Below are 96,194 nucleotides of genomic sequence, written 5' to 3' on the forward strand. Positions count from 1 at the left end.
CAGCAGTGAAACGATGCATCGCCGATGGTAGTGTGGGGTTTCCCCATGTGAGAGTAGGTCATCGTCAAGATTAAATTACGAAACCCCATTTGCGAAAGCAGATGGGGTTTTGTTTTGGGCGGTCGAAAAGTCCCGAAGAGCCCGGAGTGACCGCTTCCATAGGCGTTTTCAGTTCTGCATTAGAGCAGCGCTGGCACCCAAATACGCTGAGCGCTCTCCAGTAGCTGCTAGAGGCGCATGGGCGCGCGACGAATGGTAGGCGAGCATTGCGCTGACAGGACGTGTCAGCGCGCGCCTGGAGAGGCGGTTGGAGTGGTGTACCGCTCACAAAAGAACCACTTTGCAGGTGGTGCACTTTTCTACAGACGAAAAAAAAGACCTTGAATTTCAAGGTCTTTTTTTAAGATGGTGCCCCGAGGGAGACTCGAACTCCCACTCCTTTCGAAAACGGATTTTGAATCCGCCGCGTCTACCAATTCCGCCATCAGGGCTCAATGGCGGCGAAGTATAGAGATGAGATTACCGTTGGTCAATCACCTTTCATGGTCAATTTTCACTATTTCCGCTAGACTTCCCGGCCCTGCTAGACGAACTCCATCATGCGCGTTGCTGACTTTACTTTTGAACTCCCTGATTCGCTGATCGCTCGCCATCCTTTGGCCGAGCGTCGCGCCAGTCGACTGCTGACCCTGGACGGGGTGAGTGGCGCCCTCGCACACCGTCAATTCACTGATTTGCTTGAGCATTTGCGCCCGGGCGATCTGATGGTGTTCAACAATACCCGGGTGATTCCGGCGCGGCTGTTTGGCCAGAAAGCTTCCGGTGGCAAGCTGGAAATTCTGGTGGAACGGGTGCTGGACAGTCATCGCGTACTGGCTCACGTGCGCTCCAGCAAGTCGCCGAAACCAGGTTCAAGCATCCTGATCGATGGCGGTGGCGAAGCCGAGATGGTTGCGCGTCATGATGCGCTGTTCGAACTCAAGTTTGCCGAAGAAGTACTGCCGCTGCTGGAGCGCGTCGGCCATATGCCGTTGCCGCCCTATATAGACCGCCCCGACGAAGACTCGGACCGCGAACGCTATCAGACGGTGTACTCCCAGCGCCTCGGCGCCGTTGCCGCGCCGACTGCGGGCCTGCACTTCGATCAGCCGCTGCTGGATGCGATTGCCGCCAAGGGCGTCGAGACCGCCTATGTGACCCTGCACGTGGGGGCCGGTACGTTTCAGCCGGTACGTGTGGATAACATCGAAGACCACCATATGCACAGCGAGTGGTTGGAGGTCAGCCAGGAAGTCGTGGACGCTGTCGCGGCGTGCAAGGCGCGTGGTGGGCGCGTAGTCGCAGTGGGAACCACCAGTGTGCGTTCGTTGGAAAGCGCGGCGCGTGACGGCGTGCTCAAGCCGTTCAGCGGCGACACCGATATCTTTATCTTCCCAGGCCGGCCCTTCCATGTGGTCGATTGCCTGGTGACCAACTTCCATTTGCCCGAATCCACGCTGTTGATGCTGGTGTCGGCATTTGCCGGTTACCCGGAAACCATGGCCGCTTATCAAGCCGCCATCGCCAACGAGTACCGTTTTTTCAGCTACGGTGATGCGATGTTTATCACCCGTAACCCGGCGCCACGCGGCCCAGAGGGAACCTTATGAGTCGTATGTCGTTTGAACTGCTTGCCACTGACGGCAAGGCCCGACGCGGTCGCCTGACCTTCCCACGCGGCACCGTCGAGACCCCGGCCTTCATGCCGGTTGGCACCTACGGTACCGTCAAGGGCATGCTGCCGCGCGACATCGTCGCCACCGGCGCCGAGATCATCCTCGGCAACACCTTCCACCTGTGGCTGCGTCCGGGCACGGAAGTGATCAAGAAGCACGGCGACCTGCATGACTTCATGAAGTGGCAAGGTCCGATCCTGACCGACTCGGGTGGTTTCCAGGTGTTCAGCCTGGGCGCCATGCGCAAGATCAAGGAAGAGGGCGTGACCTTCGCCTCGCCAGTGGATGGTTCCAAGGTGTTCATGGGCCCGGAAGAGTCGATGCAGGTGCAGCGCGACCTGGGTTCCGACATCGTGATGATTTTCGACGAGTGCACGCCGTACCCGGCTGACGAAGACGTCGCGCGGATTTCGATGGAGTTGTCCCTGCGTTGGGCCCAGCGTTCGAAGAATGCTCACGGCGACAACACCGCTGCGCTGTTCGGTATCGTCCAGGGCGGCATGCACGAAAGCCTGCGCAAACGCTCGCTGGAAGGCTTGGGCAAAATCGGCTTTGATGGCTTGGCCATCGGCGGTTTGTCGGTGGGCGAGCCCAAGCACGAAATGATCAAGGTGCTGGATTACCTGCCGGGCCTGATGCCGGCTGACAAACCTCGTTACCTTATGGGCGTTGGCAAACCGGAAGATCTCGTAGAGGGTGTGCGCCGCGGTGTGGACATGTTCGATTGCGTGATGCCAACCCGTAATGCCCGCAATGGGCATCTGTTCATCGATACAGGCGTGCTGAAGATCCGTAACGCGTTCCATCGCCATGATGATTCGCCGCTGGATCCCACCTGTGATTGCTACACCTGCCAGAACTTCTCCCGTGCTTATCTGCACCATCTGGACAAGTGTGGGGAAATGCTGGGTAGCATGTTGAATACCATCCACAATTTGCGTCACTACCAAGTCCTGATGGCTGGTTTGCGCGAGGCTATTCAACAGGGTACATTGGCCGCCTTCGTCGATGCCTTCTATGCCAAGCGCGGGCTTCCTGTGCCGCCCTTGGACTGAGTTTTCCGACCCTAAGATTCACTATTTGCAACTGGAGTGCTAAATGAGCTTTTTTATCTCTAACGCCATGGCTGATGCCGCTGCGCCTGCTGCTGCCGGCCCTATGGGCGGTGGTTTCGAGTGGATTTTCCTGGTCGGCTTCCTGGTCATCTTCTACCTGATGATCTGGCGTCCACAGGCCAAGCGCGCCAAAGAGCAGAAAAACCTGCTGGGCAGCCTGCAGAAAGGTGACGAAGTTGTGACCACCGGCGGCATCGCTGGCAAGATCACCAAGGTTTCCGATGCTTTCGTGGTTCTGGAAGTTTCCGACACCGTAGAAATGAAGTTCCAGAAGGGCGCCATCGCCGCCACGCTGCCAAAAGGCACGCTCAAAGCGATCTGAGTAACAACCTTTACCAATCGACGGGGCGCGCAAGGCGCCCCGCGTTATAAGCGGGCGGCGTGATGCTGAACAAATACCCTCTGTGGAAATACGTACTGATCCTGGCGGTGCTGGCGATCGGTTTTATTTATTCCGCTCCCAATCTCTATCCTGATGACCCGGCGATCCAGATCACTGGCGCCAGCACTTCGCTGCAGGTCAATCAGGCCGATCTGGAACGCGCGAGCAAAGCGCTCGTTGACGCGGGTATCCAGGTCAAGGCGGCAACCTTGGCGGCTGATGCGAAGGGCGGTTTGCTGCGCCTGACCAAGGCAGAAGACCAATTGCCGGCCAAAGATGTCGTGCGCAAGGCCATGGGTGACGACTATGTGGTCGCGCTCAACCTGGCACAGACCACGCCAACCTGGCTGCGCAAGATCGGCGCGCACCCAATGAAGCTGGGTCTGGACTTGTCCGGTGGTGTGCACTTCCTGCTGGAAGTCGACATGGACAAGGCCCTCGACGCGCGCCTGAAGGTCTACGAAGGCGATGTGAAGAGCCTGCTGCGTAAAGAGCGCCTGCGTTATCGCAGCCTGCCGCAGCTCAACGGTGCCATCCAGCTGGGCTTCTCTGACGAAGCATCCCGCGAACAGGCTCGTGCGCTGATCCGCAAGAACTTCAACGATTTCGACATCGTACCGGCCGACCTCAACGGTCAACCTGTACTGCGTCTGGCGATGACCCCAGCCAAGCTGGCGGAAATCCGCGAATACTCCATCAAGCAGAACTTGACCACGGTACGTAACCGCGTCAACGAACTGGGCGTGGCTGAGCCGATCGTTCAGCGCCAGGGTGCCAACCGCATCGTGGTTGAATTGCCGGGCGTACAGGATACCGCTGAAGCCAAGCGTATCCTGGGTAAAACCGCCAACCTGGAATTCCGTCTGGCGGCTGAGCCGGGTGCTACCCGCGCCACTGCCGAAGAGTTCGAGTTCCGCGAAGGTAACCGTCCCCCTGCGTTGATCGAGCGTGGCTTGATCATCACCGGTGACCAGGTGACCGACGCCAAGGCTGGTTTTGGCGAGCACGGTACTCCTGAAGTGAACATCCGTCTGGATGGCCATGGTGGCGAACTGATGAGCCGCGCTACGCGCAGCAACGTCGGTCGCAGCATGGCGGTGATCTTCATCGAGCAACGCCCGGTGACCACCTACACCAAGCAGATGGTCAACGGCGTCGAGAAAGACGTGCCGGTACAGACCTTCAAGGAAGAGAAGAAGATCATCAGCCTGGCGACCATCCAGTCGCCGCTGGGTGCTCAATTCCGTATCACCGGCCTGAACGGCCAGGGCGAATCCTCGGAACTGGCGCTGCTGCTGCGTGCCGGTGGCCTGGCTGCCCCGATGTACTTCGCTGAAGAACGTACCATCGGTCCGAGCCTGGGTGCCGACAACATCACCAAGGGTATCGATGCGGCCTTGTGGGGCATGCTGTTCGTGTCCCTGTTCATCATCGCCATCTACCGCTTCTTCGGCATCATCGCCACCGTGGCCCTGGCGGGCAACATGGTGATGCTGCTGGCACTGATGTCGCTGCTGGGCGCTACGCTGACCCTGCCAGGTATCGCTGGTATCGTACTCACCATGGGTATGGCGGTAGACGCCAACGTACTGATCTTCTCGCGGATCCGTGAAGAGATCGCGGCGGGCATGACCGTACAGCGTGCAATCAACGAAGGCTTCGGCCGGGCATTTACCGCGATTCTCGACTCCAACCTGACCACACTGTTGGTCGGCGGGATTCTCTTTGCCATGGGCACCGGCCCGGTCAAGGGTTTTGCGGTGACCATGTCCCTCGGTATCTTTACCTCGATGTTCACGGCCATCATGGTGACCCGCGCAATGGTCAACCTGATCTTTGGCGGGCGTGACTTCAAGAAGTTGTGGATTTAAGGGGCTGCCATGTTACGTACAATCAACTTCATGGGCGTTCGCAACGTTGCGTTCGGCGTCACCGTGCTCCTTACCGTTCTGGCATTGTTCAGCTGGTTCCATAAGGGCCTGAACTACGGTCTGGACTTCACCGGCGGTACGCTCATCGAGCTGACCTACGAGAAGCCGGCCGATGTGACCCTGGTGCGCAACGAGCTGGTCAAGGCCGGCTATCACGAAGCCATCGTGCAGAGTTTTGGTGCGACCACCGACCTGCTGGTGCGTATGCCTGGCGAAGACCCGCAACTGGGTCACCAGGTAGCCGAGGCCTTGCAGAAGGTCGGCGGCGACAACCCGGCGTCGGTCAAGCGTGTTGAATTCGTGGGCCCGCAGGTCGGTGAAGAGCTGCGCGACCAGGGCGGCCTCGGCATGCTGATGGCGCTGGTCGGCATCATGATCTACCTGGCCTTCCGCTTTCAGTGGAAGTTCGGTGTCGGCGCCATTGTTTCGCTGATTCACGACGTGATCGTGACCGTGGGTATCCTGGCGTACTTCCAGATCACGTTCGACCTGACCGTGCTGGCGGCCGTGCTGGCGATCATTGGTTACTCCCTCAACGACACCATCGTGGTATTCGACCGGGTTCGTGAGAACTTCCGTGTACTGCGCAAGGCGTCGCTGATCGAGAACATCAACGTCTCGACCACCCAGACCCTGCTGCGGACCATGGCGACGTCGATCTCCACTTTGCTGGCGATTGCTGCCCTGATGATCTTCGGTGGTGACAACCTGTGGGGCTTCTCTCTGGCGCTGTTCATCGGCGTTCTGGCGGGCACCTACTCGTCGATCTACATCGCCAACGTGGTGCTGATCTGGCTGAACCTGAACAGCGAAGACCTGATCCCTCCGGCCAGTACTGGCAAGGAGGTTGACGACCGTCCTTGATGGGCGTTTGTTGATCCGCTGATACAAGAAAGGCGCGAGTATTGAACTCGCGCCTTTTTTTTTGCTCCAAGGCTGGGTATAGCGCGGACGTTTGGTCCGCTTGTGATGGTCAGGAGGTTCAACGTGAACAAGTCGTTACTGGTTGGTGCGGTATTGGGTGCTGTCGGTGTGACTGCCGGGGGTGCTGTTGCCACCTACAGCCTGGTAAAAAGCGGCCCTGAGTATGCGCAAGTGCTGGCGGTGCAGCCGGTTAAAACCCAGATTAAAACTCCCCGTGAGGTCTGCAAGGACGTCACCGTGACCCGGCAGCGTCCGGTGCAGGATCAGCATCAAATCGCCGGTACGGTCGTAGGTGCCCTGGCGGGTGGCTTGCTGGGCAACCAGATCGGTGGTGGTAATGGCAAGAAGCTGGCGACTGTGGCCGGCGCGGTGGGTGGCGGTTACGCTGGTAACAAGGTTCAGGAAGGCATGCAGAACCGTGATACCTACACCACTACGCAAACCCGTTGTAACACTGTTAACGACATCAGTGACAAGGTGGTCGGGTATGACGTGCGTTACAACCTGGATGGCAAGGAAGGTTCGGTGCGTATGGAGCGCGACCCAGGCAGCCAGATTCCAGTCGACAAAGAAGGTCGTCTGATCCTGGGTCAGAACCAGCAGTAACCGATTCTACAGGCATAAAAAAAGCACCCCTCGGGGTGCTTTTTTGTGCTCGCTCGGTTAGCGCTTCAGCGAAGCCGGCAGGTGCGGCTGGATCGCCGTCAGGACTGCCTTGAAGCATTTGGTGTTGCCGGCAACCACGTGGCCTTTCTCAAGGAAATCGTGACCACCGGTGAAGTCGCTCACCAAGCCGCCCGCTTCCTGGATCAGCAGGGCGCCCGCAGCCATGTCCCACTCGGACAGACCCGACTCCCAGAACGCATCGAAGCGACCAGCAGCCACATAAGCCAGGTCCAGGCTCGCTGCGCCCGCGCGACGGATGCCAGCGGTCTGGCCAACCAGGGCGCGGAACATGCCCAGGTAGTTTTCCAGGTTGTCCATCTGGTCATCACGGAACGGGAAGCCGGTGCCCAGCAGGGCGCCGTCCAGGCTGGTGCGACCGCTGACGCGCAAGCGGCGACCATTCAACTGGGCGCCACGGCCACGGCTGGCGGTGAATTCTTCCTGGCGAACTGGGTCCAGAACCACGGCGTGTTCCAGGCGGCCACGGTATTTGCACGCAATGCTCACGGCAAAGTGCGGGATGCCGCGCAGGAAGTTGGTGGTGCCATCCAGTGGGTCGATGATCCACAGGTAGTCTTCGCCTTCACCGCTGCCTTTGTGCAAACCGGTTTCTTCGCCGAGGATGCCGTGAGTAGGGTAGGCCTTGCGCAGTGCGTCGATGATTTTCTGTTCGGCGGCGCGATCCACCTCGGATACATAATCCTTGGCGTCTTTTTCGTCGACCTTGATGGTATCCAGGCGCTCGATGGAGCGGAAGATCAATTCACTGGCGCTGCGGGCGGCGCGCAGCGCGATATTCAGCATGGGCTGCATGGATGTGTCACCTAAGGTTGTTAAAGAAAGCCGAGCATTCTAGCAGAAACTTTCTTCAGGTGAAGGACGACGTGAGCTTTCATGGCATAACCTTAGGCTGTTCTGTAAGATTTGCTCCCCTTTCCCGTGTCCGAGAGCGCCTCCCTTGCTGCAAAACATTCGTGTCGTCTTGGTCAATACCAGTCATCCCGGCAACATCGGCGGGGTGGCGCGAGCCATGAAAAACATGGGGCTGACGCGTCTGGTGCTGGTTGACCCGCGCGTGTTCCCGCACCACGAGGCCGATGCCCGCGCATCCGGCGCCAATGACCTCCTTGAAAAAGCCCAGGTCGTCGCCACCTTGGAAGATGCCTTGGTCGGCTGCAACCTGGTGCTCGGCACCAGTGCCCGCGACCGTCGTATCCCCTGGCCCTTGCTAGATCCGCGTGAGTGCGGCACCAAAGTGGTCGAGGAGGCTGCCGGCGGCGCTGAAATCGCCTTGGTATTTGGCCGTGAAGACTCCGGCCTGACCAATGAAGAGCTGCAGCGATGTCATTACCACGTGCACATCCCATCAGACCCTGAATTCAGCTCGCTGAACCTCGGTGCGGCGGTGCAGGTGTTGACTTACGAAGTGCGCATGGCTTGGCTGGCCGCTGCGGGTCAGCCGAGCAAGGTAGAGAAGGAAGAGGTTGCGTCGACCAAAAGTGGCGAGTTGGCCACCATGGACGAGCTGGAGCGGTTTTATGAGCACCTGGAGCAAACCCTGGTGGTCATTGAGTTCCTCGATCCGGAAAAACCACGGCACTTGATGGCACGCCTGCGTCGTCTTTACGGACGTAGCTCGGTCAGCCGGGCCGAAATGAATATATTGCGTGGCATCCTCACGGAAACCCAGAAAGCGGCCCGTGGCGAGCTTCTTAAGCGGAAGGATTAAAAATGTTCGAGCGTTTGCGAGAAGATATCCAGAGTGTTTTCCACCGTGACCCGGCGGCGCGCAATGCCTTTGAAGTGCTGACCTGCTACCCAGGCATGCACGCCATCTGGATCCATCGCCTGTCCGGTGCCTTTTGGGGCATGGGCTGGAAATGGCTGGCGCGGTTGGTGTCGAACTTCGGTCGCTGGCTGACCGGGATCGAGATTCATCCGGGTGCCAAGGTCGGCCGTCGCTTCTTCATTGATCATGGCATGGGCATCGTGATTGGCGAGACTGCCGAGATCGGCGATGACGTGACCCTTTACCAGGGCGTGACGCTTGGTGGCACCAGTTGGAACAAGGGCAAGCGCCACCCAACCTTGGGTGATGGCGTGGTGGTAGGGGCGGGTGCCAAGGTGCTTGGCCCGTTCACCGTCGGCGCGGGCGCCAAGGTCGGCTCCAATGCGGTAGTAACCAAAGCCGTGCCGCCGGGTGCGACCGTTGTGGGTATTCCTGGGCGGATCATCGTCAAGCCGGAAGTTGGCGACGAGCAGGAAGCCAAGCGCAAGGCCATGGCTGAGAAGATTGGCTTTGATGCCTATGGCGTCAGCGAAGACATGCCCGACCCGGTGGCGCGAGCCATTGGCCAGTTGCTGGATCACCTTCAGGCGGTAGATGGCAAGCTGGACGGCATGTGCGGCGCGTTGAAGGACTTGGGCAGCCCCTACTGTGCGAAAGATCTGCCGGAGCTTCGCGAAGAAGACTTCGCCGAAATCAAGGACGAGGCCGCCACTACCAAGGCTGGCTGAATACGGTCTTCTGTGGGGGCTGGCTTGCCTGCGATAGCGGTGGGTCAGCAACCCATAGGCTGCCTGGCAGAATGCTATCGCAGGCAAGCCAGCTCCCACATTTGATCTCCATTGGTCTTGAGATCGGGTCTTGGCCCTGTTCCTGCTGTTCGTCTCCACCCCATCCTGCTATGATTCGCGCGCCATTTTTACGGGTAATCCTGACTAAAGTACTAGGTCTTATAGTTGACTTAAATACTCGGGAATCGCATACTTGCCCCCATTCTGAAACACCTTGGTACTTGTCCATGAGACTGACTACAAAAGGCCGATACGCGGTGACTGCCATGCTCGACCTGGCTTTGCATGCGCAAACTGGGCCGGTGTCCCTGGCCGATATCTCCGAGCGCCAAGGCATTTCCCTGTCCTATCTCGAGCAACTGTTCGCCAAATTGCGTCGTAGCAACCTGGTTTCCAGTGTTCGCGGTCCAGGCGGCGGCTATCAGTTGTCCCGCGACATGCAGGGTATCCAAGTGGCTCAAGTGATCGACGCGGTCAACGAATCCGTCGACGCTACCAAATGCCAGGGCCTGGGTGACTGCCACGCCGGCGACACCTGCCTCACACACCACCTGTGGTGTGACTTGAGCCTGCAGATCCATGAGTTTTTGAGTGGTATCAGCTTGGCTGATCTTGTGACTCGCCGTGAGGTGCAAGAAGTAGCCCAGCGTCAGGACCAGCGCCGTTGCAACACCAAGGCGCCGCGTCTGGACAAGATCGAAGCGTCCGCCGTCGAGTGACAGCCGAAGAGCTAACGGCACGCCAGCCAGCCTGATTTAGGAGAAAGTCCATGAAATTGCCGATTTACCTTGATTACTCAGCGACCACCCCGGTTGATCCGCGTGTCGCGCAAAAGATGAGCGAATGCCTGCTGGTTGACGGAAACTTCGGCAACCCGGCCTCCCGTTCCCACGTATTCGGCTGGAAAGCCGAGGAAGCGGTCGAGAACGCTCGTCGCCAGGTTGCTGACCTGGTTGGCGCAGACCCGCGTGAAATCGTCTGGACCTCCGGTGCTACCGAGTCCGACAACCTGGCTATCAAGGGCGCGGCGCATTTCTACGCGACCAAGGGCAAACACCTGATCACCACCAAGATTGAGCATAAGGCTGTCCTCGACACCATGCGCCAACTGGAGCGTGAAGGTTTCGAGGTCACCTACCTCGAGCCAACCACCGACGGTATCGTCACCCCGGCCATGATCGAAGCGGCCCTGCGTGAAGACACCATCCTGGTTTCCGTGATCCACGTGAACAATGAAATCGGCACCATCAACGACATCGCGGCCATCGGCGAGCTGACTCGCTCGAAGGGCATCCTGCTGCACGTCGACGCTGCTCAGTCCACCGGCAAGGTCGACATCGACCTGTCGAAACTGAAAGTCGACCTGATGTCGTTCTCTGCCCACAAGACCTACGGCCCTAAAGGTATCGGCGCCCTGTACGTGAGCCGCAAGCCTCGCGTGCGCATCGAAGCCACCATGCACGGCGGCGGTCACGAGCGCGGCATGCGTTCGGGCACCCTGGCGACCCACCAGATCGTCGGCATGGGCGAAGCCTTCCGCGTAGCCAAGGAAGACATGGCTGCCGAAAACATCCGCATCAAAGCCCTGAGCGACCGCTTCTACAAGCAGGTCGAAGGCCTTGAAGAGCTGTACATCAACGGCAGCATGACCGCCCGTGTACCGCACAACCTGAATTTGAGCTTCAACTACGTTGAAGGCGAGTCGCTGATCATGGCGCTCAAGGACCTGGCGGTTTCGTCCGGTTCGGCCTGCACCTCGGCGTCCCTTGAGCCTTCGTATGTACTGCGCGCCCTGGGCCGCAACGACGAACTGGCACACAGCTCGATCCGCTTTACGTTCGGCCGCTTCACCACCGAAGAACAAGTCGACTACGCCGCGCAGAAAGTCTGCGAAGCCGTCAACAAGCTGCGCGTTCTGTCGCCGCTGTGGGACATGTACAAAGACGGCGTCGATATTTCCAAGATCGAGTGGGCGGCACACTAACTATAGAAGCCGCCACCCCAGCTCTGTAGCAACGTGGCGGAAAACGCAGGCGTTTCTACAGGGTTCCAGAGCGGCCCTGATGAGTGAGGATTCAGTACCATGGCTTACAGCGAAAAGGTCATCGACCACTACGAAAACCCGCGTAACGTCGGCAAGATGGACGCGGAAGACCCAGATGTCGGCACCGGCATGGTCGGCGCCCCGGCGTGCGGCGATGTGATGCGCCTGCAGATCAAGGTCAACGACGCTGGCGTTATCGAAGACGCCAAGTTCAAGACCTACGGCTGCGGTTCGGCCATCGCCTCCAGCTCCCTGGCGACCGAATGGATGAAAGGCAAGACCCTGGATGAGGCTGTCACCATCAGCAACACCCAGCTGGCCGAAGAACTGGCCCTGCCGCCAGTGAAAATCCACTGCTCGGTACTCGCAGAAGACGCCATCAAGGCGGCCGTTCGCGACTACAAGCAGAAGAAAGGCTTGATCTAAGCATTTGGCGACGAGTAAGGAGTCAACGATGGCTATCAGCATGACAGAAGCGGCTGCACAGCACATTCGCCGCTCCCTGAATGGGCGCGGTAAAGGTGAGGGGATTCGCTTGGGTGTTCGCACCACAGGCTGCTCCGGCCTTGCTTACGTGCTGGAGTTTGTCGACGAGGTGGTGGCGGAAGACCAGGTGTTCGAAAGTCACGGCGAGAAAGTGATCATCGACCCTAAAAGCCTGACCTACCTGGACGGCACCGAACTCGATTTCGTCAAGGAAGGGTTGAACGAAGGCTTCAAGTTCAACAACCCCAACGTGCGCGGTGAATGTGGCTGCGGCGAAAGCTTCAACATCTGAGGCTATTCGTGGGTACTCCTTGTCATTTCGCTTTATTCGAGCTGCAGCCGAGTTTTCGCCTGGACCTTGAGCAGCTTGCCACGCGCTACCGAGAATTGGCGCGTGGGGTGCATCCAGATCGTTTTGCTGACGCCTCCGAGCGCGAGCAACGCGTTGCTCTGGAGAAGTCGGCCAGCCTCAACGAGGCCTATCAGACCCTGAAAAATCCGCCCAAGCGCGCGCGTTATCTGCTCGCGATGAACGGTGGAGAGTTGCCGCTGGAAGTCACGGTTCACGATCCCGACTTCCTGATGCAACAGATGCAGTGGCGCGAAGAACTTGAAGACTTGCAGGACGAAGCCGATCTTGCTGGCGTCGCGGTCTTCAAGCGTCGTCTGAAAACGGCCCAGGATGAGCTCAACGAAAGCTTCGCAGCCTGTTGGGATGATGCAGCGCAACGTGAGCAGGCCGAACGCCTGATGCGGCGCATGCAGTTTCTCGACAAGCTCACCTACGAAGTGCGCCAGCTAGAAGAGCGCCTCGACGATTAACCCAGTGTGCTGCCCGTGATGCACGCCTGATAGACAGATAAGACCTGATTACCATGGCCCTACTGCAAATCGCCGAACCCGGCCAAAGCCCTCAACCGCACCAGCGTCGCCTGGCGGTCGGGATTGACCTGGGCACCACCAATTCTCTGGTTGCTGCCTTGCGCAGCGGCCTGTCCGAGCCGTTGCCCGACGCTGACGGTCAGGTGATCCTGCCGTCTGCCGTGCGCTACCACGCTGATCGCACTGAAGTCGGTGAATCGGCCAAGTTGGCGGCGTCTACCGATCCTCTGAATACCGTGTTGTCGGTCAAGCGCTTGATGGGTCGTGGTCTGTCCGACGTTAAGCAATTGGGTGACCAGCTGCCGTATCGCTTTGTCGGCGGTGAATCCCACATGCCGTTCATCGACACCATCCAGGGCCCGAAAAGCCCGGTGGAAGTGTCGGCCGATATCCTCAAGGTGCTGCGCCAGCGCGCAGAAAAAACCCTGGGCGGCGAACTGGTTGGTGCGGTGATCACCGTTCCAGCCTATTTCGATGACGCCCAGCGCCAAGCCACCAAGGACGCGGCCAAGCTCGCCGGCCTGAACGTGCTGCGCCTCCTCAACGAGCCGACAGCTGCCGCCGTGGCCTATGGCCTGGACCAACACGCCGAAGGCCTGGTTGCCATCTACGACCTGGGCGGCGGTACCTTCGATATTTCGATCCTGCGCCTGACCGGCGGCGTCTTCGAAGTGCTGGCCACCGGTGGCGACAGCGCCCTGGGCGGCGATGACTTCGACCACGCCATTGCGGGCTGGATCATCAGCAGCGCCGGCTTGTCGGCCGATCTGGATCCGGGCGCGCAGCGTAACCTGCTGCAAACCGCCTGCGCCGCCAAAGAAGCGCTGACTGGCGCCGCATCCGTTGAAGTTTCCTACGGCACTTGGTCGGCCCAACTGACGCGCGAAGCCTTTGATGCGTTGATCGAACCGATGGTTGCCCGCAGCCTGAAAGCTTGCCGCCGTGCCGTGCGTGACTCCGGTATCGAGCTGGAAGACGTCGGCGCCGTGGTCATGGTCGGTGGCTCCACCCGTGTGCCGCGCGTGCGTGAAGCCGTTGCTGAAGCGTTCGGTCGCCAGCCGCTGACGGAAATCGACCCGGATCAAGTGGTCGCCATTGGCGCTGCGATCCAGGCCGATACCCTGGCCGGCAACAAGCGCGATGGCGGCGAATTGCTGCTGCTCGACGTGATTCCGCTGTCCTTGGGGCTGGAAACCATGGGTGGCTTGATGGAGAAGGTGATTCCACGCAACACCACCATTCCCGTCGCCCGCGCCCAGGACTTCACCACGTACAAAGATGGCCAGACGGCCATGATGATCCATGTGCTGCAAGGCGAGCGCGAGCTGATCAGCGACTGCCGCTCCCTGGCGCGTTTTGAACTGCGCGGCATCCCGGCGATGGTCGCGGGTGCAGCGAAGATCCGCGTGACCTTCCAGGTCGACGCCGACGGCCTGTTGAATGTGGCTGCGCGTGAGCTGGGTTCAGGCGTTGAGGCGAGCATCCAGGTCAAGCCGTCCTACGGTCTCACCGACGGTGAAATCGCCAAGATGCTCAAAGACTCGTTCCAATATGCCGGTGACGACAAGGTCGCCCGTGTATTGCGTGAGCAGCAAGTCGACGCCCAGCGCCTGCTCGAAGCGGTGCAGGGCGCCCTGGATGCTGACGGCGAGCGCCTGTTGGATGCCGAAGAGCGCATGGTCATCGACCTGCAGATGCAGGAACTGGCCGAACTGATGAACGGCGACGATGGTTATGCCATCGAGCAACAGACCAAGCGCCTGTCGCAAGTGACCGATGCTTTTGCCGCCCGTCGTATGGACCAGACGGTCAAAGCCGCCCTGGCGGGACGCAACCTGAATGAAATCGAGGAATAATTAATGCCGCAGGTCATTTTTCTGCCACACGCCGAGCATTGCCCGGACGGTATGGTCGTGGAGGCTGAGACCGGCAAGTCCATCCTCGAAGTTGCCCATGACAACCACATCGAGATCGAAAGCGCCTGCGGCGGTGTGTGCGCTTGCACCACGTGCCACTGCGTCATCCGCGAGGGCTTCAACAGCCTTGAAGAGGCTGATGAGCTGGAGGAGGACTTTCTCGACCGCGCATGGGGCCTGGAGGCGACTTCGCGTCTAAGCTGTCAGGCAAAGGTCGGCACGGAAGACATCACTGTCGAAATTCCGAAATATTCCCTCAACCACGCCGCCGAAGCGCCGCATTGATTCAAGGAAGTGTCATGAGTCTTAAATGGGTTGATGTGCAAGAGATCGCTATCCTGTTGGCGGATGCCAACCCGGATCTGGATCCTTACTCCCTGAACTTTGTAGCTTTGCGTGACATGGTCATGGCGTTGCCGGGGTTCGAAGATGAGCGTGATCGCGGCGGTGAGAAGGTTCTGGAAGCTATCCAGACTGCCTGGAAAGAAGAACAGGACTGACGCCTCCCTTTACGCAGTTAGGCAATACCCAATAACCCGCGTATAATTCGCGGGTTTAATTTTTCGTAAATTACCGTTTCTGGAGTTACACCATGGCTGTTCAACGTACTTTCTCCATCATCAAGCCTGACGCTGTTGCAAAAAACGTCATCGGCGAGATCACCACTCGTTTCGAAAAAGCCGGCCTGAAGGTTGTAGCTTCGAAACTCAAGCAACTGTCCAAGGCTGAAGCTGAAGGCTTCTACGCTGAGCACAGCGCTCGTGGTTTCTTCGGCGACCTGGTTGCCTTCATGATCTCCGGTCCTGTTGTTGTTCAGGTTCTGGAAGGCGAAAACGCTATCGCTCTGAACCGCGAGCTGATGGGCGCTACCAACCCTAAAGAAGCGGCTGCCGGCACTATCCGTGCTGACTTCGCTGAATCCATCGACGCCAACGCTGTACACGGCTCGGACTCCGAAGCTGCCGCTGCTCGCGAAATCTCGTACTTTTTCGCTGCTACTGAAGTAACCGCTCGCTAAGCATCGGCTTAAAGAGTGAGGGTGAATCCATGACTACATCGACTGTTAAAACCAACCTGCTGGGTCTGACTCAGCCGGAAATGGAGAAATTCTTCGACTCAATCGGGGAGAAGCGTTTCCGTGCCGGTCAGGTAATGAAATGGATTCACCACTTTGGTGTCGATGATTTCGACGCCATGACGAACGTCAGCAAGGCCCTGCGCGACAAGCTCAAGGCCATTGCTGAGGTGCGTGGTCCCGAAGTGGTCAGCGAGGACATCTCCAGCGACGGCACCCGTAAATGGGTGGTGCGCGTGGCGTCCGGCAGCTGCGTCGAGACCGTGTACATTCCCCAGGGCAAGCGCGGCACCTTGTGCGTTTCGTCCCAGGCAGGCTGTGCCCTGGACTGCAGTTTCTGCTCCACCGGCAAGCAAGGCTTCAATAGCAACCTCACCGCCGCCGAAGTGATCGGCCAGGTGTGGATTGCCAACAAATCCTTTGGCAGCGTCCCGGCGACCGTCGACCGTGCCATCACCAACGTGGTGATGATGGGCATGGGTGAGCCGCTGCTGAACTTCGACAACGTCATTGCGGCCATGCACCTGATGATGGACGACCTGGGCTACGGCATCTCCAAGCGCCGTGTAACCCTGTCGACCTCCGGCGTGGTGCCGATGATCGATGAGCTGGCCAAGCACATCGACGTCTCCCTGGCGTTGTCGCTGCATGCACCGAATGACGCATTGCGTAACCAATTGGTGCCAATCAACAAGAAGTATCCGCTTAAGATGCTGCTCGAATCTTGCCAGCGTTACATGGCGACCCTGGGCGAAAAACGCGTGTTGACCATTGAGTACACCATGCTCAAGGACATCAACGACAAGGTCGAACACGCGATCGAGATGATCGAATTGCTCAAGAACACCCCGTGCAAGATCAACCTGATTCCGTTTAACCCGTTTCCACATTCTGGCTACGAGCGGCCGAGCAACAACGCTATCCGCCGTTTCCAGGATCAACTGCACCAGGCCGGCTACAACGTCACCGTCCGCACCACCCGTGGTGAAGACATCGATGCCGCCTGTGGCCAATTGGTCGGGCAGGTGATGGACCGTACCCGCCGCAGCGAACGGTATATCGCCGGGCGTGAGTTGAACGCCGCCGACGATCTGCCGCTGATTGCTGTGAATCGAATCTGAGAGAGGATCTCTATGCCCTTGCGCCTTGCGCTGCTTTTGCTTGTTACCGGTCTTGCGGCCGGTTGTGTTTCATCGGGCCATGAGAGCCCTTTGCAAACTGGTAAAGGCCGTGACGAGGCGCGGGTTGCCTATGTGCAACTGGGCTTGGGTTACCTGCAACAAGGCATGAGCGAGCAAGCCAAGGTGCCGTTGAAGAAGGCCCTGGAGCTGGACAGCGACGATGCCGACGCCAATGGCGCACTGGCCCTGGTGTTCCAGGCCCAGGCCGAGCCTGAACTGGCCGAACAGTATTTCCACAAGGCCCTGGCCTCCCGTCCTGCCGACGCGCGGCTGCTGAACAATTACGGCAGCTTTCTGTTCGAGCAGAAACGATATGACCAGGCCGCCCTTTATTTCCAGCAAGCCAGCGCCGATACCCTCTATCCTGAGCGTTCGCGGGTGTTCGAGAACCTTGGGGTGACCTCGATGCGCCTCGGTCAGCGTGACAGCGCCCGCCAGCAACTGGAAAAAGCCCTGCATTTGAACGGTCGCCAGCCTCGGGCGTTGCTCGAAATGGCTGAGTTATCCTTTGATGACAGGCATTATGTGCCGGCACGTGACTATTACGAGCGTTTTAGCCTGCTCAGCGGGCAAAATGCACGTAGTCTATTGCTCGGTGTGCGCCTGGCGACGGTTCATGAAGAACGCGACACGGCCGCACGTTTTGGCCAGCAACTCGAACGACTCTATCCCGGTACGCCGGAATATCAGCAATACCTGTCGGAGCAATGATGAAAGCGGCGCACCCGGAAGTTGTAGCAGCTAATCGCGTAAACCCAGGCGACACCTTGCGTCAGGCCCGCGAAAGCAATGGTTGGTCGCTGGCGGAAGTGGCCCTCAAGCTCAATTTGACCACGACGTCCCTGGGCAACCTGGAAGCTGGCGCGTTCGATAAGCTGCCTGGGCACACCTTTGCCCGCGGCTATATCCGCGCCTACGCGAAATTGCTGGGGATCGACCAGGCCATACTGGTCCAGGAGTTCGACCAATTCACCGGCACCGACTCCCAGGGCAGCAATGTCCACGGCCTGGGGCGTATCGAAGAGCCAGTGCGGGTTTCCCACACGATTTTGCGCATTGTCAGCCTGTTGCTGCTGATCGCGGTCATTGGTGGCGGTTTCGTCTGGTGGCAAGACCAGACCTCCCAGCGCACCAAGGACCTGACCAGCAACGCCATGGAGCACGTTGAGGTCGAAAGCGCTGACGGCACGACCCAGATTCATCCGCTGGACGAGCCGGAAGACCAGGCTGTTGCCGAAAGCCAGGCTGCACCTGACGCACCGGCGACCACCGAGCAGCCTGCACCGGAAACTGCGCCAGCCGCGACGGCTGCCGCACCGGCTCCTGCAACGCCTGCTGCCCCGGCTCACGCTCCGGCCGCGCCAGTGCAGACGCCAGCGACTCCGGCTCCAGCCGCTCCCGCTGCCCCTGCGATTTCCCCGCCCACCACCCCAGCGTTGATCGCCGGTGATGGGCGTGTACAGATTACCTTCGTCGCTGACTGCTGGACGCAAGTCACCGATGGCAACGGCAAAGTGCTGTTCAGTGGGCTGAAGCGTAAGGGAGATACGCTCGACCAGGGCGGCAAGCCTCCTTTGACGCTGCGTCTGGGCTTTGCCCGTGGCGCGCAAGTGGCCTACAACGGCCAGCCTGTGGACGTGGCGCCGTTCACCAGTGGCGAGACTGCTCGCCTGAAGTTGGGACAATAGTCATGCACGGCGAATCTCCAATCAAACGTCGCGTATCGCGCAAGATCTGGGTCGGCTCGGTGCCGGTGGGTGGCGATGCCCCCATCGCGGTACAAAGCATGACCAACAGCGACACCAATGACGTGGCCGCCACCGTTGCCCAGATCAATCGTCTGGAAGCTGCGGGCGTGGACATCGTGCGCGTCTCCGTGCCAGACATGGACGCTGCCGAAGCTTTTGGCCGCATCAAGCAACTGGTCAAGGTGCCATTGGTTGCTGACATTCACTTCGACTACAAGATCGCTTTGCGCGTGGCCGAACTGGGTGTGGACTGCCTGCGCATAAACCCGGGCAACATCGGTCGTGAAGACCGTGTGCGTGCGGTGGTGGATGCTGCCCGTGACCGTGGCATTCCAATCCGTATCGGCGTCAACGCCGGTTCCCTGGAAAAAGACCTGCAAAAGAAATACGGCGAACCGACTCCGGCGGCGCTGGTTGAATCGGCGCTGCGCCATGTTGAACACCTTGAACGCCTGAATTTCCAGGACTTCAAGGTCAGCGTAAAGGCCTCCGACGTGTTCATGGCGGTAGAAGCCTACCGCCTGTTGGCCAAGGAAATCGTGCAGCCGCTGCACCTGGGTATCACTGAAGCAGGCGGTTTACGCTCAGGCACAGTGAAATCTGCGGTGGGTCTCGGTATGCTGCTCGCCGAAGGGATTGGCGATACCATCCGTATCTCGCTGGCAGCAGACCCTGTAGAGGAAGTGAAAGTCGGTTACGACATTCTCAAATCCCTGCGTTTGCGTTCCCGTGGCATCAATTTCATTGCCTGCCCGAGCTGCTCGCGGCAGAACTTCGACGTGGTGAAAACCATGAACGATCTGGAATTGCGCCTTGAAGACCTGCTGGTGCCGCTGGATGTGGCGGTGATCGGCTGTGTGGTCAACGGGCCGGGTGAGGCCAAAGAGGCCCATGTGGGCCTGACCGGTGGTACGCCGAACCTGATCTACATCGACGGCAAGCCGTCGCAGAAGTTGACGAATGACAATCTGGTGGATGAGCTGGAAAAGCTGATCCGCGAGAAAGCGGCCGAAAAGGTCGCGGCTGACGCAGCGCTGATCGCGCGCGGCTGATTGAACGAATTTAAGGATTTGATGTGAGCAAGTCTCTGCAAGCCATTCGTGGCATGAACGACATCCTGCCGGAACAGACGCCGCTGTGGCGCTATTTCGAGGGCACTGTCGCGCGTCTGCTGGATAACTACGGTTACAAGCAGATCCGCATGCCGATCGTCGAGTTCACCGAGCTGTTCAAGCGCTCCATCGGTGAAGTGACCGACATCGTCGAAAAAGAGATGTACACCTTTGAAGACCGCAACGGCGACTCCCTGACCCTGCGTCCGGAAGGCACCGCTGCGTGCGTGCGTGCCGTGCTTGAGCATGGTCTCACCGGTGCTGGCCAGCCGCAGAAATTGTGGTACATCGGCCCGATGTTCCGTCACGAGCGCCCACAGAAAGGCCGTTATCGCCAGTTTCACCAGATCGGCCTGGAAGTGTTCAACATCGATGGCCCGGACATCGACGCCGAGCTGATCGTGCTGACCTGGCGCCTGTGGGGCCTGTTGGGCATCCGCGACGCGGTCAAGCTTGAACTCAACAGCCTGGGCACCAGCGAATCCCGTGGTCGCTACAAAGTGGCCCTGGTCGAGTACCTGTCCGCCCACCTGGACAAGTTGGACGAAGACAGCCAGCGCCGTCTGAAGACCAACCCGTTGCGCGTCCTCGATACCAAGAACGCCGACACCCAGGCCGTGCTGGTCAACGCGCCGAAAATGGCTGATTACCTGGACGACGAGTCCCGTATCCACTTCGAGGGCCTCAAGGCTCGTCTGGAAGCGGCCGGTATTCCGTTCGTGATCAACACCAAGCTGGTACGCGGCCTCGACTACTACAGCAAGACCGTATTCGAATGGGTCACCGACAAACTCGGCGCCCAGGGCACCGTGTGTGCCGGTGGCCGTTACGACGGCCTGGTCGAGCAGATGGGCGGCAAGCCGACCACCGGCGTGGGCTTCGCCATGGGCATTGAGCGGCTGATCCTGCTGCTGGAAACCCTGGAGCAGGTCCCGGAAGAGATCGCCCGTCAGGTGGACGTGTACCTCTGCACCTTTGGCGAGGCCGCCGAACTGGCTGCCCTGGCCCTGAGCGAAAAGGTCCGCGACCAACTGCCAAACCTGCGCCTGCAGGTCAATGCCGGTGCCGGCAGCTTCAAGAGCCAGTTCAAGAAGGCCGACAAGAGCGGTGCGCTGTATGCGCTGATCCTCGGCGAAGACGAACTGGCCCAGCAAGTGATAGGTTTCAAACCCCTGCGTGGCCAGGGCGAGCAACAGAACATTGCCTTTGATGCGCTCGCTGCGCACTTGGCCACCTGCGTTGTGCAGGGTTGAAGCTGTCGAACAGCCGAATTTAGCGATTAAGGAGTATTGGGGTGTCGAGTTCTGATGATGATCAACTGGCCGAGTTCAAGGACTGGTGGCAGCGTAATGGCAAGCCCCTGGTTACTGGCGGTCTGCTGGCTTTAGTGGTGGTGTTCGGCTGGCAAGCCTGGACCAAGTATCAGGCCAACCAGTCCCAAGGCGCCTCGATCCTCTATCAGCAATTGCTGGAAACCACCCTGACGCCGGACGGTAAGCCCGATCCAGCGCAGGTTGCAGACCTGGCCGGCAAGCTGAAGAACGAATTCGGCGGTAGCACCTACGCCCAATACGGCAGCCTGTTCGTCGCGAAAGTCGCGGTCGACACCGGCAAGCTGGACGACGCCGCTGCAGAGCTGAAGGCTATCGCCGACAAACCGACCAACCCGACACTGGGTGAAATCGCGCGTCAGCGCCTGGCTCAGGTACTGGCGGCACAGAACAAGGCTGACGAAGCACTCAAACTGCTCGACGGCGATGCTGAAAAGGCATTTGTAGCCACTCGCGAAGAGCTCAAGGGCGACCTGTTGGTCCAATTGGGTCGTACCGACGAAGCCAATGCTGCGTACCAAAAAGCCAAGGCGGCGCTGTCTGATGAAGCGGCGGTCGGTGGCTTACAAATCAAGCTGGACGACTTGGCCAAAGGGGATGCGTGACGTGATCCGTTGGAAACATGCAGCATTGCTGGCTCTGGCCGTTCTGGCCGCGGGTTGCAGCAGCAACAGTAAAAAAGAACTGCCTCCGGCCGAGCTGACCAGCTTCAAGGAAGAAGTGGTCCTGCAAAAGCAGTGGAGCCGCTCCATCGGTGACGGTCAGGGCGAAACCTACAACATGTTGGTCCCGGCAATCGACGGTGACAACATTGTGGCCGCTGACGTGACCGGCGTGGTGATCTCCATGGATCGCATGAACGGTGACGTGAAGTGGAAGAAAGACCTCGAATTGCCAGTCTCCGGCGCCGTCGGCGTGGGTTACGGCATGGTGATGCTCGGCACGCTGAAAGGCGAGGTCGTGGCCCTGGACTCCAGCACCGGTGAAGAGAAATGGCGCGCTCGCGTGACCAGTGAAGTCCTCGCACCGCCTGCTACCAACGGCGATATCGTCGTGGTGCAAACCCAGGACGACCGTGTAATCGGCCTCGACGCCAGCACCGGCGAACAGCGTTGGTTATATGACAGCACCCCAGCGGTGCTGACATTGCGCGGTACCAGTGGTCCGATTGTGACCAACAATCTGGCCGTTGCAGGTCTGTCGACCGGTAAAGTGGTCGCCCTGGATACCCAGAACGGCGTGCCGGCCTGGGAAACCCGTGTGGCCATCCCGCAAGGTCGTTCCGAGCTGGACCGCGTAGTGGACATCGACGGCGGCCTGCTGCTGTCCGGTGAAACCCTCTACGTCGCTACCTACCAGGGCCGTGTTGCGGCACTGGACCTGCAGAGCGGCCGTGTGAACTGGCAGCGTGATGCTTCCAGCTACGCCGGTGTCGCCCAAGGGTTCGGCAGCGTCTATGTAAGCCTGGCGTCCGGCACCGTTGAAAGTGTCGACGAACGCTCCACTACCGCGCTGTGGAGCAACGACTCCCTGGCTCGCCGTCAACTGTCGGCACCGGAAGTGTTCTCCAGCTACGTCGCAGTCGGTGACTTCGAAGGCTACCTGCACCTGCTGAGCCAGGTGGACGGTCGCTTCGTAGGTCGCGAGCGTATCGACAGCGACGGCCTGCGTGCGCGTCCGCTGGTCGTGGGTAACATGCTTTATGTGTTTGGCAACAGCGGCAAGCTGGAAGCCCTGACCATCAAGTAAGAACTATGCTTGGGGTAACACCCAGGCGGCCCCGCTTCGGCGGGGCATGCGGCATTTGATTATGCTGCCCCGAGCACCAGCCGCTGCCCTGCAGCGGCTTTTGTATTTTCTGAAATAACGAAGTGGAGAGCCGCATGGTTCCCGTAATCGCCCTGGTGGGCCGACCTAACGTCGGCAAGTCCACCTTGTTCAACCGCCTGACCAGGACTCGCGACGCCATCGTCGGCGACTTATCCGGTCTGACCCGTGATCGCCAATACGGTGAGGCAAAGTGGCAAGGGCGCTCCTACATTATTGTCGACACCGGTGGTATCTCCGGTGACGAGCATGGCATGGACGAAAAGATGGCCGAGCAGTCGCTGCTGGCCATTGAAGAAGCCGATGTCGTGTTGTTCCTGGTGGACGCCCGTGCGGGCTACACCGCTGCTGACCAAATGATTGGCGAGCACCTGCGCAAGCGCAACAAGCGTTCCTATCTGGTCGCGAACAAGATCGACAACATCGATCCTGAAGCGGCCCGTGCCGAATTCAGCCCAATGGGCCTGGGCGATGCGATTCCGGTCGCCGGCGCTCATGGTCGCGGTATCACCCAGATGCTGGAAATTGCCCTGCGCGATTTCCCTAAGGATGATGTCGAGGAAGAAGAGGGCGAAGAGGAGATCGTTGCCGAAGGCGAGGAAGCCAAGCGCATTCCTGGCCCGAGCGAAAAAGACGGTATCAAGATCGCCATCATCGGCCGCCCTAACGTCGGCAAGTCGACGCTGGTCAACCGTATGCTCGGTGAAGACCGGGTTATCGTCTACGACCAACCCGGCACAACCCGCGACAGCATCTACATCCCGTTCGAACGCAACGAGGAAAAGTACACGCTGATCGACACCGCCGGTGTGCGCAAGCGCGGCAAGATCCACGAGGAAGTTGAAAAGTTCTCGGTGGTGAAAACCCTGCAGGCGATCAAAGACGCCAACGTGGTGATCTTCGTGATGGACGCCCGCGAAGGCGTGGTGGACCACGACCTCAACCTGCTGGGCTTTGCCCTGGAGGCCGGTCGGGCCCTGGTGATCGCGATCAACAAGTGGGACGGCATGACGCCGAGCGAGCGCGATTTCGTCAAGATCGAGCTGCAACGTCGCCTGTTCTTCGTCGAGTTCGCGGATATCCACTTTATCTCGGCACTGCACGGCACCGGCGTGGGCAACCTCTACGCGTCCGTACAGAACTCGTTCAAATCCGCGGTCACCCGCTGGCCGACCAACCGTCTCACCCAGATCCTGGAAGACGCGGTTGGCGAGCACGCGCCGCCGATGGTCAACAACCGCCGGATCAAACTGCGTTACGCCCACTTGGGTGGTGCCAACCCGCCGATTATCGTGATCCACGGTAACCAGATCGAGAAGGTGCCGAAGTCCTATGTGCGTTACCTGGAAAACACCTACCGCCGTGTCTTGAAACTGGTCGGTACACCGATCCGTATCGAGTTCAAGGGTGGCGAGAACCCATACGAAGGCAACAAGAACACACTGACTGACCGTCAGGTGAACAAGAAGCGTCGTTTGATGACCCACCACAAGAAGGCCGACAAGAAGCGCCGTGACAAGAAGTAACGGCAGCTTCGAGTTGTGAGAGAGGGCTCCTATGGAGCCCTTTTTTGTGCGCGGTGGTTTGTGCCTTGACCCGGTGCACTTGGCAGCTTAAAACTTGGGGCTCACCTGCAGGGGCCTTTCGATGATCACCAGCAAGCTGCCGAATGTCGGCACGACCATTTTCACCACCATGTCGCAACTCGCTTTTGAGACCGGCGCGCTCAACCTGTCCCAGGGTTTCCCGGACTTCAATGGTCCCCAGGCTTTGCTCGATGCGGTGGGCAAGCATATCGCCCTCGGGCATAACCAATATGCACCTATGACCGGCCTGCCGGTGCTGCGTCAGCAAGTGGCCGCCAAGATCGCCCGCAGTTATGGCGCCACGGTCAATGCCGACAGTGAAGTGACCATCACCCCTGGCGCCACCGAAGCGATCTTCTGCGCAATCCAGGCGGTGATTCGTACTGGCGATGAAGTCATCGTGTTCGACCCCAGCTACGACAGCTATGAGCCCTCGGTGGAATTGGCGGGCGGTCGCTGTGTGCATGTGCAACTGACCCTGGACGGCTTTGCCCTCGACTTCGAGAAGATCAAGGCGGCGCTGTCACCGCGCACGCGCATGATCATTCTCAATACCCCGCACAACCCGACAGGCGCCCTGATCAGCCGTGCCGAGCTGGACCAATTGGCCGAACTGATCCGTGATCGCGATATCTATCTGGTCAGCGACGAAGTTTACGAACACCTGGTCTTTGACGGTGTGGCCCATGTCAGCGTGTTGGCCCATGAAGAGCTTTATCAGCGCGCGTTCGTGGTCAGCTCTTTCGGCAAGACCTACCACGTCACCGGCTGGAAAACCGGCTATGTCGTCGCACCACCAGCCCTCACCGCCGAACTGCGCAAGGTGCACCAATACGTCAATTTCTGCGGCGTGACCCCACTGCAATACGCGCTGGCCGACTTCATGGCCGAACACCCGGAGCATGTCGATGAGCTGCCAGCTTTTTACCAGGCCAAGCGTGACCTGTTCTGTGATCTGCTGGCGCCGTCCCGTTTCAGCTTTACCCGAGTGACCGGCACCTACTTCCAACTGGTGGATTACTCACAGATCCGCCCTGACCTGGATGACGTCGCCATGTCCCTGTGGATGACCCGCGAACACGGCGTGGCCACCATCCCGGTCTCGGTGTTCTACCAGACCCCACCCCAAGGCCAGCGCCTGGTGCGCCTGTGCTTTGCCAAACGCGAGGAGACGCTGCGCCAAGCGGCGGAAAAACTATGCGTGATCTGAGTGCACTGCCGAACCTGAACATCGCTCTGGTCCAGACCAGCCTGGCCTGGCATGACCGCCAGGCCAACCTCGAGCATTTCGAACTGCTGTTGGCGCAAGCCAAAGGCGTCGATTTGATTGTGTTGCCGGAGATGTTCACCACCGGCTTCTCGATGGAGTCGCAAGCCATGGCAGAGCCTGAAAACGGCCCGACCCATCACTGGCTTCAGGCCCAGGCGGCGAAGTACAACGCGGTGATCACCGGCAGTGTGATCATCCAGGCCGCCGACGGCAGTCACCGCAACCGCCTGCTGTGGGCGCGGCCGGATGGCGAGGTGCTGCATTACGACAAGCGCCACCTGTTCCGCATGGCCGGTGAACACAATCACTACACGCCGGGCGAACGCCAGGTGCAGTTTGAATTGAAGGGTTGGCGTATTCGCCCGTTGATTTGCTACGACCTGCGTTTCCCGGTGTGGAGCCGCGATGCCCAGGACACCGACCTGCTGCTGTACACCGCCAACTGGCCGGGTGCGCGGCGTTCACACTGGAACCGGTTGCTGCCGGCGCGGGCTATTGAAAACCTGTGCTATGTAGCGGCAGTGAATCGGGTGGGCACGGATGGGAAGGGCTTTGCCTACACCGGGGATAGCCAGGTGCTGGACTTCCAGGGTGAGACCTTGCTGAGTGCGGGGGAGGCGGATGGGGTGTTTCAGGTGAGCCTGGATGCGGCGGAACTGGCCGCGTATCGCACGCGGTTTCCCGCGAACCTGGACGCCGATACATTTGAGTTCACTTAAACCCGGTAACGAAAAAGGCCCCTGGATTCACACCCAGGGGCCTTTCGCATTTCAGCAGCCAGTTACGCTGCTTTGGCTTCCTGCTGGCTCAACGACCGGTTCAGTGCACTGAACAGCGCCTTGAAGCTGGCCGTGGTGATGTTTTCATCAATCCCCACGCCATGCACCGGACGCTCACCGTTCACACGCAGCTCGATGTAGGCCGCTGCCTTGGCGTTGGTGCCTGCACCAATCGCATGTTCGTTGTAGTCCATGATCTCCACACCGATCGGCAGGCCAGCCACCAGCGCTTCCAGCGCGCCGTTGCCTTTGCCTTTCCAGTGCAGGTTGGTTTCGCCCTGGCCCTTGCCGGAGACTTCCACCTCGACAAAGCTGTTGCCGTTTTCTTCCTGCAGGCGATGGCTGACCAACGCGTACGGGGTGTTGGCTTGCAGGTATTCGCGCTGCAGCAAGGCGTAGATCTGCGGTGCGGTCATCTCAAGGCCCACGCGGTCGGTTTCTGCCTGTACCACCTGGCTGAATTCGATCTGCATGCGACGCGGCAAGCTGATGTCGTATTCCTGCTCCAGCAGGTAGGCGATGCCGCCTTTGCCCGACTGGCTGTTCACGCGAATCACCGCCTCGTAACTGCGGCCGATGTCGGCCGGGTCGATCGGCAAGTACGGCACTTCCCACAGCGCATCGTCTTTCTGCTGGGAGAAACCTTTGCGGATCGCGTCCTGGTGAGAGCCGGAGAACGCGGTGTGCACCAGATCGCCGACGTACGGATGACGTGGGTGCACCTGGATCTGGTTGCACTCCTCGACGACCTTGCGCACGCCGTCGATGTCGGTGAAGTCCAGCTGCGGGTCGAGGCCTTGGGTGTACATGTTCAGGGCCACGGTGACCAGGTCGACGTTACCGGTACGCTCGCCGTTGCCGAACAGGCAGCCTTCGACACGGTCGGCGCCGGCCATCAGGCCCAGCTCGGTGGCGGCTACGCCAGTGCCACGGTCGTTGTGGGTGTGCAGGCTGATGATCACGCTGTCACGACGGTTGATATGGCGACCGAACCACTCGATCTGGTCGGCATAGATGTTCGGCGTGGCGCATTCCACGGTGGCCGGCAGGTTGAGGATCATCTTGTGCTCAGGCGTCGGGTTCCACACCTCGATCACCGCGTCACAGACTTCCTTGGCGAACTCCAGCTCAGTGGCACTGAAGGTCTCCGGAGAGTATTCGAAGGTCCACTGGGTTTCCGGCTGCTGGGCGGCGTATTTGACGAACAGCTTGGCCGCGTTGACCGCGATGGCCTTGATGCCGTCCTTGTCCTGGTTGAACACGATGCGGCGGAAGGACGGCGAGGTGGCGTTGTACAGGTGCACGATGGCCTTCTTGGCGCCGCGCAGGGATTCGAAGGTACGTGCGATCAAGTCTTCACGGCCCTGGGTCAGCACCTGGATGGTGGTGTCCTCGGGGATGTGGTTATCTTCGATCAGGGTACGTACGAAGTCGAAGTCGGTTTGCGAGGCGGCTGGGAACGACGCTTCGATTTCCTTCACGCCAACGGCAACCAGGGTCTTCCAGAAACGCAGCTTTTTCACCGCGTCCATCGGCTCGATCAGCGACTGGTTGCCATCACGCAGGTCGGAGCTGCACCAGATCGGCGCTTCGGTGATGGTCTTCGACGGCCAGGTGCGGTCCGGGATGTCGATGGTCGGGAACGCGCGGTACTTCGAAGACGGGTCTTTGAGCATGCTCATCGGGAAATCCTTTGTTGTAGGGGCCGAGAAAAGGCGGCCTGCCGTAGAACTGTTTTTGGGGATAAAACGTAAAGACGAGGCAGATCGATTCAGCCTGGCAGTCGTGCGCTGACAAGGCACAGGCTGCGGTGCTGGCGGAGCTGAATGAGGGTGTGAGAGGTTTTCATAAGCCCAACCCTAACCGTCGGGGTGAAAGATGGCAAGCAGTCGCTAAAAATTGAGATAAGTTCTGCTATCTACGTAGGAAACGAGATTTTGTGCCTAAAGATGTGTCGAGGGCTTGTTTTAATTGCGCGCCCATTATCAGGCGCGCAATCGAGCGTTTCAGGGTTGGAATGCGCCGATAAAGATCGCCGGGTCGACCCGTGCGTCGTTCAGGCTGACGTTCCAGTGCATGTGCGGTCCGGTCGCGCGGCCCGTGGCACCGACTTTACCCACCACCGCGCCACGCGTGAGCTGGTCACCGACTTTCACATCGATCTTCGACATGTGGCAGAACATGCTGATAAAGCCCTGGCCGTGGTCGACGAACACGGTATTGCCGTTGAAGAAGTAGTTGCCCACCAGAATCACTTTGCCGTTGGCCGGCGTCTTGATCGGCGTACCGGCCGGCACGGCAAAGTCCAGGCCCGAATGGGGATTGCGCTCTTCACCGTTGAAGAAACGTCGCACGCCGAACTTGCTCGACAACGGCCCGTTCACCGGTTTGTCCAACACCAGATTGCTCGGCAGGTTAGGGCTGAAACTGCGGTAGGCCTTGATCTGCACCGCCAGCTCCGCCTCGATGCGTTTCAGCTGTGCCGGGTCGGGGTTCACCTGGCTTTTGTTCTTCAGGGTGATGCGCTGTTCCGGGTACTTCTTGTAGCCGACGATAAACGGCAGGTTGCGCCCGCCGCTGCTGATGCGTTCGTTGCCGGGCTTGACCGTCAGCGGGATGCCGACAATCGCCAGCCAGGTGTCCGCTTCCTTCACCACCAGCACTGGCTTGCCCAGGTACGTGGCCTTGGGCGCGGCGGCGGAAGGGCCCAGTTCGACCACCGCAACGCCACCGGGCACCGGCTTGTTCAAGGTACGGGTGATGTAGCTATCGGCATGGGCATTAAAGGCAAGGCACAGCAGCATCAACACACTAAAGAGACGTGGCATCAATCAATCCAATAACGAAAGGGTGACGGGTGTCAGGTGGTTGTCTTCCACCCGCACTTGCAATTGGCCCTCACCGAGACGCGCGGTGAGGCGCTGGCCGGTGTGGGTCTGCGCGGCGTTGCGAATGGCCTGGCCGCGCTCGTCCAGCAAGATGCTGTAGCCACGGCCCAGGGTCGCCAATGGGCTGACCACGTGCAGCGTCTGCATCTGGCTTTGCAGTTGCAGGCGCCGCGCCTTCAGGCCTTCGCGCATGGCGCGGGGCAGCCGTTCAGCGAGGCTGTCCAAGCGTTGGCGCAAGAGGGCCAGTTGGCGACCGGGGTGTTGGCCGGCGAGGCGGGTTTCCAGGCGGATCAGGCGCTCGCGGCGGGTATTGAGGCTGCGCTCGAAGGCACGACGCAGGCGCATGTCCAGGTCGTCCAGGCGCTGGGCTTGCTGGCGCAGACGTTCGCCAGGATGACGCAGGCGTCGCGCCATGCCTTCCAAGCGCAGGCGGTCGTGGCTCAGGCGATTGCGCATCAGCATCACCAGGCGGCGATGCAGGTTTTCAACCTGACGCACCAGATGGCTGGCGTCCGGCGCGAGCAATTCGGCTGCGGCGGAGGGAGTAGGGGCGCGCACGTCGGCCACGAAGTCGCTAATGGACACATCGGTTTCATGCCCGACCGCGCTGACGATTGGCGTGACGCAGGCATCCACCGCACGGGCCACGGCTTCTTCGTTGAAGCACCAGAGGTCTTCCAGCGAACCGCCGCCACGGGCCAGGATCAGCGCATCGAAGCCGCGTGCATCCGCCAGTTTCAGTGCGCGCACAATCTGTGGGATGGCTTCGCGGCCTTGCACGGCAGTGGGGATGAGGGTCAGTTCAATGTTTGGCGCACGGCGACGGAACACGCTGATGATGTCGCGAATCACCGCGCCGGTCGGCGAACTGATGATACCGATGCGCCGAGGGTGCGCCGGCAGCGGCACTTTGCGTTCGGCGCTGAACAGGCCTTCGGCGCTGAGCTTTTCCTTCAGCGCGTCGAACGCCAGGCGCAATGCCCCATCACCGGCCGGCTCCACGGTATCGATGATCAGCTGGTAATCACCCCGGCCCTCAAACAAAGAGACTTTGCCGCGCACCTTCACCGCCAAGCCATCTTTCAACGCCTGCCGTACCCGCGCGGCGTTGTTGCGAAACAGCGCGCAACGCACCTGGGCGCCGCTGTCCTTGAGGGTGAAATACACATGGCCGGAAGCCGGGCGGGCGAGGTTGGAGATCTCGCCTTCGACCCAGATATTGGTGAACACGTCTTCCAGCAACACCCGCGCACGGCCGTTGAGCTGGCTGACAGTCAGGACTTCGCGGTCCAGGCCCAGACGGGCAAAAGGATCTTTAATCATGGGCGGCAGTTTATAGGCATTCGTGCAAGGTTTGGCAGAATTGCTCCACCAGTGCGCTCGGCTTCTGCGCGCAGGCCAGGGCCACGGTGCTGAGGCAGTCCGGGTCGGCCAGGGGCAAAAAGTGCACAGTGGCAGGGGCGATGTCCTGCATGGATTTTGGTAACAAGGCAATACCAAAGCCGGCCTGGATCAACTGCAACTGGGTGGTCTTGCGCGACATCACCCGCGCGGCCTTGGGGAAAAATCCTGCACGCATGCACAACTCGGCTGACAGATAGCTCAAGCCGCCACGCTGGGGATGGGGGATCGAAATAAACGCTTCGTCCCTCAATTGCCCCAGTTCGACAGGCGCATTGCTGCGCGCCAGCCCATGATTCGGCGGCACCGCCAGCAACAGTTGCTCGCGATATAAAGGCAGCACTCGCACGCCCTCGCGCTGGCGCAACACAGGCAGGCGCAACAGCCCGACCTCCAGGCGACCGTCGGCGATTTCTTCCAACTGCGCTTCGGAGGACAGTTTGACGATGTCCATCGACACCCCTGGGCAGCGTTCCAGCCAGGTGCTGATGCCTTGCAGCAATGGGCCGCTCATCGGCACGGTACTTGAGTGGCTCAGGCGCAGCGTGCCCAGTTCGCCGTTGCCCACTTGCGTTGCCATTTCACTGGCCTTGATCAGCTCACTCAGCAGGTTGCGTGCTCGCGGGTAGAAGGCTTCACCCGCGGCGGTGAGTCGTGGTTGGCGTGCAGTCCGCTCGAACAGGGGCGTTTGCAGCTGGGTTTCCAGCTCCTTGATCTGTCGACTCAAGGCGGACTGCGCCACAAACAGGCGCTCGGCGGCGGCGCTGAAGCTGCCGCTGTCGGCGATTTCGACGAAGTAACGCAGTTGGCGGGTGGAAATCACGCGTCATGCCTTTTCGAGATGGGTGGAAGTCTTTGAAGATATTAGTCGCATCTCTCGGCGCTGGCTAAAGTGAAGGCCATCTCTAATAAGGAATGACCCATGAACCCGGTTGAGCTGATGAGCCAGTGGTCGTTTGGCGGTGTGGATTGGCTGGTGATCGGCCTGGGCATCGTCGTGGCCTATATCGTGTTCGGAATAGCGGGCTTTGGCACCGCGTTGGTGGCGGGGCCGCTGCTGATCCTGTTCATGCCGCTGTCGAAGATCATCCCGTTGCTGGTGTTGCTGGATTTTGTCGCGGCGTTTGGCAACCTGCTGCAATCGCGGCGGGATGTGAACAAGCCGGAGCTGCTGCGGTTACTGCCGTGCATGGCGATCGGCTGCACACTGGGCGTGGTGTTTTTGCTCAACCTGCATTCGGATTTGTTGCTGTTGCTGATGGGCTTGTTCATCAGTGCCTACGCCCTCTACACCCTGGCGGTAAAGGTGCGGCCGACGCAGTTGGCGGCGGGGTGGTCGATTCCGATGGGCACGGTGGGCGGGTTGTTTGGTGCATTGTTCGGCAGTGGCGGCTTTCTGTATGCGATCTATCTGAATAGCCGCCTGCCCAAGGACGCGGCGCGCGCCACCCAGAGTGCGTTGATCAGTTGCAGCACGGTGGTGCGCCTGAGCCTGTTTCTGATCGCCGGGGTGTATGCGGATTTGCCGCTGTTGATGTTGGCGCTGTGCCTGTTGCCGGCGATGGCCCTCGGGCTGTGGTGTGGACGCAGGCTGACGATGCGCATGTCCCGTGAGGCGTTTGTAAGGTTGGTGACGTGGTTGGTGCTGGCGAGTGGGATTGCGTTGATTGGGCGTTACTTGAGCACTTGACCTCATTTTTTCAGGGATTAAGCTGCCAGCCTTCAGGGCCTCTTCGCGGGCAAGCCCGCTCCCACATTCGAGCGCATTTCTCCTGTAGGAATGCGGCCACCTGTGGGAGCGGGCTTGCCCGCGAAGGCGTCAGACGCCACACCGCAGGACTCTCATGAACTCCCAAAGCATCCTTGTCCCGAAAATCTCCACCTTGCCCGTCCACGAACCCCGCGCCCGGGCGATCGTGCGTTGGCTGGTGCGCAAGAACATCATCAAGGAAGAACTCACCACCTGCGGCCGCACCGGCAATCGCATGGGCTATGCCCTGGCCGACGGCGCCCGCGCCGTGGTGTTGTACCCCGAGGCGCTGCCGTTCAACGAGCCGATCAACGGCCTGGAGATCATCTACAAGCGCTGCATCTATACACCGGCCAAGGGCTTTCTCGAAGAAGCCGGTTGCCCGGAATGCCGCAAGGAAGTCGGCGAAGCCCTGTTCGAAAGCCTGGAAGACTGGATGCCTGGCCACACCGACAACTTCACCTGCCCGCTGTGTGGGCATGAAGACGACATCAACGGGTTCCTGTTCCTACAGGAGTGCGGGTTTTCCAACCTGGGTTTCATCTTCAATAACTGGGCGGAGGCGGGGTTCAAGCAGAGTTTTATCGACGAATTTGCCGATTGGCTGGACCAGAAGATGAGTTGGGTCAAAGTCGAGTTGTAACCCATCTATCAGTATTACCAAGTTTGTCAGAGTTTTACATTGAGCCCGGCAGGGTGCATGTATATAATGGCGCGCTTCCATTTTCCCGCTCGGGAGCCCCCGCGATGCTGCGTATCAGCCAAGAAGCTCTGACATTCGACGACATTCTCCTAGTGCCCGGTTATTCCGAGGTGCTTCCTAACGAAGTCAGTCTCAAGACCCGCCTAACCCGTGGCATCGAGCTGAATATTCCCCTTGTTTCCGCTGCCATGGACACCGTTACTGAAGCCCGTCTGGCCATCGCCATGGCTCAGGAAGGCGGCATCGGCATCATCCACAAGAACATGACCATCGAGCAGCAAGCTGCCGAAGTGCGCAAGGTCAAGCGTTACGAAGCCGGTGTGGTGAAAGATCCGATCACCATCGAAGCCGACGCCACCGTGCGTGACCTGTTCGACCTGACCCGCCTGCACAACATCTCCGGCGTTCCGGTGTTGCACGATGGCGACCTGGTCGGCATCGTCACTTCCCGTGACGTGCGTTTCGAGAACCGTCTTGAAGTCACCGTCCGTGAAGTGATGACGCCCAAAGAGCGTCTGGTCACTGTCAAGGAAGGCGCCGACAAGAACGATGTGCGCGAACTGCTGCACAAGCACCGCATCGAGCGCGTGCTGATCGTCGACGACAAATTCGCCCTCAAAGGCATGATGACCGTCAACGACATCGAAAAAGCCAAGGCTTATCCGTTGGCCAGCAAGGATGACCAAGGTCGTCTGCGTGTTGGCGCGGCGGTCGGCACCGGTAAAGACACCGGCGACCGCGTTTCGGCCCTGGTCGCTGCCGGCGTTGACGTGGTGGTGGTCGACACCGCCCACGGTCACTCCAAAGGTGTGATCGACCGCGTGCGTTGGGTCAAGCAGAATTTCCCTGACGTGCAAGTGATCGGCGGCAACATCGCCACCGGCGCTGCGGCCAAGGCCCTGGCCGAAGCGGGCGCGGATGCGGTCAAGGTCGGTATCGGCCCTGGCTCGATCTGCACCACCCGTATCGTTGCCGGTGTGGGCGTGCCGCAAATCAGCGCCATCGCCAACGTCGCCGCTGCCCTTGAAGGCACGGGCGTTCCGTTGATCGCCGATGGTGGCATCCGTTTCTCCGGTGACCTGTCCAAGGCCATCGTAGCCGGTGCTTCCTGCGTGATGATGGGCTCGATGTTCGCCGGTACTGAAGAAGCGCCAGGCGAGATCGAACTGTTCCAGGGCCGTTCCTACAAGGCTTACCGCGGCATGGGTTCGCTGGGCGCCATGTCCCAGGCGCAAGGCTCCTCCGATCGTTACTTCCAGGACTCCTCGGCAGGCGCCGAGAAGCTCGTTCCGGAAGGTATCGAAGGCCGTGTGCCGTACAAAGGCACCCTGAGCGCGATCATCCATCAACTGATGGGCGGCCTGCGTTCCTCGATGGGCTACACCGGCAGCGCCGACATCGAAGAAATGCGCACCAAGCCAGAGTTCGTACGGATCACCGGCGCCGGCATGGCTGAATCCCATGTCCACGACGTGCAGATCACCAAGGAAGCGCCAAACTACCGCGTAGGTTGATGCTTCCAGCAAAATGTTAAGTAACCGGGGCTGTTCTTCAGCCCCGAGTTGTTTCTGATTCATTAGACGAGACTGACTTCATGGCCCTCGACATTCACGCCCACCGTATCCTGATCCTCGATTTCGGTTCCCAGTACACCCAGCTGATCGCCCGCCGCGTGCGCGAAATCGGCGTGTACTGCGAACTGCATCCGTTCGACATGGACGACGAAGCGATCCGCGAATTCGCACCGAAAGGCGTCATCCTCGCCGGTGGCCCAGAGTCCGTGCACGAAGCCAACAGCCCGCGCTGCCCACAAGCCGTATTCGACCTGGGCGTCCCGGTCTTCGGCATCTGCTACGGCATGCAGACCATGGCCGAGCAATTGGGCGGCAAGGTTGAAGGTTCCGAGCTGCGTGAATTCGGTTATGCCCGTGTCGACGTGGTTGGCAAGAGCCGCCTGCTGGACGGCATCGAAGACCACGTCGACGCCGACGGCCTGTTCGGCCTCGACGTGTGGATGAGCCACGGTGACAAAGTCACCAAGATGCCGGAAGACTTCCACATCCTGGCCAGCACCCCGAGCTGCCCGATCGCCGGCATGTTCAGCGACGAGCGTCGTTACTACGGCGTGCAGTTCCACCCGGAAGTGACCCACACCAAGCAAGGCGGCCGCATCCTGTCGCGCTTCATCCTCGACATCTGCGAGTGTGAAGCCCTGTGGACCCCGTCGAAAATCGCTGAAGACGCCATCGCCCAGGTGCGCGCCCAGGTCGGCACCGACAACGTACTGCTCGGCCTGTCCGGCGGCGTTGACTCCTCCGTGGTAGCGGCCCTGCTGCACAAAGCCATCGGCGACCAACTGACTTGTGTGTTCGTCGACAACGGCCTGCTGCGCCTGCACGAAGGCGAGCAAGTGATGGCCATGTTCGCCGAGAACATGGGCGTCAAGGTGATCCGCGCCAATGCTGAGGACCAGTTCCTCAACAACCTGGCCGGCGAGTCCGACCCGGAGAAGAAGCGCAAGATCATCGGCCGCACCTTCATCGACGTGTTCGATGCCCAGTCCAACAAACTGGACAACATCAAGTACCTTGCCCAGGGCACCATCTACCCCGACGTGATCGAATCGGCCGGCGCCAAGAGCGGCAAGGCCCACGTGATCAAGTCCCACCACAACGTGGGTGGCCTGCCTGAGGAAATGAACCTCAAGCTGGTAGAACCGCTGCGCGAACTGTTCAAGGACGAAGTCCGCCGTCTGGGCCTGGAACTCGGCCTGCCGTACGACATGGTCTACCGCCACCCATTCCCAGGCCCGGGCCTGGGCGTGCGGATCCTGGGTGAAGTGAAGAAGGAATACGCCGACCTGCTGCGTCGCGCCGACCACATCTTCATCGAAGAACTGCGCAAGGCCGACTGGTACCACAAAGTCAGCCAGGCATTCGTGGTGTTCCAGCCGGTGAAATCGGTTGGCGTGGTTGGCGATGGCCGCCGTTACGCCTGGGTCGTTGCCCTGCGTGCGGTAGAAACCATCGACTTCATGACTGCGCGTTGGGCACACCTGCCGTACGAACTGCTGGAAACTGTCAGCGGTCGTATCATCAATGAGATCGAAGGCATCTCGCGCGTTACTTACGACGTGTCGAGCAAGCCACCGGCGACGATTGAGTGGGAATGATCCCGCAGCGCTGTATGAAAAAACCGGCCTAGGCCGGTTTTTTCATTTCAGGCGAAGGCGTTGATCAGAAGTCGTAACGCACGTTCGCCGTGAAGGTGTCAGCGTCGAAACCACTGCTGGTCAGGTAGTTGTACGTCCCGCCCACGCTCCAGGCGCCAACGCGGTAGTTGGCGCCCAGTCCCAGCTCGTAGCTGTCGCGCGCCGGCGTTGCGCCAGTGGTGGTGAAGGGGGTGCCGCCGAGCACAAAGGTGGAGGTGGTGTTGGCCTTGTCGCCGATGAAGTCGTGCCAGGCCATCAGCTTGGCTTCCGGTTCGAAGCTGCCCACACCCAGGTCAAACGCGGCCGCCAGGCGAGCGCCCAGGCCCATTTCGCCAATTTCATAGCGCTGGCTGCCGACCTTGAGGGCCGCTGAGCTGCCTTTTTCACGGTACGAATCAATCGAGATGTTGGCATAGCGCGCACCGACCTGTGGTTCCAGCAGCCACTGCTTGTCGAGCTGGAACGTATAGCCTGCCAGCGCGTTGACGCCGAAGATCTCACTGTCGTAGTCGGCCTTGGCGCGGGTACCGGCGATGTAGCGTTTGGACTCGTTGTCGTTCCAGCCGTACATCAGCGAGGTGTCGACAAAGAAGTTGTCGCGGGCCCAGTTGCCGTAAAGGGTCAGTGCATGGCCGCTGACGTCGGTCTTGCTACCCAGGTCGGATTTGACGTCGCTGGTCATGTAGCTGTAAGCCAGGCCCACGGTTGTCTGGGCATTGAGCTTGCCGTCGACACCCACGGCAATGCCGTGGGTGTTGGCGTCGTAGCCGTCGACACCGTGGCGGCTGTCCTGGTTGGCATCGCTGGACAGCGCTTGCAGCCATACGCCTTGTTCTGCCAGGACGTCACCGGAGGACAGACCGCTACGCGCGTTGCTGGCGCGGCGGTTGATGGCACCTGCGACCAGGTTCTGGCTGTTGGTGGCGGCGTTGACCGCCCCACGGCTGACGTCCGGGCTCAGGGTTTCGGCCAGTTTGGCCAGCTCTTGGCTGGTGGCGGCGTTGGCGAACTGCTGGAACACCGGGTCGCTTTCGTCCATCAGGCCCATGACCGTGTTCTTGAACGGCTGGATGGTGTTCACCGCGTTGCGCGAACCACTGGCACCCAGCAGGTCTTGCGTGATCGCCTCATCACTGCGGGTGGCCACCAGTGCTTTCACGTCCTGGCCTTCAATGCCGAAGTTCTTCACCTCGAGCAGCGCCGAGGAGGACACCACGGACAGGTTCTGCGGCTCTTCCCAGGTACCAGAGTTGATGAGGGTGTAGCGGGTGCCCCCGGCCGAGGTGCGGAAGTCATCGGAGCGCGCCTGCAGTTCGATCTGGCTGCCAGGAGAGAAGAAGGTATTACCGGTGACTTTCAGGATCGGCGCATTGGGCAGTGTGTTGTTATCCAGCAGCAGGCGCAGGCGCGCAGTGTTGCTGTCCATATCGAGGTCGCCCACAATCGTGGTCTGCGGGCGAAGCAGCGTCAGGCGGCCGCCGTCGATATCGACGAAACCGGCGCGGATGGTCGAGCCATCGAACATCGCGTCCCCTTGCACCAGCACACCACTGAGGCCCAGCAGGTCACCCTTGACCTGACCACCCTGCCAGTAGAAATACGACGGGGAGCTGTTGTCGTCCGCCAGAATGGCTGCGGTGCCGCCTTCGATCAGGCCACCTGTCTGCCTGATAGAGAAGATCCTGAAGTCGTCGGAGGTGTCGAGACTGCGAAAACGGATACCGATCCCGTCGGCGGAGATAGTCCCGCTGGTGTTGATATCACTCAGGAAGGGCGCGCCTGTCATCTGGCCCGTAAAGAGTGCCTTCTCGATGTCGATACCTTCAGAGTCAATGCCACGCGCGGTGATAGTGCCCGAGTTATTGATGCGCGCCTGGGTCGAGGTGATCAGCATGCCTTCGGCATTTGCGCCCGTCACAGTGATGTTGCCGTTGTTGCTCACTTCACCCGCGATCTTCGCCTGGTACAGGTCCAGCCCGACGACGGCGTTGCCGCTCACCGTAATGTCGCCGTTATTGATCAGGTCGCCACCGACGTTGGAGTTGAGGGTCATGGCGATACCCGACGGGAACTCGGTGGGGTTCGCAGCCGTTCGGTTGATTTTGCCCTGGTTGACCAGGTTGCCCGCCAAGGTCACGTTGGTCAGCTCCACACCTGCGTTTTGCGACGTCCCTGTGAAGGTGGCGTTATTGAAAACATCACCGAAGCTGCTGTAGGCCCCTGTGCTCAGGTCGTAATTGAAGTCGGGTGCGGGTGCGGCATGGGCCGTGGCAGTGGTCGCCGCGACGGACAGCGCCAACAACGAGCGGCGCAGGTGGGAAGTGTTCAAGGCAGTATCCTTACAGGGCAGAAACTGACAGGGAATAACCCACGCGTCGGCGTCTGTTTTAGGCATCCCTGCCAGCTTGTCAGTGAATGGCTGATTCAAGCGCGTGCGAATCTACACGATGCTTGTAGGACAATTCATCATAAAAAGCGTCGCTGAAGAGAAAAAAGCTAAGAAATGCGACGTCGCCGTTATTTTTTGCGGTTATACGGATCCGATCAGCAATAAATGGAACTTTTTGCTCGTCGTTATTGTCGTGCAAGGTTTGGGCGCTAGTGGGAAAGGTATTGGGATGTTTTCAAGCGGACCTGCTTGTCCTCACTCTCAGGATCTCCATGGGTTAATGGCGTTTTAACCCATCGGCTCCAAGCCGCTTCCCACCCTTTATCATGGCTTGCTCCCCGTACATGGATGTATTCGGAGAGGGGCGAATCGAGGGCCTGTTGGTACCTATCCGCCAACCCACTTGGAATAATCAGGTCCGCTTCGCCGATGAGATGACGTTGGGGGAACAAGGCGAGCCGCTCACGGTAGTCCAGCGGATCCAGGGAACCGTCGAGTGGCGACAGCCCTTTCATCGTTGCCCACAGACGTGGACTGAGGTTGCCAGCCAGGGTTTGCACCTGGGTCACATCATTGCGCTGCGCCGCTAACAACAAGGCGAGAGCGGCGCCACCTGAATACCCCACCAGTTCGAACTCGCGATTACCGTACCGCTGTTTTAATTGGTCCAGCGCCTGGCTGAGGCGGGTGACCACTTCCTGAGAAAATCGACGGTTGGTCCAGAGTGCCGACTGACAGGCTGCAGCCATGACGAACTGACAGGGGCGTGCCAGGTACGCATTCGGTGTCGGGTCATCGACCGCCAGCCGGGGTACCAACAGATTGTGCGGGCTCGGATCCAGGCTGGGTTGGGTGGCCGTCGACCAGGCATGGCCATCGCCTTCCAGGTAGACCCGCAGGCGAGTTGTCTTTTGTGCGGTTTGCGGTGCAAGTATGAGTAGGGGGAAGGCGTCCCCAGGCAGGACCTCCACTTGCCGGCCGTGCTCTTGCGCCAGCTGTTGCAGTGCCTCGCGCGGCGACTGGCAGGCGACAAGAAGCGCACAGACCATCACCACCCAGGCTTTGTAGAAGCCGGCCAATGTTCGTTGATAGCGAAAGTGTCTACTCATCATGTTTGATAACACGCCTTGGCGAGCGAGCCGTTGGCATTGGCGGCAGGGCAGGCCAAGAGCATCGCAGTGCAATGATCTTCCCAGCGGATGCTTACCGCCGCGCAATATCCGAAAAGTAGAACTTATCCAACGTATGCCGCGACTCGGTGTACTCGAACTGCCGCCCATCCTGCAAGAATGTCTGGTTACTCACCACGATCACATGGCTCTGACCTTCGAGGTCGAGGTGTGTCTGGTCGTCCTTGCCTCGCGGCAGAGCCTCGATGGTGCGTTGGGCGTAGGCAATTTGCAGCTGCAACGTCTGTTCGATAAATGCGTAGATCGACTGTTCGGCAATCTCACGGTCCAGGCCGGGAATCACCTCGGCGACGAAGTGGTTGATGTCGAGGATCACCCGCTTGCCGCCGATGCGCCGTACCCGTTTGATGCGGGTGATCAGGGTGCCGGGTTCGGCTTCGATGTGTTGCAGCAGCGAACCTTCCAGCGGGAACTGCGTGAATTCGACCACTTCGGTGCGTACGTCATCGCCCAGGTCGGCGTGGGTTTCGTGGAAGCTGACGATGCCGCCCAGTTGGAACTCGATCGGGTTGGGCGACAACACGAAGGTGCCCTTGCCGTGGATCTTTTGCGCAAACCCACGCTCCTGCAACTGCTCGATGGCCCGACGCACGGTGCCTCGGCTGGCCTGGTAGCTGTCCATCAGTTCGGTTTCGGAGGGAAGGCGTGTGCCGCGCTGCAGGCGTTCGGTGGTGATGCTGGCAAGCAGATCCGTGTAGATCTGGTTGTATTTGCTCATGGGGATGGCTCTGTGCCTTTGCGTTCAGGCAGGAACCTTAGTGGCATGGCTGGGGTTTGTCCATTCGACCTACAGTCAGCCAAGTCCTACACGGAATAAACTTTTTCAAACTCGTCTGTACGAGTTGTTGCTTTAACTCGTACAGACGAGTACTTTTGCCCTCGGCGTGCTGCCAATGACTGCCCCCCAAATAAAAAAATCAAAGTGGAAACCAAGCATGAGCCACGACTATTCGACTATCGCCCGCGAGATTCTCGAGAACCTCGGGGGCACAGACAACCTTGAGCAAGCTGCCCACTGCGTCACCCGCCTGCGCCTGGCGCTCAAGGACCCGAGCCTGGTCAACGGCAGCGCGTTGAACCAGGTGGATCTGGTCAAGGGCTCGTTCTTTACCGGCGGCCTGTTCCAGGTGGTGATCGGCCCCGGTGAAGTAGAGAAGGTCTACGCCGCCCTGCGCGAGCAGACCGGCCTCGCCGCCGCCACCATCGCCGACGTGAAAAAGAAGGGCGCCGACAAGACCAACGCCATGCAGCGTCTGGTGCGGGTGTTCTCCGACGTGTTCATGCCGATCCTGCCCGCGCTGATCATCGCCGGCCTGTTGATGGGCGTGAACAACCTGATGGGCGCCAAGGGTATGTTCATCGAGGGCCAGACGCTGCTGGAGGCCTATCCGAACCTGGATGGCCTGTGGAGCCTGATCAACCTGATGGCCAACACCTCGTTCGTGTTCCTGCCGGCGCTGGTGGGCTGGTCGGCGGCCAAGCGCTTTGGCGGCAGTGAAATCCTCGGCATCGTGCTTGGCCTGATGCTGGTGCATCCAGACCTGCTCAACGCCTGGAACTACGGCAAGGCGGTCGCCGGTCTCGACGGCCAGAGCCTGCCGTACTTCGATATTTTCGGTTGGTTCAAGATTGAGAAAGTGGGTTACCAGGGGCAGATCCTGCCGATCCTGATGGCCGCCTATGTGATGAGCGTGATCGAGAAATGGCTGCGGGCGCGAGTGCCCAACGCGATTCAACTGTTGGTCGTGCCGATCACCACCATCGTCGTCACCGGCGTGCTCGCCCTGGCGATCATCGGCCCGGTGACCCGTCACCTGGGCATCCTGATCACCGAAGGCGTGGTCACCTTGTTCGACCTGGCACCCATGGTCGGTGGCGCGATTTTCGGTCTGCTGTATGCGCCGTTGGTGATCACCGGCATGCACCACATGTTCCTCGCCGTGGACCTGCAGCTTATTTCTACTCAGGGCGGCACGTTCATCTGGCCGATGATCGTCATGTCCAACCTGGCCCAAGGCAGCGCCGCGCTCGGCGTGTTCTACATGACCCGCAATGCGCGGGACAAAAGCATGGCGTCCACTTCTGCGATTTCTGCGTACTTCGGCATCACCGAGCCGGCGATGTTCGGCGTGAACCTGCGCTTCAAGTTCCCGTTCTATGCCGCGCTGCTGGGCTCGGCACTGGGCAGCATTTTCCTCTCGCTGAACAAGGTGCAGGCCTCGGCCATTGGCGTCGGTGGCTTGCCTGGCTTCATCTCGATCATTCCGCAGTACATCCCGAGTTTTGTGATCGGGATGGTCATCGCGATTGTCGTGCCGTTTGTTCTGACCTGTGCGTTGAGCATGAAGATCGTGCGCCCTGGTTATCGCGTCGCCTGAACCAGCGCTTTCACATTGAAGGAGTCCACCATGCAAGACTGGCAACACTCGGTGATCTACCAGATCTACCCGAAAAGCTTCCACAGCCACGCGGGTAACGCCACCGGTGACCTGCTGGGCATCGTGGACAAACTCGACTACCTCAAATGGCTGGGCGTCGACTGCCTGTGGATCACCCCGTTCCTGCGCTCGCCGCAACGGGACAACGGCTACGACATCAGCGACTACTACGCCATCGACCCCAGCTACGGCACCATGGCCGACTGCGACCTGCTGATCAGCGAAGCAGGCAAGCGCGGCATCAAGTTGATGCTGGATATCGTGGTCAACCACACGTCCATCGAACACGAATGGTTCCAGCAGGCACGCAGCAGCCTCGACAACCCCTACCGCGACTTCTACATCTGGCGCGACCAGCCGAACAACTGGGAATCCAAGTTCGGCGGTTCGGCCTGGGAGTACGAGGCGCAAACCGGTCAGTACTTCCTGCACCTGTTCGACCACACCCAGGCCGACCTCAATTGGGACAACCCCAAGGTGCGCGCCGAAGTGTTCAAGCTGATGCGCTTCTGGCGTGACAAGGGCGTGGGCGGTTTCCGCCTGGATGTGATCAACCTGATCTCCAAGCCCGCCGATTTTCCCGAGGACAATACCGACGGCCGCCGCTTCTATACCGACGGCCCGAACGTGCACGAATACCTGCAGGAAATGCACCGCGAAGTCTTCGAGGGGCATGACCTGATCAACGTCGGCGAGATGTCGTCCACCAGCCTGGAACACTGCATCCGCTACTCGCGGCCGGAGTCGAAAGAGCTGTCGATGACCTTCAACTTTCATCACCTGAAAGTCGATTACCCGAACCTGCAGAAGTGGGTGAAAGCCGATTTCGACTTCCTGCAACTCAAGCAGATCTTCTCCGACTGGCAACTGGGTATGCAGGCCGGTGGAGGCTGGAATGCGCTGTTCTGGTGTAACCACGACCAGCCGCGGGTGGTCTCGCGTTTCGGCAATGACGGCGAGCATCGTGTGGTCTCGGCCAAGATGCTGGCGACTGCGCTGCACTTCCTCCAGGGCACGCCGTATGTGTACCAGGGCGAAGAGCTGGGCATGACCAATCCGGGTTTCGACAGCATCTCGCAATACCGTGATGTGGAGACCTTGAACATTTTTCGCCTCAAGCGCGATGCGGGGGAGTCCGAGGCGTCGAGCATGGCGGCGATCATGCAGAAGTCCCGCGACAACGGCCGTACGCCAATGCAGTGGAGTGCCGGGGAAAACGCCGGTTTCAGCAGCGGTGAACCGTGGATCGGCATTCCGGCCAACGCGGCGCAGATCAACGTCGAAAGCCAATTGGATGACCCGGATTCAGTGCTGCATCACTACCGCGCGCTGATCGCCTTGCGTCGTCATGAACCGCTGATCCAGGAAGGCGTGTACCGCCAACTGTTGCAAGACCATTTGCAGGTCTGGGCCTACCTGCGCGAGGGCCATGGCGAGCGCCTGCTGGTGCTGAACAACTTCTACGGCACGCCGTGCGAAATCCAACTGCCGGACAACCTGATCAACCCGGCCAGCGAACAGCGCTTGCTGATCAGCAACTACCCCGACTGCCCGCAACGTAGCGCCACGGTAACGCTACGTCCCTACGAATCGTTTGTGCTGCACCTCAAGGACTGAGACCCGCTGCAACCCCGTGTGGGAGCACGGGGCGCTTCAAAAACCATAATAAAAATATCGGAGTGCTTCATGAAAACAACTATAAAGCTGGGCCTCGTTGCGTCTTGTCTGAGCCTGCCGTTTGGCGCTCAAGCCCTGGAATTTGCCGGTTACCTGCGCAGCGGCGCGGGCACCTCGACGGGCAGCGGTCCACAGCAATGTTTCCAACTGCCGGGGGCGCAATCCAAATACCGCCTGGGTAACGAATGCGAACAGTACGCCGAGCTGGAACTGCGCCAGGACCTGCTCACCCTCGATGACGGTTCGGTACTCAGCGTCGATGCCATGGCGTCGCTCTACAACAAGTACGACCGCGCGCTGAAGTTCCAGGGCGAGAACAACGGCTCGGCGCGCATGCCGCAGATGTATGCGCAGTGGTCCAACCTGCCCAGCCTCAATGGCGGTTCGCTGTGGGCCGGCCGGCGTTACTACAAACGAAACGACATCCATATCTCCGACTTCTACTACTGGAACCAGAGCGCCACGGGCGGCGGTATCGAGGACGTGTTGATCGGCGACCTCAAGTACAGCTACGCGATTTCCCGCAAGGACAACCTGTACCAGAAGGAATACGCCACCCGTCACGACTTCAACGTCGCGGGCTTCAAGACCAACCCCGGCGGCGAGCTGGAACTGGGCTTGAGCTATATCGAAAAAGCCGGCGGGCGTGATACCAACAGCGGTTGGGCGATCACCGCGCAGCACGTGCAAAAACCTTTCCTCGGCGGAAAGAACAAGTTCGCCTTGCAGTACGGCGAAGGCCCCGGCACCGGCCTGGGCTACACCGGCAATACCTTCCTCGACAACAGCAGCAAAAGTTACCGCGCCGTGGAGTTTTTCGATTGGCAGGTGACCCCGCGTTTCGGTGGTCAGGTCGAAGCGGTGTACCAGAAGGACATCCGTCCTGGCAGCCAGGACCAGACCTGGATGTCCATCGGCGTGCGCCCGGCGTATGCCATCAGCGAGCAATTCAAACTGGTCACCGAGCTTGGGCATGACCAGGTCGATGCCACGGGCGGCACCCGCAAGCTGAGCAAATTTACCTTCGCTCCCACATGGTCGCCCAAAGGCCCGGATTTCTGGGCGCGGCCGGAAGTGCGCTTGTACTACACCTATGCAACCTGGAACGAAGCGGCCAAGCGCGCGGCGAATGAATTGGCGGCGGGGTCGGCGTTGTCCGATACCGGCTCCTATGGCACGGCGCGGCATGGGTCGAACGTTGGTGTGCAGGTTGAGTACTGGTGGAAGTAATCCTTCCTCCGCTCAATGATATCTACAGAACAAAACAGCAGGTGAAGTCATGACCACAACTCAACCCCTGGAATTGCTGGCGCCCTTGTCGGGTGTGCTGCTGGCGCTGGACAAGGTGCCGGACCCGGTGTTCTCCAGCCGCCTGATCGGCGATGGCCTGTGCATCGACCCCACGTCGCAGACGCTGTGCGCGCCGCTGGCCGGGGTGATCAGCAATATCCAGGACAGTGGGCATGCGGTCAGTGTCACCGACGATAACGGCGTTCAGGTGCTGATGCATATCGGCCTGGACACCGTGAACCTGGCAGGCCAGGGCTTCACCCGGCTGGTGCAGGAAGGCCAGCGGGTGGAGGCCGGGCAGCCGTTGATCGAATTCGATGCCGACTACGTGGCCCTCAACGCACGCAGTTTGCTGACCTTGATGCTGGTGGTCAGCGGCGAGCCCTTCAGCCTGTTGGCGGACGGCCTGGTGGAAACGGGCCAGCCGCTGTTGCAGTTGTCCCCAGGTGAGGCCGTGCAAGCAGCGGACGAAGAGGAGGGCGATGCACTGTTCTCCAAACCGCTGACCTTGCCCAACGCCAACGGCCTGCACGCGCGCCCGGCAGCGGTATTCGCCCAGGCGGCGAAAGGTTTCAACGCCAGCATCTACCTGCACAAGCAAACCCAGAGCGCCAACGCCAAATCGCTGGTGGCGATCATGGCGTTGCAAACCGTGCAGGGCGATACCTTGCAAGTGAGCGCGGCGGGCGATGAGGCTGAGGCGGCAATCACTGCGCTGGTTGCCTTGTTGGCTGAGGGCTGTGGCGAGGTCGTGACGGCGGTTGCTGAACCGGTCGCAACGGTGTTGTCGGCGTCGGTGCTAAAAGGCGTGTGTGCATCGCCGGGCTCGGCGTTTGGTCAGGTCGTTCAAGTGACCGAGCCCGAGCTGGTCATCACGCAGCAAGGCACGGGCGAAGCTGCCGAACGTGCTGCTTTGACCCGTGGCCTGCTCGCCGCCACTGAAGCGTTGCAGGTGTTGCAGGACAAAGCAGCTGGCGGCGCCCAGGCCGAGATTTTCCGCGCCCATCAGGAACTGCTCGAAGACCCGACCTTGCTCGAACACGCCCACCGCCTGCTGGCGGAAGGCAAGAGCGCGGCCTTTGCCTGGAACAGTGCAACGCTCGCGACCGTCACGCTCTTCCAGGGCTTGGGCAATGCACTGATCGCCGAGCGTGCGGCAGACCTGGCCGACGTCGGCCAGCGTGTGCTGAAACTGATCTTGGGTCTTCAGGACAGCGCCTGGGACTTGCCGGAGCGCGCGATTCTCATCGCCGAGCAACTCACGCCTTCGCAGACGGCCAGCCTGGATACCCGCAAGGTGCTGGGGTTTGTCACTGTCGGGGGCGGCGCGACCAGCCACGTCGCAATCCTCGCCCGCGCCCTGGGCCTGCCGGCTATTTGTGGTGTTCCGGCCCAGGTGTTGGCGGTGGCCAATGGCAAGCAGGTGCTGCTTGACGCCGACAAAGGCGAGCTGCACCTGGAGCCGAACCTGGCCGAAATCGAGCAACTGGACGTTGCGCGTAAACAACAGGGACTCCGCCATCAGCGCGATGTGGCGCAGGCCTCGTTACCCGCCACGACCCGTGACGGCCACCACGTTGAAGTCACTGCCAACGTGGCGTCGTTGCAGGAAGTCGAGCAGTCCCTGACCCTCGGTGGTGAAGGCGTCGGCCTGTTGCGCTCGGAGTTCCTGTACCTGGATCGCAACCGTGCCCCAAGTCCCGACGAACAGGCAGGGACCTACACCGCGATCGCCCGTGCCTTGGGCACCGAGCGTAACCTGGTGGTGCGCACCCTCGACGTCGGTGGCGACAAACCCTTGGCCTATGTGCCGATGGACGCCGAGACCAACCCCTTCCTTGGCCTGCGCGGCATCCGTTTGTGCCTGGAGCGTCCGGAACTGTTGCGCGAACAGTTCCGCGCGATCCTCGCCAGCGCTGGTTTTGCGCGGCTGCATATCATGTTGCCGATGGTCAGCCTGCTCTCGGAGCTGCACCTGGCGCGCAAAATCCTTGAAGAGGAAGCGTTGGCGCTGGGGCTCACCGAGTTGCCAAAGCTGGGCATCATGATTGAAGTACCGTCCGCCGCGCTGATGGCGGATGTATTCGCGCCCCATGTGGACTTCTTCTCCATTGGCACCAACGACCTGACCCAGTACACGCTGGCGATGGACCGCGACCACCCGCGCCTGGCCAGCCAGGCCGACAGTTTTCACCCGGCAGTGCTGCGCCTGATTGCCACTACCGTCAAGGCCGCCCACGCCCATGGCAAGTGGGTAGGCGTGTGCGGCGCGTTGGCGTCTGAAGCGCTGGCCGTACCCGTGCTGATTGGGCTGGGCGTGGACGAGTTGTCGGTCAGCGTACCGTTGATCCCCACCATCAAGGCCACTGTGCGCGAGCTGGAACTGGCCGACTGCCAGATCATCGCCCGCCAGGTCCTGGGCCTGGAAGAAGCCGCCCAGGTGCGTGAGGCCTTGCGCCAGTATCACGCGGCTACCGTTGAAACCTCACCTGTCGTGGAGCACTGAGTATGTTCGAGAAATTACAGCGGGCGTTCTGGAAAGCCCTGACGCCGGATTTGATTGCCGAGACGGTCGTTGCGCCAACGCAGAGCCTGTTGTCGGCCGAGGTGCTGAATGCGTTGGGTGGGGCGGATAACCTCAAGTCCCAGCAGCGGGTGGCGCTGACGCGGGTGAGGGTGCAGTTGCAGGATGCGGCGAAGGTGGATGCTGCGGCGTTGAAGATGGCTGGCGTGGCGGGTGTGATGGTGTTGTCGGGCGGCGTGGTGCATCTGCTCACCGGCCTCTAAACCCAATGGAGATTCAAATGTGGGAGCGGGCTTGCTCGCGAATACGGTGTATCAGAAACAGATGAGCTGACTGACCCACCGCTTTCGCGAGCAAGCCCGCTCCCACATAGGTTCGGTAGTACTCTTACAGCTTCGGGTTGTCTTCCGGCGGCTTGGTCTTGTCCACACCCGGCACATGCAAGTTGCCTTCGACCACCTGGTTGCCTTCCAGCTGCGGCTGGGTCACCCAGGTGAGAATGTCGTAGTAGCGCCGGATGTTCGCCACGAAGTGCACCGGCTCACCGCCACGGGCGTAACCGTAGCGCGTCTTGCTGTACCACTGCTTCTGCGACAGACGCGGCAGCATCTTCTTCACGTCCAGCCACTTGTTCGGGTTCAGACCTTCGCGCTTGGCCAAGGTGCGCGCATCTTCCAGGTGACCGGTGCCGACGTTGTAGGCCGCCAGGGCAAACCAGGTGCGATCCGGCTCGGCGATGCTGTCGTCCAGTTCATCCTTGATCTTGGCCAGGTACTTGGCGCCGCCCATGATGCTTTGCTTGGGGTCCAGGCGGTTGGACACGCCCATCGCCTGGGCGGTGTTCTGGGTCAGCATCATCAGGCCGCGTACGCCGGTCTTGGAAGTGACGGCCGGTTGCCACAGTGATTCCTGATAGCCGATCGCAGCCAGCAGGCGCCAATCGACCTTTTCTTCCTTGGCATAGGCGCGGAAGTGTTTTTCGTATTTGGGCAAACGCTGCTGCAGGTGCTGGGCGAAGGTGTAGGCGCCTACATAACCCAGAACATCGACATGCCCGTAGTAGCGGTCTTTCAGACGCTGCAACGTGCCGTTCTTCTCGACTTTATCCAGGTAACTGTTGATCTCGTTGAGCAGGCTGTTGTCTTCACCGGCGGCCACCGCCCAGCTCTGGTTGCTGGCGTTGCCCAGGTCGAACGCCACGCGCACGTTGGGGAAGTACACCTGGTTCATCGCCACTTCGTTGGAGTCCACCAGGGTCAGGTCGATTTGCCCTTCGTCCACCATGCGCAACAGGTCGACCACCTCAACGGCGTCGGATTCTTCGTATTCAATCGCAGGGTTCTGCTTTTTAAGCTCTGCCAGCTGTTCGGCGTGGGTGCTGCCCTTGAGCACCATGATCTTCTTGCCCACCAGATCAGCCGCGTTGGTCGGACGCGACTGGCCGTTGCGGTAGATGATCTGCGGGGTAACTTCTAGATAAGGGTGGGAGAAACGCACTTGCGTCTGGCGCTGCTCGCTGCTGACCAGGCCGGCGGCTGCGAGAACCGGACCGTTGGGTTTGCCCAGTTGGCCGAACAGGTCGTCGAGATTGTCGGCGGTCTCGATCTCAAGCTTCACGCCCAGGTCATCAGCAAAGCGCTTGACCAGTTCGTATTCGAAACCGGTTTCACCATTGCGGTCCTGAAAATAGGTCGCCGGACTGTTCCGGGTGACCACCCGCAATACGCCATCCTCCTTGATTCGCTCGAGCGTGCTGGGTTTATCAACACAGGCGCTGAGCATCAGGAAGAGTCCGGTGGCGATGAGCCATTTGGCGCATCGCGGGCGCAAAGCAGTTGGGGAGAACATCTGCGCAGTATACGCAAACGGCCCACGGCGCCATATCTCGACAGCGCGGGTCTTGTCTGCTAGCGCCGGCAAAACTGTGCTGCAGCCCGCAGAAACGGGGCTTGGCGCGCGATTGTGACGGTTAAAATAACTGCGCCGAATGCCGGGTATACCCCCTCGAAAGGGGTGTAATCCGGCCAACTGACGTCCGGCAGCAGCCACCGGTAGCGTTTCGGGTGCCGTTGGCGGCGGTTTACGCTAGAATGCACGGCCTCAAAGCACACCCCCTTCCCGAGGCTGTCCCGAAGATGTTGATCCTGCGCGGCGCTCCTGCCCTTTCTGCCTTTCGCCACAGCAAACTCCTTGAGCAACTGAGCCAAAAGGTTCCAGCTGTTACAGGCCTGTACGCTGAATTTGCTCACTTCGCCGACGTTACCGGCGTGTTGACCGCCGACGAACAGCAAGTGCTGGCACGCCTTCTGAAGTACGGCCCAAGCGTTCCGGTTCAAGAGCCTAATGGCCGCTTGTTCCTGGTTCTGCCGCGGTTCGGCACCATCTCGCCCTGGTCGAGCAAGGCCAGCGATATCGCCCGCAACTGCGGCCTGGAAAAAATCCAGCGCCTGGAGCGTGGTATCGCGTTCTACGTCGCCGGCCAGTTCAGCGATGCCGAAGCCGAGCTGATCGCCAGCAGCCTGCACGACCGCATGACCCAGATCATCGTCAGCCAGCTGGAACAGGCTGCCGGCCTGTTCAGCCACGCCGAACCCAAGCCGCTCACCGCGATTGACGTGCTTGGCGGTGGCCGCGCCGCCCTCGAGAAGGCCAACACCGAACTGGGCCTGGCCCTGGCCGAAGACGAGATCGACTACCTGGTCAACGCCTTCAACGGCTTGAAGCGCAACCCGCACGACATCGAACTGATGATGTTTGCCCAGGCCAACTCCGAGCACTGCCGTCACAAGATCTTCAACGCCAGTTGGGACATCGACGGCGAAAGCCAGGAAAAAAGCCTGTTCGGCATGATCAAGAACACCTACGTGATGCACAGCGAAGGCGTTCTGTCGGCTTATAAGGACAACGCCTCGGTGATCGTCGGCTCCGTCGCCGGTCGTTTCTTCCCGGACCCTGAGACCCGCCAGTACGGCGCGGTGCAGGAGCCGGTGCACATCCTGATGAAAGTCGAGACCCACAACCACCCGACCGCGATTGCCCCGTTCCCTGGCGCAGCCACCGGTTCCGGCGGTGAAATCCGTGACGAGGGTGCGACCGGCCGTGGCGCCAAGCCAAAGGCGGGCCTGACCGGTTTCACCGTGTCCAACCTGCAGATCCCAGGTTTCGAACAGCCATGGGAAGTGCCGTACGGCAAGCCTGAGCGCATCGTCACCGCGCTGGACATCATGATCGAAGGCCCGCTGGGCGGCGCTGCATTTAACAACGAATTCGGCCGTCCGGCCCTCACCGGTTACTTCCGTACCTTCGAACAGTCCATCACCACCCCGCGTGGCGATGAAGTGCGCGGTTACCACAAGCCAATCATGTTGGCCGGCGGCATGGGCAACATCCGTGAAGAACACGTCAAGAAAGGCGAGATCCTGGTCGGCTCCAAGCTGATCGTGCTCGGCGGCCCGGCGATGCTGATCGGCCTGGGCGGCGGCGCGGCTTCCTCCATGGCCACCGGCACCAGCTCGGCGGACCTGGACTTCGCTTCCGTACAGCGCGAAAACCCAGAGATGGAGCGTCGCTGCCAGGAAGTCATCGACCGTTGCTGGCAGTTGGGTGACAAGAACCCGATCAGCTTCATCCACGACGTCGGTGCCGGCGGTTTGTCCAACGCCTTCCCGGAACTGGTCAACGATGGCGACCGTGGTGGCCGTTTCGAACTGCGCAACATTCCAAACGACGAGCCGGGCATGGCCCCGCACGAAATCTGGAGCAACGAATCCCAGGAACGCTACGTGCTGGCCGTTGGCGCTGAAGACTTCGCACGCTTCCAGGCCATCTGCGAGCGCGAGCGCTGCCCGTTTGCAGTAGTTGGCGAAGCCACTGCCGAGCCACAGCTGACGGTTACCGACAACCACTTCGGCAACAGCCCGGTGGACATGCCGCTTGAAGTGCTGCTGGGCAAAGCCCCGCGCATGCACCGTTCGGCCGTGCGTGAAGCCGAGCTGGGCGATGATTTCGACCCAAGCCAACTGGAACTGGCCGACAGCATCGAACGCGTGCTGCACCACCCGGCCGTGGCCAGCAAAAGCTTCCTGATCACCATCGGCGACCGCACCATCACAGGCCTCGTGGCCCGTGACCAAATGGTCGGCCCGTGGCAGGTTCCGGTGGCTGACGTTGCTGTCACCGCCACCAGCTTCGACGTCTACACCGGTGAAGCCATGGCCATGGGCGAGCGCACGCCGCTGGCCCTGCTCGATGCCCCGGCATCGGGCCGCATGGCCATTGGTGAAACCCTCACCAACATCGCTGCGTCGCGTATCGGTAAATTGTCTGACATCAAACTGTCGGCCAACTGGATGTCCGCTGCCGGTCACCCCGGTGAAGACGCGCGTCTGTATGACACTGTTAAAGCAGTCGGTATGGAGCTGTGCCCTGAGCTGGGCATCACCATTCCGGTGGGCAAGGACTCCATGTCCATGGCCACCCGTTGGAACGAAGAGGGCGTCGACAAGACGGTCACCTCGCCGCTGTCGCTGATCGTCACCGGTTTTGCACCGGTTACCGACATCCGCCAGACCCTGACCCCGCAACTGCGCATGGACAAAGGCACCACCGATCTGATCCTGATCGACCTGGGCCGTGGCCAGAACCGCATGGGTGCGTCCATCTTGGCGCAAACCCATGGCAAGCTCGGCAGCCAGGCACCGGACGTCGATGACGCCGAGGACCTGAAAGCCTTCTTCGCCGTGATCCAGGGCCTCAACGCCGACGGCCACCTGCTGGCTTACCACGACCGTTCCGACGGTGGTTTGCTGACCAGCGTTGTCGAGATGGCCTTCGCCGGTCACTGCGGCCTGAACATCGTGCTCGACAGCGTTGCCGAGGATGCATCCGAAATCAACGGCATCCTGTTTAACGAAGAGTTGGGCGCGGTGATCCAGGTTCGCCAGGACGCTACCCCGGACGTACTCGCCCAATTCAGCGCCGCTGGCCTGGACGACTGCGTAGCCGTGATCGGCCAACCGATCAACAACGGCGAGATCAACATCTCGTTCAACGGTGACACGGTGTTTGCCGGTCAGCGCCGCTTGCTGCAACGCCAGTGGGCTGAGACTAGCTACCAGATCCAACGCCTGCGTGACAACGCCGACTGCGCCGAGCAGGAATTCGACGTGATCCTGGAAGAAGACAATCCGGGCCTGAGCACCAAGCTCAGCTTCGACGTCAACCAGGACATCGCCGCGCCTTACATCAAGAAAGGCATCCGCCCACAGGTTGCCGTGCTGCGTGAGCAGGGCGTCAACGGCCAGGTGGAAATGGCGGCGGCGTTCGACCGCGCCGGCTTCAATGCGATCGACGTGCACATGAGCGACATCCTCGCCGGTCGCGTTGACCTCAACGAGTTCAAAGGCCTGGTAGCCTGCGGCGGTTTCTCCTACGGCGACGTGCTGGGTGCCGGTGAAGGCTGGGCCAAGTCGGCGCTGTTCAACAGCCGTGCCCGCGATGCATTCCAAGGCTTCTTCGAGCGCAACGACAGCTTCACCCTGGGTGTGTGCAACGGTTGCCAGATGATGTCCAACCTCAGCGAACTGATTCCGGGCAGCGAGTTCTGGCCGCACTTTGTGCGTAACCGTTCCGAGCAGTTCGAAGCCCGTGTCGCCATGGTGCAGGTGCAAGAGTCCAACTCGATCTTCCTGCAAGGCATGGCCGGTTCGCGCATGCCAATCGCCATCGCCCACGGTGAAGGCCATGCCGAGTTCGAAAGCGAAGAAGCCTTGCTCGAAGCCGACCTGTCCGGTTGCGTGGCCATGCGTTTCGTCGACAACCACGGCAAGGTCACCGAGAGCTACCCGGCCAACCCGAACGGCTCGCCGCGCGGGATCACCGGCCTCACCAGCCGCGACGGCCGCGTGACCATCATGATGCCGCACCCGGAGCGTGTATTCCGCGCTGTGCAGAACTCGTGGCGCCCGGAAGAGTGGAACGAAGACGGCGCGTGGATGCGCATGTTCCGCAACGCCCGCGTGTGGGTGAACTAAGACGGTGTACAAGCTCGCCTTCTTTGTACCCGCAAGCCATGTGGAGACGGTCAAAACCGCCGTCTTCGCAGCCGGCGGCGGGCGCATCGGCAACTACGACAGCTGCGCCTGGCAAGTGCTGGGCCAGGGCCAATTCCGCGCGTTGGACGGCAGCCAGCCGTTTCTCGGGCAGGTGGGCCAGGTTGAAGTGGTTGAAGAGTGGAAGGTGGAGCTGGTGGTGGCGGATGAATTGATTGTGGCTGTTGTGGCTGCGCTCAAACTCAGTCACCCGTATGAGACACCGGCGTATGAGGTGTGGCAGTTGGCGGATTTTTGATTCGCAGGCTGTAAAAACAAGAAACCCGCTGGGCCAGTTTGGTCAGCGGGTTTTTTGTTGGCTGTGGGGCCAATCGCAGGCAAGCCAGCTCCCACATTCGACCGCGTTGTCATGTCGTACATCAATCCCCTGTGGGAGCTGGCTTGCCTGCGATGGCGTCGGTACAGGCGCCTCAGATCTTTCCCACAGGTCTTTCAGGTTGTCCCTCGGAACTCGCACAACTAACCTTCGTCAGTCGCTGCCAATTCAGTGACCGGGACTGCAAGCCTGAAAAATCACCAGGAGCCTATTCCATCTGGAGTTTAATGATGATCAACGACAACTTGCTAACCGGTTCAATCTCATCTCAAACCGAGTCCCGCCACGCTGGTGATTCACCGTCCGACCAAATATTCACTGTATTACCCAATCTGAATACCGAAGCCCTGCTCGCCAATGCTTCCCAGGACCTTGCTTCAGTACAGGCGCTGACGGGCCATTTGGCCTTTGAGGTCGATGGCGTCCAACGAGATATCGCGCTGGCAGTTCACCGTATGCTTGAAGGTATCCAATTGATGGTGGATCGAGTGTTGGATTTGAATGAGGTGCCCGAACTCAAATCTTCCTGCGCCGGTTAAATCCATTCGCGAGCAAGCCCGCTCCCACATTTTGAATGTATTCACAGATCAAAATGTGGGAGCGGGCTTGCTCGCGAAGAGGCCAAAACAGTTCCTACATGTCTACACCCTGGCCCCGACCTCACGGCCACTGACCAACCGCTCCAACGCCTCACCCAACCCCGACGCCTTGTCACCAATCAACAGGTGCCAAACACCGCTGTCCAGTTGGCTAACGCCTTGGCAACCCAGCGCAGTCAGGTCAGCCTCGGACAGCACCGAATCATCCCCCAACTCCACCCGCAACCGCGTCATCGCCACCGCTTCCAACTGGCGAACATTAGCCCGGCCGCCCAAGGCATTCAGCCATTTCTCGGCTTCCTGCACATTCACCGCCACCGGCTTATCCACAGGCGCAACGCTCACCGGTGCACTGGCAACAAACGACGGCATGGCCAGGCGAATCTCATCAGCAATGCTATCGGCCATCGGCCCCACCACCACCTGCAAGCTGCCGCCGTTACCCGGTCGCACAACCGCCATGGCGCCCAGCGCTTTCAGTTCAGCATCGACTGCTTTGTTGCGATCCACCATGTCCAACCGCAGGCGCGTGGTGCAGGCGCCGACGCTCAGCAGGTTCTCTGCACCGCCCAAGGCCTGGATGTAGGCCGTGGCGCGCTGGTTATCCGTCATCACCTCAGCCTGCACCACTTGGATATCTTCACGTCCCGGCGTTTTCAGGTTGAAGCGGCGAATGCAGTAGTTGAACACGCTGTAATAGATCAGCGCATAGGCCAGGCCAACCGGGAACACCAGCCAGCCATTGGTGGACTTGCCCCAACCCAGCACCATGTCGATAAACCCACCGGAGAAGGTAAAGCCCAGGTGGATATTCAGCATATTGGTCACCGCCATCGACAGCCCGGTCAGTACGGCGTGGATCAGGTACAGGAACGGCGCGAGGAACATGAAGGCGAACTCAATCGGCTCGGTCACCCCGGTCAGGAACGAAGTCAGCGCCATCGACAGGAAAATCCCGCCCATCACTTTACGGCGCTCCGGCAATGCATTGCGGTACATCGCCAAACACGCAGCCGGCAGGCCGAAAAGCATCACCGGGAACATGCCGGTCATGAACTGGCCGCCTTTCGGGTCGCCGGCAAAGTAGCGGGTGAGGTCGCCGGTGACCACCGCGCCGGTCACGGGATCGGTAAAGGTGCCGAATACAAACCACGCCATGTTGTTGAGGATGTGGTGCAGGCCGGTGACGATCAGCAGGCGGTTGAACACGCCAAACACAAACGCGCCCAGGCTGCCGCTTTCCATCAACAACACGCCGAAGCTGTTGATGCCGTGCTGGATCGGCGGCCAGATCAAACCAAAGATCACGCCCAATCCGACCGCACTGAACCCGGTGACAATCGGCACAAACCGTCGACCACCAAAGAACGCCAGGTACTCCGGCAGCTTGATGTCCTTGAAGCGGTTGTACAGCCCGCCTGCCATCAGGCCGCTGGCGATACCGGCAAGCATGCCCATGTTGATGGTCGTATCCATCACCTTGAGCGTGGAGACCATCACCAGGTAACCAATCGCACCGGCCAAACCTGCCGTGCCGTTGTTGTCGCGGGCAAACCCCACGGCGATGCCGATGGCAAAGATCAGCGCCAGGTTGGCGAAGATCGCTTGCCCTGCGTCGTGCATTACCGCGATGTTCAAAAGATCGGTGTCACCCAGGCGCAGCAAGAGGCCGGCGATCGGCAGGATCGCAATCGGCAGCATCAGTGCACGGCCCAGGCGTTGCAGGCCTTCGATGAAATGTTGGTACATGGCGAGTCTCCTTTTTTCTTGTTGTTGTCAGCTCAGCGGCCAGTGGTGTTGACAGGCTTGGCGAACGGCCTTGGCGCTGCTCAGGTCGAGCAGGCCTTGGCTCAATTGCCGGCATTGCGCCGCGTCCAGGTGGCGGACGCGGTCCTTGATCTCTCCGATCTGCGGCGGGCTCACCGACAGCTCGCTGACCCCCAGGCCGACCAGTACCGGCGTGGCCAGCGGGTCGGAGGCGAGGGCGCCGCATACGCCGACCCAACGCCCGTGTTTCGCCGCGCCTGCACAGGTCTGCGCGATCAGCCGCAGCAGCGCCGGGTGCAGCGCATCGACGCGCGCGGCAAGGCCGGCGTGGTCGCGGTCCATGGCCAGGGTGTATTGGGACAGGTCATTGGTGCCGATGGACAGGAAGTCCGCATGCTTGGCCAACTGCTCGGCCATCAGTGCGGCGGCGGGCACTTCGATCATCACGCCCAACTCCGGGCGTTGGGTCAGTTCCAGTTCAACGCACAACTCATCCAGACGCTGGCGGATCTGCAGCAGCTCATCCACTTCACTGACCATCGGCAGCAGGATGCGGCAGCGCTCCAGTGGAGAAACTTGCAGCAGTGCGCGCAGTTGCTGGTCGAGCACTTCCGGGCGCACCTGGGCCAGGCGAATGCCGCGCAGGCCCAGCACCGGATTCGCTTCGACTGGCAGCGGCAGGTAATCGAGTTGCTTGTCGCCGCCCACGTCGATGGTGCGGATGATCACGGATTTATCGCCCATGGCATCCAGTACGGCTTGATAGGCGTGGCGTTGTTCCTGCTCATCCGGCGCGGTGCGGCGGTCGACGAAGAGAAACTCAGTGCGAAGCAGGCCGACGCCATCTGCGCCGTTTTCAAAGGCTACTTGGGCTTCGGCACTGGAGGCGACGTTGGCAGCGACTTCGATGGTCACGCCATCAGTGGTGCGCGCCGGCTGTTGGGCCTGGGCCTGCTGTTGCTGGCGACGCAGTTTCTGTGCGTCGCGAATCTGGTGGACTTCGGCGTGGCGTGCGTCGCTGGGCGCCAGTTCCAGGCGACCGTTGGCGGCGTCCAGCACCACGCGTTGGCCTTGTGGCACGTCGAGGACTTCGGCGCCCAACGCCACCACACAGGGCAAGCCTTTGCCGCGTGCCAGGATCGCCACGTGGGAGGTGGCGCCGCCTTCGGCCATGCAAATGCCGACGGCCTGTTGCTCGCTCAGTTGCAGCAGGTCTGAGGGGGTCAGTTCATGGGCGCTGACAATCGACCCAGCGGGTAATTCGAAATGCCAGGCTTCACCCAGCAGCGCGCGCAGTACCCGTTGTTGCAAATCCCGTAGATCGTTGGCGCGTTCGGCAAACAACGGTTTGCCCAGGGCCAGCAACACTGCGCATTGCGCCTGGATTGCATCGCGCCAGGCGTGGGTGGCTGCGCTGCCTTGTTCAATGGAACCGGTCGCGGCTTCCAGCAGGTTAGGGTCTTCCATCAGCGCGAGGTGGGCGGCGAAGATGTCTTCTTCTTCGACGTTCTTGCGCTGGCGCGCTTGATCCAGAGTCATGCGGATTTCGCCGCGTACTTGCTCCAGGGCGGTGTCCAGGCGTTGCAGCTGTTCGTCGGCGGCGTGGTTGCCAGTGTCTGCCGCCAGTTCGATACCGGTCAGGCGGAACAACGGCCCGCAGACCAGGCCCGGCGCAGCACACACGCCTTGCAACACGCCGGCTTCGGTATTTGCCCGACGAGGTGCAGCAATAACAGGCGCGTGGTGTTCTTCCTTGATGGCGGCGGACAACGCCGCGATCAAGGCCTGCAACGCGGCGTCGGCGTCTTTGCCGCGACAGCTCACACGCACTTCATCCCCTTCGCCAATACCCAGGCCCAGCAAGCCAATCAGGCTGTCGCACGAAGCGGATTTGTCACCGAAATGCAGCCGCGCCTGGCTGCTGAATCCCTGGGCCGTCTTGCGGATCAACGCCGCCGGGCGCGCATGCAAACCGCCGCGATGGGTGATGCGCACGCTGGCGCTGACTTCAGCATCCGAGTCATCCACAGCGGTTTGAACCGCTGCCGTCGAACGCGCCACGACCTGCAACAACGGCTCACCCACCTTGACCGATTGCCCTGCTACCGAACGCAATTCAAAGCGCTCGCCATTGGTCAGGATGATCAGGCTGACCAGGCTTTTGCACTGGCGCGCAATGCGGTCGAGGTCAAACTGCACCAACGCCTGGCCCTTGCTCACCCGTGCGCCTTCCTTCACCAGCAAGGCAAAGCCTTCGCCATTCAGTTCCACCGTATCGATGCCCACATGCATCAACACCTCGGCACCGTTCTCGGCGCGAATCGTCAGGGCGTGCCCGGTGCGTGCGACATGGATGATCACGCCGTCACAGGGCGCATGCAGGCAATCGTTCAGGGGGTCGATGGCAATACCATCGCCCATGGCGCCGCTGGCGAACACTTCGTCGGGAACGTTGCCCAGGGTCAGCACGGGCCCGCTTAGCGGGGCGCTGAGGGTCAATTGATTATTGTTGTAGGACATGGGCACGGTACTCATCAGGAAAGCGCGACTCAGTGAGTGCGGGTAACTTTGCTCAGGTGACGCGGCTGGTCCGGGTCCATGCCCCGGGCCTCTGCCAAACCTGCCGCCATCACGTAGAAACTCTGGATCGCCAGGATCGGGTCAAGGGTCGGGTGTTCGGCGCGGCTCAGGGTCAGGTCGCGCTCGACGATATCGTCCGGCGCAGCCAGCAATACGCGGGCGCCGCGTTGGCGCATGTCGGCGGCCAGGCTCAGCAGGCCGGCTTGCTCGGCGCCGCGTGGGGCGAACACCAGCAGCGGGTAGTTGTCGCCAATCAGGGCCATCGGCCCATGACGCACCTCGGCGCTGCTGAAGGCTTCGGCCTGGATTGCCGAGGTTTCCTTGAGCTTGAGCGCAGCTTCCTGGGCGATGGCAAAACCGGCGCCACGGCCGATGACCATCAGTTGCTGGCAGTCGCGCAGGGCGTCGATGGCAACCGTCCAATCCTGCTGGGCGGCGGCACGCAGGTCATCGGGCAGGGCGCGGCAGGCTTGCAGCAACTCGGTTTCCTGATTCCAGTGGCCAATCAGCTGCGCGCTGGCGCTGAGGGTGGCGATAAAACTTTTAGTCGCGGCCACGCTGTGTTCCGGCCCGGCGCACAGCGGTACATGGAATTCGCAGGCGGCTTCCAAGGGCGAGTCTTCGGCGTTGACCAGCGAAATGCTCAGGGCACCGCGTTTGCGCAGCAGGCGCAGGCTGTTCACCAAATCCGGGCTTTGGCCCGACTGGGAGAAACCAAACGCCACCTGGCCGCTGACTTTCATCGGCGCTTGCAGCAGGGTCACCACTGACATCGGCAACGACGCCACGGGAATGCCGACGTGCTGCATGGTCAGGTAGGCGAAGTAACTGGCGGCATGGTCCGAGCTGCCACGGGCGATGGTCATTGCCACTTGCGGCGGCTGGCGGCGCAGGCGGCCGGCGATTTCTGCAAGCAGCGGGTCCAGGCGTTGCAGTTGGGCGGCGACGGCGTCGCAGGAGGCCAGGGCCTCTTCAAGCATTTTTGAAGTCAATGGTTTCTCCTTCGACCATTACGTCGGTGAGTGTCAGGGAGCGGTCCAGGCGCACGCAGTCGGCAAAGCTGCCGGGTTGCAGGCGGCCGCGTTCTTCCAGGCCCAGGTAGTCCGCAGGAAATTGCGACAGGCGTTGTGAGGCTTCGCTGATGGGCAGGCCGATCTTCACCAGGTTGCGCAGCGCCTGGTCCATGGTCAGCGTGCTGCCGGCCAGGGTGCCGTCGGCCAGACGCACGCCGCCCAGGCATTTGGTCACGGTGTGGCTGCCCAGCTTGTATTCACCGTCGGGCATGCCGGCGGCGGCGGTGGAATCGGTGACGCAATACAGGCACGGGATCGAGCGCAATGCCACGCGCATGGCGCCGGGGTGCACGTGGAGCAGATCCGGGATCAATTCGGCATATTTGGCGTGGGCCAACGCGGCGCCGACGATGCCCGGCTCGCGGTGATGCAACGGGCTCATCGCGTTGTACAAATGGGTAAAGCTGGTGGCGCCGGCGGCGAGGGCGGCGACGCCTTCTTCGTAGCTGCCCAGGGTGTGGCCGATCTGCATGCGCACGCCACGTTCGCTGAGGGCGCGGATCAGGGCATCGTGGCCGGCGATTTCCGGTGCGATGGTGATCACGCGGATCGGCGCCAGGCGCAGGTAGGCTTCCACTTCGGCCATCAACGCGGTGTGGGCGAAGTTGGGCTGGGCGCCGAGTTTTCCGGGGTTGATGTAGGGCCCTTCCAGGTGCACCCCGAGTACACGGGCGCTGCCGGTAGGACGTTGCTCGCAGAAGGTGCCGAGCTGGCCGAGTACACGGGAGATTTCCTCCACCGGAGCGGTCATGGTAGTGGCCAGCAACGAGGTGGTACCAAAGCGCACATGGGTGCGGGTGATGGTCTCGAAGGCATCGCGGCCTTCCATGATGTCCGCGCCGCCACCGCCGTGCACGTGCAGGTCGATAAAGCCCGGCAGCAGGTAGGGCAGATCGTTTTCAGCCGGGTCGCACGGTGTGCCTTCGATGGCGACGACCTTGCCGTGCGCGTGCACCAGGCGGCCGCGAATCCAGCCGCTGGGCGTGAGGATGTTGTCTTCGGACATGGGCAGTTCTCTAAATTCGCAGTTCAGCGGAATAATCGTGGCGGCGCAGTTCTGCGACGAAGTCGTAGTAGTCGTTGCGGCAATAGGTGTCGGTGATTTCGATCGGCGTGTTGTCGGCGGTGTAGCCGACCCGGGTCATCAGCAGCATGGCGGTGCCGGGGGCGATGCCGACCAGCTTGGCGAACTCGTCCGAGGCGTTGATCGCCTGGATATGCTGCAGGGCGCGCACCACCGGTTTGCCGATGCCTTCCAGGTATTCGTACAACGAGTGGCCGATGGCTTGTGGCTGTGGCAGCACCGAGGCGGGCATGGTGGTCATTTCAATCGCCATCACCGTGTCATCCGCCTTACGCAAGCGCTTGAGGCGTGCCACTTTGTCGGCGGGCGACAGGCCCAGACGGATCATCTCTTCGTGGGTCGGCTGAGTCAGCTCACGCTCCAGCCATTGGGAGCTGGGCACAAAACCCTTGAGTCGCAGCATTTCGCTGAACCCCGACAGGCGCGACAGCGGCTGTTCCAGGCGTGGCGAAATATAGGTGCCGGAGCCTTGGTTACGGCGGATCAGTCCTTGGGCAAACAACACTTCCAACGCCTTGCGAGCGGTGACGCGCGAAATGCTCAATTGCTCGCTGAGTACGCGTTCTGACGGCAGTGCCTGCTCGGACGTCCACTGGCCGGCGTGGATCGCCGCTTCCAGTTTGCGCGCCAATTGCAGGTACAGCGGCGTGGATTGTTTGTCGTCGGGGCGCAGAGCCAGGATGGGATTCATCGTTCAGGTTTCCGATGCGGTTATTGGAGTGTTGTCGCCCGGTATGGGTCGGAAATTAATACCACTTAAATACCATGTCAATGCAGCCAAAACGGTGCAAGCATTGGTTTCAGGGCCCTGCAATGTGGCCTGGTATCAAGTGGTATTAGAGAGGTCTTTATCGCGCGCAGAACGGCGCAGCCCGCGGGGGTGAACTGGTATTCACCGGCGGGCGCGGGGCAGGGCAGGAATTTTTTTCGAATTATTTTACGAACGGTACGGGATTACGGACGAATCTCGATGAGGGTGCCGTCTTTGACCAGGTTCCACACTTCGCGCATGTCCACGTTGCGCATGCCGATGCAGCCGTCGGTCCAGTCCAGGGTGTGGAACCACTGTTCCGGGTAGTCCTCGGTGTCGGGGGTGCCGTGGATCATGATCATGCTGCCGGGCTTCACGCCTTCACGGCGGGCACGGGCGGCGTCGCTGATGTTCGGGTAGGAGATGTGCATGGCCAGGTTGAAGCGGTCGCTGGTCTTGCGCCAGTCGATCCAGTAGAGGCCCTCTGGTGTGCGGCGGTCGCCCTCGATCAACTTGTGGCCCTTGGGGTTCTTGCCAAGGGAAATGCGGTAGGTCTTGAACGGCTTGCCGTCGTTGATCAACTGCAATTGGTGGGCGGACTTGAGTACCAGGACTTTTTCGACAGGCTTGCCGCCCAGGGTTTGCACCGTGGAGGCTGGCGACAGCGTGGTGAACGACAGGCAGAGCAGGGCAAGCACCCAACGCATCAAAGACGGCATTCCTCGTGTCATGGCGCGGACTTGCCCATGGGTGGCACGGCCTCGCTGCGCACCGGGAACGACTGTTGCCTGCGGTCAGCGAAAAAGTATTCCAGGGTACGCCCGACCGTGCGGAACGCCAGCTCGGACCAAGGGATGTCGGCTTCGTCGAACAGCTGCACTTCCAGGCTCTCGGGGCCGGCGGCGAAGTCTAGGTCGAGCAGGTCGGCGCGGTAGAAAATATGCACCTGGTTGATGTGCGGCACGTCGATCAACGTATAGATATTCAAGTTGTGCACGCGGGCGCAGGCTTCTTCCAGGGTTTCGCGCATCGCGGCCTGTTCCACGGTCTCGCCGTTTTCCATGAAGCCGGCGGGCAGGGTCCAGTAGCCCAGTCGCGGTTCGATGGCGCGGCGGCACAGCAGCACTTTATCGCCCCACACTGGCACGGTGCCGGCGACGATATTGGGGTTCTGGTAGTGGATGGTCGAGCAGTGATCACACACAAAGCGCAGGCGGCCGTCGCCTTCGGGGATGCGTTGGGTAACCGGTTTACCGCACTGGCTGCAGAAATTCATGCTGGGGTTCCTGGAAAGTGCGTCTATCTTGGCGTGACGGGCAGGGCGCTGCAACAAGTTGTCGTTTAGCGACACGGCGCGGGTTTTGGGGTTGGGCACCCGCGAGCTTTGGTGCATGATGCAAGGTAGCCAACAGACCGAGATGACTCATGCTGGACGAGCTACTTCGCCGGGTAAGCAATCACACTCCCCACACGCTTGAAACCGACGGGCGTTTCCCCGAGGCCGCGGTGCTGGTGCCGATTACCCGCAGTGACGAACCTGAGCTGATTCTGACCCTGCGCGCCAGTGGGCTGTCGACCCATGGTGGCGAAGTGGCCTTTCCCGGTGGACGCCGTGACCCCGAAGACCCGGACCTGATCTTCACCGCGCTGCGCGAGGCTGAAGAAGAGATTGGCCTGCCGCCCGGCCTGGTGGAAGTCATCGGCCCGCTGAGCCCATTGATCTCTCTGCATGGCATTCGGGTTACGCCGTATGTCGGCGTCATCCCGGATTACGTCGAATACCTGGCCAACGATGCCGAAATTGCCGCCGTCTTCAGCGTGCCTTTGGACTTCTTCCGACAGGACCCGCGCGAACATACCCACAGGATCGATTACCAGGGCCGTAGTTGGTACGTGCCCAGCTATCGATTCGGCGAATACAAGATCTGGGGGCTGACGGCGATCATGATCGTCGAATTGATCAATCTGCTCTATGACGACGCCCAGATCAGCCTGCACCAGCCACCCAAGAGTTTCATCAATATCTAAGCCATCGCTTGAATGGCAACGCCGTGAGGAAACACCATGAAATACCGCCTGGGCGACGCCCGCGTCGAGACGCATCCACAGAGCTGGGTGGCGCCGAATGCCACGCTGGTGGGCAAGGTCAAGCTGGAGGAGGGCGCCAACGTCTGGTTCAACGCGGTGTTGCGTGGCGACAACGAACTGATCCTGATCGGCAAGAACAGCAACGTGCAGGACGGTAGCGTGATGCACACCGACATGGGCTACCCACTGACCCTGGGCACCGGCGTGACCATCGGCCATAACGCCATGTTGCACGGTTGTACGGTAGATGATTACAGCCTGATCGGCATCAACGCGGTGATCCTCAATGGCGCCAAGATCGGCAAGCATTGCATCATCGGCGCCAATTCGCTGATCGGTGAAGGCAAGGAAATTCCCGATGGTTCGCTGGTGATGGGTTCGCCGGGCAAGGTGGTGCGTGAGTTGACCGACGCGCAGAAACGTATGCTCGAAGCCAGCGCCGCGCACTATGTGCACAACTCGCAGCGTTATGCGCGTGACCTGGTCGAGCAGGAAGAATGAACCCGACTGAACGCCCCGTCGCCTCGCCGTGTGTGAGTATTTGTGCGCTGGACGATGACGATATTTGCACCGGCTGCCAGCGGACTGTGGATGAGATTACGCGTTGGAGCCGCATGGACAATGCCGAGCGTAGGGTGGTGTTGGGGTTGTGTCATGAGCGGGCAGTGGCGGGTGGGTTAGTGTTTATGGTTTCCGGGAAACCTGGCGGCTGAACCACCGCTATCGCAGGCAAGCCAGCTCCCACATTGTTCGATGCCAGCCAAGACAGCTCGGTCAACTGTGGGAGCCGGGCTTGCCCGCGATAGGGCCCGGCCAGACGACATATTTCTAATTGTGAAGTACCCTGTGCGGCATAACCCACAGGTCAACTTCCCCATGCTCTTCCTGATCGCCTACATCAGCAGCGTCGTGCTGATCAACTTTGCCTTCTCCACCGCTCCGCACCTGGACGTCATCTGGTCCGCCTGGGGCGGCCTGGTCTTTATCCTGCGCGACATGGTGCAAACCCGCTTCGGCCACGGTGCAATCATCGCCATGCTGGCCGCGCTGGTGCTGTCGTACGTCACGTCCGACCCGGCCATCGCCCTGGCCAGCGCCACGGCGTTTGCGGTGTCCGAGTGCATCGACTGGCTGGTGTTCAGCATCACCAAGCGCCCGTTGCACGACCGTCTGTGGATAAGTTCGGCGCTGAGTATTCCTCTCGATACCTTCATCTTCTTCGGCTTGATCGGCGCGCTCACTCCAGCGGTAGCGGGCACTGCGCTGGTGTCGAAATTCGCCGGGGTCACGGTGGTGTGGCTGATCATGGCCTGGCGCATCCGCAAGCGCGCCGTCGCCAACTGAGGCCAATTGCTGCAGTTCATGTAAAATGCCGGCCTTTCTCCCAATGATCCGCTCCCCTGAGGACCTGAGATGACCCGAATCGGAACTCCATTGTCGCCAACCGCGACCCGCGTTTTGCTGTGTGGCTGCGGTGAGCTGGGCAAGGAAGTGGTAATCGAACTGCAACGCCTGGGCGTTGAAGTGATTGCCGTGGATCGCTACGCCAATGCGCCGGCCATGCAGGTGGCGCACCGTAGCCATGTGATTAACATGCTCGACGGCGCCGCGCTGCGTGCGGTGATCGAGGCCGAGAAACCGCACTTCATCGTGCCGGAAATCGAAGCCATCGCCACCGCCACCCTGGTCGAACTGGAGGCCGAAGGCTTCACCGTGATCCCGACCGCGCGCGCCACTTCGCTGACCATGAACCGTGAAGGCATCCGCCGCCTGGCCGCTGAAGAGCTGGACCTGCCGACCTCGCCGTACCACTTCGCCGATACGTTCGAAGACTACAGCAAGGCCGTGCAAGACCTGGGCTTCCCGTGCGTGGTCAAGCCGGTGATGAGTTCGTCGGGCAAGGGCCAGAGCCTGCTGCGCAGTGCTGATGACGTGCAGAAAGCCTGGGACTACGCCCAGGAAGGTGGCCGTGCCGGTAAAGGCCGCGTGATCATCGAAGGCTTTATCGACTTCGACTACGAAATCACCCTGCTGACTGTGCGCCACATCGGCGGCACCACGTTCTGTGCACCGGTTGGCCACCGTCAGGAGAAGGGCGACTACCAGGAATCCTGGCAGCCGCAGGCCATGAGCCCGATTGCCCTGGCCGAATCCGAGCGCGTCGCCAAAGCGGTGACCGAGGCCCTGGGCGGTCGTGGTCTGTTTGGCGTTGAGCTGTTCATCAAGGGTGATCAGGTGTGGTTCAGCGAAGTCTCGCCGCGCCCGCATGACACCGGTTTGGTGACCCTGATTTCTCAGGACCTGTCGCAGTTCGCGCTGCATGCGCGCGCCATCCTGGGCTTGCCGATCCCGTTGATCCGTCAGTTCGGGCCTTCGGCTTCGGCGGTGATTCTGGTGGAAGGGCAGTCGACCCAGACGGCGTTCGCCAACCTTGGCGCGGCATTGAGCGAGCCGGACACGGCGTTGCGTCTGTTTGGTAAACCGGAAGTGAATGGCCAGCGTCGGATGGGTGTGGCGTTGGCGCGGGATGAGTCGATTGAAGCGGCTCGGGCCAAGGCCACTCGTGCTTCGAAGGCTGTTGTAGTAGAGCTGTAAACCGCGTCGCGCCCATCGCGGGCAAGCCCGGCTCCCACACTTGAATGGGTTCACAAGTCAAAATGTGTGAACCCGATCAAATGTTGGAGTCGGCTTGCTCGCGAAAGCGGTCTATCAGGCGACTTTGTTCAAATCGTTATCCCGCGTCTCTTTCAGGCACAGCACAGCAATCAAGCTGAGCAACGCTGCCGCCGACACATACCCGCCGACATAACTCAGCCCACCCATCGCCACCAGCTTGGTCGCGAAGAACGGTGCGGCCGACGCGCCCACAATCCCGCCCAGGTTATACGCCGCCGAAGCACCGGTATAACGCACGCGGGTCGGGAACAGTTCCGGCAACATGGCGCCCATCGGCGCGAAGGTCACGCCCATCAGGAACAGCTCCAGCGCCAGGAACAACGCCACGGCCCAAGTAGAACCGTGGGTCAGCAACGGCTCCATGGTGAAGCCCGACAGGATTGCCAGGATCGCGCCGACAATCAGCACCGGCTTGCGCCCGTAGCGGTCGCTGGCCAAGGCCGCCAATGGCGTCGCCAGTCCCATGAACAGCACCGCAAAGCACAGCAGGCCGAGGAAGGTCTCGCGGCTGTAACCCAAGGTTGAAACGCCGTAACTCAGGGAGAATGCGGTGGTGATGTAGAACAGCGCATAACACACCACCATCGACGCAGCGCCCAGCAACACCGGCAGCCAATGCTGGCTGAACAATTCCACCAGCGGCACCTTGACCGGCGCTTCCTGGGCGACGGCGTTGGCGAACACGGGCGTCTCGTGCAGCTTCAGCCGTGCATACAGGCCAACCATCACCAGCGCGGCGCTGAGGATGAACGGGATGCGCCAGCCCCAGCTGCGGAATTGTTCGTCGTTCAGGCTCATGGCCAGGATCAGGAACAAGCCGTTGGCGGCCAGGAAGCCGATCGAAGGGCCCAGCTGCGGGAACATGCCAAACCAGGCACGTTTGCCCTTGGGCGCATTCTCGGTCGCCAGCAGCGCCGCGCCGCCCCATTCACCGCCCAAGCCCAGGCCCTGGCCGAAACGCAGCACACACAACAGGATCGGCGCCCAGGCCCCGATGCTGTCATAGCCGGGCAGTAAGCCAATCAGCGTGGTACACACGCCCATCAGCAGCAAGGACGCCACCAGTGTGGATTTACGCCCGATACGGTCGCCAAAGTGGCCGAACAGCGCCGAACCCAGCGGGCGGGCGATAAAGGCGATACCGAAGGTCAGGAACGACGCAAGCATCTGTGCGGTGCCGGAGGTCTGCGGGAAGAACACCGGACCGATCACCAGCGCAGCGGCCGTGGCGTAGATATAGAAGTCGTAGAACTCGATGGCGGTGCCGACGATGCTCGCCGTGGCGACCCGTGCAGTCGAGTTGGTCGGGGCGGCGGCGGGCGCGGCCTCGTTATACGTGGTGCTCATGGTGGTGTCCCTGATGGTCATTGCGCGTTTGGACGCGGATTATTATTGGTCGAACACCCATGGATCAGGGTTGTGCGCGGGAAGGCTCGGGATGGGAGCGAACACCGGTCAGACACGATAAAGCGGTGCCTGGACACGCTGGGTGCGGGTAGCACGCGGTCGGGCGCGGCTCTGGTAAGCCGCCCCGATTATAGGAAGGGGTTTGCGGATCCAACAATGGGGTTAAACGGCGACCGGCATCCGGCTGGTGTGCCAGATCAGCACCTTGCTCACGCGGTTGTCCTCGGTCTCGAGGATTTCCAGGCGGTAGCGCCCGATTTTCAGGCACACCGCGCAATCGGGAATGGTCTCCAGCGCTTCGGTGACCAGGCCATTGAGGGTCTTGGGGCCGTCGCTGGGCAGGTGCCAGTTCAGGCTTTTGTTCAGCTCGCGGATCGAGGCGGCGCCATCGATGATGTAGCGGCCGTCCGGCTGGGGCTCGATGTGCGGGTTGTCGGCACTCTGTTCGCTTTCGAATTCGCCGACGATTTCTTCGAGGATATCTTCCAGGGTCACGATACCCAGCACTTCGCCGTATTCATCCACCACCATGCCCAGGCGCCGCTGCTGCTTGTGGAAGTTCAGTAGTTGCAGTTGCAGGGGCGTGCTTTCCGGGACGAAGTAGGGTTCGTGGCAGGCGGCGAGCAAGGCTTCTTTGGTCAGGCTGGCGTCGGGCAGCAGGTGTTGGATCTGCCGGGTATTGAGCACCGCCTGGACCTGGTTGATGTCACTGTGGAACACCGGCAGGCGCGTGCGCTGGGAGGTGCGCAGTTGCTCAATGATTTCTTCGATCGAGTCATCCAGGTTGATACCGTCCACTTCGCTGCGCGGTACCAGGATGTCGTTGACGGTGATGTTGTCCAGGGCGTGGATGCCCGGCATGCCTGGGGTGCGGCCTTCGTCGGACTCGGCTTCCGGCTCGTCGTCATGGTCGGGCAGCGGCTCGTCGCTCTTTTTCACCACGCCGGATTTGCGCGCAAACGGGCGCAGCAGCAACAGGCTGATGCCATTGAGCAGCCAGGCCAGCGGGTAAAGGATTTTCAGCGGCACGCCCAACAGCGTATTGCCAAAGCCCAGCACGGCCTGCGGATGGCGGACGGCGAGGGCGCGGGGCAGGTAGTCAGCCAGTATCAACAGGATCGCGCAGGAAATCATCCAGCCCAGCCAAGGCCCATTCTGCGCCCAGGCGTAGATAGCCAGCAGCGTGCAGAGGATCACCACGGCGGCGCGACACAGGCTGTTGCACAAGATCAGGCTGTTACGCGGGAAGCTCAGGCGGGCGGCGGCCTTGTCGCCCTGGCGTGTGCCGGGGCGCAGGGCCAGCAGGTGTTGTTGCGCGGCTTCGATGGCGGTGAACAATGCGGCCCATAAGACCAGCAGGGCGATTACCACGAGCATCGGCTCCAGGGGCAAGTTGTCCATGATCGCTGCCCGTCAGATATGCAGGATGTATTCGCGGACCAGCTTGCTGCCGAAATAGGCCAGCATCAGCAGGCAGAAACCGGCGAGGGTCCAGCGGATCGCCTTGTGCCCGCGCCAGCCGAGGCGGTTGCGGCCCCACAGCAACACGCTGAACACCACCCAGGCCAGGCACGCCAGCAGGGTTTTGTGCACCAAATGTTGGGCGAACAGGTTTTCGACGAACAGCCAGCCGGAGATCAGCGACAACGACAGCAGCGTCCAGCCAGCCCACAGAAAGCCGAACAGCAGGCTTTCCATGGTTTGCAGCGGCGGGAAGTTCTTGATCAGCCCCGAGGGATGTTTGTGCTTGAGCTGGTGGTCCTGCAGCAGCAGGAGCAGGGCCTGGAACACCGCGATGGTGAACATGCCGTAGGCCAGGATCGACAGCAGGATATGCGCGAGGATGCCTGGCTCTTCATCAATCACCTGCACCGTGCCGGTCGGGGCGAATTGCGCCATCAGCACCGTCAGCATGCCCAGCGGGAATAACAGCACCAGCAGGTTCTCGACGGGAATCCGGTAGCAGGCCAGCAGGGTCAATGCGATGACGGCGGCTGCGATCAGGCTGGCGGCACTGAAAAAATCCAGGCCCAGGCCGACGGGGGTCATCAAATGGGTGAACAGGCTGGCAGCATGGGCCAGCAGGGCGAGCACACCCAAGCCGACGAGCAGGCGTTTGTCCGCCTTGGCGCCTTGGGCCAGACGAGTGCCCTGGTAGAGAGTCGCAGCGGCATACAAAAGGGCGGCGGCGAGGCTGGGTAGCAAACTGGGTGACAAAGGGAGCATAAATCCTGTTAGGCAAGCCCGAAAGGCGCTGAGTTTGGCATACCCCCGCGTAACACGAAAGACTCTCAGGCCAGACAGCGGGTGTGCATGGCGGCAGTCTTCGCTATAATCCGCGACCTGCCCACGCCGCAGGCTCGCCGAGCGCTGTTTTTAATAGCGAATTACCACAGCCTGGGCCGCCATTACCTCGGTCTGAATAGGGCCAGAAAGGATCGCGCATGTTTGAAAACTTGACTGACCGTCTCTCGCAGACGCTGCGCCACGTAACCGGCAAGGCCAAGCTGACCGAGGACAATATTAAAGACACCCTGCGTGAAGTGCGCATGGCGTTGCTGGAAGCCGACGTCGCCTTGCCGGTGGTGAAGGACTTCGTCAACTCGGTCAAAGAGCGCGCGGTGGGCACCGAAGTGTCCCGCAGCCTGACCCCGGGCCAGGCGTTTGTGAAAATCGTCCAGGCTGAACTCGAAAGCCTGATGGGCGCGGCCAACGAAGATTTGAACCTCAGCGCCGTGCCACCGGCCGTGGTGCTGATGGCCGGTCTGCAAGGTGCGGGTAAGACCACCACCGCCGGCAAGCTGGCGCGCTTCCTTAAAGAGCGCAAGAAGAAGTCCGTGATGGTGGTGTCGGCTGACGTCTACCGTCCGGCCGCTATCAAGCAGCTGGAAATGCTCGCGGGCGAAGTGGGCGTGACCTTCTTCCCGTCCGACCTGAGCCAGAAGCCGGTCGACATCGCCAACGCGGCTATTAAAGAAGCCAAGCTCAAGTTCATCGACGTGGTCATCGTCGATACCGCCGGTCGTCTGCACATCGACGAAGAGATGATGGGCGAGATCAAGGCGCTGCATGCCGCGATCAACCCGGTCGAGACGCTGTTCGTGGTCGACGCCATGACCGGCCAGGATGCGGCCAACACCGCCAAGGCCTTCGGCGACGCGCTGCCACTGACCGGCGTGATCCTGACCAAGGTCGACGGTGACGCCCGTGGCGGTGCCGCGCTGTCGGTACGTGCCATCACCGGCAAGCCGATCAAGTTCATCGGTATGGGCGAGAAGAGCGAAGCGCTCGAACCGTTCCATCCGGAGCGTATCGCCTCGCGCATCCTCGGCATGGGCGACGTGCTCAGCCTGATCGAACAGGCCGAAGCCACCCTCGACAAGGACAAGGCCGATAAACTGGCCAAGAAGCTGAAGAAGGGCAAGGGCTTCGACCTCGAAGACTTCCGCGACCAGCTGCAACAGATGAAGAACATGGGCGGCCTCGGCGGCCTGATGGACAAGCTGCCGAACATCGGCGGTGTGAACCTGGCGCAGATGGGCAATGCCCAGGGTGCGGCAGAGAAGCAGTTCAAGCAGATGGAAGCCATCATCAATTCCATGACCCCGGCCGAGCGCCGCGACCCTGAGCTGATCAGCGGTTCGCGCAAACGCCGGATCGCCATGGGTTCCGGCACCCAGGTGCAGGACATCGGTCGCTTGATCAAGCAGCACAAGCAGATGCAGAAGATGATGAAGAAATTCTCCGCAAAAGGCGGAATGGCCAAGATGATGCGCGGCATGGGCGGTATGTTGCCCGGCGGCGGCATGCCGAAAATGTAAAGTATTCGAGCGGGAGCCCAGCTCCTGCTCCGACCCACAGGGACGTGGGATCTCCAGCAAACCCGCCGTTGGCGGGCGCTGACTCGCCGTTTTAACCGACGGCTCTATAGCAGATCTGAGTGGCACGCTGATAGGCGCCAGAAAAAGACATTTGCAAAAGTCCGGATATTCCTTAGAATATGCGGCCTTTCGGGCACCTATGCCCGCTGTGCATTTAGATTTGCAGCACCGACTACAGGAACGATGTTCACATGCTAACAATCCGTCTTGCCCTTGGCGGCTCCAAAAAGCGCCCGTTTTACCACTTGACCGTAACCGACAGCCGCAACCCGCGTGACGGTTCGCACAAGGAACAGGTTGGTTTCTTCAACCCTGTTGCTCGTGGTCAAGAAGTTCGTCTGTCCGTGAACCAAGAGCGCGTAGCCTACTGGCTGAGCGTGGGTGCACAGCCATCCGAGCGCGTTGCAAAACTGTTGAAGGACTCGGCTAAGGCCGCAGCCTGAGCAATATGAACGCGACGCCAGCTGTTGCTGATGATTTGATCGTTATCGGCAAGATTTACTCTGTTCATGGCGTTCGCGGCGAAGTGAAGGTGTATTCCTTTACTGATCCGACTGAAAACCTGTTGCAGTACAAGACCTGGACGCTAAAGCGCGAGGGGAGTGTGAAGCAGGTTGAGCTGGTCAGTGGACGTGGGAGCGATAAGTTCCTGGTCGCAAAGCTCAAGGGTCTTGATGACCGTGAAGAAGCTCGTCTTCTGGCCGGTTATGAGATCTGCGTGCCGCGAGACCTGTTCCCTGAATTGACCGACGGCGAGTACTACTGGTACCAGCTGGAAGGTCTGAAGGTTATTGATCAACTCGGGCAATTGTTCGGGAAAATCGATCATCTTCTGGAAACCGGCGCCAATGATGTAATGGTGGTCAAGCCTTGCGCTGGCAGCCTGGATGATCGCGAACGCCTGTTGCCCTATACGGCGCAATGCGTGTTGGCCGTCGACCTGGTCGCGGGCGAGATGAAGGTGGAATGGGACGCGGACTTCTAAGCGTGGCTAATTTGCGCATTGAAGTGATCAGTTTGTTTCCCGAGATGTTTTCCGCCATCAGCGAGTACGGCATCACCAGTCGGGCGGTGAAACAGGGGCTGTTGCAGCTCACCTGTTGGAACCCGCGAGACTACACGACGGATCGACATCACACTGTAGACGATCGCCCATTTGGCGGTGGTCCGGGCATGGTGATGAAGATCAAGCCCCTGGAAGACGCGTTGGTTCAGGCCAAGGCTGCCGCCGGGGAGAAGGCGAAGGTAATTTACCTGTCCCCTCAAGGCCGTCAGCTGAAACAGGCTGGGGTCCGCGAACTGGCGAATGAGGAAGCACTGATCCTGATTGCCGGTCGCTATGAAGGCATTGACGAGCGGTTTATTGAAGCTCATGTCGATGAAGAGTGGTCGATTGGGGACTATGTCCTGTCTGGCGGCGAGCTGCCGGCGATGGTCCTGATAGATGCGGTTACACGACTGCTGCCTGGAGCTTTAGGGCATGCGGACTCCGCGGAGGAAGATTCCTTCACGGATGGTTTGCTGGATTGCCCGCACTACACCCGACCGGAGGTGTATGCGGATCAGCGTGTTCCCGACGTATTGCTAAGTGGCAATCACGCACACATCCGGCGTTGGCGTTTACAGCAGTCCCTTGGTCGGACCTATGAACGACGCGCCGATCTTCTGGAAAGCCGCTCGCTTTCTGGAGAAGAGAAGAAGCTGCTCGAGGAATACATCCTCGCGCGGGACGATAGTTAACAACGTATCGATGGTAGGTCCATTGACTTACCTTAGGAGCACAGCATGACTAACAAAATCATCCTTGCACTCGAAGCAGAGCAGATGACCAAAGAGATCCCTACCTTTGCCCCGGGCGACACCATTGTCGTTCAGGTGAAAGTGAAGGAAGGCGACCGTTCGCGTCTGCAAGCGTTCGAAGGCGTGGTAATCGCCAAGCGTAACCGTGGTGTGAACAGTGCTTTCACTGTTCGTAAAATCTCCAACGGTGTTGGCGTAGAGCGTACTTTCCAGACCTACAGCCCGCAAATCGACAGCATGGCCGTCAAGCGTCGCGGTGACGTACGTAAAGCCAAGCTGTACTACCTGCGTGACCTGTCCGGTAAAGCAGCTCGCATCAAGGAAAAACTGGCTTAAGTCCAGCTTCCCGATGCAGAAAAAAGCAGCCTACGGGCTGCTTTTTTGTGCCTGAAATTTGTCTATTTGCCGGTATTTGTCCATGACCACCCGCCTCGAAGAAATCCAGCGCCGCACCGACCTGTCCGTGACCCACGTGACCAAGGCCGTGTTCCCGCCGACCACCAACCACCACAACACTTTGTTCGGTGGCACCGCCCTGGCCTGGATGGATGAAGTGTCGTTCATCACGGCCACCCGTTTCTGTCGCCTGCCGCTGGTGACAGTCTCCACCGACCGCATCGACTTCAACCACGCGATCCCGGCCGGCTCCATCGTTGAGCTGATCGGCCGCGTGAGCAAGGTCGGCAACACCAGCCTCAAGGTTGAAGTGGAAGTGTTCGTCGAGAGCATGAGCGCCGATGGTCGCGAGAAGGCGATCCAGGGCGTGTTCAGCTTTGTCGCGATTGACGCGGACAAACGCCCTGTACCGGTATTGCCTGGGTTTGCCGACTGATCAGCCAGTTGTGTGGTTCTCGGGTTGGATCACGGCTAGCAAGGTCCAACCGGCTACGGGCTTCACACTGCTGTCCGGGGTGACCACATGCACCCACCCGCTGACATCTCGGGCAAACAGTAGCGTGGCGCGTTCCCCATGGAGCGTTTGGTATTGCTCCCAGCCGAAGCCCTCTGTGAGATGCGTGCTATACAGCTCGGCGCCTTGGCCCAATAGGCTGGCGAGCTTGGTGTAACTCAAGGGTTGACTGCCCAGCAACTGGCCACGGTGCTCATGGCTGGCTCGGTGTTTATCGGTGCGGCGGCTCTCCTGGCTGCTGCTCAGGGTGAACAGGCGGTGGCCGAAGTCGTGACGAAAACGCATGGCGGCCAGGGTATTCAGTTCGCCGGACGGGGAGAGCGCCAGTAAATGCCCAAGCCCAACCAGGTCCAGGTGCGATTCGGCATGCTGGGAGGCCGGGTTGCCGAAATAGGTGGGAAGCCCTTCCATCCGACTGGCGCGGATATTTTCCCAGCTTGAGTCCGTCAGCAACACGCGACTGCCAAGTTGCCGCAAGGCCTTGCCAAGGATGCGTGCCGGGCCGTTCGCGCCGACGATCAGGAAGCCGCTGGGCGCAGGCTCGGCGACTTTCAGCAGGCGGGCCAAGGGACGTGCGGTCGCGCTTTGCAGCACCACGGTGCCGATGATCACCGCAAAGGTGAGTGGCACCAACAGCAGCGCACCGGCGTGCCCGGCTTCATCCAGACGAATTGCGAATATCGCCGACACCGCGGCCGCCACAATCCCGCGCGGGGCGATCCATGCCAGCAGCGCGCGCTCCCGCCAATTCAGTTTCGAGCCGACGGTCGACAGCGCGACGTTCAGAGGGCGGGCGATGAATTGAATGATCAGCAACAGGATCAGTACGAACGGTCCCAGCGCAATCAAGGCGTTCAAGTCCAGGCGTGCCGCCAGCAGGATAAACAGGCCGGAAATCAGCAGCACGCTGAGGTTCTCCTTGAAGTGCAGAATGTGCCGCACATCCACGCCCTTCATGTTGGCCATCCACATGCCCATCAGGGTCACCGCCAGCAAGCCGGATTCATGCATCACTTCGTTTGAGGCGATAAATACCCCCAGCACCCCGGCCAGCGTCGCCAGGTTATGCAGGTATTCCGGCAACCACTGGCGCCGCATGATCTGCCCCAATACCCAGCCGCCAGCTATCCCGAACAGGCTACCGCAGACGATCACCCCGCCGAAGGTCAGCAGGCTATGGCTCAAGCCATCGCCGGAAGCACGGCTGATGATGAAGCTGTACACCACGACGGCCAGCAGGGCGCCGATAGGGTCAATGACAATGCCTTCCCAGCGCAGGATGTTGGCGATGGAGGCCTTGGGGCGCACCACGCGCAACATGGGAACGATGACAGTCGGGCCTGTGACCAAGGTCAGCGTGCCGAACAGCAGTGCGAGCATCCAGTCGAAACCCAGCAGCCAGTGGGTCGCCAAGGTGATCACCGCCCAGGTCGACAGCGCGCCAAGCGTGACCAGGCGATGCACCACGCTGCCGATTTCCTTCCATTCCGACAGGTGCAGGGTCAGGCTGCCTTCAAACAGAATCAGCGCCACCGCCAGCGACACCAGTGGCATCAGCAGAGGGCCGAACATTTCCTGCGGGTCGAGCCAGCCCAGTACCGGTCCTGCCAGAATCCCGCTCAGTAACAGGAACAGAATGGCCGGCAGTTTCAGGCGCCAGGCCAGCCATTGGCAGCCGAGTGCCGCCACGCCAATGCCGCCAAAGGCCAGCAAAATCTGTTGTTCGTTCATTAAAGCTTCCTGTTCCTTGAAGTAGCGGGCTATGAAAGACTAGTGACCCTAATCACAGTTCACTAATTAATTGCCGCAAAGCCCCGTGCCGCGTCGCTTGAGTGCCCATGCCTGCCATTGATCACCTGCTTATCGACCGTTTTCTCGACGCACTCTGGCTGGAAAAAGGCCTGTCGGACAATACGCGCCAGGCCTACCGCAGTGACCTGGCCCTGTTCAACGGTTGGCTGCAGGAGAAAAACCTCGAGCTGATCAATGCTGGGCGCGAGCTGATTCTCGACCACCTGGCCTGGCGCCTTGAGCAAAACTACAAGCCACGTTCCACGGCGAGATTTCTCTCCGGAGTGCGTGGCTTTTATCGCTATCTGTTGCGTGAAAAGTTGATAGCGGTGGATCCGACTCTACAAGTCGACATGCCGCAATTAGGTAGGCCTCTTCCTAAGTCTCTGTCAGAAACTGACGTGGAGGCCTTACTGGCCGCCCCCGACCTCAGCGAAGCCATCGGCCAACGCGACCGCGCCATGCTGGAGGTTCTATACGCCTGTGGCCTGCGGGTGACCGAGTTGATCAGCCTGACCCTGGAGCAAGTCAACCTGCGCCAGGGCGTATTGCGGGTGATGGGCAAGGGCAGCAAGGAGCGGCTGGTGCCCATGGGCGAGGAGGCGATTGTGTGGGTCGAGCGCTATATGCGTGATGCGCGCAGTGAGCTGCTGGGCGGACGGCCCAGCGACGTATTGTTTCCCAGCCTGCGCGGCGAGCAGATGACGCGGCAGACCTTCTGGCATCGCATCAAGCACCAGGCGAAGGTTGCCGGGATTGGCAAGACCCTGTCGCCGCACACCTTGCGCCATGCCTTCGCCACGCATCTGCTCAACCACGGTGCGGATTTGCGCGTGGTGCAGATGCTGCTCGGCCACAGCGACTTATCCACAACCCAGATCTACACCCACGTTGCGCGAGCCCGTTTGCAGGATATGCACGCCAAGCACCACCCACGCGGCTGAAAACCGCCAATTTATCCCGCCACGGGCTGCCCTGCGGCCCAACTGTGGTAGGCTTTGCCGGTTAGCAAAGGGGACGGCCCATGCCCGAGTTTTCACATCGGCGCTACTGCTCCCGTCCCTGCATCTGCCTTCAGGAGTTCCCATGCGCTTGACCCAGATTATTGCCGCCGCAGCCATTGCGTTGGTTTCCACCTTTGCCTTCGCCGATGACGCTGCCGAGCAGACCATCCGCAAGAGCCTGGCCAACCTGCAACTCGATACCCCGATTGAAAGCATCAGCGCCAGCCCGATGGCCGGCCTGTATGAAGTCAAGCTCAAGGGCAGCCGCGTGCTGTACGCCAGTGCCGACGGCCAGTACATCGTCCAGGGCTACCTGTTCCAGCTGAAGGACGGCAAGCCGGTCAACCTGACCGAGAAAGCCGAACGCCTGGGCGTGTCCAAGCTGATCAATGGCATTCCGGTAGCCGAAACCGTGGTTTACCCGGCCATTGGCGAGACCAAGACCCACATCACCGTGTTCACCGACACCACCTGCCCGTACTGCCACAAGCTGCACGCCGAAGTGCCGGCGCTGAACAAGCTGGGCGTGGAAGTACGCTATGTGGCGTTCCCGCGCCAAGGCCTGGGTTCGCCGGGTGACGAGCAACTGCAAGCGGTGTGGTGCTCGGCCGACAAGAAAGCGGCCATGGACAAGATGGTCGATGGCAAGGAAATCAAGGCGGCCAAATGTGCCAACCCGGTTTCCAAGCAGTTCGCGTTGGGTCAATCCATCGGCGTGAACGGTACACCGGCCATCGTTTTGGCTGACGGCCAAGTGATTCCGGGCTACCAGCCGGCACCACAAGTTGCCAAACTGGCGCTCGGTGCCAAATAAATCAGTATCGTCGAAACGTCGACGATCAAGGCTCGCTGACACGTCGGCGGGTCGTTAATTGCAAGCCGCAGTCGTGCGGCTGTTTTCCACGGCCGACCTAGCGTCGGCCGTTTCATGGGGAGTTCTTCAGTGAAACCGGTCAAAGTAGGCATCTGTGGGTTGGGGACCGTCGGTGGCGGCACCTTTAACGTACTTCAGCGTAACGCTGAGGAAATTTCCCGCCGTGCAGGTCGCGGGATTGAAGTGGCGCAAATTGCCACGCGTTCGCCAAAGCCTCAGTTCGAAACGACCGGTATTGCGATTACCAACGATGTCTTCGCCGTTGCCACCAACCCTGAAATCGATATCGTCATTGAGCTGGTCGGCGGTTACACCGTGGCCCGTGAGCTGGTGCTCAAGGCCATCGAGAACGGCAAGCACGTGGTCACCGCCAACAAGGCGCTGATCGCCGTGCACGGCAACGAGATCTTCGCCAAGGCGCGCGAGAAGGGCGTGATCGTGGCGTTCGAAGCCGCCGTGGCCGGTGGCATCCCGGTAATCAAGGCGATCCGTGAAGGCCTGTCCGCCAACCGCATCAACTGGGTGGCCGGTATCATCAACGGCACCGGTAACTTCATCCTTACCGAAATGCGCGAGAAGGGCCGTACCTTCGAAGACGTGCTGGCCGAAGCCCAAGCCCTGGGTTACGCCGAAGCCGACCCGACCTTCGACGTGGAAGGCATCGATGCGGCGCACAAGCTGACCATCCTGGCCTCCATTGCCTTTGGTATTCCGTTGCAGTTCGACAAGGCCTACACCGAAGGCATCACCAAGCTGACCACTGCCGACGTGAACTACGCCGAAGCCCTGGGCTATCGCATCAAGCACCTGGGCGTGGCGCGTAGCACACCGGCCGGTATCGAGTTGCGTGTGCACCCGACACTGATCCCGGCCGACCGCCTGATCGCCAACGTCAATGGCGTGATGAACGCCGTGATGGTCAACGGTGATGCGGCGGGTTCGACCCTGTTCTACGGCGCCGGTGCCGGCATGGAGCCCACCGCTTCGTCGGTGATCGCCGACCTGGTGGATGTGGTCCGCGCCATGACCAGCGACCCGGAAAACCGCGTGCCGCACCTGGCCTTCCAGCCGGACTCGCTGTCGGCGCACCCGATCCTGCCGATCGAAGCCTGCGAAAGTGCCTACTACCTGCGCATCCAGGCCCAGGACCATCCAGGCGTGTTGGCCCAGGTTGCCAGCATCCTGTCGGAGCGTGGTATCAACATCGAATCGATCATGCAGAAGGAAGTCGAGGAGCAAAACGGCCAGGTGCCGATGATCCTGCTGACTCACCGCGTGCTCGAACAGCATATCAATGATGCCATCGCTGCCCTGGAGGCCCTGCAAGGCGTGGTCGGCCCGGTGGTGCGGATTCGCGTCGAACACCTGAACTAATGATTTTGCTGCAAGGGCCCCGCAGGTTCGGCGGCCCTTGTCCAAGAATGCTCTAGAGGAGCCAGTCATGCGTTATATCAGCACCCGCGGCCAGGCACCGGCCCTGAATTTCGAAGACGTCCTGCTGGCAGGCCTTGCCACTGACGGCGGCCTGTACGTGCCGGAAAACCTGCCACGCTTCACACAGGAAGAAATCGCTTCCTGGGCCGGCCTGCCATACCACGAACTGGCATTCCGCGTGATGCGCCCGTTCGTCACCGGCAGCATTCCGGATGCGGATTTCAAGAAGATTCTGGAAGAGACCTATGGCGTGTTTTCCCACAACGCCATCGCACCGCTGCGCCAACTGAACGGTAACGAATGGGTACTGGAACTGTTCCACGGCCCAACCCTGGCGTTCAAGGATTTCGCCCTGCAACTGCTGGGTCGCCTGCTCGATTACGTGCTGGAGAAGCGCGGCGAGCGCGTGGTGATCATCGGCGCCACCTCCGGTGACACCGGTTCGGCCGCCATTGAAGGGTGCAAGCACTGCGAAAACGTCGACATCTTCATCCTGCACCCGCACCAGCGCGTATCGGAAGTGCAGCGTCGCCAGATGACCACCATCTTTGGTGAGAACATCCACAACATCGCCATCGAAGGCAACTTCGATGACTGCCAGGAAATGGTCAAGAACAGCTTCGCTGACCAGAGCTTCCTGAAGGGCACACGCCTGGTAGCGGTGAACTCGATCAACTGGGCGCGGATCATGGCCCAGATCGTCTACTACTTCCACGCGTCCCTGCAGTTGGGCGGCCCGGCGCGTTCGGTGTCGTTCTCGGTGCCGACCGGCAATTTCGGCGACATCTTCGCCGGTTATCTGGCGCGCAACATGGGCCTGCCGATCAACCAATTAATCGTCGCCACCAACCGCAACGACATCCTGCACCGCTTCATGAGCGGCAACCAGTACGTCAAGGAAACCCTGCACGCCACGCTGTCGCCGTCCATGGACATCATGGTCTCGTCGAACTTCGAGCGCCTGCTGTTCGACATGCATGGCCGCAACGGCGCAGCGATTGCCGGCCTGATGGACTCCTTCAAGAGCGGTGGCGGTTTCAGCGTGGAAGAAGAGCGCTGGACCGAAACCCGCAAGCTGTTCGACTCCCTGGCTGTGGACGATGCTCAGACCTGCGAAACCATCGCTGAAGTCTACGCCCAGACCGGTGAGCTGCTGGACCCGCACACCGCTATCGGTGTGAAGGCCGCCCGCGAATGCCGTCGCAGCCTGGACATCCCGATGGTGATCCTGGGCACCGCCCACCCGGTCAAATTCCCGGAAGCGGTAGAGAAGGCGGGTGTGGGCAAGGCGCTGGAATTGCCAGTGCACCTGGCAGACCTGTTTGAGCTTGAAGAGCGTTGCACCGTATTGGCCAATGACTTGAAGGCTGTGCAGGCGTTTGTGAGCCAGCATGGCAACCGGGGCAAGCCGTTGTAAGGCGCACCGCGCAGACAAAAACGCCGCTTTCCCTTCCTTGGGTCAGCGGCGTTTTTTTATGGCTGGCAGGCCCGCTAGGCGCGATTGTTTATGAGAGTAGCTTCTGCGCGATAGCCATTATGGTTCCGGTTGCCGTGAACATGCCCAGAACGATACCCATGGGATACCAGAAGTTCTCGCGGGTTATCTTGTGAGCTTCGGCATTGAGTTTGCGTTGCTCGGCATAGATGCGTGAAATGTCAGCGTGAATCTTCTCCAGCGCAGCCTGTTCTCTGTTGTGTTCCAACATCGTCTTCATCCTTCGCAATAAGGGCCTTTTGACATGCGCTTTTATCTGCGTAGCAGCATTACCAGCGCTCACCGAGTATAGGATTCACTTCGGGTCTCAGCCCTCGGCCAACCCCAAAACAGCCGCCCAGTGCGTAAGCAGTTATGTGCCGCCGTTTTTTCCCTGTCATGTTGCAAGCGCATGCTGGAATCCGTCACCCCCTGACGGCCCCATAAAGACGATAAAGCGAACTTTCCTACGTCACAAACAGTCACTTAGGATAGATGCAGCTCCCGTTGAAACGATTGTTCCCGAACTATTGAGTGGTGATCGAGATGGAAAGTATCAGCCTATTGCTCGAAGAAGCACTGAGCCCTTATCAGGTTACGCTGACCACCTCTGGTGTGCAGGACGAGTGCCTGGTAACCGTGAAGAATCCTGCTGGCGCCATCGTGGTCGAACGTGAAGTCGACCGCGCCCAATTGATGGACAAGCGCGTGCTGGTGGATGTGGTGGACTGTCTGCTACGCGACATTAAAATCGCTGAAGGACGCCTGGAGCCCTCGGTCATCGCGGCCCTGCGCAACGCAGCCCAGACCCGCAGCGCCACTGCCGCATGAAGAATTGTTTAAGTATGGAAACTTCCTGCAACGTGGTCGGTCAGATTTCGTAACAGCAAGAGCAAACATTGTGCTCCGGTGTTTGTGCCTTGTTGTACTGGTCTTTGTAGGCCACGTTTAACCCCGAAGTGTCTCCCCACGCTTCGGGGTTTCTTTTTGCCCGCGATTTGTCACGGCTCCGGCGAATCCTGGAAAAAGCTTGGGTTATCGCGCAGATATTGTTCGCGCATGACCGGGTCCAGCCATGAGGCGTAGGACTGCTGTACCTGCTCCTGTGGGATCTCGTGCAATACCTGGTTGATCCGCTCGATGGCCTGGCGTCCCTGAGGCGTGTCCGAGCAGCCGATGTGCGTGTGTTGGTAAGGTGCCGAACCTTGGATGGGGTAAAAGATCAGGTCGTCCGAGGCGATGCCCTGTTGCATCGCGTGATAACGGATTTCCGGCCAATAACCCAACACCGCCTCAAGCCTGCCCAGGCGCTGCATCTGCAACAGGCTACCCAGGGCGTCGTTACCGTAATGCAGTGCGAGCTTGTGTGCATCGGCGTGCTTGAGCCGTTCATCAATGACAGGCCCGTAGCTGCGCTCTGCGATGGCACCCACCCGGGCTTTGTGGGCATCGAGGAACGCCTGCAGGTCAAACTGGCCTTGCGTGATGTAGGGCGCCATGGCTTCTTGCTGGTTACGCCGCACCGTGACGCCATTGCTGGCGACCACAAATGCCTGGCTGGAAAAGACGACGTATCTGGCCCGCTCGGCCGTCCACAGCAATGAAGGATCACAGGTGAACGTGGGCTCACGCAGCATTTGCATGCCCCGCGCGCGATTGACGTGCAGCACCTGGTGCCGATATTCCGGCAGGCGTTCGATGAGTATCGGCAGCAACTGATCCAGCGCGCCCTGGCCTTTGCTTGGGCCTTCGAAAATGGTCAGTGGTGGCAAGTCGCGCAATAACCAGATCAGCGTGTCTTCTGCGCTGGCGATCGGGGCCCAGGCGAGTAGGGCATTCAGGCAAAGCTGAGTAAGCCTGCGTCCCATCAGATCGCGCCTGCCTCACGTAAACGCGCAATCGCGGCAGCGTCGTAACCCAGTCCGCCCAGCACCACACTGTTATGCTCACCCAGCTGTGGCCCGACCCACTCGCAGCTGCCGGGTGTGTCCGACAGCTTGGGCACGATGCCGGGCATCTTGAAGTCCTTGCCACCAGGCAACTTGGCCTTGAGGAACATCTCCCTGGCCAGGAATTGCGGGTCGCCGAGCATGTCCTCGGCGCTGTAGATGCGGCTGGCGGGTACTTCGGCTTTATTCAGGATCTCTATCACCTGATCCAGCGGTAGCGAATTCACCCAGCGATCAATCACGCCGTACAGTTCATCACGGCGGCTATCGCGCCCGTCATTGCTGGCAAGTACAGGATCGTTGGCCAAATCCTCACGGCCAATAGCGGACATGAAGCGCTTGAAGATCGCATCGCCGTTGGCGCCAATCTGCACATGCTTGCCATCGGCGCTGGTGTGGATCGAGGAGGGCGTGATACCCGGCATGATGTTGCCGGTGCGTTCGCGAATAAAGCCAAACACGTCGAACTCCGGGATCATGCTTTCCATCATGGCGAAGATGGCTTCGTACAGCGCCACATCTACCACCTGGCCCAGGCCGCCGTTGACTTCGCGATGACGCAGCGCCATCAGCGCACCAATCACCGCCCACAGCGCGGCGATCGAGTCACCGATGGAAATACCGGTGCGGACCGGCGGGCGGTCTTCAAAGCCGGTGATGTAACGCAAGCCGCCCATGGATTCGCCCACGGCGCCAAACCCCGGCTGGTCTTTCATCGGCCCGGTCTGGCCAAAGCCGGAGAGGCGCACCATCACCAGCTTGGGGTTGAGGGCGTGCAGAGTTTCCCAGCTCAGGCCGAGTTTCTCCAGCACGCCGGGGCGGAAATTCTCGATCAGGATGTCGGCGTCGGCCAGCAACTGCTTGAGGATGGCCAGGCCGTCCGGGTGCTTGAGGTTCAGCGTCAGCGACTGCTTGTTGCGCGCCTGCACGAACCACCACAGCGACGTGCCCTCGTACAGCTTGCGCCATTTGCGCAGGGGGTCGCCGCCGTCGGGCGATTCGACCTTGATCACCTCAGCGCCGAATTCCGCGCAGATACGTGAGGCAAACGGGCCGGCGATCAGGGTGCCGAGTTCGATGACTTTCAGTCCGGCAAGCGGTTTGGCGTTGAACGGCATGAGGATCCTTGTCTGCGCAAGAGCGGTAATGTGATGCCTTTTAACATAGGCGGGCAGGCCAGGGATAAGGATGATGCAGCGCACGATTCGTTGAATGACCCCGCCATCGGTTAGACTGGCCGCCTTTCCCTGTCTCTAGAAGCGCGTTCATGGCCCAGCCGTCCACGACCTACAAATTCGAACTCAACCTCACCGACCTTGATCGCTCGGTGTACGAGAGTGTCAAACAGACCATCGCCCGCCATCCGTCGGAAACGGAAGAGCGCATGACTGTGCGCCTGCTGGCCTACGCCCTCTGGTACAACGAGCAGTTGTCGTTCGGGCGCGGCCTGTCAGATGTTGACGAACCAGCCCTGTGGGAAAAAAGCCTGGATGATCGGGTCCTGCACTGGATCGAAGTCGGCCAGCCCGATGCCGACCGTCTCACCTGGTGCTCGCGTCGCACCGAGCGCACCAGCCTGCTGGCCTACGGCAGCTTGCGCGTGTGGGAAGGCAAGGTCGTGCCGGTAGCGAATAACCTGAAAAACGTACACATCGCCGCCGTGCCTCAGGAAGTCCTCGAGACCCTGGCCAAGGACATGCCCCGCGTCATCAAGTGGGACGTGATGATCAGCGAAGGCACGATGTTCGTCACCGACGACCGTGGCCAGCATGAAGTGCAGTTGCAGTGGTTGGTCGGCGAACGCGGTTGATTGGATCGCCGCCGGTCACCTGTTTTATTTCCGTATCAGAAGAGAAGTCTCCGTCACCCCATGCGTATCGATCCTCGCCCGTTACCCGCCGTCCTGCCGTTTCTCGGTGAATTGCCACCGCTGTTGACCCGTCTCTACGCCGCGCGCGGGGTGCAGTCCGAGGCTGAACTGGATAAAAGCCTGGCGCGGTTGATTCCCTACCAGCAGCTCAAGGGTATCGACGCGGCGGTGGACTTGCTGGTGACCGCGCTAGAGCAGCGCCAGCGCATCCTTATCGTGGGTGACTTTGACGCCGACGGCGCCACGGCCAGTACCGTGGGCACCCTGGGCCTGCGTTTGCTCGGTGCGGCCCATGTTGACTACCTGGTGCCCAATCGTTTCGAGTACGGCTACGGCCTGACCCCGGAAATCGTCGCCGTGGCCCTGCAGCGCGAGCCGCAGTTGCTGATTACCGTGGACAACGGCATTTCCAGCGTCGAAGGCGTGGCGGCGGCGAAAGCGGCGGGGTTGCAGGTGCTGGTGACGGACCACCACTTGCCCGGTGATGAATTGCCGGCGGCGGATGCCATCGTCAACCCGAACCAGCCTGGCTGCGAATTCCCGAGCAAAGCACTGGCCGGTGTCGGCGTGATCTTTTATGTGCTGATGGCCCTGCGCGCACGCCTGCGCAGTTTGGGCTGGTACGAGAATAAGCCTCAACCCAACATCGGTGAATTGCTCGACCTGGTTGCCCTGGGCAGCGTCGCCGATGTGGTGCCCCTGGACGCCAACAACCGCATCCTGGTGCATCAGGGCCTGGAGCGTATCCGCGCCGGTCGTGCGCGGCCAGGGATCAAGGCGATCCTGGAAGTGGCCAAGCGCGATGCTGCGCGTATCACCTCCACCGACCTGGGATTTATCCTCGGGCCACGCCTGAACGCTGCGGGGCGTCTGGATGACATGAGCCTGGGCATCGAATGCCTGCTCACCACCGACGTTGCCGCGGCGCGGGAAATGGCCGCGCAACTGGACGGCATGAACCAGGACCGCAAATCCATCGAGCAAGGCATGCAGCGCGAGGCCCTGGCCCAGCTCAAGGACTTGCCGGTGGAGTCGATGCCTTACGGCTTGTGCCTCTTCGACCCGGAATGGCACCAAGGCGTGATCGGGATTCTGGCGTCGCGTATGAAAGAACGTTACTTCCGCCCGACCATCGCCTTCGCCGACGCCGGTGATGGCTTGCTCAAGGGCTCAGGGCGCTCTGTGCAGGGGTTTCATATCCGTGATGCGCTGGCGGTGGTTGCGAGCCAGCATCCCAACCTGATCGCCAAGTACGGCGGCCACGCCATGGCGGCGGGGCTGACGTTGCCCGAAGAAAACTTCCCGTTGTTTGCCGAAGCTTTCGATGCCGAAGTGCGTCGCCAATTGCGTGAAGAAGACCTGACCGGTCGTCTGCTGTCAGACGGCACCCTGGCGGTGGAAGAGTTTCACCTGGAACTGGCCCGCGCGCTGCGGCATGCCGGGCCGTGGGGGCAGCACTTCCCCGAGCCGGTCTTTCACGGTGTATTCCAGTTGGTGGAGCAGCGCGTGGTGGGTGAGCGTCACCTGAAGGTGGTGCTCAAGACTGAATGCGGGTCGGTGAAGCTCGATGGCATTGCGTTTGGGGTGGACCGTGAGGTCTGGCCGAACCCGACCGTGCGTTGGGTGGAATTGGCTTACAAGCTGGATGTGAACGAGTTTCGTGGGAATGAGACTGTGCAGTTGATGATTGCCCACATCGAACCGCGCTAAATCTCAGCGGTTTTTTTGTGGTGAGCGGGCTTGTTGTGGTGAGCGGGCTTGCCCCGCGCTGGGCTGCGCAGCAGCCCTAAAACCAAACGCCGCATTCTGGCTGACAGAATGCGGCGTTCTTATTGGGGCGGCTTCGCCACCCAACGCGGGGCAAGCCCGCTCGCCACAACAAGCCTGCTCGTCAGAGGGAAGGTTATTCGGCTTTGGCCTGGTGTTTGACGATGATATCCACCAACCGCTTGGCCAGCGCCGGGTAGTTCTCATCGAAGTGATGCCCGCCTGGCAACTTCAGCGCTTCACCCACCGCTGTCTTATCCGTGCAACCGCTCTCGTCGACTTCTTCCGCACCGTAGATGCACACCACTTTCTCTGGGGGCAGCTTGGCCATTTCTGGCCCAGTGGCGGCTTCTTTACCGGCGTTGCCCAACCAGCCTTCCACTTCAATCTCGAAGCTGCCCGTGCGCGCAAACGCCAGAAGGATGATTGCGTCCACACGCTGCTGCTCGTTTTCCGGCATACGGTTGTAGATGGCCGGCAGCACATCGGCGCCGAACGAGTAACCGGTCAATACGAAGCGCTTGGTGCCCCACTTCTGACGGTAGTGCTGCATCAGTTCGGTAAGGTCCTTGGCGCTTTGTTCCGGGGTCTTGTGCTGCCAGTAGTAGCGCAGGGTGTCGATACCCACCACCGGGTAACCGATCTTGGCCATTTCACCGGCCACGTCACGGTCCAGGTCACGCCAGCCGCCATCACCGGAGAGGAACAAGGTGACGGTATCTTTCGCTTGGCCGGCCGGCACTTCAACCACCGGAATCGCCAGGCCGCCGTTGTCCGAACCCACCAGTTGCTTGCGCAACTCGTTGTTCAGTACTTGCGGGTAGTGAATGTCGTAGTCGCTGATGCTGGTGGTGGCACGCGGTGTGTCGCGTACGAAACTGGCAGCATCATCCTCAGGGTTGTCGTTCCAGGCCACCAGCCAATTGCCGTGGGCGGCCGTTTTCGGCAGCGGGTCCTTACAACCTTCCTGGGTCATGGCGAAACCGACGGAGATGGCGTTGGCCTTGTCGTCGTTCTGAGCGGCCAGCCAGCGCCATGCCAGGCTTGCACCAGGGCCGATGCCGCTGACCAGCGTCGCGGGGCCCTTGAGCTGACCCAGGGCGCTTTGCAGTGCTTGTTCCTGCAGCTTGCAGTCGTCCTTGGGCAGGACCACTTGGACGATCTGCGCCTTGCCGCCTTGGCTCAAGGCAATCAGTTGGCTGTCGGTCAGCACATCGGCGGCCATCACGGCCACGGCCACGCGGGCTTTGGCCGTGCCGTACGGGGTGACGCGGGTCATCACCGAGCCATCGGCCTGGGGCAATTGCTCCAGGGTCGGCTGCGGGGCAGGGCGGTTCCAGTACCAATAGCCGCCACCCAGGACCAGGGCGAGCAGCACTACAAAGGCCAATACATACCGCCAGGAGCGTCGAATCATCAGCGTTTCACCAATCCAGTCAAGCCGCCCGCGATCAGGGCGGCGGTATCGGCCAGTGCCACCAGCGGATCAAGTCCTGCGGGCACGGCCATGTAACGGGGTTCCCAGTCAGGCTGGAACTTGTCTTTGAAGCGGCGCAAACCTTGGAAGTTATACAGTTGCTCGCCACGACGGAACACCATCGAACCCAAACGTTGGGTCAGCGGGGCGCCGCGTCGCGGTTGCAGGCCCGACAACGGCACCATGCCGAGGCTGAAGCGGGCGTAGCCGTGACTCTTATAGTGTTGAATCAGGCCGACCATCATGAACTCCATGGTCAGCTTGGGCGCGTCCGGGTGGGCGCGCATCAGGTCGAGACTGGCCAGGTCGTGGTTGTAGGTCTCGAGCAGGTTGGCGAAGGCCACCGGGCGCCCTTCGAAGCGAATGATCGCAATACGAAAGTGCTTGAGGTAGTCGTCGCTGAAACGTCCCAGGGAAAAGCCTTTTTCCCGCACATTCTTGCCGGTCAGCCAGGCATCGGAAATCACCTTGAGTTCGTCCATCGGCGCGGTGCCCGGTTCGCAGATCTCCAGGGACAGGCCGTCCCGCGAGCCACGGTTCCAGGTGTAGCGCAGGTCCTTCATCTCTTTGCCCTTGGCTTCCAGGTCAAAGCGTTTCAGGTCGACACGGGCTTCTTCGCCCAGCTTGATGGCGGTGAGGCCGATGTCCATGTAGTACGGCAGGTTCTCGGCGCGGACTTGGTAGAACACCGGGCGCGCGTGGTGGATGTCGCACAGGTCACGGAACTGCCAGATCATCTCGGCCCGCGGCTGGGTCGGGCCGATCGGGTCGTACAACGCTACCAGGCTACGGCCGCGACGGGCGTACATCAGGAACGCTTCATCATTGGGGTGGAACAGCAGCGCCTTGTCACCGGTAAGCGCCAGGCCACCGTCGGGCTGGGACGAGGCCATCAGGATCTTGCTGGCGCGCTCCAGTTCGTCGGGTGTCGGCAGGTGGATCACCGGGCGGGCGGTGCGCAGCAGCCAGGTCAGCGACACAACCACCAGCACCACAGCGGCACCCAACAGCGAACGCAGGCCGCGTGGGGCGTTGGCGTCGAGGGTGAACTGCCACCACAGCTGATGGCTGTAAGGCACATCTTGATAGGCGAACAGCAACAGCCAGATCGAAGCGCCCAGCACGCAGACACTGGCCACCAGGTACAGCGGCGAGAAGGGCAGTTCGGTCAGGCGGCTGGCGCGATAAAACGAGCGTCTGAAGATCGCCAGCAGAATCGCGGTCATGGTCATCAGGCTGGCTTCTTCCCAGTCGAAACCCTTGAGCAGCGAAAGCAGGGCGCCGACCAGCAGCAGCACCATGGTCAGCATCCAGGCGGCCGACAAGCGTCGGCGCAGGCCCTGGGCCAGCAACAGGCACAGCACGCCGATCAGGCTGGCGCCAAAGTGCGAGGCGTCAATCAGGCGGTGGGGAATCAGGAAGCCGATGTTTTCCAGGCGTGAGTCGATTTCGGGCGTGGCGCCAGAGAACAGCAGGACCACGCCGGACAAAAAAACCAGTACGGCCAGCACTGGCGCGGCCAGCCCAGAGGCAACCCGCAGGCTTTGCTGGGTCTGGAACAGTCGCTGCGCTTCGTTGACCAACAGGAACACGCAGGCAATCAACAGCGGCAGCACCACATAGATCATGCGATACAGCAGCAGGGCGGCGGCCAATGGCGCGGCACCCAGTTTGTCGGCGAAGGCCGCCAGCAGGATCGCTTCGAATACGCCCACGCCGCCCGGGACATGGCTGAGTACACCGGCAGCCAGGGCCAACAGGTAAACAAGCAGGAAAGGACCGAACGGCGGCGCTTCCGGCAGCAGCATATAAAGGACGGTGGCGGCAGCGGCCACATCCAGCGCGGTAATGATCAGTTGCAGGAAGGTCAGGCGGCGACCCGGCAGGCGCAAGGTACGACGACCGGCTTTTACCAGCAGGTTATCCGGGTAGGGTTGTTCCGGCAGGCGACGGCGATAAATGCCGATGCACAACACCGCCGACAACAACAGCACCGCGCCAGCAATACCGCCCAGTACGGCCTGTGGCAAATGCAGGTAGGTCGATGCGGCGGGCAGGTTGCTCAGTGTCGCCAATGCGGCCAGTGGCGGCAGTGCAGTGCCGAGCGCCAGGCTGGCGAACACTGTCATGTGGGCGACTTCCGAAGCCCCGATGCCATGGCGTGCATATAAACGGTAACGCACCGAACCGCCGGAGAGCATCGACAGGCCAATCGCATTGCCGATGGCGAAGGCGGTAAAGCCACCGAGGGCCAGGGTTTTGGCGGGCAGGTTCACGCCCGCGTAGCGCGCACCGGAAAATTCGTAGCCCAATAGAATGACGAAACCGGCCACGGCCGCCGCAAACGCGCCGAGCAGGGCGGGCTTGGGCACTTCCAGGATCGAATCGTGGAGGGCGTAGAGGTCCAGCTCCAGCAGCAGGTGGCGGCAGGCGATCAGGGCGATGGCGAACAACAATAGAGTGACGGCCAGCCCGATGGGTTGCCGGTACTTGCTCACCAGATCCAGCCAACGCAAACGGGTGGGTGTGATCGGTTGTTCTGCTGTGACAGTGTCTTGTGGTTCAGACGAGTTGGCGCGCATCAATCACCTCGTGGATTGTGCGCGACAGGATGGAGGTATCCAGCCAAGTTACCAATCCCTATGGACAAAATAATTACAAATATTAACGCGTATCACCGGGTGCGGCGACTGCGGCCATTGGTCGTAGAGGGTAGCGCTTGAGCATTGAGCATAGCTTGCAATGAGATGGACTCTACAAACCGCGTGCGGTTTCATGAAAGATGCCATGCCATTGTTTCAGAAGAACTTTTTCACCGGATACAAAAAAGGCCACTCTTTCGAGTAGCCTTTTTTGATGTTTGGTTGCGGGAGCCGGATTTGAACCGACGACCTTCGGGTTATGAGCCCGACGAGCTACCAGACTGCTCCATCCCGCGTCTGTGGGCGGCATTCTACAGCCCAACGGCGGGGTGTCAACTGTTAATGGATATATCGGTCAAATAACTGCTCAGGCAACCTAAGTTTCAGATTGGAAAAGGTTTTTGTCGTGAGCGGGCTTGCTGTGGTGAGCGGGCTTGCCCCGCGCCAGGTTGCGAAGCAGCCTGCATAACTGACAGACACAAAAAAGGCCACTCTTTCGAGTAGCCTTCTTTGATGTTTGGTTGCGGGAGCCGGATTTGAACCGACGACCTTCGGGTTATGAGCCCGACGAGCTACCAGACTGCTCCATCCCGCGTCTGTGTGTCGGCATTCTACAGAGGAACGCAGGTGTGTCAACCCGTGAATCGAAGAAAAGCGCTTGTGGTTCAATCGGTTAGCTCTCCAAGTAGGCCTCTCGATACCCCGCCAGCCCAGTCTGGCCGAGGGTTTCAGCTCTATCAGCAGGCCAAATTCGATTGAGAAAATAAATTCATCTGGGATTTTTCCTACCGCTCAAGCGGAAGAATCAAACTACTGGTGCTATATACAGGTGTGAATGCGATACTGGCCACCCGTAGGTACACACCCCGTTTATATGACGCAGCGCAAAATCATCCACGTCGACTGTGATTGCTTCTACGCCGCCATCGAGATGCGCGATGACCCGAGCCTGGCGCAAAAACCGCTGGCGGTAGGTGGCTCGGCGGATCGCCGTGGGGTGATCGCCACCTGCAACTACGAGGCGCGGGCCTATGGCGTGCGCTCGGCCATGTCGTCACGCCACGCCTTGAAGCTGTGCCCGGACCTGACCATCGTCAAGCCGCGCATGGATGCCTATAAAGAAGCATCGAAGGAAATCCAGACGATCTTTCGCGACTACACCGACCTGATCGAGCCGTTGTCGCTGGATGAAGCCTATCTGGACGTGTCCGACAGCCCGCACTTCGGCGGCAGTGCCACGCGCATCGCCCAGGATATTCGCCGGCGTGTCTCCAACCAATTGCACATCACCGTGTCTGCCGGCGTGGCGCCGAACAAGTTCCTGGCCAAGATCGCCAGCGACTGGAAGAAGCCCAACGGACTCTTTGTGATTACTCCCGACCAGGTCGAAGACTTCGTCTCGCAATTGCGCGTGAGCAAGTTGCACGGTGTGGGCAAGGTCACGGCGGACAAGCTTGCGCGCCTGGGGATCGAAGACTGCCTGCAGTTGCGCGAGTGGAACAAGCTGGCGCTGGTGCGCGAATTCGGCAGTTTTGGCGAGCGGCTGTGGAGCCTGGCCCGTGGGATCGATGACCGCGTGGTGCAGAACGACAGTCGCCGCCAGTCGATCAGTGTGGAAAATACCTACGACGTGGATTTACCGGACCTCTCAAGCTGCCTGGCCAAGCTCCCTGAACTGATGGAAACCCTGGCCGGACGCATGGCGCGCATCGACAGCAGTTATCGGGCGGGCAAGCCGTTCGTTAAGGTGAAGTTTCATGACTTTACCCAGACCACCTTGGAGCAGGCGGGGGCAGGGCGGGATCTGGAGAGTTATCAACAGCTGCTGACGCAGGCGTTCAATCGCGGCGGGAAGCCGGTGCGGTTGCTGGGGATTGGGGTGCGGTTGCTGGACCTGAGTGGTGGCAATGAACAGCTGGAGCTGTTCAGCCACTAATCATTTTCAGCGCGCCCCAGGATCTGCCACTAAACGGCCCGCATCCTTGGTCAGCGCTTGCAGGAATTCCTGCTGCAACTCGGGATCATTGCGGGTCAGTTCGATCAGGCTTTGTTCCAGCTCGCTGGCTTCTTCTTCCAGGCCCAGTTCAGACAAGCGCTTGACGCGGTGCACCCACTGGCTGACTTCGTCGTCTTCCAGATCGTCGTAGATCAGGCCGTGGGCTTCCAGCAACTTGTTGCGCAAGGTGCTGCTGACCGCCAGCGTGGAGTCCGAATGCACGTCGTCCTGGCCATCTTCCACGCTGATCTTCAAGGTCGTGACGCGGTTCAGGTCCTGCTCGGCAAACGGGCTGTCCAACAGGTTCAGGCGCAGTACGCCGTTACGGTCAGTGGTCAGCTCATGGACTTGCTTGCCGGCGGTGACTTGCACCGGGCGTTCGCTCCAGGGCAGGCTCGAATACTCCACACGCTTGTCGCGCTGGACTTCATCGATCCCCGCCAGGTTCTGTTGCGCACGGCCGTGGGACTGCACGTTCATGAACGGGTTGAGACCGTCCACGCCGTAAGTCAGCCAGTCACGCGTCACGCTGGTCGGCAGGTTGCCAAGGGCGAAGACGTTCACCACATTGGCGCCCGCGCCGGCCACCAGGGCTACGGCACCCAACGGCATCTCATAGAGTTTGCGCCAGGGCTGGTAGGGCGTGTAGCGGTCGTAACGACGGGTGACTTCGAACTCGGTGACCTCAAAGGTCTTCTGCTCGTGAATACGGACCCGGCGTTGCGGCAGCTCCAGCACTTTGGGTTCGCCTACATCGATCTGCAGGCTGTGGTCGAGCAACTTACGCTCGACCCGCTCCTCGTGCTCACTGCGTTGCGACATCTGGTTGGCGCAGCCGCTGACCAGCAGGGCACCGCACAAGGCGGCGCCCCCCAGGGCTCTGGTGTTTCGCTTGAACATGACTTCTCTTGATCTGGTTTTCAGCGACGAATACGCGCCTGAAGGAAAGACAGCACGTCAGCCACCGGCAACGGTTGGGCTTCGGCTTCGGTCCGGCTCTTGTATTCCAGATTGCCATCGGCCAGGCCGCGGTCACTGACCACGATCCGGTGCGGGATGCCAATCAGTTCCATGTCGGCGAACTTGATGCCTGGGCTGGTTTTCTTGTCCCGGTCATCCAGCAGCACTTCAAAACCGGCGGCCGTCAGTTCGGCATACAGTTTGTCGGTGGCTTCGCGTACTTGCTCGGTTTCATAACGCAGCGGTACCAGGGCGATCTGGAACGGCGCCAGAGTGTCACTCCAGATGATGCCGTTCGCGTCGTTGTTCTGCTCGATGGCAGCGGCCACCACGCGGGAAACGCCAATGCCGTAGCAACCCATTTCCAGGATCACTGGCTTGCCGTTCTCGCCCAGCACTTTGCAGTTCATCGCCTGGCTGTACTTGTTACCCAGCTGGAAGATGTGCCCGACTTCGATACCGCGCTTGATTTCCAGGGTGCCCTTGCCATCCGGGCTTGGGTCACCGGCCACGACGTTACGCAAGTCGGCCACGGTCGGAACCGGCAGGTCACGCTCCCAGTTCACGCCGAAGTAGTGCTTGTCATCGATGTTCGCGCCGATGCCGAAGTCGCTCATCAGCTCGACCGAACGGTCGATGATGATTGGCAGCGGCAGGTTCAGCGGACCGAGCGAACCCGCGCCGGCGCCAATGGCGTCACGCAGTTCGGCGTCGGTAGCCATGACCAGCGGGCTGGCCACGCCAGGTTGCTGGGCGGCCTTGATTTCGTTGAGTTCGTGATCGCCACGGATCACCAGGGCGATCAGCTTGCCTTCTTCTTCGGCGCGCACGATCAGGGTCTTGATGGTCTTTTCAATCGGCAGATTGAATTTTTCCACCAGGGCCGCGATGGTCTTGGTCTCTGGCGTGTCCACCAGGCGCAGCTCTTCAGCCGGTGTTGGGCGGGAGGTTTCCCGTGGCACGGCTTCGGCTTTCTCGATGTTTGCCGCGTAGTCGGAACCGTTGCTGAACACGATGTCGTCTTCGCCGGACTCGGCCAGCACGTGGAATTCGTGGGAGCCGGCGCCGCCGATGGAGCCGTTGTCCGCTTCAACCGGGCGGAACTTCAGGCCCAGGCGCGTGAACACGTTGCAATAGGCCTGGTGCATGCGGTCGTAGGTGACCTGCAGCGATGCCTGGTCGGCGTGGAACGAATACGCGTCCTTCATGATGAATTCACGGCCGCGCATCAAACCGAAGCGTGGGCGGATTTCGTCACGGAATTTGGTCTGGATCTGATACAGGTTGAGCGGCAGCTGCTTATAGCTGCTCAGCTCGTTGCGCATCAGGTCGGTGATCACTTCTTCGTGGGTCGGGCCGGCGCAGAAGTCGCGGCCATGACGATCCTTGAAGCGCAGCAACTCAGGGCCGTACTCTTCCCAGCGCCCGGATTCCTGCCACAGTTCAGCCGGTTGGGTGCTCGGCATCAACACTTCCAGAGAGCCGGCAGCGTTCATTTCTTCACGAACGATGGCTTCGACCTTGCGCATCACCTTCAAGCCCATGGGCAGCCAGGTGTACAGGCCGGAGGCCAGCTTGCGGATCATACCGGCGCGCAGCATCAGCTGATGGCTGATCACGACCGCGTCGGAAGGCGTTTCTTTCTGTGTGGCGAGCAAATATTGACTGGTACGCATGGTAGGCCGTTGTCGGTTGCTTGGACTTGAAATGACTCTGGATTGTACGGGCGGTTGTCGCCGGAGTACAGGCGCGAGGTCGCAGTGTGTTTGTGTGGGAGCTGGCTTGCCTGCGATGCCAGCGGCGCGGTGTATCTATTACGCCGCGGTGATGCTATCGCAGGCAAGCCAGCTTGTATGTTTAGACTTGAAGGGGTGGGCGGCGACTAAAAGCCAGATTCCGACTCTAG

At 60.6% G+C, this 96,194-nt stretch carries 85 protein-coding genes and 3 tRNA genes; 58 read left to right on the forward strand and 30 right to left on the reverse strand.

All coding sequences use genetic code 11. The features are described 5' to 3' along the window. Nucleotides 1-406: 406 nt before the first annotated feature. A tRNA-Leu gene (locus ACP7BX_RS29095) sits at nucleotides 407-491 on the reverse strand. 108 nt (nucleotides 492-599) lie between these two features. Between ACP7BX_RS29095 and queA the strand changes: the two genes are divergently transcribed. The 6 genes from queA (at nucleotide 600) to ACP7BX_RS29125 (ending at nucleotide 6,673) form a co-directional block, all read left to right on the forward strand. Beyond that, nucleotides 600-1,649: a tRNA preQ1(34) S-adenosylmethionine ribosyltransferase-isomerase QueA gene (gene queA / locus ACP7BX_RS29100; RefSeq protein ID WP_034115902.1), complete on the forward strand. Its 1,050-nt coding sequence runs from the start codon at nucleotides 600-602 to the stop codon at nucleotides 1,647-1,649. Between the two features lie 5 nt (nucleotides 1,650-1,654). Beyond that, nucleotides 1,655-2,770, forward strand: coding sequence for a tRNA guanosine(34) transglycosylase Tgt (gene tgt, locus ACP7BX_RS29105; protein ID WP_426131708.1), 1,116 nt, complete (start codon nucleotides 1,655-1,657; stop codon nucleotides 2,768-2,770). A gap of 43 nt (nucleotides 2,771-2,813) precedes the next feature. Then, nucleotides 2,814-3,152: a preprotein translocase subunit YajC gene (yajC, locus tag ACP7BX_RS29110; protein ID WP_003175975.1), complete on the forward strand. Its 339-nt coding sequence runs from the start codon at nucleotides 2,814-2,816 to the stop codon at nucleotides 3,150-3,152. 62 nt (nucleotides 3,153-3,214) lie between these two features. Beyond that, entirely contained in the window at nucleotides 3,215-5,083 is a 1,869-nt protein-coding gene (gene secD, locus ACP7BX_RS29115; protein ID WP_033898641.1) for a protein translocase subunit SecD, read from the forward strand. Between the two features lie 9 nt (nucleotides 5,084-5,092). Then, a complete protein-coding gene (secF, locus tag ACP7BX_RS29120) occupies nucleotides 5,093-6,007 on the forward strand; it encodes a protein translocase subunit SecF (protein ID WP_028617853.1) in 915 nt (304 codons plus the stop codon). Between the two features lie 123 nt (nucleotides 6,008-6,130). After that, on the forward strand, nucleotides 6,131-6,673 hold the full coding sequence (locus tag ACP7BX_RS29125) for a glycine zipper 2TM domain-containing protein (RefSeq protein WP_010207894.1): 543 nt from the start codon (nucleotides 6,131-6,133) through the stop codon (nucleotides 6,671-6,673). Between the two features lie 57 nt (nucleotides 6,674-6,730). Here the strand turns inward: ACP7BX_RS29125 and suhB are convergent, their stop codons facing one another. Beyond that, nucleotides 6,731-7,546 (reverse strand): inositol-phosphate phosphatase, encoded by an 816-nt coding sequence (gene suhB, locus ACP7BX_RS29130; RefSeq protein WP_003175971.1) that lies wholly within the window; start codon nucleotides 7,544-7,546, stop codon nucleotides 6,731-6,733. A 145-nt stretch (nucleotides 7,547-7,691) separates the two neighbouring features. Here suhB and trmJ point away from each other — a divergent pair, with 145 nt between their 5' ends. The 21 genes from trmJ to ACP7BX_RS29235 all read left to right on the forward strand — a co-directional run bounded on the left by trmJ (nucleotide 7,692) and on the right by ACP7BX_RS29235 (nucleotide 26,487). Then, nucleotides 7,692-8,462, forward strand: coding sequence for a tRNA (cytosine(32)/uridine(32)-2'-O)-methyltransferase TrmJ (gene trmJ / locus ACP7BX_RS29135; RefSeq protein WP_426131640.1), 771 nt, complete (start codon nucleotides 7,692-7,694; stop codon nucleotides 8,460-8,462). 2 nt (nucleotides 8,463-8,464) lie between these two features. After that, on the forward strand, nucleotides 8,465-9,250 hold the full coding sequence (cysE, locus tag ACP7BX_RS29140; protein WP_426131642.1) for a serine O-acetyltransferase: 786 nt from the start codon (nucleotides 8,465-8,467) through the stop codon (nucleotides 9,248-9,250). A 287-nt stretch (nucleotides 9,251-9,537) separates the two neighbouring features. Then, nucleotides 9,538-10,029 carry a Fe-S cluster assembly transcriptional regulator IscR gene (gene iscR, locus ACP7BX_RS29145; protein ID WP_003194020.1) on the forward strand — a complete coding sequence of 164 codons (492 nt, stop codon included), beginning with the start codon at nucleotides 9,538-9,540 and terminating at the stop codon, nucleotides 10,027-10,029. 50 nt (nucleotides 10,030-10,079) lie between these two features. Continuing rightward, nucleotides 10,080-11,294 carry an IscS subfamily cysteine desulfurase gene (locus tag ACP7BX_RS29150; RefSeq protein WP_016971998.1) on the forward strand — a complete coding sequence of 405 codons (1,215 nt, stop codon included), beginning with the start codon at nucleotides 10,080-10,082 and terminating at the stop codon, nucleotides 11,292-11,294. A 99-nt stretch (nucleotides 11,295-11,393) separates the two neighbouring features. Further along, nucleotides 11,394-11,780 carry a Fe-S cluster assembly scaffold IscU gene (gene iscU / locus ACP7BX_RS29155; RefSeq protein ID WP_028617851.1) on the forward strand — a complete coding sequence of 129 codons (387 nt, stop codon included), beginning with the start codon at nucleotides 11,394-11,396 and terminating at the stop codon, nucleotides 11,778-11,780. A gap of 28 nt (nucleotides 11,781-11,808) precedes the next feature. After that, the gene (gene iscA / locus ACP7BX_RS29160; RefSeq protein WP_003175963.1) at nucleotides 11,809-12,132 is read left to right on the forward strand and encodes an iron-sulfur cluster assembly protein IscA; all 324 of its coding nucleotides are present in this window, start codon (nucleotides 11,809-11,811) and stop codon (nucleotides 12,130-12,132) included. A gap of 8 nt (nucleotides 12,133-12,140) precedes the next feature. Then, nucleotides 12,141-12,662, forward strand: a complete 522-nt coding sequence (gene hscB, locus ACP7BX_RS29165; protein WP_038848811.1) for a co-chaperone HscB — start codon at nucleotides 12,141-12,143, stop codon at nucleotides 12,660-12,662. A gap of 53 nt (nucleotides 12,663-12,715) precedes the next feature. After that, nucleotides 12,716-14,578 carry a Fe-S protein assembly chaperone HscA gene (hscA, locus tag ACP7BX_RS29170; RefSeq protein WP_426131645.1) on the forward strand — a complete coding sequence of 621 codons (1,863 nt, stop codon included), beginning with the start codon at nucleotides 12,716-12,718 and terminating at the stop codon, nucleotides 14,576-14,578. Nucleotides 14,579-14,581: 3 nt separating this feature from the next. Beyond that, on the forward strand, nucleotides 14,582-14,923 hold the full coding sequence (fdx, locus tag ACP7BX_RS29175) for an ISC system 2Fe-2S type ferredoxin (RefSeq protein ID WP_015885743.1): 342 nt from the start codon (nucleotides 14,582-14,584) through the stop codon (nucleotides 14,921-14,923). 14 nt (nucleotides 14,924-14,937) lie between these two features. Beyond that, complete coding sequence (gene iscX / locus ACP7BX_RS29180; protein ID WP_016977667.1) at nucleotides 14,938-15,138, forward strand: Fe-S cluster assembly protein IscX; 201 nt, start codon at nucleotides 14,938-14,940, stop codon at nucleotides 15,136-15,138. Nucleotides 15,139-15,230: 92 nt separating this feature from the next. Beyond that, nucleotides 15,231-15,656, forward strand: a complete 426-nt coding sequence (gene ndk / locus ACP7BX_RS29185) for a nucleoside-diphosphate kinase (protein ID WP_003175956.1) — start codon at nucleotides 15,231-15,233, stop codon at nucleotides 15,654-15,656. A 29-nt stretch (nucleotides 15,657-15,685) separates the two neighbouring features. Further along, complete coding sequence (gene rlmN / locus ACP7BX_RS29190) at nucleotides 15,686-16,834, forward strand: 23S rRNA (adenine(2503)-C(2))-methyltransferase RlmN (RefSeq protein WP_426131647.1); 1,149 nt, start codon at nucleotides 15,686-15,688, stop codon at nucleotides 16,832-16,834. Between the two features lie 12 nt (nucleotides 16,835-16,846). Beyond that, nucleotides 16,847-17,605, forward strand: coding sequence for a type IV pilus biogenesis/stability protein PilW (pilW, locus tag ACP7BX_RS29195; RefSeq protein WP_426131649.1), 759 nt, complete (start codon nucleotides 16,847-16,849; stop codon nucleotides 17,603-17,605). Then, nucleotides 17,605-18,582, forward strand: coding sequence for a RodZ domain-containing protein (locus ACP7BX_RS29200; protein WP_426131651.1), 978 nt, complete (start codon nucleotides 17,605-17,607; stop codon nucleotides 18,580-18,582). The genes pilW and ACP7BX_RS29200 overlap by 1 nt, the downstream gene beginning before the upstream one ends. 2 nt (nucleotides 18,583-18,584) lie before the next feature. Then, on the forward strand, nucleotides 18,585-19,694 hold the full coding sequence (gene ispG / locus ACP7BX_RS29205; protein ID WP_003175952.1) for a flavodoxin-dependent (E)-4-hydroxy-3-methylbut-2-enyl-diphosphate synthase: 1,110 nt from the start codon (nucleotides 18,585-18,587) through the stop codon (nucleotides 19,692-19,694). 23 nt (nucleotides 19,695-19,717) lie between these two features. Next, complete coding sequence (gene hisS / locus ACP7BX_RS29210) at nucleotides 19,718-21,007, forward strand: histidine--tRNA ligase (protein ID WP_426131653.1); 1,290 nt, start codon at nucleotides 19,718-19,720, stop codon at nucleotides 21,005-21,007. Between the two features lie 41 nt (nucleotides 21,008-21,048). Further along, nucleotides 21,049-21,690: a YfgM family protein gene (locus ACP7BX_RS29215; protein WP_426131655.1), complete on the forward strand. Its 642-nt coding sequence runs from the start codon at nucleotides 21,049-21,051 to the stop codon at nucleotides 21,688-21,690. Beyond that, on the forward strand, nucleotides 21,683-22,834 hold the full coding sequence (gene bamB / locus ACP7BX_RS29220; RefSeq protein WP_033898622.1) for an outer membrane protein assembly factor BamB: 1,152 nt from the start codon (nucleotides 21,683-21,685) through the stop codon (nucleotides 22,832-22,834). Before ACP7BX_RS29215 ends, bamB begins: the two co-directional genes overlap by 8 nt. Before the next feature lie 134 nt (nucleotides 22,835-22,968). Then, complete coding sequence (gene der / locus ACP7BX_RS29225; RefSeq protein WP_016977675.1) at nucleotides 22,969-24,438, forward strand: ribosome biogenesis GTPase Der; 1,470 nt, start codon at nucleotides 22,969-22,971, stop codon at nucleotides 24,436-24,438. A 121-nt stretch (nucleotides 24,439-24,559) separates the two neighbouring features. Beyond that, nucleotides 24,560-25,708, forward strand: a complete 1,149-nt coding sequence (locus ACP7BX_RS29230) for a pyridoxal phosphate-dependent aminotransferase (protein WP_426131657.1) — start codon at nucleotides 24,560-24,562, stop codon at nucleotides 25,706-25,708. Further along, nucleotides 25,696-26,487 carry an amidohydrolase gene (locus ACP7BX_RS29235; protein ID WP_426131659.1) on the forward strand — a complete coding sequence of 264 codons (792 nt, stop codon included), beginning with the start codon at nucleotides 25,696-25,698 and terminating at the stop codon, nucleotides 26,485-26,487. Before ACP7BX_RS29230 ends, ACP7BX_RS29235 begins: the two co-directional genes overlap by 13 nt. A gap of 62 nt (nucleotides 26,488-26,549) precedes the next feature. Here the strand turns inward: ACP7BX_RS29235 and leuA are convergent, their stop codons facing one another. The 4 genes from leuA to ACP7BX_RS29255 form a co-directional block, all read right to left on the reverse strand. Further along, entirely contained in the window at nucleotides 26,550-28,229 is a 1,680-nt protein-coding gene (leuA, locus tag ACP7BX_RS29240; protein ID WP_426131661.1) for a 2-isopropylmalate synthase, read from the reverse strand. Nucleotides 28,230-28,553: 324 nt separating this feature from the next. Beyond that, complete coding sequence (locus ACP7BX_RS29245) at nucleotides 28,554-29,375, reverse strand: M23 family metallopeptidase (protein ID WP_177112485.1); 822 nt, start codon at nucleotides 29,373-29,375, stop codon at nucleotides 28,554-28,556. A gap of 3 nt (nucleotides 29,376-29,378) precedes the next feature. Beyond that, nucleotides 29,379-30,758: an exodeoxyribonuclease VII large subunit gene (gene xseA / locus ACP7BX_RS29250; RefSeq protein WP_426131663.1), complete on the reverse strand. Its 1,380-nt coding sequence runs from the start codon at nucleotides 30,756-30,758 to the stop codon at nucleotides 29,379-29,381. 10 nt (nucleotides 30,759-30,768) lie between these two features. Next, nucleotides 30,769-31,659, reverse strand: a complete 891-nt coding sequence (locus ACP7BX_RS29255; protein WP_426131665.1) for a LysR family transcriptional regulator — start codon at nucleotides 31,657-31,659, stop codon at nucleotides 30,769-30,771. Nucleotides 31,660-31,758: 99 nt separating this feature from the next. Between ACP7BX_RS29255 and ACP7BX_RS29260 the strand changes: the two genes are divergently transcribed. From ACP7BX_RS29260 to guaA, 4 genes are all read left to right on the forward strand, one after another. Next, complete coding sequence (locus ACP7BX_RS29260; RefSeq protein ID WP_426131666.1) at nucleotides 31,759-32,526, forward strand: sulfite exporter TauE/SafE family protein; 768 nt, start codon at nucleotides 31,759-31,761, stop codon at nucleotides 32,524-32,526. 154 nt (nucleotides 32,527-32,680) lie between these two features. After that, complete coding sequence (locus ACP7BX_RS29265; RefSeq protein ID WP_021492272.1) at nucleotides 32,681-33,229, forward strand: hypothetical protein; 549 nt, start codon at nucleotides 32,681-32,683, stop codon at nucleotides 33,227-33,229. 104 nt (nucleotides 33,230-33,333) lie between these two features. Then, a complete protein-coding gene (gene guaB / locus ACP7BX_RS29270; protein ID WP_016977684.1) occupies nucleotides 33,334-34,803 on the forward strand; it encodes an IMP dehydrogenase in 1,470 nt (489 codons plus the stop codon). 80 nt (nucleotides 34,804-34,883) lie between these two features. Continuing rightward, nucleotides 34,884-36,461, forward strand: a complete 1,578-nt coding sequence (guaA, locus tag ACP7BX_RS29275) for a glutamine-hydrolyzing GMP synthase (RefSeq protein ID WP_016977685.1) — start codon at nucleotides 34,884-34,886, stop codon at nucleotides 36,459-36,461. Nucleotides 36,462-36,525: 64 nt separating this feature from the next. On the opposite strand, the gene ACP7BX_RS29280 is transcribed toward guaA, so the two are convergent. The 3 genes from ACP7BX_RS29280 to treR form a co-directional block, all read right to left on the reverse strand. Beyond that, nucleotides 36,526-38,829 (reverse strand): autotransporter outer membrane beta-barrel domain-containing protein, encoded by a 2,304-nt coding sequence (locus tag ACP7BX_RS29280; RefSeq protein WP_426131668.1) that lies wholly within the window; start codon nucleotides 38,827-38,829, stop codon nucleotides 36,526-36,528. Between the two features lie 269 nt (nucleotides 38,830-39,098). Further along, nucleotides 39,099-39,998, reverse strand: a complete 900-nt coding sequence (locus tag ACP7BX_RS29285) for an alpha/beta hydrolase (RefSeq protein WP_314533895.1) — start codon at nucleotides 39,996-39,998, stop codon at nucleotides 39,099-39,101. Nucleotides 39,999-40,092: 94 nt separating this feature from the next. Then, nucleotides 40,093-40,797: a trehalose operon repressor gene (treR, locus tag ACP7BX_RS29290; protein ID WP_314533803.1), complete on the reverse strand. Its 705-nt coding sequence runs from the start codon at nucleotides 40,795-40,797 to the stop codon at nucleotides 40,093-40,095. A 217-nt stretch (nucleotides 40,798-41,014) separates the two neighbouring features. Here treR and treP point away from each other — a divergent pair, with 217 nt between their 5' ends. From treP to ACP7BX_RS29315, 5 genes are all read left to right on the forward strand, one after another. Continuing rightward, nucleotides 41,015-42,457, forward strand: a complete 1,443-nt coding sequence (gene treP, locus ACP7BX_RS29295; RefSeq protein ID WP_426131670.1) for a PTS system trehalose-specific EIIBC component — start codon at nucleotides 41,015-41,017, stop codon at nucleotides 42,455-42,457. 30 nt (nucleotides 42,458-42,487) lie between these two features. Further along, nucleotides 42,488-44,134, forward strand: a complete 1,647-nt coding sequence (gene treC, locus ACP7BX_RS29300; protein WP_426131671.1) for an alpha,alpha-phosphotrehalase — start codon at nucleotides 42,488-42,490, stop codon at nucleotides 44,132-44,134. 69 nt (nucleotides 44,135-44,203) lie between these two features. Further along, on the forward strand, nucleotides 44,204-45,424 hold the full coding sequence (locus tag ACP7BX_RS29305; protein WP_038848766.1) for a maltoporin: 1,221 nt from the start codon (nucleotides 44,204-44,206) through the stop codon (nucleotides 45,422-45,424). Nucleotides 45,425-45,473: 49 nt separating this feature from the next. Further along, nucleotides 45,474-47,990, forward strand: a complete 2,517-nt coding sequence (ptsP, locus tag ACP7BX_RS29310; RefSeq protein WP_426131673.1) for a phosphoenolpyruvate--protein phosphotransferase — start codon at nucleotides 45,474-45,476, stop codon at nucleotides 47,988-47,990. 2 nt (nucleotides 47,991-47,992) lie between these two features. After that, complete coding sequence (locus ACP7BX_RS29315; protein WP_314533811.1) at nucleotides 47,993-48,271, forward strand: PTS transporter subunit EIIB; 279 nt, start codon at nucleotides 47,993-47,995, stop codon at nucleotides 48,269-48,271. Between the two features lie 124 nt (nucleotides 48,272-48,395). On the opposite strand, the gene mltF is transcribed toward ACP7BX_RS29315, so the two are convergent. Next, nucleotides 48,396-49,856, reverse strand: a complete 1,461-nt coding sequence (mltF, locus tag ACP7BX_RS29320; protein ID WP_033898602.1) for a membrane-bound lytic murein transglycosylase MltF — start codon at nucleotides 49,854-49,856, stop codon at nucleotides 48,396-48,398. 287 nt (nucleotides 49,857-50,143) lie between these two features. Here mltF and purL point away from each other — a divergent pair, with 287 nt between their 5' ends. From purL to ACP7BX_RS29335, 3 genes are all read left to right on the forward strand, one after another. Then, nucleotides 50,144-54,040: a phosphoribosylformylglycinamidine synthase gene (gene purL / locus ACP7BX_RS29325; RefSeq protein WP_426131675.1), complete on the forward strand. Its 3,897-nt coding sequence runs from the start codon at nucleotides 50,144-50,146 to the stop codon at nucleotides 54,038-54,040. A gap of 4 nt (nucleotides 54,041-54,044) precedes the next feature. Beyond that, the gene (locus ACP7BX_RS29330; protein WP_065930379.1) at nucleotides 54,045-54,356 is read left to right on the forward strand and encodes an NGG1p interacting factor NIF3; all 312 of its coding nucleotides are present in this window, start codon (nucleotides 54,045-54,047) and stop codon (nucleotides 54,354-54,356) included. Between the two features lie 308 nt (nucleotides 54,357-54,664). Further along, nucleotides 54,665-54,973 (forward strand): DUF6124 family protein, encoded by a 309-nt coding sequence (locus ACP7BX_RS29335; protein WP_426131677.1) that lies wholly within the window; start codon nucleotides 54,665-54,667, stop codon nucleotides 54,971-54,973. A 102-nt stretch (nucleotides 54,974-55,075) separates the two neighbouring features. On the opposite strand, the gene nagE is transcribed toward ACP7BX_RS29335, so the two are convergent. From nagE to ACP7BX_RS29370, 7 genes are all read right to left on the reverse strand, one after another. Beyond that, entirely contained in the window at nucleotides 55,076-56,782 is a 1,707-nt protein-coding gene (gene nagE, locus ACP7BX_RS29340) for an N-acetylglucosamine-specific PTS transporter subunit IIBC (protein WP_426131679.1), read from the reverse strand. 27 nt (nucleotides 56,783-56,809) lie between these two features. Beyond that, complete coding sequence (ptsP, locus tag ACP7BX_RS29345; protein WP_426131710.1) at nucleotides 56,810-59,320, reverse strand: phosphoenolpyruvate--protein phosphotransferase; 2,511 nt, start codon at nucleotides 59,318-59,320, stop codon at nucleotides 56,810-56,812. 29 nt (nucleotides 59,321-59,349) lie between these two features. Next, entirely contained in the window at nucleotides 59,350-60,360 is a 1,011-nt protein-coding gene (locus ACP7BX_RS29350) for an SIS domain-containing protein (protein WP_177112504.1), read from the reverse strand. After that, nucleotides 60,353-61,459: an N-acetylglucosamine-6-phosphate deacetylase gene (gene nagA / locus ACP7BX_RS29355; RefSeq protein ID WP_426131681.1), complete on the reverse strand. Its 1,107-nt coding sequence runs from the start codon at nucleotides 61,457-61,459 to the stop codon at nucleotides 60,353-60,355. The genes ACP7BX_RS29350 and nagA overlap by 8 nt, the downstream gene beginning before the upstream one ends. Before the next feature lie 10 nt (nucleotides 61,460-61,469). Continuing rightward, entirely contained in the window at nucleotides 61,470-62,228 is a 759-nt protein-coding gene (locus tag ACP7BX_RS29360; protein WP_016977704.1) for a GntR family transcriptional regulator, read from the reverse strand. 263 nt (nucleotides 62,229-62,491) lie between these two features. Continuing rightward, the gene (locus tag ACP7BX_RS29365; RefSeq protein WP_028617820.1) at nucleotides 62,492-62,995 is read right to left on the reverse strand and encodes a L,D-transpeptidase family protein; all 504 of its coding nucleotides are present in this window, start codon (nucleotides 62,993-62,995) and stop codon (nucleotides 62,492-62,494) included. A 20-nt stretch (nucleotides 62,996-63,015) separates the two neighbouring features. Beyond that, nucleotides 63,016-63,564: an NUDIX hydrolase gene (locus ACP7BX_RS29370; RefSeq protein ID WP_314533828.1), complete on the reverse strand. Its 549-nt coding sequence runs from the start codon at nucleotides 63,562-63,564 to the stop codon at nucleotides 63,016-63,018. A gap of 149 nt (nucleotides 63,565-63,713) precedes the next feature. Here ACP7BX_RS29370 and ACP7BX_RS29375 point away from each other — a divergent pair, with 149 nt between their 5' ends. The 5 genes from ACP7BX_RS29375 to purT all read left to right on the forward strand — a co-directional run bounded on the left by ACP7BX_RS29375 (nucleotide 63,714) and on the right by purT (nucleotide 66,971). Beyond that, entirely contained in the window at nucleotides 63,714-64,316 is a 603-nt protein-coding gene (locus ACP7BX_RS29375) for a CoA pyrophosphatase (RefSeq protein WP_033898592.1), read from the forward strand. Between the two features lie 36 nt (nucleotides 64,317-64,352). Beyond that, nucleotides 64,353-64,877 carry a gamma carbonic anhydrase family protein gene (locus ACP7BX_RS29380; RefSeq protein WP_010207972.1) on the forward strand — a complete coding sequence of 175 codons (525 nt, stop codon included), beginning with the start codon at nucleotides 64,353-64,355 and terminating at the stop codon, nucleotides 64,875-64,877. Continuing rightward, entirely contained in the window at nucleotides 64,874-65,089 is a 216-nt protein-coding gene (locus ACP7BX_RS29385; RefSeq protein WP_426131684.1) for a DUF1289 domain-containing protein, read from the forward strand. The genes ACP7BX_RS29380 and ACP7BX_RS29385 overlap by 4 nt, the downstream gene beginning before the upstream one ends. Nucleotides 65,090-65,252: 163 nt before the next feature. Next, complete coding sequence (locus ACP7BX_RS29390; protein WP_015885703.1) at nucleotides 65,253-65,720, forward strand: VUT family protein; 468 nt, start codon at nucleotides 65,253-65,255, stop codon at nucleotides 65,718-65,720. A gap of 69 nt (nucleotides 65,721-65,789) precedes the next feature. Then, the gene (gene purT, locus ACP7BX_RS29395) at nucleotides 65,790-66,971 is read left to right on the forward strand and encodes a formate-dependent phosphoribosylglycinamide formyltransferase (RefSeq protein WP_017139720.1); all 1,182 of its coding nucleotides are present in this window, start codon (nucleotides 65,790-65,792) and stop codon (nucleotides 66,969-66,971) included. Nucleotides 66,972-67,085: 114 nt separating this feature from the next. On the opposite strand, the gene ACP7BX_RS29400 is transcribed toward purT, so the two are convergent. The 3 genes from ACP7BX_RS29400 to ACP7BX_RS29410 form a co-directional block, all read right to left on the reverse strand. Beyond that, on the reverse strand, nucleotides 67,086-68,399 hold the full coding sequence (locus tag ACP7BX_RS29400) for an MFS transporter (protein WP_426131686.1): 1,314 nt from the start codon (nucleotides 68,397-68,399) through the stop codon (nucleotides 67,086-67,088). Between the two features lie 222 nt (nucleotides 68,400-68,621). Then, entirely contained in the window at nucleotides 68,622-69,860 is a 1,239-nt protein-coding gene (locus tag ACP7BX_RS29405) for a transporter associated domain-containing protein (protein WP_426131688.1), read from the reverse strand. A gap of 12 nt (nucleotides 69,861-69,872) precedes the next feature. Continuing rightward, on the reverse strand, nucleotides 69,873-70,685 hold the full coding sequence (locus ACP7BX_RS29410) for a cytochrome C assembly family protein (RefSeq protein WP_425504243.1): 813 nt from the start codon (nucleotides 70,683-70,685) through the stop codon (nucleotides 69,873-69,875). Nucleotides 70,686-70,903: 218 nt separating this feature from the next. Here ACP7BX_RS29410 and ffh point away from each other — a divergent pair, with 218 nt between their 5' ends. The 6 genes from ffh (at nucleotide 70,904) to ACP7BX_RS29440 (ending at nucleotide 74,972) form a co-directional block, all read left to right on the forward strand. After that, on the forward strand, nucleotides 70,904-72,280 hold the full coding sequence (ffh, locus tag ACP7BX_RS29415; RefSeq protein ID WP_003193965.1) for a signal recognition particle protein: 1,377 nt from the start codon (nucleotides 70,904-70,906) through the stop codon (nucleotides 72,278-72,280). Nucleotides 72,281-72,531: 251 nt separating this feature from the next. Then, nucleotides 72,532-72,783 carry a 30S ribosomal protein S16 gene (gene rpsP / locus ACP7BX_RS29420; protein WP_003175899.1) on the forward strand — a complete coding sequence of 84 codons (252 nt, stop codon included), beginning with the start codon at nucleotides 72,532-72,534 and terminating at the stop codon, nucleotides 72,781-72,783. A 5-nt stretch (nucleotides 72,784-72,788) separates the two neighbouring features. Next, nucleotides 72,789-73,325, forward strand: a complete 537-nt coding sequence (rimM, locus tag ACP7BX_RS29425) for a ribosome maturation factor RimM (RefSeq protein ID WP_033898585.1) — start codon at nucleotides 72,789-72,791, stop codon at nucleotides 73,323-73,325. Then, the gene (gene trmD / locus ACP7BX_RS29430) at nucleotides 73,307-74,080 is read left to right on the forward strand and encodes a tRNA (guanosine(37)-N1)-methyltransferase TrmD (RefSeq protein ID WP_016977714.1); all 774 of its coding nucleotides are present in this window, start codon (nucleotides 73,307-73,309) and stop codon (nucleotides 74,078-74,080) included. Before rimM ends, trmD begins: the two co-directional genes overlap by 19 nt. A gap of 45 nt (nucleotides 74,081-74,125) precedes the next feature. After that, complete coding sequence (gene rplS / locus ACP7BX_RS29435; protein ID WP_003175895.1) at nucleotides 74,126-74,476, forward strand: 50S ribosomal protein L19; 351 nt, start codon at nucleotides 74,126-74,128, stop codon at nucleotides 74,474-74,476. A gap of 82 nt (nucleotides 74,477-74,558) precedes the next feature. Then, a complete protein-coding gene (locus tag ACP7BX_RS29440; protein ID WP_426131691.1) occupies nucleotides 74,559-74,972 on the forward strand; it encodes an acyl-CoA thioesterase in 414 nt (137 codons plus the stop codon). On the opposite strand, the gene ACP7BX_RS29445 is transcribed toward ACP7BX_RS29440, so the two are convergent. Next, nucleotides 74,973-76,781 (reverse strand): cation:proton antiporter, encoded by a 1,809-nt coding sequence (locus tag ACP7BX_RS29445; RefSeq protein ID WP_426131693.1) that lies wholly within the window; start codon nucleotides 76,779-76,781, stop codon nucleotides 74,973-74,975. A gap of 107 nt (nucleotides 76,782-76,888) precedes the next feature. On the opposite strand from ACP7BX_RS29445, the gene xerD reads away from it, so the two are divergent. The 4 genes from xerD (at nucleotide 76,889) to thrC (ending at nucleotide 81,570) form a co-directional block, all read left to right on the forward strand. Beyond that, the gene (gene xerD, locus ACP7BX_RS29450) at nucleotides 76,889-77,785 is read left to right on the forward strand and encodes a site-specific tyrosine recombinase XerD (protein WP_016977717.1); all 897 of its coding nucleotides are present in this window, start codon (nucleotides 76,889-76,891) and stop codon (nucleotides 77,783-77,785) included. Nucleotides 77,786-77,927: 142 nt separating this feature from the next. Then, complete coding sequence (locus ACP7BX_RS29455) at nucleotides 77,928-78,659, forward strand: thioredoxin fold domain-containing protein (RefSeq protein WP_124525023.1); 732 nt, start codon at nucleotides 77,928-77,930, stop codon at nucleotides 78,657-78,659. Between the two features lie 129 nt (nucleotides 78,660-78,788). Next, the gene (locus tag ACP7BX_RS29460; RefSeq protein ID WP_010207988.1) at nucleotides 78,789-80,093 is read left to right on the forward strand and encodes a homoserine dehydrogenase; all 1,305 of its coding nucleotides are present in this window, start codon (nucleotides 78,789-78,791) and stop codon (nucleotides 80,091-80,093) included. 67 nt (nucleotides 80,094-80,160) lie between these two features. Next, nucleotides 80,161-81,570 (forward strand): threonine synthase, encoded by a 1,410-nt coding sequence (thrC, locus tag ACP7BX_RS29465; RefSeq protein ID WP_426131696.1) that lies wholly within the window; start codon nucleotides 80,161-80,163, stop codon nucleotides 81,568-81,570. A gap of 88 nt (nucleotides 81,571-81,658) precedes the next feature. Here the strand turns inward: thrC and ACP7BX_RS29470 are convergent, their stop codons facing one another. Beyond that, the gene (locus tag ACP7BX_RS29470) at nucleotides 81,659-81,859 is read right to left on the reverse strand and encodes a hypothetical protein (RefSeq protein ID WP_177073937.1); all 201 of its coding nucleotides are present in this window, start codon (nucleotides 81,857-81,859) and stop codon (nucleotides 81,659-81,661) included. A gap of 314 nt (nucleotides 81,860-82,173) precedes the next feature. Between ACP7BX_RS29470 and ACP7BX_RS29475 the strand changes: the two genes are divergently transcribed. After that, entirely contained in the window at nucleotides 82,174-82,458 is a 285-nt protein-coding gene (locus ACP7BX_RS29475) for a DUF3509 domain-containing protein (protein WP_033898579.1), read from the forward strand. A 170-nt stretch (nucleotides 82,459-82,628) separates the two neighbouring features. Here the strand turns inward: ACP7BX_RS29475 and ACP7BX_RS29480 are convergent, their stop codons facing one another. Continuing rightward, nucleotides 82,629-83,495, reverse strand: coding sequence for a TIGR02285 family protein (locus tag ACP7BX_RS29480; protein ID WP_426131698.1), 867 nt, complete (start codon nucleotides 83,493-83,495; stop codon nucleotides 82,629-82,631). After that, complete coding sequence (locus ACP7BX_RS29485; RefSeq protein ID WP_426131700.1) at nucleotides 83,495-84,694, reverse strand: CaiB/BaiF CoA transferase family protein; 1,200 nt, start codon at nucleotides 84,692-84,694, stop codon at nucleotides 83,495-83,497. Before ACP7BX_RS29485 ends, ACP7BX_RS29480 begins: the two co-directional genes overlap by 1 nt. A 149-nt stretch (nucleotides 84,695-84,843) precedes the next feature. Between ACP7BX_RS29485 and ACP7BX_RS29490 the strand changes: the two genes are divergently transcribed. Both ACP7BX_RS29490 and recJ read left to right on the forward strand, forming a co-directional pair. After that, a complete protein-coding gene (locus ACP7BX_RS29490; protein WP_016977727.1) occupies nucleotides 84,844-85,386 on the forward strand; it encodes a YaeQ family protein in 543 nt (180 codons plus the stop codon). 60 nt (nucleotides 85,387-85,446) lie between these two features. Then, nucleotides 85,447-87,156 (forward strand): single-stranded-DNA-specific exonuclease RecJ, encoded by a 1,710-nt coding sequence (gene recJ, locus ACP7BX_RS29495; RefSeq protein ID WP_177073939.1) that lies wholly within the window; start codon nucleotides 85,447-85,449, stop codon nucleotides 87,154-87,156. A gap of 193 nt (nucleotides 87,157-87,349) precedes the next feature. On the opposite strand, the gene ACP7BX_RS29500 is transcribed toward recJ, so the two are convergent. The 4 genes from ACP7BX_RS29500 to ACP7BX_RS29515 form a co-directional block, all read right to left on the reverse strand. Beyond that, nucleotides 87,350-88,630: a virulence factor family protein gene (locus tag ACP7BX_RS29500; protein ID WP_426131703.1), complete on the reverse strand. Its 1,281-nt coding sequence runs from the start codon at nucleotides 88,628-88,630 to the stop codon at nucleotides 87,350-87,352. Then, nucleotides 88,630-91,272 (reverse strand): bifunctional lysylphosphatidylglycerol flippase/synthetase MprF, encoded by a 2,643-nt coding sequence (mprF, locus tag ACP7BX_RS29505; protein ID WP_016977730.1) that lies wholly within the window; start codon nucleotides 91,270-91,272, stop codon nucleotides 88,630-88,632. The genes ACP7BX_RS29500 and mprF overlap by 1 nt, the downstream gene beginning before the upstream one ends. 279 nt (nucleotides 91,273-91,551) lie before the next feature. Then, nucleotides 91,552-91,628: transfer RNA gene (locus tag ACP7BX_RS29510), tRNA-Met, on the reverse strand. 222 nt (nucleotides 91,629-91,850) lie between these two features. Further along, nucleotides 91,851-91,927: transfer RNA gene (locus ACP7BX_RS29515), tRNA-Met, on the reverse strand. A gap of 279 nt (nucleotides 91,928-92,206) precedes the next feature. Between ACP7BX_RS29515 and dinB the strand changes: the two genes are divergently transcribed. Further along, on the forward strand, nucleotides 92,207-93,268 hold the full coding sequence (gene dinB, locus ACP7BX_RS29520) for a DNA polymerase IV (protein WP_033898570.1): 1,062 nt from the start codon (nucleotides 92,207-92,209) through the stop codon (nucleotides 93,266-93,268). 6 nt (nucleotides 93,269-93,274) lie between these two features. On the opposite strand, the gene ACP7BX_RS29525 is transcribed toward dinB, so the two are convergent. Together ACP7BX_RS29525 and ACP7BX_RS29530 are read right to left on the reverse strand one after the other, a co-directional pair. Then, nucleotides 93,275-94,228: a hypothetical protein gene (locus ACP7BX_RS29525; protein WP_061433949.1), complete on the reverse strand. Its 954-nt coding sequence runs from the start codon at nucleotides 94,226-94,228 to the stop codon at nucleotides 93,275-93,277. A gap of 20 nt (nucleotides 94,229-94,248) precedes the next feature. Continuing rightward, the gene (locus ACP7BX_RS29530) at nucleotides 94,249-95,964 is read right to left on the reverse strand and encodes a proline--tRNA ligase (RefSeq protein WP_426131706.1); all 1,716 of its coding nucleotides are present in this window, start codon (nucleotides 95,962-95,964) and stop codon (nucleotides 94,249-94,251) included. Between the last annotated feature and the right edge of the window lie 230 nt (nucleotides 95,965-96,194).

The organism is Pseudomonas sp. DWP3-1-3b3, assembly GCF_049896305.1.
Lineage (GTDB): Bacteria > Pseudomonadota > Gammaproteobacteria > Pseudomonadales > Pseudomonadaceae > Aquipseudomonas > Aquipseudomonas azotoformans_A.

Coding starts and splice junctions, on each gene's coding strand:
- ACP7BX_RS29385 (WP_426131684.1), top strand. CDS start 64,874: ATGAACCCGACTGAACGCCCCGTCGCCTCGCCGTGTGTGAGTATTTGT.
- ACP7BX_RS29235 (WP_426131659.1), top strand. CDS start 25,696: ATGCGTGATCTGAGTGCACTGCCGAACCTGAACATCGCTCTGGTCCAG.
- treP (WP_426131670.1), top strand. CDS start 41,015: ATGAGCCACGACTATTCGACTATCGCCCGCGAGATTCTCGAGAACCTC.
- yajC (WP_003175975.1), top strand. CDS start 2,814: ATGAGCTTTTTTATCTCTAACGCCATGGCTGATGCCGCTGCGCCTGCT.
- ACP7BX_RS29335 (WP_426131677.1), top strand. CDS start 54,665: ATGATCAACGACAACTTGCTAACCGGTTCAATCTCATCTCAAACCGAG.
- der (WP_016977675.1), top strand. CDS start 22,969: ATGGTTCCCGTAATCGCCCTGGTGGGCCGACCTAACGTCGGCAAGTCC.
- treC (WP_426131671.1), top strand. CDS start 42,488: ATGCAAGACTGGCAACACTCGGTGATCTACCAGATCTACCCGAAAAGC.
- tgt (WP_426131708.1), top strand. CDS start 1,655: ATGTCGTTTGAACTGCTTGCCACTGACGGCAAGGCCCGACGCGGTCGC.
- ndk (WP_003175956.1), top strand. CDS start 15,231: ATGGCTGTTCAACGTACTTTCTCCATCATCAAGCCTGACGCTGTTGCA.
- ACP7BX_RS29375 (WP_033898592.1), top strand. CDS start 63,714: ATGCTGGACGAGCTACTTCGCCGGGTAAGCAATCACACTCCCCACACG.
- iscX (WP_016977667.1), top strand. CDS start 14,938: ATGAGTCTTAAATGGGTTGATGTGCAAGAGATCGCTATCCTGTTGGCG.
- pilW (WP_426131649.1), top strand. CDS start 16,847: ATGCCCTTGCGCCTTGCGCTGCTTTTGCTTGTTACCGGTCTTGCGGCC.
- rplS (WP_003175895.1), top strand. CDS start 74,126: ATGACTAACAAAATCATCCTTGCACTCGAAGCAGAGCAGATGACCAAA.
- trmD (WP_016977714.1), top strand. CDS start 73,307: ATGGGACGCGGACTTCTAAGCGTGGCTAATTTGCGCATTGAAGTGATC.
- iscA (WP_003175963.1), top strand. CDS start 11,809: ATGGCTATCAGCATGACAGAAGCGGCTGCACAGCACATTCGCCGCTCC.
- ACP7BX_RS29475 (WP_033898579.1), top strand. CDS start 82,174: ATGGAAAGTATCAGCCTATTGCTCGAAGAAGCACTGAGCCCTTATCAG.
- mprF (WP_016977730.1), bottom strand. CDS start 91,272: ATGCGCGCCAACTCGTCTGAACCACAAGACACTGTCACAGCAGAACAA.
- xerD (WP_016977717.1), top strand. CDS start 76,889: ATGCCTGCCATTGATCACCTGCTTATCGACCGTTTTCTCGACGCACTC.
- thrC (WP_426131696.1), top strand. CDS start 80,161: ATGCGTTATATCAGCACCCGCGGCCAGGCACCGGCCCTGAATTTCGAA.
- ACP7BX_RS29245 (WP_177112485.1), bottom strand. CDS start 29,375: ATGCCACGTCTCTTTAGTGTGTTGATGCTGCTGTGCCTTGCCTTTAAT.
- ACP7BX_RS29480 (WP_426131698.1), bottom strand. CDS start 83,495: ATGGGACGCAGGCTTACTCAGCTTTGCCTGAATGCCCTACTCGCCTGG.
- guaA (WP_016977685.1), top strand. CDS start 34,884: ATGGCCCTCGACATTCACGCCCACCGTATCCTGATCCTCGATTTCGGT.
- ACP7BX_RS29440 (WP_426131691.1), top strand. CDS start 74,559: ATGACCACCCGCCTCGAAGAAATCCAGCGCCGCACCGACCTGTCCGTG.
- ACP7BX_RS29400 (WP_426131686.1), bottom strand. CDS start 68,399: ATGAGCACCACGTATAACGAGGCCGCGCCCGCCGCCGCCCCGACCAAC.
- suhB (WP_003175971.1), bottom strand. CDS start 7,546: ATGCAGCCCATGCTGAATATCGCGCTGCGCGCCGCCCGCAGCGCCAGT.
- cysE (WP_426131642.1), top strand. CDS start 8,465: ATGTTCGAGCGTTTGCGAGAAGATATCCAGAGTGTTTTCCACCGTGAC.
- ACP7BX_RS29370 (WP_314533828.1), bottom strand. CDS start 63,564: ATGAATTTCTGCAGCCAGTGCGGTAAACCGGTTACCCAACGCATCCCC.
- ACP7BX_RS29365 (WP_028617820.1), bottom strand. CDS start 62,995: ATGCGTTGGGTGCTTGCCCTGCTCTGCCTGTCGTTCACCACGCTGTCG.
- ACP7BX_RS29265 (WP_021492272.1), top strand. CDS start 32,681: ATGAACTCCCAAAGCATCCTTGTCCCGAAAATCTCCACCTTGCCCGTC.
- fdx (WP_015885743.1), top strand. CDS start 14,582: ATGCCGCAGGTCATTTTTCTGCCACACGCCGAGCATTGCCCGGACGGT.
- rimM (WP_033898585.1), top strand. CDS start 72,789: ATGAACGCGACGCCAGCTGTTGCTGATGATTTGATCGTTATCGGCAAG.
- hscA (WP_426131645.1), top strand. CDS start 12,716: ATGGCCCTACTGCAAATCGCCGAACCCGGCCAAAGCCCTCAACCGCAC.
- nagE (WP_426131679.1), bottom strand. CDS start 56,782: ATGTACCAACATTTCATCGAAGGCCTGCAACGCCTGGGCCGTGCACTG.
- ACP7BX_RS29445 (WP_426131693.1), bottom strand. CDS start 76,781: ATGAACGAACAACAGATTTTGCTGGCCTTTGGCGGCATTGGCGTGGCG.
- iscR (WP_003194020.1), top strand. CDS start 9,538: ATGAGACTGACTACAAAAGGCCGATACGCGGTGACTGCCATGCTCGAC.
- leuA (WP_426131661.1), bottom strand. CDS start 28,229: ATGAGCATGCTCAAAGACCCGTCTTCGAAGTACCGCGCGTTCCCGACC.
- ACP7BX_RS29525 (WP_061433949.1), bottom strand. CDS start 94,228: ATGTTCAAGCGAAACACCAGAGCCCTGGGGGGCGCCGCCTTGTGCGGT.
- purT (WP_017139720.1), top strand. CDS start 65,790: ATGACCCGAATCGGAACTCCATTGTCGCCAACCGCGACCCGCGTTTTG.
- guaB (WP_016977684.1), top strand. CDS start 33,334: ATGCTGCGTATCAGCCAAGAAGCTCTGACATTCGACGACATTCTCCTA.
- ACP7BX_RS29500 (WP_426131703.1), bottom strand. CDS start 88,630: ATGATTCGACGCTCCTGGCGGTATGTATTGGCCTTTGTAGTGCTGCTC.
- xseA (WP_426131663.1), bottom strand. CDS start 30,758: ATGATTAAAGATCCTTTTGCCCGTCTGGGCCTGGACCGCGAAGTCCTG.
- nagA (WP_426131681.1), bottom strand. CDS start 61,459: ATGTCCGAAGACAACATCCTCACGCCCAGCGGCTGGATTCGCGGCCGC.
- secD (WP_033898641.1), top strand. CDS start 3,215: ATGCTGAACAAATACCCTCTGTGGAAATACGTACTGATCCTGGCGGTG.
- ACP7BX_RS29230 (WP_426131657.1), top strand. CDS start 24,560: ATGATCACCAGCAAGCTGCCGAATGTCGGCACGACCATTTTCACCACC.
- ACP7BX_RS29390 (WP_015885703.1), top strand. CDS start 65,253: ATGCTCTTCCTGATCGCCTACATCAGCAGCGTCGTGCTGATCAACTTT.
- dinB (WP_033898570.1), top strand. CDS start 92,207: ATGACGCAGCGCAAAATCATCCACGTCGACTGTGATTGCTTCTACGCC.
- ACP7BX_RS29350 (WP_177112504.1), bottom strand. CDS start 60,360: ATGCTTGAAGAGGCCCTGGCCTCCTGCGACGCCGTCGCCGCCCAACTG.
- ACP7BX_RS29490 (WP_016977727.1), top strand. CDS start 84,844: ATGGCCCAGCCGTCCACGACCTACAAATTCGAACTCAACCTCACCGAC.
- rlmN (WP_426131647.1), top strand. CDS start 15,686: ATGACTACATCGACTGTTAAAACCAACCTGCTGGGTCTGACTCAGCCG.
- ACP7BX_RS29260 (WP_426131666.1), top strand. CDS start 31,759: ATGAACCCGGTTGAGCTGATGAGCCAGTGGTCGTTTGGCGGTGTGGAT.
- iscU (WP_028617851.1), top strand. CDS start 11,394: ATGGCTTACAGCGAAAAGGTCATCGACCACTACGAAAACCCGCGTAAC.
- ACP7BX_RS29530 (WP_426131706.1), bottom strand. CDS start 95,964: ATGCGTACCAGTCAATATTTGCTCGCCACACAGAAAGAAACGCCTTCC.
- ACP7BX_RS29470 (WP_177073937.1), bottom strand. CDS start 81,859: ATGTTGGAACACAACAGAGAACAGGCTGCGCTGGAGAAGATTCACGCT.
- ACP7BX_RS29380 (WP_010207972.1), top strand. CDS start 64,353: ATGAAATACCGCCTGGGCGACGCCCGCGTCGAGACGCATCCACAGAGC.
- bamB (WP_033898622.1), top strand. CDS start 21,683: ATGCGTGACGTGATCCGTTGGAAACATGCAGCATTGCTGGCTCTGGCC.
- mltF (WP_033898602.1), bottom strand. CDS start 49,856: ATGTTCTCCCCAACTGCTTTGCGCCCGCGATGCGCCAAATGGCTCATC.
- rpsP (WP_003175899.1), top strand. CDS start 72,532: ATGCTAACAATCCGTCTTGCCCTTGGCGGCTCCAAAAAGCGCCCGTTT.
- ACP7BX_RS29150 (WP_016971998.1), top strand. CDS start 10,080: ATGAAATTGCCGATTTACCTTGATTACTCAGCGACCACCCCGGTTGAT.
- recJ (WP_177073939.1), top strand. CDS start 85,447: ATGCGTATCGATCCTCGCCCGTTACCCGCCGTCCTGCCGTTTCTCGGT.
- ACP7BX_RS29360 (WP_016977704.1), bottom strand. CDS start 62,228: ATGAATCCCATCCTGGCTCTGCGCCCCGACGACAAACAATCCACGCCG.
- ACP7BX_RS29485 (WP_426131700.1), bottom strand. CDS start 84,694: ATGCCGTTCAACGCCAAACCGCTTGCCGGACTGAAAGTCATCGAACTC.
- purL (WP_426131675.1), top strand. CDS start 50,144: ATGTTGATCCTGCGCGGCGCTCCTGCCCTTTCTGCCTTTCGCCACAGC.
- ACP7BX_RS29315 (WP_314533811.1), top strand. CDS start 47,993: ATGTTCGAGAAATTACAGCGGGCGTTCTGGAAAGCCCTGACGCCGGAT.
- ACP7BX_RS29285 (WP_314533895.1), bottom strand. CDS start 39,998: ATGAGTAGACACTTTCGCTATCAACGAACATTGGCCGGCTTCTACAAA.
- ptsP (WP_426131710.1), bottom strand. CDS start 59,320: ATGTCCTACAACAATAATCAATTGACCCTCAGCGCCCCGCTAAGCGGG.
- ACP7BX_RS29305 (WP_038848766.1), top strand. CDS start 44,204: ATGAAAACAACTATAAAGCTGGGCCTCGTTGCGTCTTGTCTGAGCCTG.
- ACP7BX_RS29455 (WP_124525023.1), top strand. CDS start 77,928: ATGCGCTTGACCCAGATTATTGCCGCCGCAGCCATTGCGTTGGTTTCC.
- ACP7BX_RS29410 (WP_425504243.1), bottom strand. CDS start 70,685: ATGCTCCCTTTGTCACCCAGTTTGCTACCCAGCCTCGCCGCCGCCCTT.
- queA (WP_034115902.1), top strand. CDS start 600: ATGCGCGTTGCTGACTTTACTTTTGAACTCCCTGATTCGCTGATCGCT.
- ispG (WP_003175952.1), top strand. CDS start 18,585: ATGCACGGCGAATCTCCAATCAAACGTCGCGTATCGCGCAAGATCTGG.
- treR (WP_314533803.1), bottom strand. CDS start 40,797: ATGAGCAAATACAACCAGATCTACACGGATCTGCTTGCCAGCATCACC.
- ACP7BX_RS29405 (WP_426131688.1), bottom strand. CDS start 69,860: ATGGACAACTTGCCCCTGGAGCCGATGCTCGTGGTAATCGCCCTGCTG.
- ACP7BX_RS29200 (WP_426131651.1), top strand. CDS start 17,605: ATGAAAGCGGCGCACCCGGAAGTTGTAGCAGCTAATCGCGTAAACCCA.
- ptsP (WP_426131673.1), top strand. CDS start 45,474: ATGACCACAACTCAACCCCTGGAATTGCTGGCGCCCTTGTCGGGTGTG.
- ffh (WP_003193965.1), top strand. CDS start 70,904: ATGTTTGAAAACTTGACTGACCGTCTCTCGCAGACGCTGCGCCACGTA.
- secF (WP_028617853.1), top strand. CDS start 5,093: ATGTTACGTACAATCAACTTCATGGGCGTTCGCAACGTTGCGTTCGGC.